The sequence below is a fragment of the Paenibacillus sp. HB172176 genome (genome assembly GCF_011947265.1).
Classification (GTDB): domain Bacteria; phylum Bacillota; class Bacilli; order Paenibacillales; family Paenibacillaceae; genus Pristimantibacillus.
In genome coordinates this window covers 1-91136 of sequence record NZ_JAATHD010000007.1, presented here as the reverse complement: position 1 = coordinate 91136, position 91136 = coordinate 1, and the positions used below count along the sequence as shown (strand labels likewise).

Genomic DNA, 91136 nt, shown 5'->3' with positions numbered 1-91136 from the left:
CGGCGCATCGCTGCTCCACGTCACCGTGGTTCCGCTGCCGCCGCTTGTCGGCAAGCCAACGTCCTGCGTCACGCTCGACGCACTGTCCCCCGATTCGTACGCAATCTCCAACGCCAGCTTATCTGCCGCCACCGCCTCAGCGTCGCTCTGCGCAAGCTTCACCACCGTTAGTACGAACGTCTTCGTCACGCTTTCGCTTCCCTTCGCGATCGTCGCTGTCAGCGTCACCGATGCGTCGCCTGTCGTGTAGCTCGGTCGCACTACCGCGCCGTCCTCTCCGACCACGCCCGGCGCGTCGCTGCTCCACGTCACCGTGGTTCCGCTGCCGCCGCTTGTCGGCAAGCCAACGTCCTGCGTCACGCTCGACGCGCTGTCTCCTGATGCGTACGCGATCGCAAGCAACTCTTTGTCTAACGCCACAGCCTCGGCATCCGTCGGCATCGAGTCAATCCGGATACCGCTCGTATCGCCAGGGTTCCCGTACGTTAATTCCGCCGTGCCGCCGCCGGAGACCGTAATGTCTGCCCCAGCAGGCAATTGAATCGCATCAGCCACCCCAATTCCGTCCGCATCCATCCATCCGAGCGGCACTTTGTACTCGAACATCAAATCGTTCACCGGAACTCCCACATCGCCCGTATACTCGGTGTCCGCCTCTTGCTCCATTCCGCTGTTGCCGATACTCAGCTTAATAACCGGAGCTCCGACAACCGTCACCGGATCGGCATAAGACACTGTGAAGGCAAGCACATCATCCTTGCCGTACGTTCTGTCCGCGGGCAGGGCAATCGAAATTTGCACTACAGCCGCATCGAAGTCGTCGATTGCATCCTCAAGCGCTATCGTCGCATCCTCTAGCGGATCGGGATCGACATTCGCTAGATCGTCCGCAACCGTCTGAGCCGCATCCACAGCGGTCTGCAGCTCATAGCGCGCAGTCTGCGAAGCCTCTCCTGCGCTCCCTCCCTCCCCATGATCGGTCAATCTTTCGTTAGCGGCATCGAGAGCATCCAACAGCGCCTGACCGTATCTCTCGAATGTGTACGAATTATCTGTCGCGTTCAACTCGGCGGTAGAGCCCGGAAAACCGACAATTGTCAGATTTGCGGGCGTCGCAGTCTGATTAAACCGGAACGTATAGCCGCTAATTGCCGTTTCACTGCTCAGCACAGTCACCCGAGTCAGCTTATTATTGAGGAAAACATCTCCTCCAAGCGATGTAACCGAACGCGGAATCGTCACTTCCATCAACTCGTTTCCTAGAAAAACAGCCATATTAATCGAATCCAAGCCATCCGGCAGCTCTACGCTTGTAAGATCGTTGTAGGCAAACGCGTAGGGATGCAACCGGACAAGCTTGCCCGGCAGCGTCAAGGAGGTCAGTTTATTGCCCGAGAATGCATACGAATAGATTTCGAGCAGCTCGGCATCTTCCGGAAACGTCAAGCTCGCAATCTCATTGTTTTTAAAAGCATCTACGCCAATCGTTTGCAATTGCTTCGGTATCGTCACACTCGTCAGCTTATTCAATCCAAAAGAGTTGTCGTCAAGCAACGTCAAACCATCCGGAAGCTGCAAGCTGGTCAGACTGTTGCTATAGAAAGCATATCTGCCTATCGATGTAACCTGCTCCGGAACAACCAGGCTTGAAATTTGATTATAGGAAAAGGCCGACGAGCCGATCGTCTGCAAACTGTCCGGCAGCATGACGCTCGTCAGATTATTGGTGGCAAACACATTGTTGCCAATCGAAACAACCCCTTCGGGAATCGTCACACTCGTTATTTTGTTGCCCGTGAAGGCCTGATTAGCCAAAGCCGTCAGACCGGAGGATAAAGTGACGCTCGTCAATTGATTGACGGCGAACGCCCGCGTTCCCATGCTCGTCACCGAGTCCGGAATCACCACGCTCGTTAAGTCATTGCCGTCGAAGGCGCTGTCGCCAATGCTGACAAGTCCATCCGGCAATTCAACACTCGTCAAGTCATTGCCGTAGAAAGCATTCGTGCCGATACTCGTCAATCCCGACGGAAGCGCAACCGAGATCAACCCTCTGTTGACAAAAATGCCGCTAGCAAGAGCCGTGACGGTTAGCCCGTCGTCAGGGCCGACCTTTTCGGGAATGACAAGATTGGTGTCCGTCCCCCCGTACGACCAAAGCGTCGCTGTGCCGCCCCCATTGTCCGAATAGACATAGTTTCCATCTGTTTCCGCAAACACAACCTTCATAGGCGCCAGCCAACCGAAGGGGAACAGCACAACTATTGTGAGCAGGCAGATTGCAACCCGCTTGAAACTCTGTTTCCTATTACCATTCATTCTCTTTCACTCCAATGTTTCGCGATTTTGGTTTCTTGTCCTCTCATCCTAGCAATTGCCGATGAAACCTTAATGAAACTATTGGAGGCATTCGAGAAGAATTGGCATAATGCACCCATGTTTGTATGAAATTCGCTTTTGTACAAGTGGTTGTATGAAAAATCATACAAAAGTGGTCATATCCCAATTGTTCCACAATGAATAGACAGCCTCATACATCTTCGTTAGCTTTCCGCCTGGCTGCATCCAAGCCTACCCGAAATTTTATACAAGCCAAGAATATACCTTCCACTGCGTCGAGTTACAAACAAGCGGACACAGAATACCCTATTTGTGAAAAAAACGGAGATTGCTCACTTTCATGGACACAGGAGACGCTATTTCCTCAAAAAATCAAAAAAAACGCTGTTTTCTCGCAAATAAGTGCATCTCTGTCCGCGAAATCTTAAAAACAGCTCCATTTGCCGAAATAACGCATCTACGGTCCGCTATGATCGTGTACAACCATAGACTTTATTCCTGACGGGCCCAGACCCACCATCACAAAACAAGAACGGGTCGGAAGACCACCCCGCCTCAAAATTTTATAAATTCTATAAAGGAGCACAAAAAACCGTCCGAACCGCATACACGGATTCGAACGGCTCCTATGCCGCAATCAGCCCTTTGGCAATGCGAAGTGAAAGGCACTTCCTTCCCCTGGACGACTATCCGCCCAAATACGGCCTCCCCCGAGCCTCGCAAACTGCAAGCTCACGAGCAAGCCAAGTCCCGCTCCCTTCTCTCCCTCCGTTCCAATACGAGAGTGAAAGCGAGCTTCATCGAACAGCGCTCCGAGTTGCTGAGCATCCATACCGGTGCCGAAATCGCGAATCGTCACGATAACGCGATCGCCCTCCGTCTCCGCGCTCACCTTCACCAGGCCGCCCCTGTAGGAAAACTTGATTGCATTGGATAAAATATTGCGCAGAATGAGCATCGTCGTTTCTCGATCCGCGCGCGCCAGAAGCTCTTCTGAAACAACGCTTTGCAGCCTAACGCCCTTCTCTTCGCTCTTGAACTGCATGGCTTGAAAGACATCCTCCAGCAGCTCGCTGATTCGCAGCGATTGAGGATGCAGCATCAGACCCTCTCGCTGCCCGCGAAACCACTCCAGCACATTTTCGACCAGCTCGTATGAATTTCGAATTTGCTTGCCTAGCGCCATAAAGAGCTCTCTGCTCTCTGCGTCCATGACAGCCTGTTGAAGCTCCAACTCCTCTACCACAGTGACCTGGACGGCCAACGGATCTCGAATATCATGCGAGACGACTGTAAACAGCTGATCCTTCATTCCGTTTAATCGCGCAATTTGCTCAAGCGACCTCTGCTTATCGGTAATATCGACTAGCAGGGAGACCGTACCCAGCCTTTTTGTTTCGTTTATCGGGTAGACCTTGACCAGATAAGACTTCACCGCGCCTTGCTCCTCGTTGCCGATTTCAAGTCTGCCGTGCTGATTCTCCAAACAAGCGCTCAGCCAATTCGGCCATTCCCCCAGAAGCTCGCTTACGTAGCGTCCAACCGGCTTGCCTTCCGAGCTCAAGCTTAGCAGTCTGTCCATAAGGGGGTTGCTGTCTACGATCTTTCCCCTCTCATTCACAATCAGAATGCCTTCCTCCATCGATTCCATCACGATATCCCTAGCCATGGGCACGATGGAGAACAGTCGGTTGCGCATAATAATTAGCAGCATTGCCATCGCGCAGAAGCCGGTATAGGCTGATATCGGAAGCAGCCAGGCCGACCAGTCGGGATTGGAGGTCTTCACGATTTCCGCCAGGAATGCCAAGCTTCCGAATGCCACCAGCCACATGCCTGGCTTACGTATATCTGGACGCGCTCTCCTCAAAAAGAGAATAAGGAAAAAAGCGCATAAAGCAAGAATGCCGTACGCCATTAAATTGAGCGCGATGGCAAATGCGGACTTGGAAACCATTAAATAACCATCAACAATATTGGCAGACGTATTGATCCATCCCGTAGAGCCATCGGTCCACACCAGCATGGTCCATGCCGCAAAAGCCGCAAGCAACGCAGAGCGAGGCTTGGGCTTCAGCCACCGCTCCATACCGCGAAAATCAAGCACGCACAGCACCATTACGGGGACGGTCATAATGAGCGATGAATTCTCCAACTGCCGAAACAACAGCTTGGCTTGCAAGCCGTCGCTATTGAGCTCCAGGATAACTGCCACGGTATAGACAATTCGGCATATCATCACCCAGACGAAATAGCGCACTCCACGTTCCCTGCGATACATATAGGCGTAAACGGCCAATATTCCTGTCAGCACAACCGACAAAATCATGGCGGTATTGGAAATCGAGCTTCCGATAATTGTCCAACTCCTTTGTTTCCCCTGTTGCCGTTCTATACCTCTATGCCGTTATGGGGCAACCATTGCTGATACAGCTCCGCAAATTCAGACGGCACGGGAACGCCAATCTCCTGCCTATAGTGCTCGGCAAAGCGTTGATAATGCTTCCGCAAGGCAGTGATATCGTTCAGCTCGCGATAGACGCGCAGCAGAAGTGCATTCGCCTCTTCATCGAGCTCATATCGGAGAGCCAGCCTTTGCGCCACTACTGACGCTTCTTCCTTCCGTCCGACGCGCAGCAAATTTCGTATCATTCGCTTCGCGAACACGGCATACAGCTCGTCCAACCGTGCTCGCTCGCCGACCGCCCACAGATACGATTTGCCTTCGAACAATTCACCTGCATAACGGCTTTCCCAATGCATGCTCTCTTCCAACTCGGATTCGTCCCACTCGCCGGAGAGGGCTGCACAGCGCTCAAAGGCAATAAAATCCGCATCGATCCTCTCCATCGCCAGCGAATATTCCTCTCGGGAGGATAGCACAACCTCACTCTCCACTTGGGACTGAAGCATTTTACGCAGTTGATAAACCGCTGTATTCAAATAACGGTTGGCGTTGTCAATCGGCATGTCGGGAAAGACATCCTCGATAATACGGCTTCTGGGCGTCTCTCTTCCCCTCTGAAGCAGCAAATAGGCGAATAATTCCGCACTCTTTCGCGACACCCATTTGACCATGCCGTTCCTCCCGCTTACCTCCAGTCCGCCGAGGCCTCGAATCTGCAGCTTGCATGCCATTGCCTCTTCCTTTTCAGCCCTTGCAGCCTCGGACCGCCTGGAGACGGCGCGAACTATCGTCCGCTCCAGGCGGCTCTGCGAGACTGGTTTTACGATATAATCCAGCGGATAGGCCTCGAACGAGTCCATCGCATACTCGCTGTGAGAGGTGACAAAGACGAGATCGACAGCTCCGTCGATGTCTCTGATTCGCCTCGCCAAATCCAGGCCATTGTCCTCCGCAATCTTAATATCAATGAAAATCAGATCGGCAGAATCCCTGCTTATCCATTCCAGCGTTTGAGCGGCATTCCGACAGCTTCCCGCGACGACGACATCATGGATGCGCCGCAGCTTGCGCTTCATAACAGCCAGCATCGCCGGCTCGTCATCTACGATAAGTACCTTGATCACTGTGTCCCCCTCCAATATCGCAACGCGGCAAGAGCCCCATCAACATAAGCCTCTCCCGTAACCCTCCTTTCATTATAACCCCAGCTTCTCTCCAAATATATATTGTGAAAAAACGAAAACGCATGGATGAATCCAACGTATATAGATTCAAGAAAGCTGCGAGGCCGCGATTGTTAACTTTTCTTCCCCCCAACCCCGATATTATATGATAGTATTTAATGGAAAAAGGGATTGCAAGACCTGACGATCTTACACCGAAGCGAAAGGGGCTGCATGGCGTGGCTGCAAACCATTACCTAAAGATGCTGGGACTCACGGCAGCGACGGTCGCCGTCGACATCCTGCTTCTCTCTCCCGCCTTCGTCGGCGTAACCATCGGGGGCAGCGCGCTGGAAACCGCTCTCGGCGTTACGCTGCTGACCGCCAGTGCGATCGCGCTCATCTACGGAAGCTACAAATGGCTGTACAAGGCGCCCGTCGTTCTGACTCCGGACCGAATCAAGACCCGCGAAGACTTCGAGGATGCGCTTGCTCCTTACAGCCGTATCAGGGCGCTGGAGGAAGATGTGTCGATGACGCTGGAGCAGATGGAACGCATGGACAAGAGAAAGGCGACGCTGCTCAAGGTGCTGGAGCAGCGATTCAATCCGGCTGAGATGAGCTTTGCCAAGTTTGCAGCCGTTGCAGGCGAGGTCGAGAATTTATTCTACCTGAACATCAAGAGCATCCTGAACAGGCTTGGCGTGTTCGACGCAGCCGAATATGAGCGGGTGATGACGCGCAAGTCGGCGCGGTACTCGCCCAAGCTGCTGCAGGAGAAGACGGCATTTTATACCGAGTATATGGCCTACATCAAGCATGCAGTCGGAACGAACGAAGAGATGCTGCTTAAGCTCGACAAGCTGCTTCTCGAGATTTCCCGATTGGACGACATGGAATCAAGCGACATTGAACGGATGCCTGCCATGCTTGAGATTGATTCGTTAATTCGGCAGACCAAATATTATAAACAGTAAGGAGTGCGATACTTTGAACAACGGCAAAAAATTTCTGATGATTACCGGAATCCTTCTCGTTATCGTGTTTGCCGTCGTCTACATCGGCGTTAATCTGTCCACAAACTGGGGCAAGACCGACAAGCAATTGGCGACGGAGGATGCGGTCAAGCAGCTAGGCAAGCTGTACGACAATATTGATATTACGATGGAAGAGCCTGTCAAAGGACAGATCGATCTCGATCCGGTCGATGTAGCCGCCTCGCTGCCGGATATCTCCAAATTCCCCATCACGGCGGACAGTACGACGACCGATTACGCGGAGATTTTCTCCTCGACGGAGAAGGCAGGCACTGGCGATGACGGCTGGCTGACGGATGTCGCAAAGGATTTCAACAAGGCGGGCATCACGGTGAACGGGAAGCCTGTCTCGGTCAAGCTGCGCAATATCGCTTCGGGAACGGCCGCGGATTACATCCGGTCAGGCAAATATTTGCCCGATGCGTATACACCCTCCAATGAGCTATGGGGCGAGATGGTGAAGGCCTCCGGCGTCAATGCTCAGCTTGTAACCGAGCGGCTCGCCGGCAACGTTCCCGGTATCGTCATCTCGAAGGCGAAGTATGATGCGTTCGTGCAGGAATACGGCGAGGTCACCGTCAAGACCGTGGTCGACGCGATTACGGCTGGAGAGTTCTCCATGGGCTATACAGATCCGTTCGCAAGCTCGACCGGCCTGAATTTCCTTGTGACAGCGCTTCAGACCTTCGACAGCGCGAACCTGCTCAGCGACAAGGCGGTGCAGGACTTCGAGAGCTTTCAGGCCAATGTGCCGTTCATTGCCTCCACAACGCTGCAAATGCGGGATGCCGCCAAATCCGGCGCGCTCGACGGCTTCGTGCTGGAATATCAAACCTTCGTCAATACTGCAGAGTTGAAGGGCGCTTATGTCTTCACTCCTTTCGGCGCGCGACATGACAGTCCGCTCTATGCTCTTGGCGGAGTATCCGGAGTCAAGCTGGAGATTATTCAGAAATTCGCCGAGTTCGCGGCGCAGGACAAATACCAGAAAACAGCCAAGGACAAGGGCTTCAACGGTCCTGAGGATTATCAGTCCGGGCTTGGCAGCATCGAAGGCAGCGTATTGATCGCTGCTCAGAAGGTGTGGAAGGAGAAGAAAAACGGCAGCAAGCCGATTGCCGCGGTATTCGTTGCGGACGTCTCGGGCAGCATGGACGGCGAACCGCTGAACCGGCTCAAGGAGTCGCTGGTGCAGGGCCAGAAGTATCTCGGCCGGGACAACAGCATCGGTCTCGTGTCTTACTCGAGCGATGTCGCGGTCAATCTCCCGATTGGCAAGTACGATACGAACCAGCAGTCCCTGTTCGTCGGAGCGGTGGACAGCTTGCAGGCCGGAGGAAGCACCGCGACCTTCGACGGCATCGTCGTCGCGCTCAAGCTGCTTCAGGACTATATGGCGGATAACCCGAACGTCAAGCCGTTGATTTTCGTCCTGAGCGACGGAGAGACCAACGAAGGCCATAAGCTCAAGGAGGTTCAGGGCCTGGTCGAATATTACAAGATTCCGATCTATACGGTAGGCTACAATGCTGACATCGCGGCGCTCCAGGAAATCTCGAGCATCAACGAAGCCGCCAGCATTAACGCGGATACAGACGATGTCGTCTACAAGCTTGGCAATTTGTTCAATGTTCAAATGTAGGATCTATGACCATGGGAGGTGAACGCGGAATGTCATTTACAATGGAAGTGCCAAGCCAGGAAGTGATTAAGGTCGCGATCGAGGAGGAAGTGAAGCCGGTCCCGGAGGAAGTCGCGGAGCTGCGGCAGATGGCGGACGCCAACGTTCAGGCGATTATGTCGCTCGATATCGAATCGCTCGACAAGCGCAAGGATATTCTCCAATCCATCGATACGTTCGGAGTAGGGACGATGCGCGCCTCTTCGGAAAAAAATCAGCTGCTGCAAATAACGGTAGGCAATTTGTCCAGAACAGGCGAAGAAGGCGGACAGGTTGCCCAGGGACTCGCCGAGCTGAACATGCAATTGAAGGATCTTGATCCCAGCGCCGTCGACTTCGCCAAACGCGGATTGCTCGGCAAGCTGTTCAACCCGCTGCGGGCGTACTTTGCGAGATTCGAGAAAGCCGACAACGTCATCTCGGATATCATCGTCTCGCTGGACAAGGGCAAGACGACGCTCAGGAACGACAATACGACGCTCGAGATCGAGCAGCAGTCGCTGCGCGACCTGACGAAGAAGCTTCAGAAGGAGATTGAGCTTGGCACGTTGATGGACGCTTCGATCGAGCAACAGATGGAAGCGGCGAAGCGGCGCAACGAGGACCCTGAGAAGATCCGGTTCATTACGGAGGAGGTTATGTTCCCGCTGCGTCAGAGACTGATGGACCTGCAGCAGATGCAGGTGGTCAATCAGCAGGGCATTATGGCAATCGAGGTTGTCATTCGCAACAACAAGGAGCTGATTCGGGGCGTCGACCGCGCTCAGAACGTGACCGTGTCGGCGCTCAAGATCGCCGTCACCGTCGCGAGCGCGCTGTATAACCAGAAGATCGTGCTCAAGAAGATCGAGCTGCTCAACCAGACGACGAACGAATTGATCTCCGGCACGTCCCGAATGCTCAAGGAGCAGGGAGCGGCGATTCACAAGCAGTCGTTGGAGGCCAATATCTCGGTCGATACGATGAAGCAAGCCTTCACCGACGTGCTGTCGGCGCTCGACTCGATCAGCGCCTACAAGCAGGAGGCGCTGCCTCGGATGCGCGAGACCATTAGCCAATTCCGCGAGCTGGCCGATACCGGCGAGCAGCAAATTCAGCGCCTCGAGCGAGGCAACAAGCTGGGGCTGTAGACGCCGTAAACGAAATGAGAAACCTTTCCCTGGCAATGGCGGGCGCAGGCCGACCGTATAGCCAATCGGAAAGGTTTCTTTCGTGCTTGGAGCAGGCAGCATATATGATTTCCCCTCGCTCGGTCAAAGCGCGCGAGGTCCTCGACGGCCAGCCTACCATCCTCATCAAACAAGGAAATGAGAATTATAACTTTGGGATGCATTTCGCTGCCGATTTCCTTTAATATAACTATATCAGCGAATTTTTTTGAACGCAGAAATAGATGCAAGACGGGGGAAAGTATGAAGAAAAAATGGTTCTACCGCATGTTGTTGTCCTACGCGCCTATCCTGCTCTTCCTGGTGCTGGCCTTGACCTTGTTCTTCTATGCCAAATGGAATTCGGAAACGAAGGTGAGAATCCAGAATACAAACGGGCTCTTCACCTCCCATGTGACCAGCGTTCTGGATTCATCCTTGAAGACCATCGAAAAATCCGTTATTCAGACCATGCTGACCGATGAACTAATCGGAGACTATCTCAACAGCTCGCAAGCTGCGCCCCCTTACACTGTTATGGAAATCTCCAATCGCTTGTCGGATATGAAAACCCTGTTTCCGATCACGGGCGATGTTTATATGTTCAAAGCCTCCACGGACGAGGTCATTACAACGAACGCTTTCTTCAAGTTCGACGGCTCCTTTGCGGACGAGGATTTCCTGCGAGAAGCAACGAGCGCAGCCGATACAGGCGGCTGGTCTTCCCCGCGCCAGTTCCGTCAGTTTGCCTCCGACTCTCCGCAGGAGGTAGTGTCTCTGGTCAAGCGCGTCCCGATTACTTCGACCGCCGGAAAAGGCGTGATCGTGGTCAACATTAAGCTTGGAGCAATCCAGAGCCTGCTGAAGACCGTCAACGCGGATACCTCCAGCTATCTGGAGCTTGTCGGGAGCAATGATGCGCCCATGTATCAGGCGAACGAGCCGCCTCTGGCGGATTGGGGATTAAGCCGTGCCGAATCCGCCTATACCAGATGGCGGCTTACCGTCGGCATACCCCAATCCGAGGAGCGGTTCATGTCCGTCTTTCTGGATGGTTGGACGCTGCCGACGCTGGTTGCCATCTTGCTGAGCATTCTGGTGCTCACCTATGTCACGCACCGCAATTACAAACCGATCGAGCAGATCATGATGCAAATCGACCGTTATACGCTGAAGCGCAGTCTGCAGTTCGGCAAGGGCGGCAATCATAATGAATTTCAATTCATATCGATCGCTCTGGACAATCTGATCGAGAAGACGAACGAATATGAAGCCAAGCATCAGGATGATCTGCTTATTCGCAAGCGATATTGGTTTTACGAATTGATCGACGGGAATTTCTCATTGAACGCCTCCGAATGGGAGCAGGAGGCCGGCGAATTGGAGCTGCCCGCTTCATTCGTATCCACGCTTGTGGTCGTAACGGTGCTGGACAACCACGAGCAATTCTCCTCCGCCTACAGCAAGCGCGATCAGAGTCTGTTGAAATTCGCCGTTCAAGGCGTCTGGAACGAAATATGCGGCAACCACGGCATGACCGTCTGGTCCGAGTGGAAGGAGGCGGATCAACTGATTTCCATTCTGTACATTGGAGAAGAGCAGGGAGAAGAGCAGGACTCGGCGTCTGTGCTTGGCATTGCCAACGAGCTGAGATGCTGGGTTGCGGATAATCTCCAATTCACCGTCTCCCTCTATCTGGGAAGCACGGCCGAGGAGAGCGAGGACATTCATCTCTCCTACCGCGCAGCGGTGCAGGCGGGCCAGTACCGAACCCATCATGGATATAACAAGGTCTATCCCGCAACGGAATGGAAGCTGGACGCCAAGGGAGATTTGTATGCCCACCTGACAACCGCCAAGCAGCTCGCGAAGCTGCTCCGCGCTGCCGATCCGACTTGGTCCGACCTGTTCCAACGCTTGTTCGCCGAGATGAGACAGGACGAATTGCTGCGAGATCAGTGCGCCGAGGTGATCGGGTATATCTTCTACTCCCTGGAGAAGGAGATGAACGATCTGCCAGAGGCGCTGCTCTCCAATTGGATGGAGATCTTCCGTCGATATCCGCCTGCGGCGATCCTCGCGAAAGAACTGAATCAGGATATGGAAGAAGGCCTTCTGGTATTCCTGCAAGCCATCTTCGACTCCTTGCGCGAGTGGCGGCATACGGAACCGAAGATGACGGCGGTCGAGCAGGTGGTCAACTATGTGAATAGTCAGTACGCCAATTCCGACCTGTCGCTCGATCTGCTCGGCGATACCTTTGGGCTGGCTCCAAGACTTGTCAGCAAGCTGTTCAAAGCCGGCACGGGGATTCGCTTTGTCGATTACGTGAAGGAGCTGAGAATGAAAGAGGCGGAGCGGCTTCTGAAGGAAACGGATCTGCCAGTCCAGACCATCAGCCAGAAAGTGGGCTATCCTCAGGTCATCTCCTTCATCCGAACCTTCAAGAGACATGCCGGCCAGACTCCGGGCGAATATCGGAAGCTGTCTGTGTCTGGACCATCATAACGTAATTGTTAATCGGCGAAAATTGCTTATTTCCCTTTACTTATTTATCGCGACGCCATGCCGCCGCGAAGCCGTTTCCGCTTGAGGAAACGGCCCTTTTACGTTCCAATTGACACAAATGATAATCCAGCGAAAATGGACAATTGATCGGAGCCGATTCCATGCCCTATATTCTAAATGTGCTTAAAGCGATCCTGCAGGAAGCGGCACACCCTTAATAAGGATCAGGAGGTGATTCCCATCAACGCGATCTGGAGGCGAAATTTGCCCCTCTATCTGATGTTCGTTCCCATTCTTGCATTCTTTGTTATTTTCAAATATGTACCGATGGGCGGGGCGATTATCGCATTCAAGAAATACAATCTAATGGATGGCATTCTCCACAGTCCGTGGGTCGGATTCGATAATTTCCGTTTCCTGTTCAGCACGCCCACCACGATGCAGATCATCCGCAATACGCTGATGCTAAGTCTCATGTCGATCATCATCGGCTTTCCGTTCCCGATTATTCTCGCTATTCTGTTGAATGAGGTCCGCCGCATGTGGTTCAAGCGGCTGGTTCAGACGCTCGTGTATCTGCCCCACTTCTTCTCTTGGATTATCGTAAGCGGAATTATCGTAACAATCTTCTCCCAGCAGAACGGCATTGTCAGCGAGTGGTGGGAGAGCGTCACGGGCCATGCGTATCCATTCCTGTACCGCGAAGGCTCCTGGCTTTCGATCTTCGTAGGCTCAGGCATCTGGAAGGAAGCCGGCTTCAGCGCCATTATCTATCTGGCGGCTCTATCCAATATCGACCCGATGCTGTATGAAGCGGCCAGCATTGACGGCGCCTCTAAGTGGAAGCAGATCCGCCATGTGACTTTGCCGGGATTGCAGATGACGATCGTGCTCATGTTAATTCTGTCTATGGGCAGGGTGATGGAAGTAGGCTTCGATCAAATCTATATGCTGCAGAATTCCACCGTTTCGGACGTCTCGGAAGTCATTAGCACCTATATCTACAAGGTCGGATTGATGGGCTCGCAGTTCAGCCTGACATCGGCAATCGGATTATTCGAATCGCTGGTTGGCTTCCTTCTGGTTCTTAGTACCAACGCCATTGCCAGGAGGTTCGGAAATGGATTATGGTAACAAGGCGGTGACCTTCTTATGAAGCCTTCGATGACAGAACGTATTTATATGGCAGGTGTTTATCTGAGTTTGACCGTTGTGGCCCTGCTGTGCTTGCTGCCGTTGATGCATATTGCATCGCTTTCGACCAGCTCGCTTCAAGCCGTCTCTGCGGGCCGTGTCAGCCTGTTCCCGGTAGAGATAACATTTGCGGCGTATTCGCAGCTTTTTGAGCGCAGCCCCATCGCATCCTCTCTTACCAATAGCGTGATCATCACGTTGGTCGGAGTCACGCTCAGCATGGCGTTCACCATCCTTGCCGCCTATCCGCTCTCTCGAACCTATTTCCGGGGTCGCCGGGTATTTATGCTGGGCATCGTGTTCACGATGCTGTTCAACGGGGGGTTAATCCCCACTTATTTGACCATCCGCAATCTGGAGCTTATCAATACCTATTGGGCTCTGTGGCTGCCGGGGCTCGTAAGCGTATTCAACTTACTGGTTCTGCGAACCTTCATCGAGAATATTCCCGGAGAAATTGACGAAGCCTCCAGAATGGATGGATGCGGCGAATGGCGTTATCTGCTTCGGATCGTCCTGCCGCTCTCTATGCCGGTTCTTGCCACGCTTGCTTTATTCTATGGCGTCGGGTATTGGAATTCCTTCTTCAGCGTCTTGATGTACATTAATGAGCCTGACAAATACAATATCGCGGTATTAGTTCAACAAATGATACAGAGCCAGGTGATGCTCGCTCAGATGAATGGCCTTGAATCGTCCGAGCAGCTTATTCTATCTCCGGATATGGTGAACTCGGCAGCCATAATCATCATGGTTTTGCCTATGCTGATCGTCTATCCGTTTCTGCAGAAATATTTTGTAAAGGGCGTTATGATCGGCGCCGTTAAAGGATAACCATCCAAACAAGGGGGAAATGCAAATTGAAAACGAAAACCAGGAAGCTGGCTTTGACGCTGACGGGAATAATGGCTTGCGCAGCCATTGCGACAGCTTGCTCCAATAACACGAAGGAAGCTGATAACGGCACATCATCGTCGACGAAAGAAAAGCCGTCGCTCTCCATATCCATCTACGACCGGGGCAATGTGCCTCAGGAGATGGGGACGATCGACAACAATCGCTGGACCAAGTGGCTGAACGAGAACGGCCCCGTCAACGGCAAATACGTTCCAATCCCGCGCGGCGAGGCGGTCCAGAAGCTGAATCTGCTGTTTGCCTCCGGCGACGCGCCGGATGTTGTGTTCGAATTCGATACCCGCTTCCGCGATCAGATGTATCAGCAGAAGATGATTATGCCCGTGGATGATTTGATCGAGAATAGCAGCACCGAATACAAGCAGTTGTTGGAGCAATATCCTGAGATTAGAAAAGCGGCTACCAAGCCAGATGGGCAGATGTACGAATTCGGCAGGGTATCCCCGCTAGTCGGCTTCCAAGCGCTGTTCATTCGGAAGGATTGGCTGGACGAGTTGGGACTCCAAGTGCCTCAAACCACGGAAGAGCTGTTTGCGGTAGCCAAAGCCTTCACCGAACAGGATCCTGACGGCAATGGGGCAGACGACACTTTCGGGATTGCCTTAAGCGGGGAAACGGGCGGCACGATCAACACCATGTTCCGCAACGTGACATGGGTGGTTGAAGGGGGCAAGCTGGTGCGAGGCTGGGAACAGGAGAATGCAGCCAACGCCTTTAAGAAACGGCTGTACGATTCCGGCTTGGTCGACAAGGACTTTCTTGCCGATAAGAACGGACAGAAGGCCCAACAGGATTGGAACAACGGCAAAATCGGCATCTTCGTGGGCCGAACAATAGATTTGGTTAACTTTAACCAGTATTATGAGCAATTGAAGACGAACGTTCCAAGCGCCGAGGTCCAAGCGATCAAGCTGCCAAAATCCGAATTTGGCCAATTCGCTATCGGCGTCAACAACCCGGTACAGATGACCACTATCATTAATGCCAAAACCAAAGACCCGGAAGCAGCGATGGCGTACATCGATTTCATGGCATCCCGCTCCGCCGGCGAAATGCTTCGCTACGGTCTGGAAGGGAAGGATTCGGCAAAGGGGGCCAATGGATGCCTGCAGCCGATCGACGCGGAGACATTCAACAAAGAAGTATCATGGAATATTGATTTCCAACTGCTTCTCTCCCGAATCGAGCTGGGAGCCTGTACCGACATTCAAAGTCAGTTGGATCCCTCGAAGCCTCTGGAGAAGGATTTCCTCAGACTCATCAAGGAAAATAACGAGGCCAATCTGAGCGACGATGTGGAATATGCGCCCATCACCTACGGCGAGCACATGCCGACGCTTCCCGAGGATCTCAACATCATCAACACTAATGTGTCGAAGATCGGGGACATCTACAACAAGGCGATTGTATCCGGACCCTCTTACACCATCGAACAAGCTTATAAGGACGCCCAAGAGCTCTGGAACAAATCGGGAGGCGACAAGCTTGAAGCCTTCTACGAAGACTGGTACAGCAATAATTCTGAGAAAGCGTTCCTGGCAAAAGATATGTGGAAATTCATTGTCAAATAACTAGCCGTTCAGAGAGGAGAAACAACAATCATGTTATTCGCGGATACAGATCGGGGAAGAGCTTTCGCCAAAGATCCAGCCGTTGTCAAATTAAACGGAATCTATTACATGTATTACTCCATGGCGCCTAATGAATCGCCTGCAATGAAGTCGGAATGGGGCCTCGGAAGGGGGATCGGCGTGGCCCGAAGCTTCAATCTTCGGGACTGGGAGAAGATTGGCGAGATTAACCCCGAACAGGAATGCGAGAAGAACGGCATATGCGCGCCGGGTGCAATCGTACTGGACGGGAAGGTGCACCTCTTCTACCAAACCTACGGCAACGGGGCCAAGGACGCGATTTGCCATGCCGTGTCCGATAACGGGTTACGCTTCGCGAAGAACAGCTCCAATCCGGTGTTCTCTCCGACGGGAGAGTGGAATAACGGCAGGGCGATTGACGCCGATGTCATCGTGTGGGACGAACGTCTGTTTATGTACTTCGCTACTCGGGACCCTCTAGGGAAAACCCAGATGCAAGGCGTTGCCATTGCCGAACTCAATTCAGGCTTCGGCCATGGAGCTTGGCATCAAGCATGCGACAGCTCCATCCTGAAGCCCGAGCTTCCATGGGAACAGGAATGCATCGAAGCGGCGGCGGTTTGCAATCGGGAAGGAAGGCTGTTCATGTTCTATGGCGGAGCATATAACAATTGCCCTCAGCAAATTGGATGCGCCGTAAGCGAGGACGGCATAACCTGGACGAGGCTTTCCCAAGAGCCCTTCCTTCCGAATGGAGGCCCCGGCAGCTGGAATGCCTGCGAGTCCGGTCATCCTTTCTTATTCACGGACGAAGACGGACGCACTTACCTGTTCTATCAAGGCAACGCCGATATGGGCCGTACATGGTATCTGTCCGTGACCGAAATCGGCTGGCGCAACGGCCTGCCTTACAATAAAGGCGAGTTTTCGATCTAACGAATATGGAAAGTGAACAACCGGAAGCATTGGTGAAGTACAATACCTGCCATAAGGAAAAATCAATGAAATGGAAGCAAGGGGAAATCGGAGTGCGGATATGAGTTAAGGAAACGGCGGTGCAGGGATAATACCCAGGCGCCGCCATTTCTTCATTCTTTACGTATCATTCAATCAAGTGAGCTATCTCATCAAGCGAACGAAATTGCTTTTGGGACCGCCCCTTCTCAGCTGTCCCGCATTTCGTACAGCTTGATCGCGATATAGAGCTGCAAACGGTCGTTTACGCGCTCCGGGTCAAGCTCCAGCAGCGAATAGGCCCGTTCGATTCGATAGAGAACAGTATTGTAATGCGCGAACAGCGCTTCTGCCGTCAGCTTGACATTCTCATTATGACAGATGTAGCATTGAAGCGTTTTGAACAGCAGGGTGTTGTGCTTATTGTCGTATTCGAGCAGCGGCTTGACCAGCCTGTCCAGAAATTCCGTCACCGGCTCCGAATCGGGCAGCAGATACAGCAGCTGATAGATCCCCAATTGATTGTAGCTTATTAAGGAATCAGAGATGTCGCATACAACGCTTATCGTATGAATCTTGCGCGCTTGCTCGCATTGGAGCCCTACCCGCATCGGATTCTCCTCGGAATCGCTCATACAGAAGGAGAAGTCAACCTTCTCTTCCGTAGAGCGAATGGTCTCCAGCCGATAGCGGCATTTCTCCAACTGGCGTCCGAGATGATCGGGCGAATCATGTGCAAGGAGCAGCACGATGCAGCCGCCTAACAGCGTCGCATAGATGCCTTCCCTTCCGGAGCCCAAACGGCGAAAGTGCTGAATCGCCTGCAAGAGCGGCTTCTCTCCTCCCTTGCACTCCGACCTCTTCAAGTATGCGACACAGAATTTGCTCCCCTCCGGAATCCAGCAGCCGCATGCCTCCGCACGAGCATGAAGATCCTGCCGGGTCATGATGCGGCCATTCAACCAGTCCTGCAGGAATTGATCGACATACTTGGACTCCACCTCGCGGCGGACATGAACATTAGCCAGCTCAAGGCTGACAAGCGCGCCGATGCGGTCAAGCGTAAGCATGTCCGCATCGGCGAGAGCCTGATTCCACTCGAGCAGCAGCATGCTGCAATCGGCATTCCGGCCAGTCTCCTTGGAGATATAGACTCGAATTCGGCGTTCCCCAAGGAGCATGTAGTTGACGCCCAATTGTATATCGTGGACAAGCCGGATGCGCTCGGGAGAATCCTCCGGCCACGGAAGAGCCTCCTTCGCTGACGGTGAGAAATAAAGCTGGTCCGAGCCGTCCATCAGAACGACGGGATTGAGCAGCATGTCGTCCAGCTCGCTTAAAAAGTCATCGATCCCGCTTCCTTGAAGCAGCTTCTGCGAAAGCTTCTGATAGCGGAACTGCAGCAGAGAAAGCTGGCGAGCCTCCTGCACAAGAACATTCTCCATCACCTCCCGCACGACATCGGAGAAGGAGGTGCGAACCGGAAGCTCGATCAATGGGATATCGAATTCATCCGCTTTGCGAATAACCGTTTCCGGGATGCGTTCAATATACCTCTTGGTTTTAATTCCAATCGCCGCCACTCCTCGTTCCGCCAGCTCGGGAATAATCTCCGCCAGTTGCTCCGGCCGGTCGCGGAAAGGGAAGCCGCTCGTAATGAGAAATTCCCCCTCCCTCACATAATCAATGACATCGGGAACCTCCATGACGTTAACCCGGGTGACTGACCTGCCCATTCCCTTATGTCCTGCCAAAATAACGGAGCCCTGCAAATGGGGAATGAGCAGCAAATTTCGGCACGAGAAGCTCAGTGTGTCATTAATCATGCTTTAAGCGCCGCCGTATAGCTGTCTTCAACAAGATGCGTGTTGAAGTAGGCATTCGCCGGGGCGTTCTCCTCGACCGGGAGGAAGATGCTAATCTGCTCGCTCGGTCTATCGCCGACGCAAGCGACGGAGTGAATGACCCCGGCAGGCACATGGAACGTGTCTCCCGCCTTGAATTCGGTCCAGGCGCCATCGCGAAGCAGCTTTACCTTGCCGACGGTAATATGGATAATCTCCGCAACGTCATGATAATGGGGCAGAACGGCTCCGCCAACGCCGATCTTCTCCCACAAGACGGAGCTCGCGCGAACACCCATCTCGTCGGCCTCCGCCGCACTCACAATCTCGCGATGATAGAGATGCCAGTGATTAGGCATCTTCCCCCATTCCATTTCGTCTCCCGCAATTACCTTGGTCGCTTCCGATTTATTCATAGTATCATTCCCCTTTGCTGTATCCTGTCCTATCAAGTTGTCGGTGCATAACCGATATCCGCGTCTGGTCGAGGGATTAAACTCGCTTCCAGCTTCCCGCCGCGGTGACGTCTTTCGCCCATTCTATCGCGCAGCCTTCACAGATGAAGCCTGGAGCCTCGGAACCGTCCGCAAGCGTTACTTTCCCTATGCCCAGAGGGGCCGGAATGAGGGAGGCGAAGGATCCGAATCGATCCAGCGGCATTCGCCAAACCTCCACCTCAATAGCTGCGCCCCCTTCTAACTGCCTGACCAGCCCGGGCTTCGCCGGATTGGTCGGCAATTGATACAGCTTGTAGACAGGCGCCGTCTCGTCCTCGCGGTCGAACACCGCCTCATGCTCAAGCATCTGCTTCTCAAGAGGAAAGCCCCTCATGTGCAGTCCGCAGACGACGACCAAGGTCTCGGGTCGCGGCTCTCGCTCCGAGGCAGCGGCTGTCGAAGCCTTCGACATTGGCCTGTCGAGATAATCCGACGCCAATTCCGCAAGCATCGCCTCCTCCCCGGATACCGCGAACAGCGTAATGCCGAACGGAATATCCGGTGCAGCTTCGTTCGCCGGGATCGCTAGAGCGCATAGATCCAGCAGATTGCAGTGATTCGTGTAGCGGCCCATCGCGCTGTTCGTCCGAATCGGATCCGCAGTCACATCGTCGCGAGTCCAGGTTCCTCCGGCCGTGGGCAACAACAACACGGCATTCTTGAGCTCGGCATGCGCTTCGCATTTCAGCTCCTGAATGCGGTGGAAAGCCCGGAATAACGCCGCGGCGTCATGGCCTCCGGCTCCTGAACGAAGAATCGTCTCCGTTACAGGAACAGAGGCGCCGGGATTTGCTTCCAGGAATTGTCCCAGCGCAGCCCAGCGCTCCGCTACCCAAGGTCCTTCGTAGAGAATGGCGGCGGCTTCGGCGAACGGAGCATAGTCAATCGTCTCGACCGGGATACCCAGTCCGCGAGCCTTGGCCTTCGCCGTCTCCCAGGCCTGCCTGTATTCCTCCGCGTAGGGTCCATAGAAGCCGAGGGGCTCCTCCGGCACCAGAATGCGCTGCGGCAAAGCCGGCGGCCTCTTGTCGATATCGCGGGACCAGGCATCCCTCTCATCGAAGCCGGAGACGATCCGATCGATAAGGAGGACATCGGCCAATTCATTCGCGAAGACCGTGACGCAATCGAGACTGCGGCAGGCCGGAACAACGCCGTGCGTCGACCATGAGCCCAGGCTGGGCTTCAGACCAACGAGACCGTTCAGAGCAGCGGGCACGCGACCCGATCCGGCCGTGTCCGTGCCGAGCGAGAAGACCGCATGACCGCGCGCCACCGCGACTGCGGAGCCGGAGCTGGAGCCGCCGCTGATAAGCTCCGACTTTAGCGCATTGCGCGTCTCGCCGTAAGGACTCCTCGTTCCAACAAGCCCGGTCGCGAACTGGTCCAGGTTCGTCTTGCCGAGCGGGAGCGCTCCCGCTTCCGCGAGACGCTCGACGACAGAAGCATGCTCGTCCGGCGTATAGGCATACTCCGCGCAAGCAGCCGTCGTCGGTACACCTGCCAGATCGATATTGTCCTTAATCGCGAAGGGAATTCCCCACAGCGGAGCGGCAGTCTTGTCCAGCTTCTCCAGCCGATCAAGATAAGGCTGGAGCGCGGCCGGGCTCGGAGGCGCGATCCAGATCTTGTACGCCTCGTCCTCCGCCGTTCGACGAAGGATTTCTTCAATGACTTCCTTAGGCTGCAAGGTCCCGGCCAAGTATCGCTCGCGGAGCCAGGAGATTGTCAGTTTCAGCGGAAAGCGGGATTCCGTCCGTGACGGAATCGCAGATTTCGATGTCTTTGATGTCATAGCCTGTACCTCCTTATCCTGTTGGGCGTTTGAAGATAACCGCCACCGGACCGCCGCCGGCCGGACCTTGATGCTCGGCTCCTCCGGATACATAGATCATCGGATCGCCGACGATTGAAGCAAGCACTCCCCCGACGACCGCGCGAGCTTGACGGGTGTGGTTAATATCGGAATCGTTCAGCATCGTATGTCGGTGTCCCCGGACAACTCCCGTCGGATCGGCCTCCGCCTTCGCCAATACTTGCACAACCTCTGCGCCCGGATTGGCGGCAATCATCTCGAGCAGCGGCTTCGCGTCGATTGCATCCTTCATAACGCCATGGCTCATGAACAGCTCGCCGCTTGCTCTCGCGGAATTGCCGAAGACGATGACTTCGCAATAATCCAGTTCACTGCCCGCCGACGTAGACGCAATGCTGCTGAACTTGTCCCACGAAACGCACACATCCTCGTCTCCCGCCTGATCGGAGGAGAGCTCGCCAACCGCGATTGCCGCCCCGAGAGCCGATGCTCCGCGAGAGTAGCCCATCGACTTATACGTATCGTTCACAACAACCTCGACTCCGCGGGCAGCAGCCTCCGCCATATCGGCATCTGTCAGTAACGGACACTTGATTTGAACAAAATGCACGTCCGAATTATCCGTAATACAAGCCTGCGCCATAGCTTCCTTGACGGCCCGCGACACTTCCTCAATCTGGCTGCCGCGGCCAAGCTCTTCCGGCAAGAAGGGACGCGTGTGCGCCACGCCGACGGCGAGAGCCTTCATTCCGCCTGGCAGCGGCTGATTCCCCTCCTCCACACGGCTGATAATGGTAAAGTGAGGCGAGAGAATCCCCTCCGTACCTCCTGACATAATATAGGAGATACATGCGGCAGCCTCTGCCCCGACATAGGTGGAGAAGAACCTTCGAAGCGCATCCACCGCATAGCCTCGAGTAAAGTCGTTCACGCAACCATTCCCCTCTGTCTTACCGAGAACGGCAATCACCTTCGAAGGATCGATCGCTCCTTCTTCCATTCGCAGCTTCAAGGCCTTCATATCGCTCGGTGAAGCGATTGGCACTCGTACAATGTCTATTCTCATGCTTCATCCACCTTCTGCCAGAAAATAAGCTTCTTCTCGAGCCAGCTCAGAATCCCGAACAGAATGAGGCCAGACACGGCCGCAGCCAGAATGGCGGCGAACATGGTCGGGGTATCCAAGTGGTAGGAGGAGAGCAAAACCATGTAGCCAAGTCCCTGATTCGACCCTACGAATTCGCCGACAATCGCGCCAACGATAGCGAGAGAGCTGGAGATCTTAAGCGCGGACATGACGTAAGGGAGGCTGGTCGGAAGACGCAGCTTCCAGAAGATCTCGAGCTTCGTTCCCTTATAGGCGGTGAACAGCTCCCAGGCTTCGTGTTCGATGGCCTTGAGGCCCTTGACGCTGTTGACAAGAATCGGAAAAAAACAAATGATCACAGACGCGACGACCTTGGACCAATAGCCGGTTCCGAGCCATATGACCAGAAGCGGGGCGAGCGCTACGACAGGAGTCGTCTTGAGCGCAATTGCCAGAGGGAACATCCCCTTCTCAATCGGGCGCGAATGCACGAAGATGACAGCCGTAAGGAAGCCGAGCGCGTTCGCAATCAGAAATCCGAGCACCGCCTCAAAGATTGTCGTCCCCATATTATCCAGCAGCTCTCCGTCGATAACCTGGACGACATCCGAGGGAGCGGGCAGCAGATAAAGCGGAACATCACAAATGCGCACGATCGCTTCCCAAATGATAATTAGACCAAGCGCGAAGGAGACGGGGTATACCGCATTCAGAAATTTTGTTCTCACAGCTCCTTCACCCGCTTTCTAATTTCCTTGACGGTGTTGAAAAACACCGGCTGCTCCTCCATCTCCGGATTACGAGGATGATGGAGCGGAACCTCGACAATCGCGTCGACCTTCGCCGGACGCGGCGACATAATGACAATTCGATCGGACATCAGCACAGATTCCTGGATCGAGTGAGTGACCATCACGACGGTATTCAGTCCGGTATTCGGGTTCTCCCATAAGCGAAGCAGCTCCATGTTAAGCTTCTCGCGGGTTAACTCGTCGAGCGCTCCGAACGGCTCATCCATAAGCAGCACAGATGGATTAGCAGCAAGCGCCCGCGCAATAGAGATGCGCTGTTGCATCCCGCCGCTGAGCTGTTGAGGGAAGTGGCCGCGGAAATCCGTAAGACCGACCAGCTCCAACGCATGGAGCGCTTTCTCGCGCTTCTCCTTCTTGGACAACACGGACAGCGGCCCAATGCCAAGCGGCAGCTCGATATTCTGAATGGCTGTAAGCCACGGCATGAGAACCGGCTTCTGGAACACGATGCCGATTTCGTCGCGCTTGGCATGATGCACGATCTCTCCTCCCGGATCGGGCGAGAGAAGACCGAGGATTAGCCGCAGCAGGGTCGATTTGCCGCACCCGCTCGGACCGAGAATCGATAGGAACTCGCCCTTCCGAATGTCGAGGTCGACGTCCCTCAGAACCGGAACCTTCCCGAATGTCAGGGAAGTGTTCCGAATCGAGATTGCGCCTGCCTTATCGCCGCTTCGGCGATTCAACGATGTCATGGATTCAATTGCGGCTGCCTTCATGGCGTTCCTCTCCTTGCTTTATTGTGGAATAAATTCGTTCGTGAATGCCTTGGACAAATCCTGCTCTTGCTTCATAAAGCCAATCTCGATGAGGTTCTCTTGAAGGGTATTCCATTCGGACTCTTCCATCTGACCGAGCGGACCTTGATCGGCTTCAAGCAACGGTATACTTGCATTCATCATCTTCGTCTCATGCTCGAGATCAAGCTGATCGCCATTGTTAACGGTAATCTGCGCCGCTTCGTCCGGATGCTCGATCGCATATTGCCAGCCCTCCATTGAGGCTTGTACAAAGCCCTTCACTGTCTCGGGATCATTCTTGATCATCTTTTCGGTTGTAAACAAAGTATCTGCGTAAAAGTTAATGCCGTAATCGCTCGGAGAGATAATGTTGACCTCCTGGCCCTGCTCTTGCGCGGCAATGACTTCATTGATAACATAGCCTGGCCATGCGGCCACTTGACCGGTCAGGAGCGGACTCAAATCATACTTCACCGCCATCTCGTCCATCTTCGCATCAATTCCGGCCTTCTTCAGCATAGCTCGATAGGTGAGCTCTTCATTGCCTCCAAGCTTCACGCCGACCTTCTTGCCAACAAGCCCCTCCATATCAGTGATACCTGAGTCCTTCAGTGTGAAGAGCACGAATGGAGAAGAACGATAAATAACAGAGAGGGCAACCACCGGAGCCCCTTTCTCGCGCGACGAGAGAATTTGATCCGCCCCCGTCACACCGAAGTCTTCACTGCCGGAAGAAACCATCTGCACAGACGGGAAGTCGGAGCCGCCCGGACGAATCTCGACATCAAGCCCGGCCGCTTCGTAATAGCCTTTCTCCTTCGCGATGTAAAAGCCGGCGAATTGCGCCTGATTAATCCACTTGAGACGAAGAACCACTTTCTTAAGCTCGCTTGAACCGCCGTTCTCCGCTGAAGCTGTTGCGGAAGAGCTGCCGCTGTTCGTAGATTTCCCGTTGTTGCCGCAGCCGGCAATGAGCAGCGCAGCCACCGTTAGTACCATCAAAGCCAGTTTCCATTTGCGCATATGAATTCCTCCTCTATATCATGAACGTCTTGTTGTTATTTCCATCATTGCCAAAGCTGCCAGCAGCTTCTCTGAATCCGATACGCTCCCGAATACGCCGCCTTGCATCGTGACCATGTGCAGCGCTGCCTTGTGATTCGAGAAATCCGTCGCGCCTGTGCAATCCTCCAGAATGAGGCATTCATAGCCCCGGTCGTTCGCTTCGCGCATCGTGGTATGCACGCACACATCCGTCGTAATTCCCGTCAGTATGAGATGAGTAATTCCCCGATTGGAGAGGATCAGATCGAGGTCGGTCGCGTAGAAGCTGCCCTTGCCCGGCTTGTCAATAACAGGTTCTCCCGCAATCGGACTCAATGGGGGGATAATCTCCCATCCCGGCTCGCCTCTGACGAGAATACGCCCCATCGGCCCCTCCGAGCCAATCTCGGCGCCCGCTTGTTTGCTTCGCCAACGCTTGTTCGCCGGCAAGTCCGACAAGTCGGGCTTATGGCCTTCGCGAGTATGAATCACCGTGAATCCCGGTATCTCGCGTACGCGCTCCAATAATCTCCTGATTGGTTCTATCGCGCGCGTTGTCAAAGACAGGTCGTAGCCCATTCGTTCCACATAACCGCCCTCGCCGCAGAAGTCCGTTTGCATATCGATGACGAGCAACGCGGTTCGACTCGGATCGAGCTTTCCGTCATATGGCCAATGGTAGGGCGTTGCAGTAACAGTCATGTCAGTTTCCTCCACCTCATTGTCAACTTCTTTCTTTATGTGTCATATTATATCACAACAATCAGAGCTTTTTTATGTAATTATACCAAAAATAATCGCGTACAACTTGTTAAAATCAACAAACGTTTATGAATTTCGAAAATAACTAACTCATAGTGTCATATTTAATCCCACAAAAGTCTGCATAATCTTAACCCCTTAAAGCGACCTCTTCAACCGCAAGCGGGCCGCAAATGTCGCGCGAAGCTTCGAGAACTATTCCATATTTTCAGGTCGAATCGCCTGAAAGGCAAAAAGCCTTCAAAATCCCAGGGGGGGGATCTTGAAGGCTTACTCGCTCTTTGGGTTAAAATAGAAATATAATCCATTAGAATTGGATTTACTTATCCTTCAATAAAGCGAAAATCCCTTAACAAGCGGGCCAGCATCACAACCGCTTCGGCGCGGGTTGTGTGAGCCTTCGGCTCAAAGAGATTCCCGTTTCGTCCTTGGACGATCCCGTCTTGCACGAGATTTGCCACGGCTTGTTCGGCCCAATCCGAAATGCTCGCTTGATCCTCAAAAGCATTCAGGGCTTGGGAGGCATCCGCTTGTGCGGCCTGCCCGTTCACGAAATGTCTTGACCGGTCAATCAGCACCGTAAGTTCTTCCCGGCGTATCGGCTGATGGGGTCGGAAAGTGCTGTCGGCATAGCCCTGAATCAGCCCGACCTTCACGGCAGCTGCTACGACCGGCGCATACCAGGCATCGGTGGACACATCGGCGAACCCGGTATCGGATGCATCACTTTGAACCGTAGTTAATCCCAGCGCACGCACCAGCAAGGCCGTGAATTCAGCCCGCGTAATATTGGCATTCGGGGCAAAGCGATCCGGGGCTGCGCCCGCGACAATCCGCTTGGTCGCCAACAGCTCTATGTCCTGCCGCGCCCAGTGCTTCTCAATATCCCCAAAACTTTTGCCGGCCGGTTCGACTACTGCATAGAGACTGTTATGCGGTACGTGCATCACCATTTCCGGTGTTCCGTCCGGACGCGTTCCCGGCAGGGAAGGGATGTAGCGGAATGTTTTTGTTTCCGGCACCATCTCTACTCCTATTAAGGTGGCGGCATCCTCTGCCTCATCGATGACAATCGCCCGGGTCATATAGATTCCGCCGAAATCGCTGATTTCAAGCGATTGTCCGTCTGCCTCCACCGTCACCTTGAAGTCGATGACACGGCTGACCAGACGCATCCCCTGATCGGCGGCAAGCTGCCGGATCTCTGCTTCGGTGTCCGGATCCAGTTTCTCCAGCTTAATGGTAAGCTTCATATCCTCAAGCTCCACGCCAAGCGTCTCGGCTATCTGCTCCCAATGGAGCGCTGGAATCGCCAGCTGATAGCTTGCGCCGTTTAGCTCCACATGGATAGAGAGGTTCGGCTTGGATTGCATAGCCGATACGAGGGAGGAGGCCGGCAATTGCACTTGCACAATGCCTTCCGTATCATCCATCCGAATGGTCAGCAGGTCCTTCTGCAGTTTCTTCAACGCTTGATTCAGCGCAGTTTCATGAATGCTCATCTGCTCTATAATGGTGCCGTCACCCTGCGTAATCTTTTGGATGTTGTTGGTAGAGCCAAGCAAGAGTGAATCTTCGTATAAACCGGCTTGATTGTTGATGATCGGGAGGGCAAGTGTGAACAGCTTGAAACGATTGGATACGGCTTGCTGTGTATGGCCAACCCTATCCATGCCTCTCACATGCAGGTACCAATCGCCGTTCACACCACTCTTCGTCAATTCATCTCCGCTAGCAAAGCCGGTCCACTCTTCGTCCCCGGCCGGCACACTGGCGCTATTCTTCCATACATACTGCAGACTGGACGGATCGACACCGCTGTCATTGTCACTAATGGTAACGGTAGTGGAGGCCCGGGTTGTATTCTTTTCATTGCCATTCGTGTCGAAGACAATTGCTGGTGCGCTGTTGTCGAGCCGGAAGCGGTTCGAGCCGGCGTCCACGGTGTTGCCTGCTGTATCGGCAGCCCGGATATGCAGGTACCAGTCGCCGTCCACGCCGCTTAGCGACAAACTGTCCCCGCTTGCAAAGCCGTTCCATGCTGCCCCGCTGTCCGGCGTGCTTGCACTTTGCGTCCACACATAGTGCAGGCTGGCCGTATCGATGCCGCTGTAACTGTCGCTAACGTTAACGGCAGTGGCGGCCGAAGTCTCATAGGATTCGTTTCCGTTCGTGCCGAAGATGGCTTCGGGTGCGCCGTTGTCGAGCCGGAAACGGTTCGACACGTCTTCCATGGCGTTGCCTGCTGTATCGGCAGCCCGGATATGCAAGTACCAATCGCCGTCCACGCCGCCTAGTGATAAGACATCTCCGCTTGCAAAGCCTGTCCACGCCACCGCATCACCGGGCATGATTGCCTCGTCTGTCCACACATATTGCAGGGTGCCCGTATCGATGCCGCTGTCATTGTCGCTAACGTTAACGGTAGTGGATGCTGTTGCTTCATACGTTTCATTTCCATTCGTGCCCAAACCTGCGACCGGAACGGTTGAATCCACCCGGATGATATAGGATGACGTTAATTCATTATCGGCACTGTCCGCCGTTTTCACATCCAACGTATGCTGGCCTTCATTGCTGAAGGAAACCGGTGCGGAATAAGGCTGCCACGCCGATCCGCCATCGAGGGAATAGGTTGTGGAGATCACCTCTACTCCATCGGTCGTTTGGTTCGTATACACGCTTGCCGTCACGCTTTGGTTCACCCAATCGCCTGCATTGTATTCACTGTCGTCGGCCAGCTTCAAATGGACATCGAGCACCAAACCGCTGCGGCTGATATGGATCGAGCGGGTCGTTGAGCTTGTATTGCCAACCCTGTCCACTGCCCTGACCAACAGTGTATGTGCGCCTTCGTAGATGAAGGATAGCGGAGCGCTGTAGGGCTCCCACATACTGCCGTTATCCAGTGAATACTGCAGGGTGTCGATTCCGCTTAGTTCGTCTGAAGCGCTCAGGCTGGCCGTCACATTCTGATTCGTCCAGCTTCCGCTTGCATAAGGGGAATGATCCTGCTTCTGCAGCTCGATCTCGATCAAAGGGGCGCTATTGTCGAGCCGGAAGCGGTTCGACGAGGCATTCGCAACATTGCCCACTTCATCGGCAGCCCGGATATGCAAATACCAGTCGCCGTTCACCCCGTTTTGTGTGAGCGAATCCCCGCTTGAGAAGCTTGTCCATGCGGAGCCGTCATCCGGCGTACTGGAGCTTTGCGTCCACACATACCGCAGGGTGTCTGGATCGACGCCGCTGTCGCCGTCGCTGACGGTAACGGTCGTCGAAGCGGATGATGCATACGTTTCACTTCCGTTCGTGCCCAAGCTGACAACCGGAGCAGTGTTATCTAACCGGAAGCGGTTCGACCCGGCATTCGCAATATTGCCCACTTCATCGGCAGCCCGGATATGCAAATACCAGTCGCCGTTCACCCCGTTTTGTGTGAGCGAATCCCCGCTTGAGAAGCTTGTCCATGCGGAGCCGTCATCCGGCGTACTGGAGCTTTGCGTCCACACATACCGCAGGGTGTCTGGATCAACGCCGCTCTCGCCGTCGCTGACGGTAACAGTCGTTGAAGCGGAGGTCGCCAACGTTTCATTGCCGTTCGTGCCCAAGCTGATAGTGGGAGCTGTTGCGTCTTCCACAATAGTCACGGTGTAGGTTTTCCCGGTCTGGAAGTACGGTTCTACATGGGCTTGAATGACGGTAGAATCTCCCGTCAGCGGAACATGAACTGCCGAAGCGCTCGTTTCATACGATCCGTTGATCTGCAGTTCGGCATATAGGGGACTGGCTAGCGTCGCTGTCACATTTACGTCGGTGGCCGAGGGGTTGACGTATCCCGTATAGCTGGTGACATTCGGATGGAAATTAGGACTTATCGCACCTGCAGCGATAGTCATACTGCTTAAATTCCAATTGCCCGGGGCTGTTAGATCAGGTTTGCCATAAACGCTCTCCCCCCATGACACGATGCTGCCATCCGACTTTAATGCCAAGGAATGATGATAACCAGCAGCAATCGCTACAACACCGTTCTGTGCTGCGGTCGGAACGGTCGTTTGTCCGTCCCCCCACGAGATGACACTGCCGTCTGATTTCAACGCCAGGGAATGACGGAATCCAGCCGCGATGGCTACGACGCCGCTCTGTGCTGCTGTCGGCACGTCCATTAGATCAAAACGATTGTCTCCCCATGCAACGACACTACCATCCGTCTTTAAGGCTAAGGAGTGGTTTAGTCCGGCCGCAATGGATACGACACCGCTCTGCGCTTCAGTCGGAACGGATGCCTGGCCAAAATAATTATAGCCCCAACCGACAACACTGCCGTCCGCCTTTAATGCCAAGGTATGATTGCCTTCAGACACAATCGCTGTGACGCCGCTTTGCGCTGCGGTCGGGACATCCGTTTGACCTGCATCATTAATTCCCCAGGCGACGACACTGCCATCCGACTTTAGCGCCGCGGAATGATTGGCTCCTGCTACAATCGATATCACACCGCTCTGCGCTGCAGTCGGAACAGTTGTTTTACCGTAATCTGATTCCCCCCACGCAATGACAGTACCGTTAGACTTTAACGCCAGCGAATGCTCGCTACCGGCATCAATCGCTACCACGTCACTTTGCGCTCCGGTCGGGACGTTTATTTGCCCTGTATCATTGCTCCCCCACGCGACGACACCTCCATCCGACTTCAGGGCCAGGGCATGATAAAAACCAAGCGAAATTCCACTTGCCTTCACAGGCTTCGATAGTTCAGCCGGGACCGACGCTTGACCATTGCTGTTTAACCCCCAGGCGACGACACTGCCATCCGCCATTAACGCCAGGACATGTGCGCTCCCACCGTCAAGCGCCACGGTGCCGTTCTGCGCACTGCTGGGAATGGTGATCTGCCCGAAAGTGTTGTCTCCCCAAGCAATGACAGAGCCGTCCGCCTTGCGCGCCATGGAGAAATTCTTTCCCGCTGCGACCCCCACCACCTCGCTTTGCGCCCCGGCCGGAACGGTCACTTGACCTCTATAATTGTAGCCCCAGGCGACGAGCGTGCCGTCCGTTTTTAACGCCAGGATATGATTGGCTCCGCTCGCGATCGCCGCGACGCCGCTTTGTGCCTCGGTCGGGACGATCGTTTGACCGTCGCCATTGTTGCCCCAGACGATGACTGTGCCGTCCGCCTTCAGCGCCACAGAATGGCCTGTTCCGGCCGCAATCGCCTTAACCCCGCTTTGCGCATTGGCGGGGACGGTCGACTGCCCCCAGTAGTTGTAGCCCCAGGCGATGACAGAACCGTCCGTCTTCAACGCCAGGGAATGGTTATCTCCTGCGGCAATGGCCACGACGCCGCTCCGCGCCTCGTCCGGGACATTCAATTGCCCGAGATTGTTGTTACCCCAAGCCACGACTTCGCCGTCTTCCGTCAGCGCCAAGGAGTGGCCGTATCCGGCCGAAACGGCTATAACCCCGCCTTGCGCCTCCGAAGGGACGTTCGTTTCGCCATAGGTGCGCCCCCAAGCGACGACCGAGCCGTCCGCCCTTACCGCCAAACTGTGCAAAAAGCCGCTCGCAATGGATACCACGCCTCGTGAACCTGCTGCTGATTGTGCCGCTTCTGTGGTATGCTGCCATCCGGGCAGCGCTATCATACTCATGAACAGTGACACGATCAAAATAATCGATATTCTACTACGAACCCGTCTTTTCACCTTTCGTTCTCCTCTACCTATTCATTTCATAGCTCTTGTGGCACTCGCCTTGGAGAGTTGCTATGATGATTGCCTATTTTCGCATATTTGTCCCCTTGAAATCTTAAAGGTTTCTTAAAGATTTATCTTTTCTCGTTCGGTATTCCACCATGCAAGGAATGTTGTACTATAGTACAAGCATGATTTTTTTCAAGGATAAGAAAGTATATAATTTGGGATTGGGTGATTTACCACAAGCGAGGAAACCTTGGTTGGAGCACTGATAGTAGCTGGGTTTGCGAATAGGACGACGAAGTCGTTTCTGCTTGAGAGGATAAACAGAAGCGTTGATCACTTCTTTGGAGGCTAAAGCGGGCCACAGTGGGGGAATGGAATCAGCGCTCCATACGGTCGCGGATGCCTATCAATCCGAAAACCCTACTTTTGTTTTTAGATTCATCCATTTTTTAAAAGGTTCCCTTCGATTACACATCGTTCCCCAAGATATTCCAATAAGAGGTTGTTCAATAAGCAGATTTCTGAAAACTATTATTATCGGAATTGTGAATACTTAAGCATAAATACTTGTACCACTATGCGTCTCCAAAGTATTTAGGATCTTAAGGACAATGCCCCCAGGGTCGTTCACAGGTCAGGGAAATTTGCCACTTCTGCACAATATAAAAAAGCCTGCTGGCAAGTTCAGGCCACAGGCTTACTAATGGTTAGCATACCATGTCCATTGCCGACAACAAGCTTGTTCGCGAGCAGAAGAGACGTTCGTTTGTTTCCATCCCAAAATATTTGCCGCCGCGCTCCCCACAGGAAATCCGTAATGGCTTTCTCCGTTATGGTCATGTCCGTAGCCAGCAAGTCCGCCAATTCCTGTTCGATCTCGCTCTTCACCGGGAGAGGCGGCACATAATCCGTACCTGAAATTCCGACACGCCCGTTTATTAAAACGCCCCATTCCAGCGCTTCATTCCTCGCCACATCTTCATTGAGCTTGAAAATGAAGGAAAGTGTAACCGGCTCATCAATTGCGTTTATCAAATAACGCCAAGCATCCCTCATATTAAGGACGGCTTGTATGTCGTCCAGCGTGACACCAGGAACATTGACACCGTTCAGTAGCGTTTGGGTTTGCGGAAAAGTAATATTCCGGTTTTCCATCTTCATGCCGCAATATATATTTTCGTCCCATTTCTTCTTAGCCAGAAACAGGCTTTGTTGTAATTCTCTCAAGGCCATCAGATTCTAACGAAGACTCATACTGTTAAATGCCTGAATCTCAGGTCAAAATAAATCTAACGAAGATTGGTATCGTTATTTCATCAAAACGAGTATGATTGCTACCCGAAACCATGAAATAAGACGATAGATCTTCGTTAGATTTGAATAGGATGCCTTTTCAGGACAATAACGTTATCAATCTTCGTTAGCGTTTCGCCTGGCTCCATCCAAGCCTCACGAAATTTTATAAATTCTATAACGACAAGAAAAAGTATCCGCATATTACGGTCGAAAACGTAGACTATGATCAAACAGGAAAAATTCGATTTGACCCGAATCGCTCCCGAGTTTTTGGAAACGATTCGAACATTCCTGATAAAAGTTGGAAGCAGTACGACGATACACCGATATAAAGAAAGTAACGAAACTGATCTTAACAGAACTGATCAACGAGGTTGTCGTATATGATGCCGAGAAGATAAACGGCAAGCGCGTACAGCGCATTGATATTATTACCGATTCGTCGGTCTAATTTCGTAAACTACTGAGGTTGTTACCTCGTTAAAAATAGATTACTCCATTATTCTTCGCAGACGTACCGAGGCACGACTGCGAAGAAATTGGAATGGACATGCGACAGCCTGTGCTGCCTCATGACTGGAGAAAGCCTCAGCTCTGCATGTGGTACACTTGCTCAACGTCCTTGTCGCCGCGGCCAGACAGATTCACAATAATAATCTGATCGCGAGTCATCGTGGGGGCCAGCTTCTTGGCATGCGCTACTGCATGTGCGCTCTCCAGCGCAGGAATGATGCCTTCCGTACGCGAAAGCTCCTTGAAGGCCTCCAGCACCTCCTCATTCGTAACGGTCACATATTCAGCCCGCCCTGTCACCTTCAGTTGACTGTGCTCCGGCCCAATCCCCGGATAATCAAGTCCTGCCGCAATGGAGTACGTTTTCTGGGGCTCGCCATTCTCATCCAGCAGCACCAAGCACTTGAAGCCGTGAATAATGCCCGGCACACCCTGAGTCAGGGTTGGCGCTTTATCCGGCTCTACGCCAATCAGGCGAACGCCCGGCTCGCCCAAATAATGAGCGAATGCGCCAATAGCATTGCTGCCTCCGCCCGCGCAGGCTACCACTGCGTCCGGCAATCGGCCTTCCTTCTCCAGAATTTGCCGCTTCGATTCTTCACTGATTACCGATTGAAAATGCTTTACCATGCTGGGGAATGGATGCGGCCCTACCGCCGAGCCGAGCAGGTAGAAGGTATTCTTATAATTCTGAACCAGATCGCCCAACGCCTCATCCACGGCATCCTTCAGTCGGCCTTGCCCTTTATCGACCGGCACAACGGTTGCGCCGAGCAGCTCCATACGGAACACGTTAAGCGCCTGACGACGCGTATCCTCGGCCCCCATATAAATGACACATTCCATATTAAACATTGCACAGGCGGTTGCTGTAGCAACACCATGCTGCCCCGCGCCCGTTTCTGCAATAATTCGCTTGGCTCCCATTCGCTTGGCCAGCAGAATCTGACCAATGGCATTGTTGATTTTATGGGCTCCGGTATGGTTGAGATCCTCGCGCTTCAAGTAAATTTTGGCCCCGCCCCAAGCTTCGGAAATTCTCTCCGCATAGGTGAGCGGACTCATGCGACCAACATAATCGCGCAAATAATAGTTAAGCTCTTCCTTGAAGTCGGGGTCATCTCTAAGCTTGTAAAATTGCTCACTCAAATAATTCAACACTTCTTGCAGCTCCGGGGGAACGAAGCTTCCGCCAAACTCTCCAAAATACCCCTCTTGCTCCATCTGTTGGTCCATACGTAAACGCCTCCATTCGAAATCATAATCACTTGACTCTATTATTCTATCACGCGAAATGCCGGAGCAGCAGCAGTGAATTTATTCAATATCGAAGCAATCATCAGGCATCATTTCTTATCTTAAGTCAATGCGCCCTTCTCTTCTTGCGCTTAAAATGTAATAAAACGAGGAGGTTATCAGGATGAACATGAACACTTCGCATCACAATCAAAGCATTCAAAACAAACCGGCCGTCATTGCCGGACTATCCCTGCTGATCATGACCATTGCAGCGGCATTCTCTTACGGATATGCGCACAGCTCATTAATCGTGAGCGGCGAACCTGCTACCACGTTTCACAACCTTCAAGCATCGCGTTTATTATTTGACATGGAGATTGTTGGTTGGGTCGTCATTATCCTGACGGACATCTTCGTATCCTGGTCCTTTTATATCCTCCTAAAGCCTGTCCATCGCCAATACTCGCTGCTTGCAGGCTGGCTTCGACTCCTCTACACCGCCGTCCTTGCAACAGCTGTTTCACATTTGGTTATCGCGAGTCGTATCGTTCGAGACGGTACATCCTTATTCAATGATTCGTTGAACGATAGAGCATCGCAAACGCTGTTGTCCGTCACAGCCTTTGAATCGATCTGGTCATTCGGATTAATCTTGTTCGGGGTTCATCTCATCGTCACGGGACTTCTTGCTTTGATGGCAAGGCAGATTCCAACGTTCATCGGTATTCTGTTAATGGCAGCCGGCTTCAGCTACGCGCTGATTCATGTGTTGTACAGCTTTATGCCGCAGCTTGACGGGGTTACTTCCGTACTGGAAACCATTCTGGGCATTCCTATGTTTATCGGGGAATTGAGCTTTGGCATCTGGCTTTTGCTCAAAGGAAGAAAAACAGCTGCGATCCGTTAATCAGCAACCTCTGACTGCGTTGCGCCAAACCTTCTCTTGATGCGGCTGAGGGATTCAGGCGTTATGCCAAGATAGCTCGCCAACTGGTATTGCGGCACTCTGTTAATGAGCTCTGGCCTTTTTTCTTGAAGGGCTTTGAAGCGCGCTTCCGGTGTGGAAGCGACAAAAGCCGCGAAATCATCGTGAATCTTGCCCATATCGGCTTCTATCATCTTGCGCGTCATCGCTTCCAGCACAGGGTTCTGATCATAGATCTCTTGTTCTATCCCGAGGTCCCCAACGACAAGCACACAATTCTCCAGGCAGCCAAGCGAGAATTTGGAAGCCTTATCCGCGGCGTGATGATTGAATATAGTGACGCTTTGTTCTTCGGTGAAGAAGTTGAAGGTGGTTTCCTTGCCCTCGTCATCTACCGCATACTGCCTCATGCAGCCTTGCAGAACAAAGTAGCATTTATCGGGCACTTCTCCCTGATGAAGCAGAATCGAGCCCTTCGGATACGCCGCTGTGGGAACATGGGCTGCAAGGGCTGCAAGTTCAGTTTCGTCAAGGTTCGAAAAACGCTTCATATACTTAATGAGGATATGTTTGATTGAGATCTCCTCCCTATCTCATTTTATGCCCTGATTCCCGCTTGGATCAGCTTCCAGACCGATTCGAATTCGGCTCGAAAATCCATCCTCAGCCAGTTGTCCGCATAAGCCGGCGCGGAGAAATAAGAAAAGGCCAGCATAATGGCCTGCAGGCGCCCCCTATCCTCGATGCCGCTCGCCGCCTTCAAGCTGCCAAGCAAATCGCCGATATGGCGAACAAGCGCCGCCGGATTTCGATCAATATAGGCCGTATACAGCTTGAACATTTCGGGCTCGCGCACGTAAGCTTCATATTTCGATTGACTTAATAGCCATAGCCAGTCGTGCACAATGTCATTCGTAGACGAATATCCCTTCGTGTCGAACGGGAAGATGTTCGCCAGCTCATGGTCCAGCCACGTCAGCGCAAGCTCGGTCCATAGCTCCTCCTTGCCCGAAAAATACTTGTAGATTGCGGCATGCGTTGTCCCAAGCTCCGCGCCGACCTTGGACAGATTCACCTTCTCCATCCCTTGCTCGACGACCATGCGTTGCGCGGTTTCCAATATGAGTTCTCTGCTTAACTGTTTCATGCTCCTATTATACGGGTTGACGAGCTCGGTTACAACTATTGACTTTTGTAACTAGACATTATATGCTTGATTCAGTCGTTAGTTACAAAAATCAAAATATGTAACTTGAAAAGGAGCGTTATTCTTATGCAGCTGTCAAACCGTACAATCATCGTTACAGGAGGCACCTCGGGCATTGGTCTTGCCTTCGCCTTGGCATTATTGAAACGCGGCAATACAGTCATCGTCATCGGCCGGAATCAAGCCACCCTCGATCGGGTGACCAGCCAGCATAAGGGGCTTATCGGGCTGCAGGGCGATGTCTCCAGCGCGAGCTCCGTTCGCGAGATGGCTGCTTTCCTCCGGGACAACTACCCGGAAGCCTCGATCTTGTTCAACTCGGCAGGCATTATGCGCGCATTCGAACTGACGGAGGATCATCTTGACTTGGAGCAATCTACAGCCGAGGTCGAAACGAACTTAAACGGAACGATCTGGATGACGGAAGCGCTGCTCCCGCAATTGTCCCAGCAGGACGAAGCCATGATCGTAACGGTAAGCTCCGGTCTGTCTTACGTCACATCGCCCCTTCATCCCGTCTACTCTGCTACCAAGGCAGGCGTGCATATGTTCACTGACGCGCTGCGAATCCAACTGAGCAATGCAGGCAAAAATATTCATGTGATGGAGCTAGTCCCGCCCCTCGTCTCGGAAACGAATCTGCAATCGGACGCGCACAGCAGCGGCGGACGCGTTCCCAATATGAGCCTGGATACGCTTGTAAAGCACGGCATTCAGGGCATGGAGCGAAACAAAAAGCGGGTCGTTCCGGGCTTATCCAAATTTCTGCGCTTTGCCGGCAAATTCTTTCCCGATGCCATCTCGAAGTCGATGGTGCGGGGTTAAGCTGCCGACGAGACGAATCAGCAATGCCTCAAAGCTGGCCTGCTCTCAGCAGCAGCGCCAGCAGCCAAAGCTCGACAACTAGCGTCCTTTGTCCTTAAGCGAATCTCAACCGCCAATCGCACCTCTTATAGGCGCTTATTGATTTTAATCAGCAATTGCTTTAACGTTTGCTTCTCCTCATCCGTAAGGGTCTGAACGATTTCCTCCTCCACCTTTTGAAACGAATCATGAAAGCCTTCAATTAATTCCACCGCTTTGGGCAATACATATATATTCTTTTTCCGCTCGTTATTGGCAGGGATTTTGCGCTCAATGAATCCTCTCTGCTCCAGGCCCTGAAGCATGCTTGTAATGCTGGCCCCGCGCAAATGGAAGCGATCTGCAAGGTCCTTTTGAATAATATCATGATCCTGGTTCTCGTAAATATAGTCAATAACCTTCCCCTGCTGGGAGCTCAATCCCAGCTCTTTTATACTCTCATCGGCTCTTTTCTTTAGCTTAAGACCAATAATCTGAAACAAATCCAGATAAGGCGTATCTTTGCGGGAATTCATGACTTCTCCTCCTGTAATGGTTAGAGTTCTAATTGTAAGTGATTTAACTATACAGCGGTCCTATGTCCATGTCAAAAACATTAGTTAGTTGACAGTTAGATATCTAACAGTTATACTCCAAATTATTAAATATAATTATCTTTCAGGAGGAATTGGAATGGAGAAAGACGTTCAGAATGCCGCATCAGAAACCGTTACGGCAATTACAAATGTACGAATCTTTGATGGAGATCAACCCATTGCTGCCAGGCATATTGTCATGAAAGGGGCGTCCATTCTATCCGTAGGCGGGGACATTCCCGCCGAAGCCACGATTATCGACGGCGAGCGCGCGACGCTGCTGCCTGGTCTGATTGACGCGCATGTTCATACCTCGATTGGCGGTTTGCGAGATGCCTTGAAATTCGGCGTCACGACAGAGCTCGAGATGAACGGCGATTTTACGGGAAGAGGGCGTGAAATTCAGCTGAAAAATGTGAATGATGTTGCAGACGTCCGTTCTGCCGGCACAGCGATTACCGCTCCTGGCGGACATCCGGACGAATTGCTGCCCGATGATGATGAAATCCCGGAATTTGTTTTGAGGGAGCTGGAAAAACTATCGGAGGAAGACAGGGAAGCCATGCTGGCGGCCTATGCTCACGATCACGAAGAAATACCTCAGGTGACGACGGTGGAGGAAGCGATCAAACATGTGCAAAATCAGATGGAGAATGGCGCCGATTATATCAAAATCATGATTGAAGAAGGAACGGTTATGGGTGCTCCCGGCCTGCCTGTTCTGAGCGATGAAATTCTAAGAGCAGCCGTGGAAGAGGCTCATGCATGCGATAAAATCGTCGTCGCCCACGTCTTGACCGCCCATTCTTCGCAAACGGCCATCGATCTTGGGGTAGACGGCTTGGCGCATTTGTTCATCGACAGACCCGAATATACGTCGGACCTGGTGCAGGCCATCGTCGATTCCGGAGCGTTCGTGACGCCGTGCTTGGTGCTGAACTCGTCCATTATCGGAAATCCGGCATCCCAATTGGCGAAAGACATCCGTGTTAACGCCAAATTAAGCGGGGATTGGATCGATATTTTGAACTCCAGCTTCCATACGTTTCCGCAAGGCGATATGGCAAACAGCTTTCGGAATGTAATGGACCTTCACCGCGCCGGCGTGGACATTCTGGTCGGGACGGATGTCGCCCCCGTTCCCGTTCCGAATCTTGGCGGCCTTGCTCATGGAGCCAGCGTCCATCATGAATTGCAATTGCTGGTCGAGGCCGGCTTCACTCCAATAGAAGCGCTTCAATCGGCGACCGCGAAGCCGGCTCGTCGGTTCGGTCTGCATGATCGCGGCCGCATTGTCGAAGGAGCGCGCGCCGACCTCGTACTGGTCGATGGCGATCCTACAACCAACATATCGGATACCTTATCCATTCAAGCGGTATGGTTCAAAGGCGTTCAGCAGTGAACGACTCTGCCCAGGCAATTCCCATCACCGGACAAGCCGCTTCTAATCGTACCCGCCTTACAAATTGATCATATCTTGAGATAACACCCAAAAACGCTACTGACAGAAATCTGTCAGTAGCGCTCGCACTTCTTCCTATCGTCTGCTCCAGTATTAACGCTCCAAAGAGTGGAGTGCGTCCTCCAAACCAAGCTCGCCACTGGCAACACGTTGTATTCGCTCCGGGAAAATCTCCAGCAAATAATGAAAGATAGATAGAACCTCTAACAATTCCTCCGATGATGCCATTCTCGATGAAGGAACGGTGCAGACATAGCGCACGAATACCTCTCCGCTGCTTTGAATGCCAAAGTATCCGATTGGCACTAGTCCATTAATAACATGCAGGAAGTGCTCGACCTCGGCCTTTCTCTCTTCAACTATATCGCATGGAATTGTTGTATAGAGCTGCAGCAGTCTGATCCATTCAATATCAGATTCAGGAAGAGGCTGAAAGTTTAAATTCACAATTCGATCTCTTCCGGCTGCATCCTTGCCAAGCGGCAGCAGCAGCACATGCAGAGGGATGTCAGATGAACGCTCCAACAACTCCGATTCGAAGCCCTCGCGTTGAAATGCAAGCTGTAATCCCCCCAGTTCTGCAAGCTGTTTAGCATGCTCTTGCTCTGATACCATTTTGGGAGCCTCCCTCCATTATTGTATTACTGTGTTCCGAATCACTAGTCCCGGCTTTTCATCGCTTCCATCAATAACTCCCGTTGCTTTTCAATATCTCCATTCTTTCTAAACAACGCTTTTGTACTGCAGCCCGTGGCTTCTATATAATTCAGCACACGTCTATATTGTCCAAGCTCCGCCTCCGTATTCGCCTGCTCCGGCAGCTTCGACACCATATCCAGAATAAGATCTGCATCTCTGACCCGTCTATCATGCTTCTTGTCAGACGACCTCTCAGCGTTGAACACAGACGACCAAATCCGGTACGAATTCTGGTCAGCAGCCTTATCGCGACCGTATTGCTTCATCCGTCTGAACAAGCCCATCCCTGTCTTGGCGCCGCCAGCCGCCGCTTTCAGGCTAACGCCGACTGCTGAAGCCGCTCCGCTTAGCGTTGCGATATCCCCTGCTATATTAGCCATCTCAAGACCCGCTTCAATACCAGCCCTTGTCATACGTTTCTGATTGATATTTTTCATTTCCTTCGCCAAGCTATAATGCTCAATATCACTCAATTCCTGCTTCGCCTGCTCTTTCTCCGCGTCGGTAGCATTAGCGTTCGCTGGATCTACAATAGCGAGCAGTTCGTTTTTACGCTGCTCAAGCAAGACCTTGTTTGTGCCTTGCGATTCATGCAGCTTTTTCCCAAACAGAGAATAGGTGTTGCGCACAACTGCAGCGGTATTCGCATATTTCGTCTTGAACTCTCTCTTGATTTGGGTCATTTTCTCACGAGAGGTATTCCACAGTATCATGTTATATACTTTAATCGTAAGTTTAATCCCGCTGATTGCAATACTAATTCCCGGAACGGCCTGTGTAAGCTTGCCAACGCCGGACTCCAGAATCTCCAGTATCGATTTTACTGTTTTGACAGCCGAGCTCGCTGACTCCAATCCTTTCTGCAGCACATCGAGTCCGCCTCTAAACATCTCTTTGCCTGTAATTCCTTCGTCGGATTTCCATTCTTTATATAGCTCAAAGACACTCTTGACCATAAAGAAGGCGCTCTTAATCGAAGACAACGCTTCGCCGACGCTGCCCGAATAGCCGGCAACCCCTTCAGAAGCCCCTATGCCATCCTCATGCCCCTCCAGCTTAGCAGCGTTGTCAACCACATTCGCCACGCCGCTGAATATTTTCTGCCCGCTCTCTACACCTTCATAGATCGCTCCCGCTGTTTCCCATCTGCTCTTTGATTCCTTAATCGCTTTCTTCATATTAAGCAATCCGATAAATCCGGATCCGACATCCAGCAGTCCTGAAGCGACGCCTAGCTTTTGACTCTCTCGATCAACGCTTTCCTTTTCTTGTTCCAATTTGGAGACATCTTCCTTATTCTCCTTACCCTCCTTAATCGAATCCTTCAACGAATCGGATAAATCGCCATAAACATCCGATTGTCCGCCAACGCCAGAACCAGAAATGTCGATCATGTCAGAGATGTTGTTTGCTGCAACACCCTCCGCCTCATAATCTTCCGCTTGCCCCATTGTTCCATTAGCAGACGCTTCGCGCAGCCTACGCCCCATTAAGCCAAGTCCTGTTGGCGGAGCAATCGCTTGAGGTACCGGGGGAACAGGCACAGCGGTTGGGACATTCCCAGGGCCATTCTGGGGCACACGCTGTATAGGGGCGCTCACTTTCCGCTGCAACGGCGGCGCATGCAGGCTTGCCATCAATTGAAGCGTAGCCTGGTTGCCGACAGAGGCTTGCAGTTGACGCAACACATCCACAGATCCGATCTGCTGAACGCCGCTGGAATAACTTGATTTAACTCCCTGAAGCGAGGCTGCCCCCGCCTTCCCTGCCATCGCAGAACGCTGGGGAGATCTGCCTGCCATCCCGCCTTGACCCATGAAACCACTCCCCTTCTTGACTAATTGCTTCTTCCATTCATTCCACAGAGATTTCCGAACAAAGCATGTCGTAAAGCAGGAGTGCGCACCTTTAAGGCTTCCGTATTGAACAATTCGGAATCCTAACAAGCCAGCATCTTTTTTATCGACACAAGTATAGTTATTATAGCATAAACCTAATATACTGAACATTTGCCTGGAGTCCAGACCATGAAATGAAAAGTCCCCTGTACAAAGGATTTCAGGTTCGGGCTAGCCGTACGCGCTTCGTTCATCGTCTCTCCTCCTCCTATGGACGAGCAGCCATTTTTGCGAAGCATACGGCCTTATTGTGCATACGCCATCTTTTCGATAAAATAATGTCACAAACTGACTGTTGAATGTTTCCTAAAACAATCTTGCGGAGTGGGAATGATAATGATGAACAGCAAAGAAAAATTAAGGGCGGCAGCCACTCGTTTATTTGCCGAAAAGGGCTATGAAAATACGACGGTGCAGGAGATTTCGAGCCTTGCGGGCGTGACCGAGCGAACCTTCTTCCGGCAGTTCAAGGACAAGTCGGATGTGCTTTTCGACACGAACAATGAGCTCGGAGAGGGAGTTGCGGCTTATATCGCGGCCAACTATGACAAAGAGCAAAAACCGCTGAAGCTTGCGGTAGACGGGTTTGCGTCGGTTTCCGGGTTTTTCGAAGGCGTGCGGGAGAGGGTGCTGGTGCGGAATCAGATTATTCAAAGCAATCCTGATTTGCAGGAGAGAGAGCTGTTAAAGGGACAAGCGCTCATTGCGTCTATCACAAACGCTTTGTCTGCCGACTATGACGGCGATCTGTCCCAGCTCGCCGCACGATTTGCGGTCGACATTTTTCATATGGCATTTCTGAAATGGATGGAAAGCTCGGAGAAGGGTCTTTCGGAGCAACTGCTCGCCGTTTATGCGCTGTATGAGGAAGCATTTTGATGCGAAGTATGGAGGAAGGAGGCACAAGCAATGGAGAGTCGTCATTTCTCATCCCCCTTGGGTGAATTCATCAAATCGCGAAGATATCGACTTCAACCGGAGGATGCAGGAATCAAGCCCTTCCCCGGACGAAGGCGTACTCCCGGACTTCGAAGGGAAGAAGTCGCCTATCTTGCCCATGTCAGCGTTACGTACTATACCTGGCTGGAGCAGGGTCGCGAGAGGAATCCTTCCCCCGAAATTTTGTCCCATATCAGTCAAGCGCTGCAGCTTGATGCCGACGAGCGGAAGCACTTATTCGATTTGGCCGCTCCCGATCCGGTCCATTCCAGCATAATTCCGAGATCATCAGAGCCCGATACGACTTTTTTGCAAAACCTGGTGAATCAATTGCGTTATCCTTCATTCATTGCCAATGAGTTCGCTGATATTATCGTCTGGAATCGGGGCGCGGAGCTTATTGTCGCAGACTTCGTTCAGCTCCCGGAAGACGAACGAAACATGGTGCTGCTGCTGTTTCTGGATCCGGAATATCCGAAAAGGCTTGTCAATTGGGAGGAGTTCGCTCGTTACATGACGGCGTTAATCCGGGCGGGCTTTGACCATTACACAGACAACCCCGTGTACATGGAACGTTACGAGCGCCTAAGGGAGAACAGCGAGGACTTCGTACGTTTCTGGGACAAGCATGAAATCCGGCAAAAAAGCTCTGTCCCGGTCCATTATCTCCTTCCGGGAGGAAAGGAGCTGGCATTCACGATTCATTGCGCTGCCGCCATCGACAATGATCCGGGGCTGCACTGGTGCTTCTTCGTTCCTCAGCCAGGTTCAGGCACGGAGGAGAAGCTAGCGCTTCTGCTGGCGCAAGACGCCGACAGGACTGCCCCGTTCTAGCCTGTTAGTCCCGTTAATAGTAGAGAGACCCAGTGGTTAGCCTCTTCTGATATTGGTATGCTCGAATCCATACCAAGACGAGGAGGCTGTTTCATGAACCCTTATCCCTATTCAGGCAAGCTGGCCTTAGTCACCGGCGCTTCATCCGGCATTGGCAAAGCGTATGCCCAAGCGCTCGCTGCAAGAGGCTGCCATGTTGTAATAGCCGCACGATCAGAAGAAAAGCTGAAAGCTTTGGCTGATGAAATTAACCGCAGGCACGGCGTACATGTCTATGCCTTGTCCTGTGATTTATCCCAGGCAGGCGCCCCGCGCGAGTTAGCCGAATCTATCGCGGAGCGCGGACTGACAGTCGATATTCTCATCAATAACGCAGGCGTCGGCACATACGGCCGCTTCGAAGAAATCGACTCGGAGCTCGAGCAGAAAGAAATGATGCTCAACACTGCTGCGCTTGTCGATTTGACGCATCATTTTCTGCCAGGCATGCTGGAACGCAAAGATGGAATCGTCGTGAACGTAGCATCCATGGCCGCCTTCATGCCCTGCGCTTATTCGGCCGTATACGGCGCTACCAAGGCGTTTGTGTTATCCTTCTCCGAGGCGCTGTGGGCGGAAACCCGCGGACGCGGCGTCCGTGTGCTTACCCTGTGTCCGGGAGCGACCGATACGAGCTTCTTCGATGCTGTCGGCACCCGGGATATGGCGGCGGGCAGCGCGCTCTCCACTCCGGAGAAAGTCGTTCAAGCCGGCTTTCGCGGAATCGACAAGGGGAGCAGCTATATCGTCGACGGGCGAGGCAATCACTTGGCAGCCCAGTTGGGCCGTTTTCTTCCAAGAAGCAGTGTAGCTAAGATCATGGAACGCCTCTCGCGTCCCAAGAAACATTAGAGTGACATTCTTATTCAGACTTGGCGCGAGGAGCCTTCCATTTATCTGAAAATGCCCTCAGTTTGTCCATGATTTACTTCTCCACCACCGGAACCCACATTTCGCCATACACGCTGCCGTCGCGCTCCCCCATCTCAACCGTCGCGTTGGGCCCGCCGACATAGGCGTATTGATCCGTCGCCGGCAGCGCTTGGCCGAAAGCAATGCCGGTCAGCATGCCGCTTAGTTCATCGGCCGATTTTCCTTCGCCCCTCACCACGAGATAAGGTCCTTTGGGGAATTGAATCACCCTGTGCTCCTCCGGCACGGAAGCCTCTGTCATAACGCCGGCATAATACATCATCTTCTGATTGACCGCTTCGTTCACGGCGAAGATATAGTCGTTCGCGGCGACAGCCTTTAACGTGTCGAGTCTTCCATCCTGCTCCACCGCGCGCCAGAAGTCCTCCTTCTCCTTGTTCATGCCGGCATAATCCGTGTAGTCGCTCTTCAGTTCCGTTCCGATTCCCAATACGATAAAGCTGTCTTTCTCCTCAAAAGTATACGTTGCCATCATTTTCAGCTCCTTTTTGAATAAATAGATTTGAAATAGGCTCCCCTCATAGTAGTGCCTTGCGCGGGAGAAGTCTATCGGACTTGCGAACGGGCTCATGCCCCGCCGCTCCTCTAGGTTCTGCGGCTTGCCGGACGCAGCGCCCAAGAGGCGATGCCAAGCGCGGCGTAGAACAGCGGAAGAATGACATGGAATCCGCCGTCGCCGTAATCATGAGCGAACATATGGGATAGCGCCGCCCCCGTCATGAGGAAGAAGATGCCGCTGTACGCCCACTCCTTAAGTCTTGGGAAACCAGGCACGACGATCGCAATAACGCCAAGCAGCTTCCACGCTCCGAGAATATTTGTGATATACAGCGGGAAGCCAATATCCGTCACCAAGTCGACATTGCCGCCGTAACGCATCAATTGCCCGATTCCGCTTAACGCGATGGAGAAGGCCAGAATGATGGTGACCGTCCAATAAGCGGCCAGCCTTCCAATCGGACGAGCCTCCACCTTCGCGATTTTTTCATTGCCTGTCATTGTACTCATTTGTTATTCCTCCTTTGATTTGTTTACCGCTGTTCCTGATAGGTTTATAATAAAGCTTAATCATGTCAAAAAATGAACCTGTTTAGGAGCTCTATGAAAAAAGTAGAACGAATCAACATCATCATGCGCTACATTAACAACCGCGCCCATTTCACCATCTCGGAAATCATGCAGGAATTCAACATCTCTCGTTCGACTGCGATGAGAGATATCAGGGAAATTGAAGCGATGGGCATGCCTCTGGTCGCCGAGGTCGGCAGAGACGGGGGTTATTCCGTGATGAGCAACTCCGTCCTGCCCACCGTTCGTTTCACCGACAATGAAATTAAAGCGCTGTTCATCGCCTTCATGGCCACGCGAAACCTGCAGCTTCCTTATCTCAAGAGCCGACACTCTTTGGCGGAGAAACTTCTCGGTCTCATCTCCCAGAACCAGCAAGACGATCTTGTTCTGTTGAATGGAATTCTGCTCTTCGAGGGCACCAATCCGCATAATCCCGACCTGCTTGACCTGTCCGATCTGCCGCACGGGATGCTGGAGCAGCTCATCCAAGTGCTACTAATGGACAGATACTTGGAGATTTCCGTCGAAGAAGCGCGGGAAATAAAGACTTATCCCCTCTATCTCATGCGCTTGTACCGTGAGAAGAGCTCGTGGCAGATTGAAGGCTTTGATCTGGAAGAGAAGAAGCGGAGGATTATCCCGGTCGACCAACTTGCCAACGTCAAACCCTATCCCGAGAAAACAAGAATGAGCAAAAAGAAGATCGTCGAACAACTAAGCAGGCAAGGAGAAGCCTTCAACTTGATCATCGAGCTTGGTCCCAAGGCGATCGCCCAGTTCAAAAAGTACCGTCCCTTCAAAATGACGATTTCGTACACGAATCCTTATCAAACCACGGCCATTCTAAAGACGTTCATCGATGTTCATCAAGAGGATGAATGGGCCGAAACAATTAATTGGCTGCTCTTCCTGGGCGAGGATATTAAGGTTCTGGAGATTCCGAAGGAGGTTTTGGCAGGCTTGCGGGGGCGAGTAGATATATTAAAAAGAGCAGGAAAGTAAGCTCCTTTCTTGCCTTCAATTCCACTGATCACATCATCGCACTGATAAATTTTGAATAAATAGTTCATTGACTACAAGTCATCCTCTACTTCGTCCTATTTACATAAAATGTGATATAATTGTATATACAATATAATATACATTGTTAGGAGAAGCCAAGTGAAATTCATATGGGATGAAGAAAATATTCAACACATCGCCCGTCATGATGTTGAGCCATTTGAAGCGGAAGATGCTTTAATGGACCCTCAACGCATAAAATTTTCGGCTCATAGCGGCAACATGGGCATTATTGGCTCAACAGAAGATGGAAGAAGACTAGTCGTGATTTATATTAAGAAAGTTGAGGGGGAAATTGCGGGTTATAACTGCACGTAATGCTACCGATTCTGAGGCTAAAACTTATAGAAGGAGGAATCAATAACAATGAAAATTATCACGTCAAGAGACCAGATTCCCGAACATATGAGCGATGCGGAAGCTGTGGAATTCTGGTCAAATCACACTATGAGCGAGGGACTATTGGAAGCCTCCATTATTGAAGAAGAGGATCATGACTTGCCGAAGAGAAAATCCGCAACTATTTCCATTCGTCTCGACGATGACTTACTCCAAAGAATCCGTACTCTGGCTAAGCAGAGAAATAAGGGGTATCAGACGCTTATTAAAGAATTTTTGATTGAGCGCGCCTATGAAGAGGAAAAGAAGACTCCTCTTATTAGAAAGGCGAACCTGGGCTCCACTATTGCAGATCAAGTGACTTTAGAGCATCAATTGGAAAGAGTTTTCCATATACTCCAAAAGGAGTTGTCCCAGCTGGCTTCCGGGACCATAATTGTGCATATCCGGAACAATTGTGTCGGAAAGTTCGGTATTCGAGCCACTCCTGTGGCGGAGAAGAACGACCTAGATGAGGCGAATAAACAAGGATTGACGGAATTTCAGCAACATTCGTTACTGAAGCAGACCATCGAAGCCCTCAAGTACAAGACAAACTGGATAAACGGCGAAATTTATCTCAGCTTTTCACTGCAGCACTACGATGTGAATGCAAGTATACAATTTGAGTCGAACTATAATATGCCGAATCCGATTGTATCAAAATCGAAGAATACTGGATATACACCCCTAATTGTAAAAACGAAGCACTAAGGGCATAAGGCGGAAGCTATAAATGTCTTCATACAATCGTTCAAGTGTTTTCTATTCATTTCTCAGACAACGTTTCATAAAACTTGCCATTACTTATGATACGGCTCAGCATATCTCTCTAAAGGCGAAATTCTTTAAGCAAAAAGGATCTGAAAGCTTGCTTTCAGATCCTTTTTTGGTATCTATTTGTTATGTGTGAATCTGCATATCCTTATCAAGCTTAAGGGAAGATCGCGTATATCAATTTGGAAGCAATCGACGCAACGCCTTCCATATCAATCGCCTCGGAGGCTGTAAGAAGGGGAGTAATGCCCTCATATATTCCCTCTGTGAGGATGACCGCTGTAGCCGCAGCCAAATCCGAGTGAGTCGTCCAGGCAATCGGACCGCTTTCCGGGACGATTAATTCTCCTGTTTTCATGGCCTCGCTAATCATCAATAAGGCTGAAGAGGCAAAGAAGCCGCATCGAAGCGAAACGAAATCCATCCCCGACGCTTTCAGAAGCTCCTCTGTTGCCGCATTGGTGAGCATAGGGGGAAAATACGATGTCGCAGACGAACCCATATGATAAGCACCTGCGAAGCCTGTTCAAAGGCGTGAAGGAGACTCTCGGAATCATTAAAATGTCCTTTTGTCCGTTATCTGAATGCCAAGAGAAAAGGGGGCAGCCTTTCCGTGAATCCCGATGATCCGCGTGTCATCAGAACCCGTCAACAGCTTGTGCAGGCTTTCAATGATTTGGTGGGGGAGAAGAGAAACTTCTATTCCATTGCCGTGCAGGATATCGCCAACCAGGCAGGTGTAAACCGAACGACCTTCTACACGCATTTTCAAGATAAATATGATTTTCTGGAATATTGGAAAACGGAAAAGTTTAAAGGTTTTGTACATTGCAGACTGCCAGAGGCTGCAAGCTTCAATGCGGATAATCTTCGCGAAGCTGCCGACAGGAAGAGGCCGACATCCTTCTGCGGAATTTTGCTCTGGGAGATGGTTGCTGACTTCTCGGCAATCCTGTTCCCAGAGCTTTCATAGAAACGCAAAGTGCTATGATTCATCAAGAATAGTTTGGTTCCCGTCTCTGAATGCCTTCCTATCTTTCGAAGGAGACATGCCAAAAAGCCTGCGATATTCGCGGCTGAATTGTGCCGCATTGTCATATCCGACTTCCATTGCCGCTGTAGTTACTGGAATGGAGCCGCCTAACAGAAGACGTCTGGCTTCCTGTAAGCGAAGCTGTTTTTGATATTGCACAGGTCCCAAAGTTGTAACGGACTTGAACTTATGATGCAGACTAGAGACGCTCATATTCGTTAACTTCGCTAGTTCCTTGACCGTGAAAGGCCGGGCATAATTCTCTTTAATCCATCTGATCGCTTTGCCGATTCCCTCTTCTTGCCTATCCAACATAAATTGTTGGTAAAAAATGTGCCCGGCATCGCCCGAAAGCAAGTGATAGAGCATCTCGCGTTTCATAAGCGATGACAAAAAACCGACCGCTGCATCCGGTTTCTCCGCTAATTTGAGCAATCGATGCATAGATTCAGCCAAGCCTTCGGCAGCTTGTCCGATGTAGGCGCCAGTTTTCAGCTTTTTGTCCACTGGGTTAAAGCTAATTCCCGCCTCCATGACGACAGCAGCGATGTCTTCCGTCGTGAAATCAACGCGCAAACCGATATAGGGCGACTCCCTCCCGACACCAATAACTTCCGCGGATGCCGGAATATCAATCACCGATACCAAGTAATCCCCCGCATGATAATCAATGATTTCTTGTCCGAGATGAAGTTGCTTGGCCCCTTGCAGAATGAGACAAATCGACGGTGTCAGGACACCCGTCATTTCCGAGGTCGGTCGACTATGCCGTATCAATGTTAAAAACGGAATAACCCCCTGCGTACGACCCTCGTCAAGGGCTATCCGTTGCGCCATTTCGAGCATTTGGTTCAAATATATCCTTGTTTGGCTGCTTTCCTTACTAGAATTTCCATACTGGAGCGGTTGTTTTTCCATACATTCACCAACTTGTACAAAAGGATAAGACCATTTTCCAGCACTTTGCAGCTTTGTGCAAGCTTTAAGCAGGAACAAACTATTCCCAACTATACGTTTAAGCCATAATGTCCTTGAAGCAGCTTTCGCAAAATCACATTCAAGAAAGAAGGGAATCACAATGTCGCAACCTTCATTGATTACAACTGGGTTTCATTCCAAATCAACCGCCAGCGAGGTTGTTGCCGGTATTGATCTTGCCGGTCGCAAAGCTATTGTAACCGGGGGCGCATCCGGTATCGGCCTTGAAACAGCCCGGGCTTTGGCCAAAGCGGGCGCCGAAGTCACATTGGCCGTTCGGGACCTGAGCGCAGGGAGGCTCGCTGCTAAAGCTATCGCTGCCGCCACGGAGAATCCGCTTGTTAACGTCATGCCGTTAAATCTTGTCAATCAATCCTCCATCGCCTCGTTCGTTGCTGCATGGAGCGGCCCGCTTCACATCTTGATCAACAACGCCGGTATTATGGCAACGCCCGAGCTGCGAACGCCTGAAGGCTGGGAGCTTCAGTTCGCAACCAATCATTTGGGACATTTCGCTCTTACTGTCGGACTTCATGACGCGCTGGCTGCCGCAAACGGCGCCCGTGTGGTCTCCGTGAGTTCCGCGGGACATCTTCGCTCTCCGGTCGTATTCGATGATATTCACTTCCTGCGTCGTCCCTATGACCCGTTTCTTGCCTATGGACAATCCAAAACGGCCAATATCCTGTTCGCTGTCGAAGCTTCAAAACGCTGGGCCAAGGACGGGATCACAGCAAATGCTCTGATGCCTGGCGGTGTGCGCACCCCGGGAGTTGCCCGTCTACAAGTTACTGCTGAGCAGATCGAGAAGTTAAACGAAACCAGAACAGGCTATCCCGAAATCATCTGGAAAACCCCGGAGCAGGGAGCGGCTACGTCCGTTCTATTGGCAACCTCTCCCTTGTTAAATGGTATCGGAGGGCGATATTTTGAGAATGGCAACGAGGTCGGCCCTCAGGCTCCAGGGATGGAGTCCGGTGTCGCACCTTACGCGCTTGATCCCGATGCAGCCGAGAAATTGTGGGAGTTATCTATAGAATTAATGAAAGCTCAATAGCCCTCCAGCCGAGTGATAAAAGCAAATGCGGCAACAGCATGCATCACCATGTTTAACTCATCCAAAACCTTGCATGTCTCTTGCGCTGCGACTCGGCTGCTAAGCTTATGGCTGAAGCGATTCCTTCAAGAAATTCTCGAATGAAATCGGAGGACGCCGAATCAGGTTTCCCAATGCGGGATCGGTTGCTTTACCTACATAAACGTCCTTTTGTCCGTTATCTGAATGCCAAGAGAAAAGGGGGCATCCTTTCAGTGAATCCCGATGATCCGTGTGTCATCAGAAACGTCAACAGCTTGAGCAGGGAAGACTGCCAGAGGACGCGCGCTTGAATGCGGATAATCTTCACGTTCTTATTCAGACTCAGACAATCGTCGATTTTCTTCTCCAAGCCCGCCAGCACAGCACGCCGGGAGACAAGCCATTTGAATCCTTTTTTGAAAATGCCATTCATAAAGAGCTTCACCGACTCCTCCTTACATGGTTGCTTGAGGCGAATGCGCAAGGCTTTGCGCGTGATAAAACGGAGACTGTCGCGCTCGTTGTCAGCCAGCAGCTTCCGAATGAATCAGCCTGCTGAGAGAAGCTGCCTGGCGTTATCGCGTCATGCATCCCGTCGCCCGGAGCTTAAATCGGCTCCATCTGCAACAGCTCGGCGAACGCGCGGCCAGAGCGCAGCAATTGCTCCACTTCGAGCTTCTGCGTGGCTCCGAAATGCTCGTGCTGGCCCGAGCGCGCATAGATGCCGTCCAGAATTCCTTCGAGCTGCAGGCCGTACTTCGCGTTGACCGGATAGAGCTGCTTCTCGATCATGGACGTCAAGCTCAGGAAGTCGCTCAAGCGCTCGGCCGTCTCGGGATTCTCCCGCCAATTCTGGAGCAGCCAGACATAAAGCTCCGGATGAAAATTCGCCATGATGCCGCTGTACCCCGCCGCTCCCGCCTGCAAGGAGGCGAGCAAAGTCGCCGAGTTCGCGTTGAACAGTCGGAACGGGCTGTCCTTCACGGCTTCCATTCTGCGCTCAATCATCATCGCGTCGCAGCATGTGTCCTTCAGGAAGAAGAACCTTCCGGTGTTCGCGCACCAACGCAGCAGCTCGGGGGACAGCAGCCGCTTGTACGGATAAGGGCATTCGTAGAAGCCGAGCCGAATCTTATCCGGCAGGCGACACAGTAGCTCCTCGACATTGTGCTGCCACGTCTCGTCCGATTCATGCGGCGAGGCCAGGCGGTTCGTCACCAGCACGACCGCCTCCACGCCTGTGCTTGCCATCGCCGCGATCTCCTCGGCTTGCCCCTCCAGCCCATCCGCGATATGCCCCGAGGCGATGACGGGGGCTCGGCCTGCCGCCGTCTTCACGACCTCGCCGGCAATGCGGACGCGCTCTTCCAGCGAGAGCGCGAACATCTCGCTCGATTGGCAGACGGCGAACAAGCCGTCCACCCCCTTGTTCAAATACCAATTGGTTAGACGCGCCAACGATTCTCCGTCCAACTCGCCCTGCTCGTTGAACGGAGTCAGCATCGTCGGCCATACGCCGCTAGTTAACATGATGTCATCATCTCCTTGTTCTTCCATGGGTTTCATTCATGCGGCTATTAGTTCCGGCTCATCGCCCTGAATTCGTTCGGAGACATTCCCTCTACCTTCTTGAACGAACGCAGGAATGTCGTCCGGCTGTAGATGCCTACCTCCTCCGCGATATCGTTGATCCGCATCGTGGTGGACGCCAGCAGCTCCTTCGCCTTGTCGATTCTCACCTGATTGATATAGTCGGTCAGCACGACGCCGCTCTTCTCCTTGAACACGCGCGAGACATACTTCACCGATACACCCATCTCGTCCGCAATGCGCTCGAGTCCGAGATCCTCCCGATAATGCTCCTGGACGAAAGCCGTGATGCGAGATGCCAGATCGCCGGATTTCCCCTTCTGCGTCTGCTTGACGGCGTCTAGCGCGGCATCGAAGCTCGCAATCAGCCATGTTCGCCACTCGGACATGTCCAGGAAGGCGTTGTTCCAATCCTGCCGCAGGGGCGGCAGCGTGGCACCGTCCAACGCTTCCTTCGGCTCCAGCCCCTTCTCGGACAGGAAGCGGATGCAGGTGCGATGGAGCTCGTGGAAGAGCAGCTTCCGATGCTCGTAGGAGATATTGCGATTCGAATTGGCCTCGAGCACGTCATCGATGACGCGGGTCACCCCTTCACCCTCTCCCACGTTCATTAGATTCAACAGCTTCTGTTCGTCGAAGAACGAATAAAAATAGCGATTCCCGATCTCCAGTTCGTTGGCGTCCACGATTCGGAACCGTTCCTGGCTCTTGCTCTTCCCAATCGCCGTCAAGGCCGCATTGTACGACGAGCCCAGCGCATTGACGCTGTCGCAGATCGTCCCGAACCCGATGGCGATATCGTAATAATGGTTCATATCGTAGCCGAAGATGTCGAGCAGTTGCTCGAACGCCGTTCTCAGCGCTCGAATATCCCCTTCGTCTTCCGCGCTGAAGACGCCCGTGAACAAATTCGGCGCGTCATGCAAAATGTAGCCGGGCAAGCGCTCGCCCGTCATGTGCCACACAACCTTCTTGATGCCTTCGAGCAGCGGCTGGCGGTCGGTGTCCTGAATGTCGGCGTAGAAAGCGTCCTGGAAATCAAATCGAATCGTGCAGCAGATGAATCGCTTCTTCGTGAAGCCGTATTCCGACCGAAGCGCGTCCACCAGAATTTCCTCCTGCGCGATCGTATGGCCCTTCAGCAGGAAGAGCAGCATATACTCGACATAATCGCTGGCATGGCGATCCGATTTGCTCTTGTATTCGGAGTGACTGTCGTAGAGCTTGCTGATTCCGCTCTTGATCAGCTCGAATTCGTTCATCCTGGCATCCGGCAGGCCGTCGCCCGACCATAGCTCCTTGCGCTGCATCAACACCTCGCGGATGTTCCGGATGGGATTGTAGATGCTGGCGCTGAAGATGAAGGAGAACACAACGCCCATCAACAGCAGGACGATGCAGAGCAGCAGCGTCATCTGCAGGATGCTGTAGGTGTGCTTCTGAAACTCCGAGGAAGGCGTGACCGAATAGAATTTCCACCCGTACAGACCTGAATCGACGAGGGAGAAAATATAAGACCGATCATGCCATTTCGTCTCGATTGTGTTCCAATTCGCATCGTCCAGCCCGTGCAGAGTCGCCAGCAAGGAGCCGTCGTCCGTTCCTTCCGCGCCGTTGTAGACGACGCGATCCTCGCCGTCGAGCGCGATGAACCGCGTGGACTGGAAGATTGCGTTCCCCTTCAGAGCGTCGGCAATAGAAGACACCGACACGTTCAGCACCATCACCGCGTTGCCGGTGCCGATTCGGTTGGTAATGACGATCGGCACGACGGACTCCGGCTCCCGCCCGCCTTGCCGCTCAATCTCCGAAGCCGGCAAAATCTCGATATATTTGTTCGACTTAAGCTTCTCCCGCCAATAATCCGGTCCGAACGAGTCGTAGCGGTAGAGCCTGCTGAAAAAGCTGTCGAAGGAATTGATGCCCTCGTTCACGAACACTTCCTTATCGTCGATATAGACAAACATATTTTCCGTGAATACGCTTACAATGTTCTCGCTTCGCTGAATGATGCGCGATACCTTCCACAGCTCCGAGTTAATCTCGATCGTTCGCTCGGCCTTCGGCAGGAGATGCGACTGGATCGTGTCGTCGTTCATGAAGTCCAGCGCCGTCTCCTGCGCGGTCTTGATATAGAAGTCCACCGTCGCCGAAGACGAACGCAGATTGGACAGGATGCGCCCGTCGAAATCCTCCTTCATGATCTTCAAGGAATAGTGATAGGTGAACAGGCCGACGATCAGAATCGGGATTAGCAGTGATAGAAAGTATCCCAGAATTTTCAAGAACAGTCTGTTGTTGCGTCTCTGTTTGAGCAATCGAATGATGTTCATGCTTCTCCTCCATCATCACGCCGAATATCCCGCAGGAATACCATTATCGCCTACTATTCCTCTGCAATCAATCGTTAGCCGCCAATCAATCGAACCCCGTCGAACAAGCCGTAAGGATGCACGTTGTATGACGGCGTGTAAGCTTCGCCCTCCGTTCGGAAGTTATGCCACTCGGTCCGGATCACGTTCTCTCTCGCGTCGTGGAACGGTCCAAGCAGATTGCGCGGACTGCCGACGAGCTCGATCTCCAGCAGGTTGCTCCCCGCATGAAGCCATTTGGTCACATCCAATCCGTCGGCGGATCGCCAGGGAATCTGCCCGGCCTCGAAGCCGTTGACGCGAATTGACGCTGTGACGGCGGAATGCCTGCCAAGATAAAGCCTGACGCAGCTTCCGTCCTTCGGCTCGCAGTCGAATCGGTGCCGATAGACCATGCTGCCGCAATAGTGCAAATATCCCTGCTTCGTCCAGTCTCCTGTATGCAGGCGCGCAGGCTCTATTCCGATGCGCCTCTGCGAATCCACGCCGAAATCGCCGACCAGATAGACGTCCTCCATCTCCATTGCATTCGTATACGCGCAGGACAGGATCAATTCGTTCGTTCCGGCGATCGGCTCGGGGAGCCGTATTCGGTCGAACGCGCGGTCCAGGAACCAGCCCTCCGGCTCCGCGTCGAGCGCGCGTCCGTTCAAGGCGAGCCGGTAGTGCCGCGCCTGCTCGATTACGGCTTCGATCCGCTCCGGCACGCAATCGACCTCGAAGACGAACCGGAAGTCGACGGGCGCGCCATCGCTCGGATGAGGCTCGTCAATCCACGTATACCGCTGCTCGAGGCCGTTCTCGTGGATCGGCCGCATGCCGAGCGCTTCTCGCACGCACCGCTGCGCCTGCCAGACGTCCATCTCCTCGGACCAGTCGCCGCCTGCCAAGCGGTAGGCGCAGCGGTCCAGCACGAGCGCGTTCGGCATCGTGCGCGAGAACGCGAAGGCCGGCCCAAGCTCCGTGACGGTTCGCGGCGCTGCGGCTGGCGCTGCGGACCCGGCGAGCCGGTCGCGATGCACCTGCGCTTCTCCGTTCCGCGTGGTGCGGTCAGCCTTTTCGTCGTTCGCTTCAACATGCTCCCCCGCTTCGCCGGTTCGTTCGATGCGATCTGCCGCTTCAGCAATCCGTTCTGTGCGGACCGGTGCTTCCGTGCCCTGCTCCCTATGCCCCGGCGCTTCCGCGCCAAGCTCCCTCTTCTCCCGGCGAATCAGGAACAGCTTCGAATCGGCCGGTCCCAGGCTCGCCCGGAAGCTCGTACCTCCTGCCTCGACGACGCTTGCGCTCACCTCGGAGATTTCCCCGGTCAGCGAGTCCCACAGCTCCACGTGGCCCGACCGCGCGACCTGCACGCTCGCCTCGCAGCCGCGTTCGTGATCGTTGTTGACGATGAACAAGACGCTGCCTTCGTCCGTATCCTTGAGCAGATACAGGAGCCGGGACGCTTCCTCTCCATCCCCGGCGCGCAAGCTCACCTGCCGCGGAAGCACGCGCTCCAGCGCCATCGACGCTTCGCGTTCGTCGCTCGTCATCATCAGATTGCGATGGCCGTACAGCTTTTTCAATTCCTCCGCGGCGGGTCTTCCCTCAAGCATGTCCGCCTGCGGACCGGCGGCGACGACCCTGCCCCCGGCGTCCAGAAACGCGAGCAAGAGATGATACGTGCTGCGCAGCATTGTGCGAATCGGCGGCAGCAGCACCGCCTTGTAGCCCGCCTGTCCCACGTACAGCTTCCCTTCCTTCACCTCGCCCGACTCCTCCATAATCGTCTCGTCTCCAAGATCGAAGTCGTAATGCAAGCCGAGCAGAGCGCGGAGGAACGCGTTGAAGCGGTCGCCATAGGCGTCCACCTCGGGCAGATCGCGGTCGTCGCGACGTCGCAGCAGCTCGTACGGGTTGGAGCCGAGCATCGACCAGGCGGTGGATGCCGGATGCAGGATCAGCACATCCCGAACCGCTTCTCCGGCGCTCAGCACGGCGCCCAGGCGGGCGAAATAATCCTCGACCGCCCGATTATGCGGCCACCAGTTCGTGTTGTAGCCGAATACCGGCGGATAATCCCGCTTGCGGCAGCCCCGAATCGAGTATAGACCGAGATGCTGACAGCGCATCGTTACCCCAAGCACGTACTGCCAGTCGCCAATCCAGCGCTGCCCCTCGAACGTGAACGCCCAGCCGGTGCAGCCGTAAGTCTCGGTGATGACATGCGGCCTGCCGTATTGCCTGGCTACGCTCGTGCATTGCTTGACCGTCATATATTCATCGGTTCGTTCGTCGAGAATGTCGATGCCGGGGATATGCTGGAAGCGATAATGCGGCATAATCGCCCCGGCGACGCGTGTCGCCGTTCCGAGCTTATCCTCCTGCAGGTAGTGGCCGGTGAAGGCCAAGCCATGTTGCTCGCACCATTCCCCGAGTTGCTTGGAATAGCATTCCGCGAAGCGCTCGCCCATCGTGCGCCAATAGTCGTGCCGCACGGCCGGGGAATCCTCCGCATGGAAGAACAGGCCAGGCGCCGCGTCCAGGAAATCGTAGCCCCTGCGCTCGCGGAAGAAATCCGCAAAGCCGTCCGACCATGGAATCCAGCCTCTGCCGTCGCTGTAACGGCTATTGCGATCGTGGACGCTCGGTTCATCGCTGAAGATTCCCCGAACGACCCGGCCGAACTGCTCTCCGATCTCCCGTCTGTACGCCTCGTACGTATCCTCGATGAACGCCTGAACCGTGTCCGGATTCAGATTATCCGGCGGCGACTCGCCGTTGAACCACTCGCTCGGCCGGGACACCTCGACCCGGAACGCTAGCCAGGCTTCTCCGTCCGCAAGCGGCGCGGCCGTCATCTCATCCTCGCGGACGCAGCCGCGTAGCGCCATGCCGTCTACCGAAGCGCGGAACAGCGCTGCAAGCGGTTCGCCTCTCGTCCAGATCGAATCTCCGCCGACCTGAATCGTAAGTCCCTTGGCCCGGAAAGCGTCTCCCTGGGCCGGGATGCGGCCTCCCGCCGAGCCGGAGGGCCACCGATCCTCGTCGTACAGCCAGGCGTACATGCCCAGCCGTTCCGCCGTCTTCACCGATTCGCATACGGCCTCCATCCACTCATGCCCCATGTACGGCGTCTCCAGTCCTTCCCGGGAATGCATGAAGAAACCTCCGCTTCCCCCTTCGTGCAGAGCCTTGATCTGTCGTCCCAGCTCCTCGGGCTCGAGCTTGTCGTTCCACGACCAGAACGGCGCGGATCGATACTCCGCCGGCGGCTGCCGGAAGAGCCGCTCGAGCCGGGAGGGGGACAGCGCCGATTCGTTATTCATCGCGGCGCCTCCTCTCCTCTTTTTTCTCCTACCATTTTCTCCTACCATTAAGTCAGCTCTGTATGTCGAACATCCAGTAAGCAATTCGCTGCCGATTCCATGTGTAGGAAACATGAATGCGGGCGCCTTCCGCGATGACCGCCGGATACGAATATTCGCCCGGCTCGTACTCCAGAATCTCGAGTTGATCCCAGCTCTCTCCGTTGTCTGTGGAGCGGCTTAGCAGCAGCGGGGAGCGAGGTCCCTTGTACATGCCCACCGGGTTATAGGCCAGAACGAGACTGCCGTCGCTCAGCCGGGCCAGGTCGATGCCGCAGTTGTTGTTCGGAAGCCGGGTCGGGTATGCCGGCGACCAGGTCTGGCCCCCATCCTCCGAATCGCTGCGGAAGATGAAGCCGTCCGTGCTCCGCAGCAGCATATGAACGCGGCCCGGACTCGACTCCCAGAGCGTCGGCTGGATAATTCCCTTGCCGCGCGCTTCATGCAGTTGATCGTCCGCATAGCTGCCCGCGCCGCGCTCAATGCCGAGCTGCCCGTGCTTCACCGGCACCATCGCGCTCTTCGTCCACGTCTCTCCCTTGTCGCGGGAGATGTCCACGAACGAGTCCCACGTCTTGCCTTCGACCGAGGCGGGCGCCAGCCATGTGCCGTCCTGCAGCACGATCATCTTGTTCTTGACCGGTCCGCGCCCTCCGCGGTCGCCGGGCACGAGCTCGCGCGGCTCGCTCCAGCTTCTGCCGCCGTCGTCCGAGACGATGACCATCGTGTACCAGCTCGGAATCGGACGCCCCACCTTGTAGTACAAGCAGACTCGTCCCTCATCGCCGAGATGAAGCACGGGGTTCCAGTGTACAAGGTCATCCTCGTCGGCTACCTTCACGGGCTTGCCCCACTGCCCGCCGCTCTTGCGGGAGAGCCAAATCGCCACATCGTCGAAGCCCTCCCGCATGCCGGCGAAGTAGGCGACCAGAACGTCGCCGTCCGGCAGCTCGATCAGCGTCGAGGCGTGGCAGCTCAGGAACGGACGCCCTTCGCCGAACAACATGTCTTTCTCTTTGTGCAGAATCTTCATCGTAACACTCCCTTATTCGAATAAGACGGCTCCTACATGGACGCCAGGCGCTCCAAGGCTCCGTTATAGATCTGTTCCAACTCGTCAGCGCCCATGCCGCGCGCCTTCTCGATCACCTTGTCATACTCGCCGATTGGCTTCGCGCCCATGATGAACTTGTCATACTCCTGCTCCAGCATCGTGTTCAGCGGCAGCAGCAGCTCCTTCACCCGTGCGGATTCTTCCTGCGTCAGCGGCGGATCCATCGTCGGATCGACATACGAATCATCCGCGTTAATAATGCTCCAATATTCCTCGTTCAGGTCATCCCACGTGCCCGTCAGCTTGTCGATCTGGAACCAGGTCATCGTATTGGCGAACCAAGGCGTGAAGTTCAGCTTGCCGGTGCCGAGCTCGGTGTACACTGCGTAATACGGCGTAGGCTGTCCGTCCTTGAATGGGTCGACGAATTCCTTCTTGAAGACGGGCTGGCCTTGGTCGTCCAGCTCGTAGTTCTCGCCTTCGATGCCGAAGTTCGTCAAATTGGACGCTTCCTCGGAATACATCCAGTCGATGAACTTGAGCAGCGTCTCGGGATCCTTAGCCTGCGAATTAATGGCGAATTGCGTATCCGTGCTGAATTTCGTTGCAAAGTAGGTCGCGCGCGCTTTGCCCGAATCGTATTCCGGCACGGGGATAATCTGGAACTTCGCGTCCGGCTCCGTCTTGCGCAGTGCGCGGGTATCGTCCATCGCGAAGCCGCTGTTGTCGAAGAAGAAGAACGATTTGCCGCTTGTCAGCTTCTCCTTCCAAAGCTGGGACGTCATAACCGCGTAATCCGGGTCGAGCACACCGGATTTATAGGCTTCGTTGAAGTAGCCCAGCATGTTCTTGAACGCCTCGGTTGCCGGTCCGAATACATATCTGCCTCCGTCCACGTCCTTGTCGAAGTAGATGCCGTTGCCCGTGCCAAGCGAGTAGGCCGTTGTGCTCAGCAACTGCTGCGTTCCCTTGCGGATCGTCCAGGGATGCGAATCCGGATAAATTTCCTTCAGCTTCTTCAGCACTGTCAACAGCTCGTCGAAGGTCTTCGGCACCTCAAGGTTGTTCGCCTCGAGCAGATCCATGCGGATGACCGGTCCCGATCCGTTCTTCGCCTCGTTGCGGGCAATCGCCGGGAAGGCGTACAGCTCGCCGTCGACCGTCAGCTTCTTGAGCTCGGGCAGCGCGTCCCAATGCTTCTTGAAATTCGGGAGCATGCCTTCCTTCATATAATCCATGAGCGGCAGGAAGATGCCGGTCGAGCTGTAATCGGTTACGTCTTGCTGATTAATGATCGTAATGTCAGGCAGATTGTTCGTGGCGAGCAGCGTTTTCTTTTTGTCGTCATAGTTGCTGTTCGGCACCGCTTCCAGTTGAACATCGATGTTCGTTCGGTTCAGAATTTCCTTTTGTACGACAGTGCCGTTTTTCAGCGGCTGATTGGGTGAATCCTTGATCAAGACCTTAACCGTTCTTTTTTTATCGGAGATCTTGGCGTTCTCCTCCGGCGCAGCCGTCCCGCCATTTCCTGTGTTCGCCGTTGCGGGGGCGTTGCTCGCCCCGTCTCCGCCGGATTCATTCTGATTTCCATTGCCCGAGCATGCCGCGGCCATCGTTGCGATAAGCAGAATCGCCATGGCGGCGCTGAAGGCGCGAATCGTTTTTGTCAACATACGTAGACTCCTCCCTTTTTTAAAAGCATGAAACGCGCCCCGCCCAAGGACGGCGCAACCGTTTCACCTTGCCCAACAAGCTTGCTCTTGCCGCTATCCCTTCAGAGCGCCGATCATGACGCCCTTGACAAAATATCTCTGCAGATAAGGATACACGATCAGAATCGGAAGCATGGAAATGATGATGACCGCATACTTGTAATTCGTCGCCACGACCCGGAAGTCTCCGCCCGCGCTGCCGATCTCCCCGGATTGATCCATCAGCTCGCCCTGGACGACGATGTTGCGCAAGAGCACCTGCACCGGATACTTGTCCTGACTGTTGAGATAGATCATCGCATGGAAGAAGCTGTTCCAATGCTGCACCGCGTAGAACAGCACCATCGTAGCCATAATCGGCACGGAGAGCGGCAAAATGATTCGGAAAAGAATGTGAAGATCGTTGGCGCCGTCGATATGAGCCGACTCCTGAAGCGAGATCGGAATGCCTTCGAAATAGGTTTTCATAATAATCAAGTTGAATGTATTAATGCCCACGGGCAGCACAATCGCCCACATCGAGTCAATCAGTCCCAGCTTCTGAACGACCAGGTACGTCGGGATCAGTCCCCCGGTCAGGAACATCGTGAACGCCGCCAGGAAGATGAAGAACGGCCTTCCGTACATGTCCTTGCGCGACAGGGCGAACGCTCCCATCGAGGTCAGGAGAATGTTGACGGCGGTGCCGACCCCCGTGTAGAGCAGCGTATTGCCGTAAGCTCGCCAGATCGCGGGATTGTTCCAGACGATCTTGTAGGCGTCCAGCGTAATGCCCCTGGGAAGCCAGTGGATCTCGCCCTTCGTGACAAGCGTGCCGTCGCTGATGGATACGATCAAAATATAATACATGGGATACAGCGTGACGAATACGAGACAGAGCAGCGTCAGCGCAATAATCCCGTCATAAATCCAGCCATGGGCCGATTCGGACCTCATCGCGGATTCCCCCTTCCTACCACAAGCTGGTCTCGCTGATTTTGCGCGATGCGCGGTTCGCCAGCACGAGCAGGACAAGCCCGACAATCGCCTGGAACACCTCCACCGCCGTGGCGTAGCTGAAGTCGCTGCCAAGCAAGCCCCGCCTGTAGACGTAGGTCGAGATGACGTCCGCGGTCTCGTAGGTGGAACCGTTGTAGAGCAGAATAATTTTCTCGAAGCCGAGCCTCATGAGATTGCCGAGATTCAAAATTAACATAATTGAAATCGTCGGCGCCATCCCGGGCAATGTTACATTAAGCATCTGCTTCCACCGCCCGGCTCCGTCGATTCTTGCCGCCTCGTAGAGCTCCAGGTCGATCGAGGTCAGTGCGGCCAGGTAGATAATCGAGCCCCAGCCCACGCTCTGCCAGATGCCGGACGAGACGAAGATGGTTCGGAACCATTCCGGCTTCATCAAGAACTGGATCGGGCTTCCGCCCAGCCACTCTACAATCTGATTGACCAGGCCGTCGGTGGACAGGAAGTTGACGATCATCCCCGCCACGACGACGGTTGAGATGAAATGCGGCAAGTAGCTGACGCTCTGCACGAAGCGCTTGAACAAGGGATGTCTGATTTCATTCAACAAGAGCGCCAGTATAATCGGCATCGGGAATCCGAACAGGATCTCGTATACATTGATGACGAGCGTATTGCGAACCAGCTTCCAGAAGTACGGATCGATCAGAAATTTGCGAAAATGCTCCAAACCGACCCATTCGCTTCCGGTGATGCCCTTGACAATATTATAATTCTTGAAGGCGATGGTAATCCCGTACATCGGCCAGTACTGGAAGATCAGATAATAACAGAGCGGAATGAAGAAGATCAGATACAAGTAGCGGCTTCTCCTCATCCCGCGCACGGCCGGATGCCGCATCCACTTGACGATTGCGGGCGACGCTGCAGGCTTCTGGCGTTGAACGTTGATGGCGGTCCCTCCTCCCTATCGCAAACGCGTCGGGGCGTTCATGCTGATTGGTTGTTTGAAGGTACATAATTGCATCTTGCATGGTCATTGCAGCAACGCTGCAGTCCATTGCCGGCGGACTTGACAGTTCACATTGTATAGAAAGCGCATTCAATTGCAAAGCTCCGATCGGTTCACTCTGTGCCGAATTTCTCACAAAGCGGCCGAATGGAGGCGGAATGCACCGGATTTCTACCTGGTGCAGATATCCTCCTACCAGCTATCCTCCTCCTTGAAGCAGGCACATTCGCAGTATAAATTCACAACGAATAAGGGCCATCCTTCGCGGGATGGCCCTGTCACATTGTGGAACCAGCGTATTCTCGTCGGCAAGCTGCAGCATTCGATAAACATTCGGACATTCGAGCATTGCATAGCTCTATCCCTTCTCGCCTGACTGCTTCCGGTATTCGCCCGGCGTAACCCCGACAACCTTCTTGAAAACCCGATTGAATGAAAAATAATGAAGGTATCCGACCTGCAGCGAGATATCCTGAATAAGATCATTTGTCGTCGTTAATAGATGCTTGGCCTGCGATATACGTATCCGGGTTAAGTAATCTACAAAATTCTCACTGAATTCATCCTTAAACAGTCGGCTTAAATAGCTTTGATTGATTTGAAATTGATGACTGAGCGACTGTAAGGATAAATCCGGATCACTGTAGTGCTGATCGATATATTCCCTTGTCTCGTGAATCAGCTCTTGACTGTTGCGGCCGATTCTCAGCCTCTCCATCTGCTCGGTCGCTGATCCCAGATGAATCATGAATGAGTCTCGTATGGCATCGATAGAGTCGAAGGCTTTCAATTCACGATTCAACTCTGCCGCCGTGCATTCCCAAATTCCCTGATAAGATGCGGGAAGCTCGGACATCTCCTTGGATATTTGGAAAATCATAAAGTTCAGCAGGTTTGTAATATCTTGAAGCAAATAATATTTGCCCTGAACAACCTCCATAAGCTGGTTGAAGCTGTCCTTCCACGCTGTGTTGCGATGCTTGAATAGTTCCGCAATATCACGGATGAGCTGAAGCTGCTCGAACATGCCGTCAAGCACATTGCCCTCCAGCTCCCAATAAGGAATGACTCGATTTCCTCCAACTGAAGCCTTATAGGATAAAGCCTCCTCCGCTTCATTGAAGGACTGCGAAATATCCTTCCACTCTCGGACTGCCGAACCAAGTCCGATAGAAACAGAGTAGTCTAAATTGTCTTTGATCCACAGCCGTATCTTATCGCATATCTCGCTCATTCTCCGATTAGGGATTTCTTGCTCACCGGACAGATGGAACAGCACCGTCAATCTGCCATTATCCAGCCACTCCGCCCAGAGATGAACATCGCTGGATTCGGCAATCTCCTCCATCACATTAGACATTACATATTTGATAAGATACTGGTCGCCCGAGCTGTAAGCGCTGCAGAATTCACTATACTTATCAATTTCAATAATACCCATGAGGAACATAGGACAATCGCTTAAGTTCGCGTGCAAGGCATTTGGCAGCTCGCTTAGCTCCGCATCCATGCCAAGCTCGCCGCTGATCATCTCGAGGAAGAGCTGCTTCCTTCGATGCAGCACATTCTCTTTATTTACATCGCTATATTGATTGGCCAGTTCAATGAGATGGTTGACCGCCTTATCCATAAAGCGCGGATTGTCGTTAAGAATATCAGGCAATTCATCGGATTTCGATTTGATATATTGCGAAATACCGCTCATCATGCTGTCGATGGGAGAGGTGTATCTTCTGGACAAATAGATAATAATGACCGTTCCGAACAGAATGGAGAAGATGCCCAAAGTCAGCCAGCCATAATATAGATTCGTGACAATGCCATAATTGAATTTGCCCTTTATTCCATTATTAACTTCCCAGCTCGTATAATCGGAATGAATATGCGAGACAACATCGCTCCCGTCATCATCGGCCTCCACAATGGTATGGCCTTCCTGATCATAAATTGTCGTATAGCTGACATTAAGGGTATTCATATCCTGAACCATCTTCTTGATCGCGCTCGTGGACACATTGACCACTAGAAAGCCGCTTGGATCGGCTAACAGCGGAATCTTCTTGACTAAGGAAACGACAGGATAAGAGGTTTGACTGGAGAAGAATAATTGATAAGGTCTGCTGCCTGTCCATTCATAAGAGATGTCTCCTGCTTGCAATTGTTCAACAAACACCTTGTCGCCAAAGCTTTCCAAGGGCAGCGAAGCGCTTGTGCTTAACACCTTCAGGTCAGATATGCGCACCATGTATATAGAATCAATTAATGGGAAATCAATCTTGAAGGTATTAAACTTCTCGGATAAGCGTCTTTCAATAAGATAGGGATTGTCGTCCTCTTCATCGTTCAACTCATACAAGAATCTCTTCACATCTTTGTTATTATTGATTTCTCCAATCATCAACTGTTCAATATTTTGCAAGGAAGACTCCATTTGCTGTGTCACGTACTTCGTATAATTCTCATTGGTGTTCAACATCTGACGTTCCAACACTTGACTAATCGTCATGAAGAATAGGAAGATGAGAAAACCGACTACCAAATAAAAAATCGGCAGATAGGTAAAAAGCCATCGATTAAACCATGATCTCGATTTCATAGGTACGACTCTCCTCCAAACAAGCGTTGAACAAAACAAACCTATCGGCAGTCAAATTGCACTGCCGACAGGAGCTCGTCATTCCTTAAAAATTCATATCGTATATATCCTTGGTGAAGACCCAAGTGTCCTTATTCTCTTTGTACCAATTGGCATAGAAGTCCTCCACCTTCTGTCCATTGGATTTGCTCCACAGCGATTTCGCATCCTCGACAGCCTTCTCTACGTTAGCCTTGCCGCCTCCAACAATTGCCTTGCTCCATAGATCGGAGATTGGTTCGCTGGCATTCGACACGATAAACTGAATATCCTCCGGCAGTCCAGGCATATACTTGGTCACCTCAGGCAATGGGCGATCCTTGTTAATATAAAGCTGGTAGGCTTGATTCAACATATCGTATACTTCCTTGTCGAACGGATCGGATTGGTCCAAATCATCCATATACTTCGAGAATTCATTGATAATATGCTGTGCGCCTAACATACGGAAGTCGCCAAGCCAGCTTACTTCCTTCTCATACTTCTCCTGATCAAGCGTGACTTCCTTTCCATCCTCCAGCTTATAATGGACGCCTTCGAGACCGTACTTTAAGGTATGAGCTGTTGCTTCGCTGCTCATTAAATCCACAAACTTCATAATGGACTGCGGGTCATCCGCCTTGGCATTAACGACGCCTGTCATTTGAACCGGGTCATTGAAGAAGGGGCTGAACTGGCCAAATTCACTGCTTGGCAATGCGATGACGGCCAGCTTGGCATTCGGGTTATTCTGCTTTAATATCTCGTAATTGTTGTACACCTGTACGGCATTGCCCATATAACCAAACATCATCGTCTTGCCCTGCAAGAAGTCCTGCAGCGCTTTCTCTCCATTCTTATCCGTCAAGAAATCCTTATCGACCAAACCTCCGTCGAACAGCCTCTTCTTGTAGCTGGTTGCAGCCGCGACTCGATCCCAATCCCGCACCATTTCACCATTATCAATAATCCATGTAGTGTTCTGAAAAGCGGTATCCATCCAGCCATATCCGCTTAAATTCGTGCCATATGCGTCCGGATTCTTGTCGACGAAAGCCTTCATCACTTCGTAAGCATCTTCCATAGTTGCTGGAACTTGCATTCCTAAGCTGTCCAGCTGGTCTTGTCGAATAAACAGGTAAGCGCCAGGGATATAACCAAGCAGCCGCCCAAATTCATACAGCTTGCCGTCAGCCTTCGTGCCCAATTGCCTTAGAAGGGGGAATTCATCAAGAAGCTTCTTATAATCCACACTATACTGCTCGATCATATCGTCAATCGGCATAATCTGCTTCTGCAGATACAATTGATTGCGGAAAGCGCCATCATAATCAAGAATTAAATCAGGTCCATCTCCAGCTGCCAGCAACGCATTAAGCTTCTGAACCGATTCCCAGCGCGGAACGGGGACATAATCAACCTTAACGGTTTCATTAACCCAATCCGTCCACAGATTTTTCTCGGCTGTTCCAATTTCCGGCGGAATGTTTCCGCGATCATACATTGTGACCGTTATTGGCTTTAATTGTTTGGCAGGAGCTTCCGCATCATTCCCGCTTGTCTTTGAGTCATTATTATTATTGCTGGAGCATCCTGCAAGAACGAGCGAAACGGCGAGCAACAAGCCAAGCATCACCACAAATGATTTCTTAAGACGATTATTCAACATGAGTGCCTCCCTATATTTCTATTATTTCATATCTAACTAACCCTTAATAGCGCCAATCAGCATTCCCTTGATAAAATACTTTTGCAGGAATGGGTAGACAATCAGCATCGGTATGATCATGACAATGATGCCGGCCGACTTTATCGATTCCGGTGTAATCGATTTGAAGTCCTCAGGAGATAAATTCCCGATTTCTTGAAGAATGGATTGACTTTGAATCATCTGCTGTACCATGACAGCCAAATTCTGCTTATCGGCCGAGTTAATGAAGATAAGCATGTTGAAGAAGGAATTCCAATGACCAACCCCGTAGAACAACCCGAGCGCAACAATAACAGGAATGGATAGCGGCAGAAAGATGCGCCACAATATCGTCCATTCTCCCCCGCCGTCCATTCGGGCTGATTCTACCAGCTCTTCGGGGATATTCGTGAAGAACGTGCGCATAACGAGCATGTTATACACGCTTACGAGACCCGGGAGCCAGATGGCCCCGTATGTATCAATGAGTCCCAGTGATTTGACCAGCAAGTAGCCCGGAATTAATCCGCCTGAGAACAGCATCGTGAACACAATCGCCAAGGTAAAGAAACGTCTGCCATACATATAACCTCGCGATAAGGGATAGGCGCATATAATGGTAAAGATCAGGTTGAGGATCACGCCTACTAACGTAATCACAATACTGTTTTTCAACGCAGATATAATTCTTGTACCGTCCAGCAGCTTGTCATAAGCCTGACTCGTGAATCCAACGGGCCACAAACCTACCTTGCCAGAGAAAATAGCCGACTGCTCGCTGAAGGACAGCGCGAAGAGATGGATCAGCGGTAGAATACAACTGGCTGCAAAGAGAATGAGCAGGATGCTATTCACGTTAATTAATATCTTATCTGCAAGAGAATCTCTCAAGCTCCATACCCCCCTACCATAATCCATTGTTAAATCTTCGTGCGATCCCGTTGGCCGCAAGCACGAGGATCAGACCGACCAAGGATTCGAAGAAGCCGAGCGCGGTCGCTAGGCTGAATCGCCCGCCATTAATTCCCACCTTATAGTTCCAGGTGGAAATAACCTCCGAAATATTGGATACGACAGCGTTCTGCAGAACATACACCTGGTCGAAGCCAACTTCCATAATGTTCCCGATGGATAAGATCAGAATAATGAAGATAACAGGTTGAATCGCTGGAAGCGATACATGCCAAATTTGCTTCAAGCGGTTGGCCCCGTCCAGGCCGGCAGCTTCGTACAAGGACTGATCCACCGCAGAAAGCGCGGCCAAATAAATAATTGCCCCCCAGCCTGCGCCTTTCCAAATGCCGGAACCAATGAAGATCGTCATCCAGGATCCTGCCCTGTACAGGAACGGGAAACTGTCTCCGAACAATAATTTCACGAAATAATTAATGATTCCATTCTCTTGCGCGAAGATCGTTATAATGATACCCCCGACAATAACCCAGTTGAGAAAATGCGGAAGGAAAACCGCCGTCTGTACACTCTTCTTAAACCAGTTGCTTCTTACTTCATTGATCATAAGCGCGACGATAATGGGAAACGGGAAACCAATGACAAGCTGCAGAATGCTAAGCACCAGCGTGTTTCGCAAAATATTCACCATATTCGGATTCGTGAATAACAGCTTGAAATTGTCCAGCCCTACCCATGCGCTTCCCCAAATGCCGTCGGTGAAATTATAATTTTTGAAAGCGATTATGAGACCGGCCATCGGAGCGTATTTGAAAATGGCGAAGTACACGATAATCGGTATAAACATAATGAATAAAGGAACATTATGCTTCAATCTTCGTTTGTTAATAGTCATTTGTACCCCCTCACACTTCCATTTGGCTGCAGCCATCTCTAATTATTGGGAATGATTCCACATTGATCAAGTAGCACATTTTTTTATACCCACATTTTTTAACTGACGCCCCTTTTCTCATGGAATTGCGCTCTCAGACTGGAATTACACGTCTACAATACCTCACTTTGCAACCCTTGCTTTGCAAAAAAAAGTCACCTCTGCAAGAAAGGTGCTGCCCCTTCTGACTTCGAACAGCCTATGTGTCAAATCTCATCTCTCAATTTACCAAATGCTGTTTATCATGTATTCTTGTCGTTAATGGATTGAATGGCAGGGGAGTGGGTCTTTTGATTTACGAACGATTCAAACATGTAATACGAAACTATTATTATGGACTGATAATCGGAATATTTGTCATATTCGGGATTTATCTGTTTCTGAGTATGAATGAATCGCTTCAGCCTCAAGCGGAACATGGCCTCGTGGACTTAAAGGAATGGGACTTGGGGGAAGATGGCATCCTTTCGTTAAATGGAGAATGGGAGTTTTATCCGAATCACTTGTATGAGCCGCAGGATTTCTCCCTGCATCCATCATTGAGCCGGGAGTATTTGTATGTGCCGAGAGGCTGGCATTCTGTCGACGAATCCGGCAATAAAAGCTCTTTTGGATACGCCACCTATCGTTTAAAAGTGACTCACGTTCCCGCGAATGAACAATTGGGTATCAAAGTGATGGCCATTCGGGATGCATCCAAAGTCTTTGTTAATGGCAAGGAGGTTTTGACTTCCGGACGTTTAGGCGCTTCCAGGGAGGCGTATCAACCGAAGAACATTCCGATGCAGGCATTCTTCACCGCTGGTCAAGATTCCCTTGAAATTGTGATCCAATCGGCGAACTATGAATATATCTCCAGCGGCATCGGCCGACCGATCTATCTGGGGTACGCAGAGGACATTTTGATCAACACCAAGCGGAATATCATGCTGGAAACGGCAGCTACGGCGTTGTTTTTCATTTTTGGCATCTACTATTTGACGATATATTGGATGCTTCGCCGGGACACGATGTATGCTTATGCAGGCGCGGCGTTCCTTGTTTATGCTATCATGATTTCTTTACTGGGCGAACAGATCGTCATGCAAGCCTTGCCCCATGTCAGTTTCTTTCTATATTTAAAGGTGACGAGCATCATGATATGCTCCATTGTTCCGCTCGCCGCGAGTTACTTCCTGACCTTATTTCGCGACTTGAAATACAGCAAATTACTGTCTATCCCCATTTTTCTCTATGGCGGATACGTTGTGAGTATTTTAATACTTCCCGCTCATCTTTACTTTTTAGCCTTCCCCCTTTTTATGCCGCTCGTAGGCGTGTTTTTTGTGGCCATGTGGCTCGTCGCGCTGATTCTGGAATATCGGGGCATTTTCGGTACATTAAGCAAAAATCAAATGCGCATGGCCGTCATCATTCTTCAAATCGTAGCTCTATTGGTTACGGATTCGACTTTTTACTATTTGAGCATCAAAAACAACGATTCCTTTGCCTGGACGACGACATTGCTTCTGGCTTTATGGATCGCGCTGCTGTTAGCATACAACCATTTCCAGTCTTATTTGACATTGAACAGGCAGAAGATGCAATTAATGAAAGTCGATGAAATGAAGGATGACTTTCTGTTCCGCACCTCGCATGAATTAATGACCCCGCTGCACGGCGTGATCAGCATCTCGGAAGCTCTGCTCAAGAACAAGCAAAACAAGCTTGCGCCGGAAGTAGAACACCAGTTGGAATTCATACATGCTACTTCTTACCGATCCGTGAACCTGATCAATGATATTCTGGATCTGGCGCGGATTAAAGAAGGCCGCCTGCGGATTGTGACGGGAAAGGTCAATCTCCAAACCGTCGCGAATGCGATTTCTGCTATTTTTCATCATTCCTTGCTGAGGAAAGGGAATCAATTCATCATTCACATTGGCGAACAAGCACATCATATTGCGGCAGATGAGAATCGAGTGTTCCAGGTGCTCTCGAATCTGGTCAACAACAGTATAAAAAACACATTGCATGGTTCCATCCGCATGACCAGCGAACGGCATAATGAGAAGATCAGAGTATATATCGAGGACACGGGAGGGGGGATCCCTCTCCAGGAACAAAAGCATATCTTTCAACCGTACGTACAAGGCACAGGAGACCTGGGCAGTAGAGGTTTGGGGCTCGGACTGTCGATTTGCAAAGAACTCATGGAGCTGATGGGCGGGGAGCTGTCGCTGGATCACTCGGAAGTGAATAAGGGCACGCGTTTTCGCTTGATCTTCCCTGCCTTTTCCGCTCAGAATGTGCGCGACTCCGCTGAATATGAAGAAGCGGCATTTAAAACAGCCATTACAGAAGAAGACAATGCAGCACCTCCCGCCGAACCCGACAGAGCTAAAGCGCGTTCCAAAGTGCTCATTGTTGATGATGAAGCGATCAACGTGGAAGTGCTGGCTTCCTTGTTGCAAGCCGAAGGCTACGAAGTGCGGGAAGCCTTCAGCGGAGAAGAAGCTTTTCACTTTATTGACGAATACAAACCCGATATCGTGCTGTTGGATGTAATGTTGCCCCGGTTGTCCGGTTATGAGGTCTGTCGCAGGATCAGAGAAACGCACTCTTTACTGGAAATGCCGATTCTGTTCGTCTCCGTGCGAAACCGTCCCGAAGATGTAGCGGCGGGTTTGGCTGTTGGAGGAAACGACTTTATTAACAAACCGTTCGATTCGGGAGAACTGAAAGCGCGCGTCCAAACGTTGCTGTGGATGAAGCAGTCGTATATCAATGCCGTACGAAACGAGATGGCTTATCGACAATCACAAATCCGACCTCATTTTGTGTTCAACGCCCTAAACGCGATCGCTTCCCTGTATGAAACAAACAGTGAAAAAGCGGCGGAATTGCTGAATAGCTTCAGCCAATACTTGCGCATTATATTCACATTGGATTCTACGCGGGACATGATTTCCCTTCAACAGGAGATGGACTTGATCGAAGCCTACATAGCTATTGAACGGGCCAGGTACGGCAATCGGCTGAAGATGAACACAGACATTGATGAACAATTATATGCTTGCCAAGTCCTCCCCCTGATTATCGAGCCGCTGGTTGAAAATGCAGTATTGCACGGAATTGCAAAAAAGAACGAAGGCGGCGAAATCACGCTTTCGATCCATCTGGATCATGAAAAAATAAAAATGGAAGTAAACGACACCGGCGTGGGGATGTCAGAGGATGATTTGGCTAGAGTCTTGAATCAGCATTCCAGCGATGGCATCGGACTGCACAACATTCAAGAACGGTTGAAAAACATGGAGGGAAGCTCCTTTCATATTGAAAGCCAACAAGGAGAGGGAACCCGAATTACGATCTATTTCCCTCTTATTTATTGAATATAAATGAGGAAACGTCCCGCCACGTTCTCCAAACTATTCTACTCCCGGCATCGAAGCTCGAAGCAGAGTTTCCATGTCGGCAATCGGTATGGCCAAGCCGGCCTCTATCCTTTGGTCTCCATGCTCGATATTGGCAGTGGCGTATACAACGGCAATGACTTTACCATACTCGTTAATGACGGGAGAGCCGCTATTGCCGCTATAGACCGGAGCATCAAGAGCCAAGACCGGCGTCTGACGACCTCGAATCGGGACCAAACCGATGATAGTGCCTTCAATAGCGATTTGCGTGAAATAAAGCGGATTTCCAATCACGTAGATAGGTTCATCAGGCTCCCATGATGGCGTGTTGCTCCGCTCCATTTCCATAAACGGCAGCCGTTGATCTCCGATATCCACCTTCAGTATGGCGATATCCAGCTCGGAATCACTACCCGACAGCTCTGCTTTATAACTCTGATCTTGCTCCGGGAATTTCACTATCATATAGTCGGCATCTTCGATCACATGATTGTTAGTCACAATGTAGCCGTCATTCATATGAAATCCCGTGCCTTTGCCTTTGTCCGTGCTGACTAAGACAACGGCTTCTTTATAGCCTTGGATATCAGCCTGGCTGGATAATTTCTCGGAATGGAACAAGAGGGGCAGCGTCCTCATATTGTAGATTTGCGGCCAGAATGCCAATATATTTCCGACAAGAGCGGCTACAAGCAGGATTATAATCGTATTCCTTATCCATTTCCCTCGGCTCGCCGATGAATCTCCGTCATCCTCGTCCACTTCCGCTTCCGCTTCAAAGTCCCACTCCTCGTCCGCATACGGGTCATAATCTTCGCTTTCTTGCCTATCATTAGGATTCGGAAGATCCTTGTTGCGATTCGAATGATTTTCCATGCGCATCCCTCCGTTCTCGCTGTAAGCTTGTCCCGTTATTGTAACATCAAACTCTTTGCTTTGTGCGGAATGCGATTTTGCTCCATTATCGTTATAATGAAGGAACAGATTCACGAGAGGTCAAGCTTAGGGAAAGAAAGAGGTTCCATCATGACGATATTGGATTCGAATTCACCAATCAGGCAAAGCGTTGAAGAGTGGCAGGAGTTGATCGCCGACTGCGCCAGGAAAGCGGTGAACAGCCCGTACGACATCAATTATGGCGCAGAAGTGCGATCTATGATGCGCCCCTTCCTATCGGAGTTGACGCCCGCGGAGGCCTGGCTGTTCGAGCTGAACGTCGGGCTGTTCTTGCTTAGCAAGCAATCGACCGACCGTCATTCAGGCTACTTCATCCACATGGCGGCATCCGAGACGATAAATGAGATAGAGGGTCAGCTCCACGACGATTTGGCGCCGGAGATTGCGGTCAAACAACAGGAGCGGCTGCTAGAGACGATCGCCTACATTCGGGAAACGGCGACCCATCAATCATGGTTCCCTCCAGCTTATCTGGATATCTATGCGGAGCTGTGGCTGATCCTGACATCGTCCGCAGCGGACAGCCCTGGTCTCCTCCAGGAGGAGCTGGCGCATTTGACCGAGGAACCCGGCGAGGGTAATAAGCTCTTCCCGCTCGTCGCCCAAGCCTGGATGCGCTTCTGGCTGGGGGAGGATCAAGAGGCTTGGCGGCTGCTGGATGCGGCAACCCGGCATGGGTTAAAGCCCGCTCAGGCATTTCGCTTCCTGCGCTTGCTGGAGAAGAACGGCGATTGGACCCGGCTCCAGGCCTGGCTAAGCCATTGCGCGAATGAGTATGTCGGGCGAACCCCCGGCAGCCTTGACGAATACGGCCGCTATTGGGATGCTGTCGTAGAGAGCCTACCCCAGGCCGAGGAGCGAATGTGGAGCGCGCTCGCAAGTCTGCCTCCCTACTGCAGCAGCCTGTACGATGAGAGCCTGATGCGCTACGGCCGCTGGCGACAGTGGATCGATTATCAGCTTAGCCTCGGCAGCGATCCGCTCGATTTTCGAGCGAAGGATCTGCAGCCCATTGAGAAGGGCGCGCCGGAAGCGCTGCTGCCCTTCTACCACCAAGGCGTGGAGAAGTATGTGCTGTGGAAAAATCGCAACGGCTACAAGCGGGCGGTCAAGCTGCTCAAACGACTGGCCAAGCTGTACAAGAAGCTAAAACGCGAGCAGCGGTGGGAGGCGTACATCGAGACCTTCGCCAGCCGAAACAGCCGATTGCGGGCCCTCCAGGAAGAGCTGCGGAAAGGAAAGCTGATTCCATGACGACAACTACGACTGCTTATAATGTGGATACCATAACGGTTCGAATGATGCTGACCTCGCATGGCGACGCGTTGTTCTTCGCGGACCCGGATTCGCCGCGGGAATGGACCGGACTTCAGCTAAAGCATCGCCTGTTCGCCTGGCATGAACCGTCCTTCTATGGCACCGAGCTGGAACTCGTCAAAGTCGGAGAGCTTGAAGCCGTCGTGCTGCCCGCCGAAGAGGTCATCGCCTTCTTCGCCTCGGAGCAACTCCTCGCGCATATCGAATGGAAGTGGGCGGATGATGCCGCGTGCCTTTCCGCATTGGCGCCTCTCCTCAGCGAGTGCCTGGAGAGGAGGCTCTACGCGCCAGACCTCGAGGCTTATCGCGTAGGCTCCCTGCGCTGGAGCTGGGATGCGGCTGCGGTCGGCGCGGCCTTCGGACAGGCGCGACGCGACGAGCTGGAGCGCGGCGGCTGGAGCGATGAGGCGCGCGAAGGGTTAAGAGCGGCCTTCTCGGCGGCCGTCACGAGCCGTTTCTACGGTTCGGAGGCGGACGAGGCGGAGCTACGCCGGGAGTTTCCGGCTCTGTTCGCGCGCGAGAACGCGGCGGCCCGGGCGGCGGGACTCGACGAAGAGGCCTGGCTTGTGGGAATCGGATGGAAAGCGGATGTCGCGCCGTTCCGCCCCCTGTTGCAGCTCATGGAGCCATGGGAGGGCGACGAGCATTCCCGCTGGCGGCTGCGGCTCGTGCTGCAGGACAAGAGCGATCCGGCCAAGCTCCGCAGAGTGCGGCTCGGCGACGACGGCTCGGCGGCAGGCAAGTGGCCGGGCGCATGGGCGGAAGCGATTCGCAGCCGTTCAAACGGTTGGCTGAAACGGCTGCGGGCCAGCCTTCCGAGTGATCGCCTATCGCGCGGCGAGGACGTGCTCGGCAAGCCGCTTGATGACGATGCTGCCTGGCGGTTCCTGAACGAGGACAGCCGCCGGCTGCTCGGAGCCGGCTGGCAGGTGCTGCTGCCCGCATGGTGGGAAGCCGCCAGCCGCAAGAAGCCGCGGCTGCGCGCGGCGGTGCAGTCGGAGGACGAATCCAATGCCAAGAAACGGGGCGGCGGCAAGTCCTTATTCGGTCTGGAAGCGATTATGAGCTTCAACTGGCGCATCTCCATCGGCGACGCCGACCTGGACGAGGAGGAGTTCGACGAGTTGCTCGCGCGAGGGGAGCGTCTTGTGAAGTTCCGGGACCGCTGGATCGTGCTCGACCCGGCGCTCATCGCCCAGATCCGCCGCATGATGGAAGGCATGGACAAGAGCCAGGGCCTCAGCTTTCAGGATGTGCTGCAATTGCATCTGCTCTCGCAGGGCGAGGCGGGTGACGACGAGGCTGGCGCGACGTCGGATGGCGGCGCGAGTTCATTCAGTGCCGATGATGCCGCCCGCGTTAAGCTCGAAGTCGAGCTGGACGCGCATTTGACCGGACTGTTCGCCAAGATTAATCAGCAGAACGAATGGCCTCGGCCGGGTCCGCCGGCCGGTCTGCGCGCCGAGCTGCGCAGCTATCAGCGGGACGGCTTCGCCTGGCTGGCGTTTCTCCGCCGCTTCGGGCTTGGAGCCTGTCTCGCGGACGACATGGGCCTCGGCAAGACGGTCCAGTTGATTGCCTACTTGTTGCATGCCAAGGAACAGGCGGACGAGGATATGCGGCTCCCTTCGCTGATCGTCTGCCCCACGTCGGTGCTCGGCAACTGGCAGAAGGAGATTTCCCGCTTCGCCCCATCGCTGCAGGTGGCGGTGCATTACGGCTCGGGACGCAAGAGCGGCGACGCGTTCCGGCAGGAGGCGCGCAGCGTTGACGTCGTGTTGACCTCCTTTGCTACCGCCTCGCTCGACCAAGAGACGCTGGCCGCGTTCCAGTGGGGCGCCGTCTGTCTGGACGAGGCGCAGAATATCAAGACCGCCGCGACCAGGCAGGCCGCGGCGGTCAAGAGCTTTCCCGCGCTTCATCGCATCGCGCTCACCGGGACGCCGATCGAGAATCGGCTTGCGGAGCTATGGTCGATCTACGATTTCACCGTGCCCGCTTACCTTGGGTCCGCCAAGGCGTTCCAGGTTCGCTTCGCCGCCCCCATCGAGCGCGAACAGGACGGGCGTCGCACGGCGGAGCTCAAGCGGCTGGTGAAGCCGTTCATGCTTCGGCGCAAGAAGAAGGATCCCGCCATCCAGCTCGACCTGCCGGACAAGAACGAGATGAAGACCTATGTTCCGCTTACCGCCGAGCAAGCTGCTTTATACGACAATTGCGTCAAGGAGCTGCTCGAGAAGCTGAAGGAGCTCGACGGCATCCAGCGCAAAGGCGCGATTCTCGGAGCGCTGACGCGGCTCAAACAGGCATGCGATCATCCCGCTCTGCTGGATGAGGATACGGGAACGGAGGGGGAGGACGGCCCGCTGAACACGGAGGCAATCGTCGTCCGCTCCTCCAAGCTCGAGAGGCTGCTGGCGATGGTCAGGGAGCTCCGCGAGGAGGACGAGCGCTGCCTCATCTTCACGCAATACATTGGCATGGGCCGAATGATTCAGGATGTCCTGCAGCGCGAGCTGGGCGAACCCGTGCTGTACCTGAACGGCAGCACGCCGAAGAAACAGCGCGACCGGATGATCGAACAGTTTCAGTCGCGCGAGCTGCCGCCTTCCGAGCAGCCGAACGTGTTCATCCTCTCCCTCAAGGCGGGAGGCGTCGGGCTGAACTTGACCGCGGCGAACCATGTCTTCCACTTCGATCGCTGGTGGAACCCGGCCGTCGAGAACCAGGCGACCGACCGCGCCTATCGGATGGGCCAGACACGCGACGTGCAGGTGCATAAATTCATCTCGCTCGGCACCCTTGAGGAACGCATCGACGAGATGCTGGAGAACAAGCAGCAGCTAAGCGACAACGTCATCACCAGCTCGGAGAGCTGGATTACCGAGCTGTCGACGGATGCGTTGAGAGAAATGTTCACGCTGCGGCGGGACTGGTCTCGCGATTAGGCAGGATTTGGGCGGATTTTGTGTGGGTTTAGGTTTGTTTGGGTTTCGGGGATTGAGCGAATTGGGCGGATGATTGCCATACTTAGAGAGTGCGTTCAACGCGCAGTCACTCTGTAACGGCAAGTGTAGAGGGCTATCCTGTTAAGGGATAGCCCTCATTTCATTTTATGATACGGTTCTGCGCAGGATCTATAGCGCCAGACCGAAAGATTTTCTTTATCAGACGCATCTTCATCCCAATGTTACACCTGCTCCTCCGCCTCAGCCTGATGCTGGCTTATGAAATCATCAAGCATTGCTCGCACTTCACTTGTAGACTTTGTATTCATTAAGCTATTTCTTAATTCACTTGCCCCGCGGAAGCCGCGGACATAGATTTTAAAGAAACGAGGGATGTGTTTGAATGGCCGCGGTTCCAGCGCTGAATAATGATCATGCAGATCGAGATGCAGCCGCAGCAGGTTAATCAGCTCCTCACTGCTGTGTTCCCTTGGCTCCTTCTCAAAGGCGAATGGATGATTGAAAATACCTCGTCCAATCATAATGCCGTCTACACCGTATTGCTCTGCAAGCATTAAGCCGGTCTGACGGTCTGGAATGTCTCCGTTAATAGTCAACAGCGTATCCGGCGCTATCTCATCACGTAGCTTCTTGATTTCCGGGATGAGTTCCCAATGCGCGTCTACTTTGCTCATTTCCGCTCTTGTCCGCAGATGGATAGACAGATTGGCAATTTCTTGTTTCAAAATATGGGTCAACCAATCGCGCCATTCGTCTATCGCATGGAAACCAAGCCTTGTTTTCACGCTTACGGGAAGTCCTCCGGCTTTGGAGGCTTGAATAATAGCCGCCGCAACGTCGGGACGGCAGATGAGGCCGCTTCCTTTGCCATTCTCCGCTACATTGGATACAGGACAACCCATATTGATATCTATGCCCTTGAAGCCTTGTTTCGCCATGTCGACACTCATCTGACGAAAGAATTCGGGCTTATCTCCCCATATGTGCGCGACGATCGGCTGTTCATCCTCTGTAAACATCAGGCGTCCGCGCACACTTTGGTTCCCGTCAGGGTGGCAATAGCTCTCCGTGTTCGTAAACTCGGTAAAGAAAACATCCGGCCTTGCCGCTTCACTCACGACATGACGAAACACAACATCCGTCACATCCTCCATAGGCGCCAGCACAAAAAAGGGTCTCGGTAAATCATCCCAAAAATGATTGTTCATATTCAAAAACCTCTCTATAGGTAATCAATGATTTTTTTTGCCGAATCTGCCCCGTTCTTCATGCAATCCGAGATTCCTACGCCATAATAAGAGCATCCAGCAAGGATAATGCCTGGGTATACATCAGCCATGATGCTTTCAAGTGCATGGACGCTTCGCGGATGAGTAATCGAATACATTGGCATTTGCCCGGACCAGTCGGTAATCGTTAACGACAGGTTCGGCGGTAATGCCGCCGATGAGCGAGCTGCTTTTCAACTCCGAGAATGGCTCCGTAAGGCTCGAATCGGCTAGAATGGATTCTGCTGCCGTATGCGGAATGCTTAGTACAACATAATCCGCTTCGATCATGTCCTGATCGGCTAAGTGCACATGAAACCGACCATTGTCCTTGTCGATTCTGCTGACTTTAGTGTTTAACAGCAAGTCCTCGGTCAGAGAGGCTTGAAAGGCGTCAATTAGCGCCCCCATACCGTTCTTCAGCGAGAAAAACTTCTTCTCGCCAATCCTAAACTTCTGCTTGTTTGCTTCGAGCCCTTTAATAATGCTTCCGTATTGCCCCTTGTAGTCGATCAGATAAGGTAGTGTGGAGGCAATGATCAAGTCGCTCAAATTCCCTGAATTGACCCCGGAAAGGACGGGAGCAATCTGCTTCTCGACCAGTTCGCTCCCGAGAAAATACTCCAGAAAAGCGCCGACAGAATCGTCCTTCGTAAACGTCTCATTAGGGGTATATAAATCTTTTAGCGCAGCAACTTTGCCCTCTGCCGAGACGAGCTCGCTCCTCGCAAGCGACTCGATATTAGTTTAACATATCCACGAAGGTCTCTGGTATAATCGCCGTCAGGTAAGGTGCTTCTTATTTAACCTTCGTTCGGACCCGAATCGGCAATGATCGGAGCTCCGCTTGCGCACAGTGAATCAATGCATCGGTATACAGTGCGAACATGAATCTCCAGATCGTCCGCAAGTTGTTGCGCCGTCACTCGCTTTCCCGAACGAAGCAGTTAAATCCAGGTAAGTTTATCCGGATTTCGTACAACGAAGATTCTGGCAAACTTCCCACGCTGTAGTTGTATAAAGATAGCACCCACGGCTTCGTCCCCCGAACGGAGTACTAAACCTGTCTCGCCGTTCATAGAGGCAGCCTCGAAGCGAAGCTCCCCCTGAACCGTTTTCTTGAACCCATCAAGCAGGAAATGTGCCACGTGATCACGCATATGTATCGGACGCAAGGCCGCAATTGCTTTGCCGCCTCCGTCAGCTACGAACATGACGTCTTCGGTCAATAGAGACAGCATATGATCGACGTTTCCTTGCTCAAGGGATGTGAGAAACTCGTAAACCCATTCTAAATCGACCGCTTCAGCCGCGATCGTCTCCTTCTCGGATATTCCCATCTTGTTTCTTGCCCGGCTCATTAGCTTGCGGCAATTCGCCTCTTGCTTGCCGAGCAGTTCGGCTATTTCGGGATAATCGAAGCTAAGCGCCTCTCGCAGGACGAAAACCGCCCGTTCTGTCGGCGTCAGCTTTTCCAATAGAACAAGCATGGCGTATGACAGCAGATCACGACGGACTACCGAAGTTTCGAGGGTATCCTCCTCCGGCGTCCAAATTGGTTCGGGGAGCCATGGACCGACGTACATTTCCCTCTTTTTCCGCGCCGACTTCTGCAGATTGAGGCAGTGATTGGTTACCATCTTGCACAAATACGCTTTTGGCTCCTCCAAACGTTCGGGATGTACGACGCAAGCCTTCATAAACACGTCCTGCACCGCATCCTCTGCGTCTACAGCAGATCCCATTAACTGATAGGCCAGCGTGAATAGCAGCGCTCTATATTGATCGTATAGTTCCTCCATTCGACGTCACACCTTCTCTGCATTTTCACGCAAGCCTTCTCGTCATACGCATTTCAGGTTTTCATCTTTCATGAACCCGCGCTATGGTTAACATCATAAAGAAGGGATTTGCTGTTAGCAACCCCTTCTTATATTCAAACCACCCATCAGCGAAACATATTCTTTGATGCGGAGAACTTTCTTTTATCGCCACTCAACGATCTCATCGAGATTTTGTCTTTCTTTTGGACGTTTAGGATCCTCTTGCCGATATCCGAATGCGACCATACAGGCTACACCGAAATCGTTGGCGTTAATGATTCCCTCATTTTGTAAAATAATGGTCACCTGTTGTCTATCAAAGCCTTCAATCGGACAGGAATCAATGCCAAGTTGAGCAGCGGCTGTCATCATGTTTCCCAATGCTATATATGTTTGTTTGCTTGCCCACTCAAATAGGAGACGATCATTATCTTCCAGTTCTTTTTCAATGAAGGATTTATAGTGACTTGAAACATGCTGGACAACTTCTTCAGGCATATGATGAATGTCTTTCAACATTTTGATCACGTAAGCCGAATCATGTCTTAAATCTTTTCTTCCCAATATAACTACAAAGTGGCTGGCAGTTGGCAATTGTCCCTGGGCACCGCCAGTTACTGGTTTTAATTTTTCGCGAAGCGCTGCATCTTGGATCACGACAAATTTCCAAGGCTCGAGGCCTACTGAGCTAGGGGACAATCTTCCTGTCTCCAAAATAAAGTGAAAGTCTTCATCCGAAATCTTTTTGTTGGTATCAAACACCCTACAAGCATGTCTGAACTGGTAAGCTTTTAAAATTTCTTGTTTCTTGCTTTCCGTTCCTATCATGTGGAATCAACCATCCTTTGCTATTTTTTTTAGATGTAAAAAAACTGAATCCGCCGTCCGTCCTTCGAACCCCGGGTCCTTCGCCTCCAATGATTATTCATGTCAAAAACGTTCATCGTTCCTCAGCTCCCTTTGCTTTTGCACATATAACAATATAAGGCTCTGCTTTGTGACATCGGAAACGAAAGAAAAAATGCTGAATGACTTGGAAATTGCTTTTGTTAAATTGTGATTAAAACATTAAACCGTCAGTTTTACCAACTTTTTGGACAGCTCCTTTTTCCACTGCCTTATTGCGCAAGCCGGCACGATATCATAGCCGCCAAATCGCCTCCTGTCAAGAGATAATGCGCTAATGAGCGACATATTGGCGACTCCCCCCTGGTGCTTTCAAAATATGAATGAATTTCCGAGAATGAAGAGCGACATCGCTTTTTCCAATTCACCCGATTTCAGATAAAATTTTATTCAGGTCGATGGGTTGAAAATAGACAGAAATGGAGGATTTGCATGCATAGAGTAGACAAAATCAGATTTATGCTCCTGTACGGTAAAGCGCCTGAAGCCGAATGCTATGGGTACATCGAGTTAAATCAAGATGATCATATGATTGCGCTCTACAATCATTATGGCGAGGAAATAGACATGAATGGCGGACATGAAATGGTTAGGGTACGGACAATTGGAAAATTCGATGACACAGACCTCGATCATTTTTATTCCTTGTTAGAAAGTGATGGTGCAGGATAATTTGCGCAACAAGCTGGCTATTCGGTATCAAGGACAGAACGAAATATACGGGAGGCAAAGATGAGCAAGCAGGTTTACGATACAAGTGGGATGAAGAGAGGGCCGATGTTGGTCGCGCTACTCCTAGGCACATTCATTGCGTTTCTTAGCGAAAATTTACTTGCCAATGCATTTCCTAGCTTGATGCGGGAATTCAACGTTGCCGCTTCGACCATACAATGGTTATCGACGGGGTATATGCTCGTAATCGGCGTACTGGTGCCTGTGACTGCCTTGCTGCAGCAATGGTTCACGACTCGACAGATGTTTATGTCCGCGATGGCATTATTTTTAGTCGGTACCTGCTTGTGTGCCATATCCCCCGGATTCGAAATTTTGCTGATGGGCAGGGTTGTTCAGGCTTGCGGGACAGGATTATTGATCCCATTGGCGATGAATACGATTCTCGCCCTCTATCCCCTGGAACGCCGGGGTGCGGCCATGGGACTCATGGGGCTGGTCATTATGGTCGCCCCTGTCATCGGACCAGCTTTATCGGGGCTGGTCATTGATACCTTACACTGGCGATGGCTATTCTATTTGGTGATTCCTGTCATATTGCTTTCGATTAGTTATGCATTGTTGTACTTGAAAAATGTGACAGAACTAACCAAACCCAGGGTCGATCTTTTGTCCATTGTGATGTCAACCATCGGCTTCGGTTGCATCATCTACGGCTTCAGCCGACCCAATGTCTGGACTGAACCTGAGGGCTGCAGTTTGATTGCCATAGGCAGCTTCTTCTTGCTCTTGCTTGTACGGCGGCAGTTCAAAATGAAGGTGCCTTTAATCGATCTTACCGTATTCCGATATCCCACTTTTTCTTTGGTTGCGGGATTAGTAGTCATCCTGATGATGGTTCTATTCACCGCCACGACATTGCTGCCGATCTATATGCAGGATTTAATGCAGTTGACAGCACTCACGACAGGTTTGCTTCTTATGCCCGGCTGTATTTTAAACGCAATGCTGATGCCAGTAACGGGAATATTATTCGATAAATGGGGACCGAGATTCGTCGTCATGCCCGGATTGCTTATGATCGCCATATCGTTATGGCAATTTGCCGGTCTCAACAGTGATACCGCGCAAAGCTTCGTTCTTTGCAATCATATCCTCTTATTCGCAGGCATAGCGTTCGTCGTCATGCCGGCTCAGACAACAGGATTGAATCAACTTCCGCTTCACTTAGTTCCTCATGGCACAGCCATATACCCTGCATTCCCGCGAAATTATAACGAGGTTTAGCTAAGAAGCCTATAACTACGGCCTTTTCTTAAGTTTCTCTTTCCATTACCCTCCATTCCACGTTATAATTATAACGTGGAATGGAGGGCGATTATGCCGCTCGTATATGTGAAAAACAAGAAAAATGGCGTCACCTACGTCTATGAGGCCGAGAACTATTGGGATAAAGATAAACAGCAATCGCGTAGCCGTCGCACTTGTGTCGGTAAGTTAGATCCGGTTACGGGCGCTTTGATTCCGTCGAAGCGTTTAACGGAGTCCACCTGTTCTGTAAAACGGGGCCCAGTTCCCTTTACCGAAACGAAACGCCTCTATGCAGGCGCTACTTATTTGCTGGATGCGATTAGCGACAAATTGGGCATAGTCGCGGACTTGAAGCAGTGCTTTCCGGATCAATACAAGCAACTCTTGTCGATCGCTTTTTTTCTGATCCTGGAGGATCATAATCCATTAATGCGCTTTTCGAAATGGTCGCTCACACACCGCCATCCGTATGGGCAAGATATTTCTTCCCAGCGCAGCAGCGATTTCTTTGCTTCCATAACGGAAGAAGCAAGGGAGCAGTTTTTTCGTTTGCAAGGACGCCGCCGTGCAGAACAGGAGTATTGGGCCTATGATACCACAACCTTGTCCAGCTATTCGGAAAGCTTGAAGCAAGTCAAATATGGCAAGAACAAGGAACACGATCCGCTTCCGCAAATGAATCTGGCGTTGCTGTTCGGCGAGCAATCGAATTTGCCGTTTTACTACCGCAAGCTGCCCGGTAATATTTCGGACGTATCTACGATTCAAAAGCTTTTGGCGGACCTGGACTTTTTATCGTACAAAAAGATTAAACTTGTCATGGACCGTGGCTTTTACAGTGAAGCGAACATCAACGCGCTGTACCGGCATCATCTCAAATTTCTGATCGGTGTCAAGGTCACGTTGAAATACGTACAACAGGAACTGCAAACGGCCAGACCATCCCTTCACCAGTGGGAACACTTTCATGCTGATTATAATTTATACGCCTACACGAGCACGATCGTATGGCACTACAGCCAAGAGCGACCTTACAAAGGCGACGTGTTGAAAAGTGAGCGCAGAGCGTACTTGCACCTGTATTTTAACAAAGAGAAAGAAACGGACGACGCGAACAAACTCAACCACCTGCTTACAAAGCTGAAAGCTGAACTGGAAAGCGGAAAGCGCGAACCCGCCCATGAGAAGGCGTATGCCAAATATTTTACGATAAAGTCAACGCCCAAGCGCGGAACGGTCGTCAAGGCGAAACAGGAAGCGATTGATGCAGCGGCTCAAAATTATGGCTACTTTGCCTTGCTTAGCAATGAGATCAAAGACCCGATTCAAGCGCTGGCGCTGTATCGCAACAAGGATGTCATTGAAAAAGCGTTTGGGAATTTAAAAGATCGCTTGAGTTTCCGTCGCATGGAGGTATCTTCTGAGCGAAGCCTGGACGGGAAATTATTTGTCGAGTTTGTTGCCCTGATCTTTTTATCCTATCTTAAGAAAGTCATGCAGGAAAAAAACTTGTTCCAACGCTATACGATGCAGGGCCTACTAGATGACTTGGACGTGATTGAATGTTACCAGCGTCCCGGACACGACCTACAGTTCGGTGAGATTACGAAACGGCAGTTGGATATTTATGCGGCTTTAGACGTCTCGCCTCCAACCTCGTTATAATTGGGGGGGGAACTTAGGATATACAATACGCTCCAACAGATTGCCGGGGGAATTGGCATCGCTTTGTTCGTTGGCATCATGTCATCCGGAGCCAATCGTTATCTCCGCCATTCACTCGATCCCACTGCAACGCACGAGAAAACACAAAGCGTGATTGCCGGTTTGCAAATCGTTTTTTGGATAACATTTATTCTCGCCATGCTTGCTTTGGTGCTGGGTTGGTTTATTAAAAAATCATCCGTACATCATGAGAATGACTCCTTACATGCAAGGAATGAGAGCTGACCGAATGACAAGGCTCACTTCAAAATACCTCGATAGGACAGACGAGCTCGAGTTGCAGGTTTGCAAATACAGCCCAAATGAATGATACTCAAAGCAGAGGATATCCGACCACACTCATTATACACGCAGGAGGGATACCATTGCAGCAACGCTTTAATGAATGGATCAAGCATGACGTAAAACCGCTTCTTGCTGGATATGGCTTTTCCAAAAAAGGATTATGCTTTAGCAAGTCATCGGGCGACCTTATTTACCTGATTCAGTTCCAAAAGTCTCGGGGCAATTCAAAGGAGCGTATTCGGTTTTATGTGAATTGCGGTATTTATGCGGCAGAGCTGGCCCGCTTACAGACAAGGGAGGTTCTGGAGGCTCCACAGGAGGTAGACTGCCACTTCAGAGAAAGAATGGAGGAGCTGGCCTCGTTTGCCCCGGATCACTTTGAGCTGGAGGGCGACAGCAATCAGGACGACCTGCTTGCAACGCTGCTAGCCGGCTTGAAGGAGGTCATTCAGTTCTACGACACGATACCAAATGCCCGGAAGATTGTAGACTATTATACGGCGGGACCCTATCTGCATCTAGGCGAGGAAAGTCTGCGTTTGCTGCTGCAAGCCAAGGACATCGAAGCGGCAAAGCGCTATGTAAGCGCCTTGCGGGACAAGCATGGCGCAGAGAGTCGCTGGCGCATATTCGAGGAAAAATACAAGGCGATTTTTACGCAATATCAAGTACCATTTGCCTGACTCTCATACGGGCTGCGCGTCATGATGACTTGGAAAAATGGGCAGACATTCAGAGGACGGGCTGCTATAATAAGTCCAGCCTGCTGTTTCGACACAGGATTAAAGAAGAGGAGCGAGCGCATATGATTTTAATTACGGTTCCAAATCCGGATGTGACAATATACAAGCAACAGGAGCCAAAGCTCAGCCATATTTGCGGCTTTACGGATTTTCACCTTATATCGCGAGAGGAGGGGGGCATCTTTATGTTCTATAATGATCAGGACGAGCTATTGTTTGTTGGCAAGGCGCGCAAGCTGCGGCCCCGAATCAAAAAGCATTTTGAGGACTCCGTATCCGTGATCAAGAATCATCGGGAAGAAGTTGCCAAAATCGAGGTTTGCCTTGTACAAAGCCCTGTACATAGAGAAATCTATGAAACCTTCATCATTAATGAGCATAAGGCCAAATACAATGTTGATAAGGTTTTTTACAAATAGAAGGATAAGCTATCGAAGTCAACGCTCCCTAACGACACAAGCTTCTGAAGCGTCGTAAAGACCTATTAGCTTAATGGGGAGGGAGCCTTGCTGGATTTTATTCCGATTCATCGCTTAGACCTTTTATAAAGTCGAGATGCTTAAATCCCCAGTTGCACATGTCTGTCAACACCGGAGCCAGCGTTTTTCCATGATCGGTCAAACTATATTCCACTTTTGGAGGGATCTCCTGATATACCCTGCGTTCGACGAGCCCATCCCGTTCTAGCTCCCGAAGCTGATTCGTCAGCATACCCTGCGTAATAACCGGCAGCATCCTCCTCAGCTCTCCGAATCGCTTGGTTCCCTCATGCAGTAAAATAAACAGAATCAAAGGCTTCCACTTTCCGCCAATAATATCCAGTGTCGCTACTATGCCTTCCGTCGTCTTATCGACGTGAGTTTTTAACCGCAATAACATCAGCCCCCATGTATTTCAAGATACCCGCACACCTATCTCCCCTAACATTATCAAAATATCTCCCGCGCCGATAGTACTCTTTATTCACGTACTTAGTACGATCTAACGGACCACACCTCAAGTACTGCGCCATCTATGGTATGGAATGATGGACTATGTACGAATAAAATGCGTACTTTTCAAGATTTTAAATATCTCGGATAATCATAGGTGTAAAGAGGAAGTATCCTGGCCAACCTTGGACAACCAAAATAACAGTAAGGGATGATGGTCATGAAATCGATGGTAATTGTAGCACATCCAAACCTGAACAAATCCGCATGGAATTATGCGCTTCTGAGCGAATTGAAACAACAGCCGAATATACACATCCGTGATCTGTATCAAGAGTATTCGAATTGGAATATCAACGTCGAACGAGAACATCAATTATTGATCGAATTTGACCGGATTGTTTTTCAATTTCCATTCTTTTGGTACAGCTGCCCGCCGCTTTTAAAAAAGTGGTTTGACGATGTACTGACATTCGGTTGGGCGTTCGGACCCGGAGGCGACAATTTGAGGGGCAAAGAATTTATGATCGCAACGACAACAGGCGGCTCGGAAAACGAATATCGCGCAGGCGGCCGTAACTGGTTCACCATAAGCGAATATATTCGGCCGATTCAGAGTACCATTACCCGGTGTAATGGTACGTTCCTGCCAGCCTTTGTATCCTATAGCCCATCTGCTGGAGCTCTCAAGGACGAAGCCAAGCGATATGCGGAATTTGTCCAATATTCTCAGACGAAGCTCGCACAATGAAGAAGTGATTTGTAGCTCTCATTACTTGTGGTAGGGTTCTCCGCGCTGTCTGTAACGGCAAGTATTAGGGCCATCCTTATCCGACTGGCCCTTTCTTTGGTCTCGCTTTACTCGGCTATCGTTGCTCGCTTATTCAACGCATCCCTAAGCGTTGTTTGCTAAGTTTCTTAAGCTATTCCTGTCATGTCAGCTCCTTGGAGATGTTAACGGGTTTATGAGCGCAGGTAACAGAACGCCATCGATTAGCCCCGTAAAGAGACTCGTGTCGAACGGTTTATGCTGAATGAGCCCGTAATAGGAAGCCATTGACGTAATAACCTGGCAAGCCATTTCAATGTCTGCATGAGCAGAAATTTCACCGCGGATAACAGCTCGTTGCATGAGCTCACGGTTTGCAGCGATCCATGGCTCAAACACTCCCGATATTCCCGTTTCAGCAAATTCCGGATGCTGCAAATAGGAGCCCAGGCCCGCGAGAACTCGAAATTTGCGTTCTTCCTCCTCGATCGATTGCGGCTTCAATAGTGTAAGCAGATCGCCGCGCAAGGTCCCAGAATCGGGCAAGGAGTCGAGCTCAAGATGATTTCTACTCATCCAGGTCAAGGCTTCTCGGACTAACTCCGACTTGGAGGACCAACGGCGGTACACGGTCGCCTTTCCTGCTTTCGCTCGGGTCGCGACCATGTCCATTGTCATGCCATCGAAACCCGCTTCAGCGAGTATGGCGATGGCCGCCTCAAGGATTATTGAATCCCGCGTGTGATCTCGCTTGCGACCCAACTTTCGCGCAGGTTCCAATACTTCGTTGGGCACTTGGGAGCCGGAGGATGTTGCTTTCTTCATATCATTCATGATTTATCTCCAATTAAAATGAACTTATTAGTTTCGGAACTTGACAGTTCCGTAAATTGAATGCTTTAATTTGATTATCCCACATTTAACAGGGACTTTAAAGGAGGTTGTCATTATGCCTACAATTCTCATAACAGGCGGACACAGCGGAATCGGTCTCGAATGCTCCAAACAACTCGCCTCAGATTATCAGCTTAATCTAGTTCTAGCAGGACGCAACTTGGAGCGAATTGAACCAGTTGCTAGTGAACTTCGTGCAACCTACGGTGTAAAGGTAAGTATTATTAAAATAGATACATCCTCTCTGGACTCAGTAAGATCAGCAGCTGCGCAATGCCGCACTATGCTCAACAATGGAGAGATCGATTCCCTTCAGGCGATCATTTGCAATGCCGGAGTACGGCTCAACGGGCCCGTCTCCTACACCAGTGACGGTTACGAGGAGACATTTGCAGCCAACTATTTAGGACATTTTCTACTGGTTGAATTGTTGTTGGACAGCATAGCGAATCATGGTCGCATTGTATTCACAGTAAGTGGAACGCATGATCCTGATACGGCAGACGGTAGAATGATGGGCGTTGCTTCAGAACATAACGCAATGGATTTGGCTAATACGGGTAAATATGGTAAAAAACCAGTTTCTTCTGGTAAGCTCTATGCAACTTCAAAGCTATGTATGATACTTCATGCCTATGAGTTGGACCGTCGGCTAAAAAAATCTGGCAGTTCGATCGCTTCTATTGCGTATGATCCCGGTGCTACTCCGGGAACTGGATTCCTCAGAGAGATGCCAAAGCCCGTGCAGTGGCTAGCTGATAGATCTTTTATGAATTGGATTTTCAAGCGCCTCGGTATTACGATTGGGAGCGTAGACTTTTCAGGAAAGGCTCTTGCTAAGATTTCTGCTGATTCTGCTTATGCCAATGGATCAGGGAAGTATTTTCAATCAAATGACGGCAGCTTAATCGAAAGACGTTCTTCTACATTATCATATGATAAAAAGCGAGCACTACAATTATGGAATGATACAAAAATGCTCGTCCATTTGGAACCAAATGAGGAGCCTATTCTACTCCGTTGACGATACGACGGAGTAGAAATTCCCTAAGCTAGGGAAAAGAAAAGATTCTTCTTTCAAATCTAATTGAGACAGAACTGGTTAGAAAGATCTTTCATGGAGAGCATGAGCTAATCATCTCTCAGGATTTGAAGGAAGCTGTTCAGATGTTGTTCCAGAAAATATCGTAGAGCGGCTAAGTGAACTAAATATCCAGTGTGAACAACTGGAATGCCGGAGAACAGAGGAGAGCGGCAACTGATGTACAGCACTTCTGACCCCGTCCCTCTCCAGCAAGTACGGCAGACTCTCGCCCAGTTTCAAAGCCTACTCGAAGAAGCACCTCCCGAAACGCAGAAGACGCTTCTTCAGACCGTGGTCAAACAAGTCCACATGAAGGACAGACGCAAAGTCGCCGGAATAGAGCAAGAGTTGACCCGACCATCCAAAAGCATTTTTCTGAGCCGGCCCCATCCTCCAAACTAGCGGAGGGGCTTTTGCTTTCCGCGAGCAAAAGCCCCTTCAAGGTACCGCCTCTTTCTGTGATCCCAAAAAGCTCTCAGAAGCCCGTTTGTGCCGACTTTGCCGTCTAGCGTGGCCCATCCTGAACCCATGCCGGGCAAAGCGCCTTTCCAAGCCTGCTGCGGGATTTTCCGAAAAAACTTGCCGCTACTTGTGGTACGGTTCAGCTTAACGGGTCTATCGGCGAAAAATTCGTTGCTGTGCGTAGTTTCCAATTGCTTTAGCAAATTAGAAACAACAATAGAAACCCATTTTGGTCGGTTATGAACGTGCAGGGTATAAAAAAACCATATATAACCAATTGTTCGAATTCCTGAATCCGTGATGCCTTCGTTGCGGACTCTACTAGGATCTCCGAATTATGGAAAACAAGTTTTGAAATTTAGTCTATTCCGTCATTCACAT

At 51.9% G+C, this 91136-nt stretch carries 72 protein-coding genes and 1 pseudogene; 30 read left to right on the top strand and 43 right to left on the bottom strand.

What is annotated here, in order from left to right; genetic code table 11:
* The 3 genes from HFP08_RS11880 to HFP08_RS11870 form a co-directional block, all read right to left on the bottom strand.
* Nucleotides 1-2319, bottom strand: a 2319-nt coding sequence (locus HFP08_RS11880) for a leucine-rich repeat domain-containing protein (RefSeq protein WP_168120814.1), incomplete at its 3' end; no start/stop codon positions are given.
* A gap of 658 nt (nt 2320-2977) precedes the next feature.
* On the bottom strand, nt 2978-4669 hold the full coding sequence (locus HFP08_RS11875; RefSeq protein ID WP_168120813.1) for a sensor histidine kinase: 1692 nt from the start codon (nt 4667-4669) through the stop codon (nt 2978-2980).
* Between the two features lie 62 nt (nt 4670-4731).
* Complete coding sequence (locus HFP08_RS11870) at nt 4732-5871, bottom strand: response regulator (RefSeq protein ID WP_168120812.1); 1140 nt, start codon at nt 5869-5871, stop codon at nt 4732-4734.
* A 218-nt stretch (nt 5872-6089) separates the two neighbouring features.
* Here HFP08_RS11870 and HFP08_RS11865 point away from each other — a divergent pair, with 218 nt between their 5' ends.
* The 8 genes from HFP08_RS11865 to HFP08_RS11830 all read left to right on the top strand — a co-directional run bounded on the left by HFP08_RS11865 (nt 6090) and on the right by HFP08_RS11830 (nt 16921).
* Nucleotides 6090-6887, top strand: a complete 798-nt coding sequence (locus HFP08_RS11865) for a hypothetical protein (RefSeq protein ID WP_240941315.1) — start codon at nt 6090-6092, stop codon at nt 6885-6887.
* 37 nt (nt 6888-6924) lie between these two features.
* The gene (locus HFP08_RS11860) at nt 6925-8589 is read left to right on the top strand and encodes a vWA domain-containing protein (protein WP_168120934.1); all 1665 of its coding nucleotides are present in this window, start codon (nt 6925-6927) and stop codon (nt 8587-8589) included.
* Nucleotides 8590-8618: 29 nt separating this feature from the next.
* Nucleotides 8619-9758 carry a toxic anion resistance protein gene (locus tag HFP08_RS11855; RefSeq protein WP_168120811.1) on the top strand — a complete coding sequence of 380 codons (1140 nt, stop codon included), beginning with the start codon at nt 8619-8621 and terminating at the stop codon, nt 9756-9758.
* A 282-nt stretch (nt 9759-10040) separates the two neighbouring features.
* Nucleotides 10041-12284, top strand: coding sequence for a helix-turn-helix domain-containing protein (locus HFP08_RS11850; RefSeq protein WP_168120810.1), 2244 nt, complete (start codon nt 10041-10043; stop codon nt 12282-12284).
* 279 nt (nt 12285-12563) lie between these two features.
* Nucleotides 12564-13418, top strand: coding sequence for an ABC transporter permease (locus HFP08_RS11845; RefSeq protein WP_240941327.1), 855 nt, complete (start codon nt 12564-12566; stop codon nt 13416-13418).
* Between the two features lie 18 nt (nt 13419-13436).
* Nucleotides 13437-14312, top strand: a complete 876-nt coding sequence (locus tag HFP08_RS11840; RefSeq protein WP_168120808.1) for a carbohydrate ABC transporter permease — start codon at nt 13437-13439, stop codon at nt 14310-14312.
* Nucleotides 14313-14338: 26 nt separating this feature from the next.
* Complete coding sequence (locus HFP08_RS11835) at nt 14339-15964, top strand: extracellular solute-binding protein (protein WP_240941314.1); 1626 nt, start codon at nt 14339-14341, stop codon at nt 15962-15964.
* A 30-nt stretch (nt 15965-15994) separates the two neighbouring features.
* Nucleotides 15995-16921, top strand: coding sequence for a family 43 glycosylhydrolase (locus HFP08_RS11830; protein ID WP_168120807.1), 927 nt, complete (start codon nt 15995-15997; stop codon nt 16919-16921).
* A 227-nt stretch (nt 16922-17148) separates the two neighbouring features.
* On the opposite strand, the gene HFP08_RS11825 is transcribed toward HFP08_RS11830, so the two are convergent.
* From HFP08_RS11825 to HFP08_RS11780, 10 genes are all read right to left on the bottom strand, one after another.
* On the bottom strand, nt 17149-18765 hold the full coding sequence (locus HFP08_RS11825; protein WP_168120806.1) for a PucR family transcriptional regulator: 1617 nt from the start codon (nt 18763-18765) through the stop codon (nt 17149-17151).
* Nucleotides 18762-19199, bottom strand: coding sequence for a cupin domain-containing protein (locus HFP08_RS11820; RefSeq protein WP_168120805.1), 438 nt, complete (start codon nt 19197-19199; stop codon nt 18762-18764). Before HFP08_RS11820 ends, HFP08_RS11825 begins: the two co-directional genes overlap by 4 nt.
* A gap of 76 nt (nt 19200-19275) precedes the next feature.
* Nucleotides 19276-21075 carry an allophanate hydrolase gene (gene atzF / locus HFP08_RS11815; RefSeq protein ID WP_168120804.1) on the bottom strand — a complete coding sequence of 600 codons (1800 nt, stop codon included), beginning with the start codon at nt 21073-21075 and terminating at the stop codon, nt 19276-19278.
* Between the two features lie 13 nt (nt 21076-21088).
* Nucleotides 21089-22162 carry a cyanuric acid amidohydrolase gene (atzD, locus tag HFP08_RS11810; RefSeq protein WP_168120803.1) on the bottom strand — a complete coding sequence of 358 codons (1074 nt, stop codon included), beginning with the start codon at nt 22160-22162 and terminating at the stop codon, nt 21089-21091.
* Nucleotides 22159-22911 (bottom strand): ABC transporter permease, encoded by a 753-nt coding sequence (locus HFP08_RS11805; protein WP_168120802.1) that lies wholly within the window; start codon nt 22909-22911, stop codon nt 22159-22161. The genes atzD and HFP08_RS11805 overlap by 4 nt, the downstream gene beginning before the upstream one ends.
* On the bottom strand, nt 22908-23714 hold the full coding sequence (locus tag HFP08_RS11800; RefSeq protein ID WP_168120801.1) for an ABC transporter ATP-binding protein: 807 nt from the start codon (nt 23712-23714) through the stop codon (nt 22908-22910). Before HFP08_RS11800 ends, HFP08_RS11805 begins: the two co-directional genes overlap by 4 nt.
* 18 nt (nt 23715-23732) lie before the next feature.
* The gene (locus HFP08_RS11795) at nt 23733-24758 is read right to left on the bottom strand and encodes an ABC transporter substrate-binding protein (protein ID WP_168120800.1); all 1026 of its coding nucleotides are present in this window, start codon (nt 24756-24758) and stop codon (nt 23733-23735) included.
* Between the two features lie 18 nt (nt 24759-24776).
* The gene (gene biuH / locus HFP08_RS11790; RefSeq protein WP_168120799.1) at nt 24777-25481 is read right to left on the bottom strand and encodes a biuret amidohydrolase; all 705 of its coding nucleotides are present in this window, start codon (nt 25479-25481) and stop codon (nt 24777-24779) included.
* Nucleotides 25482-25864: 383 nt separating this feature from the next.
* Nucleotides 25865-31249 carry an S-layer homology domain-containing protein gene (locus HFP08_RS11785; protein ID WP_168120798.1) on the bottom strand — a complete coding sequence of 1795 codons (5385 nt, stop codon included), beginning with the start codon at nt 31247-31249 and terminating at the stop codon, nt 25865-25867.
* A gap of 681 nt (nt 31250-31930) precedes the next feature.
* The gene (locus tag HFP08_RS11780) at nt 31931-32473 is read right to left on the bottom strand and encodes a Fic family protein (RefSeq protein ID WP_168120797.1); all 543 of its coding nucleotides are present in this window, start codon (nt 32471-32473) and stop codon (nt 31931-31933) included.
* A gap of 370 nt (nt 32474-32843) precedes the next feature.
* Between HFP08_RS11780 and HFP08_RS11775 the strand changes: the two genes are divergently transcribed.
* Nucleotides 32844-32993 carry a DUF4368 domain-containing protein gene (locus tag HFP08_RS11775; protein ID WP_206109233.1) on the top strand — a complete coding sequence of 50 codons (150 nt, stop codon included), beginning with the start codon at nt 32844-32846 and terminating at the stop codon, nt 32991-32993.
* A 137-nt stretch (nt 32994-33130) separates the two neighbouring features.
* Here HFP08_RS11775 and trpB read toward each other — a convergent pair whose 3' ends face one another.
* Nucleotides 33131-34291, bottom strand: coding sequence for a tryptophan synthase subunit beta (trpB, locus tag HFP08_RS11770; RefSeq protein WP_168120796.1), 1161 nt, complete (start codon nt 34289-34291; stop codon nt 33131-33133).
* Between the two features lie 184 nt (nt 34292-34475).
* On the opposite strand from trpB, the gene HFP08_RS11765 reads away from it, so the two are divergent.
* Nucleotides 34476-35201 carry a DUF4386 domain-containing protein gene (locus HFP08_RS11765; RefSeq protein WP_168120795.1) on the top strand — a complete coding sequence of 242 codons (726 nt, stop codon included), beginning with the start codon at nt 34476-34478 and terminating at the stop codon, nt 35199-35201.
* On the opposite strand, the gene HFP08_RS11760 is transcribed toward HFP08_RS11765, so the two are convergent.
* Nucleotides 35198-35794: a Crp/Fnr family transcriptional regulator gene (locus HFP08_RS11760; protein WP_168120932.1), complete on the bottom strand. Its 597-nt coding sequence runs from the start codon at nt 35792-35794 to the stop codon at nt 35198-35200. The two genes, HFP08_RS11765 and HFP08_RS11760, sit on opposite strands and share 4 nt — an antisense overlap.
* A gap of 23 nt (nt 35795-35817) precedes the next feature.
* On the bottom strand, nt 35818-36366 hold the full coding sequence (locus HFP08_RS11755) for a TetR/AcrR family transcriptional regulator (protein ID WP_168120794.1): 549 nt from the start codon (nt 36364-36366) through the stop codon (nt 35818-35820).
* A gap of 126 nt (nt 36367-36492) precedes the next feature.
* On the opposite strand from HFP08_RS11755, the gene HFP08_RS11750 reads away from it, so the two are divergent.
* A complete protein-coding gene (locus HFP08_RS11750; RefSeq protein WP_168120793.1) occupies nt 36493-37251 on the top strand; it encodes an SDR family oxidoreductase in 759 nt (252 codons plus the stop codon).
* Between the two features lie 125 nt (nt 37252-37376).
* On the opposite strand, the gene HFP08_RS11745 is transcribed toward HFP08_RS11750, so the two are convergent.
* The gene (locus HFP08_RS11745) at nt 37377-37805 is read right to left on the bottom strand and encodes a MarR family winged helix-turn-helix transcriptional regulator (RefSeq protein WP_168120792.1); all 429 of its coding nucleotides are present in this window, start codon (nt 37803-37805) and stop codon (nt 37377-37379) included.
* A 157-nt stretch (nt 37806-37962) separates the two neighbouring features.
* On the opposite strand from HFP08_RS11745, the gene HFP08_RS11740 reads away from it, so the two are divergent.
* Nucleotides 37963-39267, top strand: coding sequence for an amidohydrolase family protein (locus tag HFP08_RS11740; protein ID WP_168120791.1), 1305 nt, complete (start codon nt 37963-37965; stop codon nt 39265-39267).
* A gap of 153 nt (nt 39268-39420) precedes the next feature.
* On the opposite strand, the gene HFP08_RS11735 is transcribed toward HFP08_RS11740, so the two are convergent.
* Nucleotides 39421-39942 (bottom strand): type III secretion system chaperone family protein, encoded by a 522-nt coding sequence (locus HFP08_RS11735; RefSeq protein WP_168120790.1) that lies wholly within the window; start codon nt 39940-39942, stop codon nt 39421-39423.
* 44 nt (nt 39943-39986) lie between these two features.
* Nucleotides 39987-41843: a hypothetical protein gene (locus HFP08_RS11730; protein WP_168120789.1), complete on the bottom strand. Its 1857-nt coding sequence runs from the start codon at nt 41841-41843 to the stop codon at nt 39987-39989.
* 417 nt (nt 41844-42260) lie between these two features.
* On the opposite strand from HFP08_RS11730, the gene HFP08_RS11725 reads away from it, so the two are divergent.
* The 3 genes from HFP08_RS11725 to HFP08_RS11715 all read left to right on the top strand — a co-directional run bounded on the left by HFP08_RS11725 (nt 42261) and on the right by HFP08_RS11715 (nt 44588).
* Nucleotides 42261-42803, top strand: a complete 543-nt coding sequence (locus HFP08_RS11725) for a TetR/AcrR family transcriptional regulator (RefSeq protein ID WP_240941312.1) — start codon at nt 42261-42263, stop codon at nt 42801-42803.
* Nucleotides 42804-42833: 30 nt separating this feature from the next.
* Nucleotides 42834-43697 carry a helix-turn-helix domain-containing protein gene (locus tag HFP08_RS11720; protein ID WP_168120788.1) on the top strand — a complete coding sequence of 288 codons (864 nt, stop codon included), beginning with the start codon at nt 42834-42836 and terminating at the stop codon, nt 43695-43697.
* Nucleotides 43698-43790: 93 nt separating this feature from the next.
* Nucleotides 43791-44588, top strand: coding sequence for an SDR family NAD(P)-dependent oxidoreductase (locus HFP08_RS11715; RefSeq protein ID WP_240941311.1), 798 nt, complete (start codon nt 43791-43793; stop codon nt 44586-44588).
* 73 nt (nt 44589-44661) lie between these two features.
* On the opposite strand, the gene HFP08_RS11710 is transcribed toward HFP08_RS11715, so the two are convergent.
* Nucleotides 44662-45141, bottom strand: a complete 480-nt coding sequence (locus HFP08_RS11710) for a GyrI-like domain-containing protein (protein WP_168120786.1) — start codon at nt 45139-45141, stop codon at nt 44662-44664.
* A 113-nt stretch (nt 45142-45254) separates the two neighbouring features.
* The gene (locus HFP08_RS11705) at nt 45255-45677 is read right to left on the bottom strand and encodes a DoxX family protein (protein ID WP_168120785.1); all 423 of its coding nucleotides are present in this window, start codon (nt 45675-45677) and stop codon (nt 45255-45257) included.
* A 93-nt stretch (nt 45678-45770) separates the two neighbouring features.
* On the opposite strand from HFP08_RS11705, the gene HFP08_RS11700 reads away from it, so the two are divergent.
* From HFP08_RS11700 to HFP08_RS11690, 3 genes are all read left to right on the top strand, one after another.
* A complete protein-coding gene (locus HFP08_RS11700; RefSeq protein WP_168120784.1) occupies nt 45771-46742 on the top strand; it encodes a helix-turn-helix transcriptional regulator in 972 nt (323 codons plus the stop codon).
* 159 nt (nt 46743-46901) lie between these two features.
* Nucleotides 46902-47120 (top strand): BrnT family toxin, encoded by a 219-nt coding sequence (locus HFP08_RS11695; RefSeq protein WP_206109232.1) that lies wholly within the window; start codon nt 46902-46904, stop codon nt 47118-47120.
* A 48-nt stretch (nt 47121-47168) separates the two neighbouring features.
* Nucleotides 47169-47894 carry a CopG family antitoxin gene (locus HFP08_RS11690; RefSeq protein WP_168120783.1) on the top strand — a complete coding sequence of 242 codons (726 nt, stop codon included), beginning with the start codon at nt 47169-47171 and terminating at the stop codon, nt 47892-47894.
* 220 nt (nt 47895-48114) lie between these two features.
* Here the strand turns inward: HFP08_RS11690 and HFP08_RS11685 are convergent, their stop codons facing one another.
* On the bottom strand, nt 48115-48459 hold the full coding sequence (locus tag HFP08_RS11685) for a Rossmann-fold NAD(P)-binding domain-containing protein (RefSeq protein ID WP_168120782.1): 345 nt from the start codon (nt 48457-48459) through the stop codon (nt 48115-48117).
* Between the two features lie 111 nt (nt 48460-48570).
* Between HFP08_RS11685 and HFP08_RS29270 the strand changes: the two genes are divergently transcribed.
* Nucleotides 48571-48930 carry a TetR family transcriptional regulator gene (locus tag HFP08_RS29270; protein WP_240941310.1) on the top strand — a complete coding sequence of 120 codons (360 nt, stop codon included), beginning with the start codon at nt 48571-48573 and terminating at the stop codon, nt 48928-48930.
* A 12-nt stretch (nt 48931-48942) separates the two neighbouring features.
* Here the strand turns inward: HFP08_RS29270 and HFP08_RS11675 are convergent, their stop codons facing one another.
* On the bottom strand, nt 48943-50067 hold the full coding sequence (locus HFP08_RS11675) for an AraC family transcriptional regulator (protein WP_240941309.1): 1125 nt from the start codon (nt 50065-50067) through the stop codon (nt 48943-48945).
* Nucleotide 50068: 1 nt separating this feature from the next.
* Between HFP08_RS11675 and HFP08_RS11670 the strand changes: the two genes are divergently transcribed.
* Nucleotides 50069-51025, top strand: coding sequence for an SDR family NAD(P)-dependent oxidoreductase (locus HFP08_RS11670; RefSeq protein WP_168120781.1), 957 nt, complete (start codon nt 50069-50071; stop codon nt 51023-51025).
* Between the two features lie 217 nt (nt 51026-51242).
* Here HFP08_RS11670 and HFP08_RS11665 read toward each other — a convergent pair whose 3' ends face one another.
* The 12 genes from HFP08_RS11665 to HFP08_RS11610 all read right to left on the bottom strand — a co-directional run bounded on the left by HFP08_RS11665 (nt 51243) and on the right by HFP08_RS11610 (nt 69201).
* Nucleotides 51243-51491, bottom strand: coding sequence for a hypothetical protein (locus HFP08_RS11665; protein ID WP_168120780.1), 249 nt, complete (start codon nt 51489-51491; stop codon nt 51243-51245).
* Nucleotides 51492-51652: 161 nt separating this feature from the next.
* Nucleotides 51653-52576 carry a dihydrodipicolinate synthase family protein gene (locus HFP08_RS11660; RefSeq protein WP_168120779.1) on the bottom strand — a complete coding sequence of 308 codons (924 nt, stop codon included), beginning with the start codon at nt 52574-52576 and terminating at the stop codon, nt 51653-51655.
* A 47-nt stretch (nt 52577-52623) separates the two neighbouring features.
* On the bottom strand, nt 52624-54969 hold the full coding sequence (locus tag HFP08_RS11655) for a helix-turn-helix domain-containing protein (RefSeq protein WP_168120778.1): 2346 nt from the start codon (nt 54967-54969) through the stop codon (nt 52624-52626).
* A gap of 74 nt (nt 54970-55043) precedes the next feature.
* Nucleotides 55044-58316, bottom strand: coding sequence for a glycosyl hydrolase (locus HFP08_RS11650; RefSeq protein WP_168120777.1), 3273 nt, complete (start codon nt 58314-58316; stop codon nt 55044-55046).
* Nucleotides 58317-58368: 52 nt separating this feature from the next.
* Nucleotides 58369-59388, bottom strand: a complete 1020-nt coding sequence (locus HFP08_RS11645; protein WP_168120776.1) for a sialidase family protein — start codon at nt 59386-59388, stop codon at nt 58369-58371.
* A 32-nt stretch (nt 59389-59420) separates the two neighbouring features.
* The gene (locus HFP08_RS11640) at nt 59421-61082 is read right to left on the bottom strand and encodes an extracellular solute-binding protein (protein WP_168120775.1); all 1662 of its coding nucleotides are present in this window, start codon (nt 61080-61082) and stop codon (nt 59421-59423) included.
* Nucleotides 61083-61175: 93 nt separating this feature from the next.
* Nucleotides 61176-62057: a carbohydrate ABC transporter permease gene (locus HFP08_RS11635; protein WP_168120774.1), complete on the bottom strand. Its 882-nt coding sequence runs from the start codon at nt 62055-62057 to the stop codon at nt 61176-61178.
* 16 nt (nt 62058-62073) lie between these two features.
* The gene (locus tag HFP08_RS11630; protein ID WP_168120773.1) at nt 62074-62979 is read right to left on the bottom strand and encodes an ABC transporter permease subunit; all 906 of its coding nucleotides are present in this window, start codon (nt 62977-62979) and stop codon (nt 62074-62076) included.
* A gap of 469 nt (nt 62980-63448) precedes the next feature.
* On the bottom strand, nt 63449-65686 hold the full coding sequence (locus tag HFP08_RS11625) for a helix-turn-helix domain-containing protein (protein WP_168120772.1): 2238 nt from the start codon (nt 65684-65686) through the stop codon (nt 63449-63451).
* Nucleotides 65687-65771: 85 nt separating this feature from the next.
* A complete protein-coding gene (locus HFP08_RS11620) occupies nt 65772-67373 on the bottom strand; it encodes an extracellular solute-binding protein (protein WP_168120771.1) in 1602 nt (533 codons plus the stop codon).
* A gap of 36 nt (nt 67374-67409) precedes the next feature.
* Nucleotides 67410-68285, bottom strand: a complete 876-nt coding sequence (locus HFP08_RS11615) for a carbohydrate ABC transporter permease (RefSeq protein WP_168120770.1) — start codon at nt 68283-68285, stop codon at nt 67410-67412.
* Nucleotides 68286-68298: 13 nt separating this feature from the next.
* Entirely contained in the window at nt 68299-69201 is a 903-nt protein-coding gene (locus tag HFP08_RS11610; protein ID WP_240941305.1) for an ABC transporter permease, read from the bottom strand.
* A 1232-nt stretch (nt 69202-70433) separates the two neighbouring features.
* On the opposite strand from HFP08_RS11610, the gene HFP08_RS11605 reads away from it, so the two are divergent.
* A complete protein-coding gene (locus HFP08_RS11605) occupies nt 70434-72614 on the top strand; it encodes an ATP-binding response regulator (protein ID WP_168120768.1) in 2181 nt (726 codons plus the stop codon).
* A gap of 36 nt (nt 72615-72650) precedes the next feature.
* Here the strand turns inward: HFP08_RS11605 and HFP08_RS11600 are convergent, their stop codons facing one another.
* The gene (locus HFP08_RS11600) at nt 72651-73514 is read right to left on the bottom strand and encodes a S1C family serine protease (RefSeq protein WP_168120767.1); all 864 of its coding nucleotides are present in this window, start codon (nt 73512-73514) and stop codon (nt 72651-72653) included.
* Between the two features lie 150 nt (nt 73515-73664).
* Between HFP08_RS11600 and HFP08_RS11595 the strand changes: the two genes are divergently transcribed.
* Both HFP08_RS11595 and HFP08_RS11590 read left to right on the top strand, forming a co-directional pair.
* Nucleotides 73665-74849, top strand: coding sequence for a hypothetical protein (locus tag HFP08_RS11595; RefSeq protein WP_168120766.1), 1185 nt, complete (start codon nt 73665-73667; stop codon nt 74847-74849).
* Nucleotides 74846-77860 (top strand): DEAD/DEAH box helicase, encoded by a 3015-nt coding sequence (locus HFP08_RS11590; protein WP_168120765.1) that lies wholly within the window; start codon nt 74846-74848, stop codon nt 77858-77860. Before HFP08_RS11595 ends, HFP08_RS11590 begins: the two co-directional genes overlap by 4 nt.
* A 242-nt stretch (nt 77861-78102) precedes the next feature.
* Here the strand turns inward: HFP08_RS11590 and HFP08_RS11585 are convergent, their stop codons facing one another.
* From HFP08_RS11585 to HFP08_RS11565, 5 genes and pseudogenes are all read right to left on the bottom strand, one after another.
* Complete coding sequence (locus tag HFP08_RS11585) at nt 78103-79089, bottom strand: tRNA dihydrouridine synthase (RefSeq protein ID WP_168120764.1); 987 nt, start codon at nt 79087-79089, stop codon at nt 78103-78105.
* Nucleotides 79090-79227: 138 nt separating this feature from the next.
* Complete coding sequence (locus tag HFP08_RS11580) at nt 79228-79890, bottom strand: FAD-dependent oxidoreductase (RefSeq protein ID WP_240941326.1); 663 nt, start codon at nt 79888-79890, stop codon at nt 79228-79230.
* Nucleotides 79891-79955: 65 nt separating this feature from the next.
* Nucleotides 79956-80096: pseudogene (locus HFP08_RS11575) on the bottom strand (HTH domain-containing protein); the annotation flags it as partial.
* Nucleotides 80097-80951 carry an RNA polymerase sigma factor SigJ gene (gene sigJ / locus HFP08_RS11570; RefSeq protein WP_168120763.1) on the bottom strand — a complete coding sequence of 285 codons (855 nt, stop codon included), beginning with the start codon at nt 80949-80951 and terminating at the stop codon, nt 80097-80099.
* A gap of 183 nt (nt 80952-81134) precedes the next feature.
* The gene (locus HFP08_RS11565; protein WP_168120762.1) at nt 81135-81800 is read right to left on the bottom strand and encodes an NAD(P)H-dependent oxidoreductase; all 666 of its coding nucleotides are present in this window, start codon (nt 81798-81800) and stop codon (nt 81135-81137) included.
* A gap of 510 nt (nt 81801-82310) precedes the next feature.
* Between HFP08_RS11565 and HFP08_RS11560 the strand changes: the two genes are divergently transcribed.
* The 5 genes from HFP08_RS11560 to HFP08_RS11540 all read left to right on the top strand — a co-directional run bounded on the left by HFP08_RS11560 (nt 82311) and on the right by HFP08_RS11540 (nt 87033).
* On the top strand, nt 82311-82550 hold the full coding sequence (locus HFP08_RS11560; protein WP_168120761.1) for a hypothetical protein: 240 nt from the start codon (nt 82311-82313) through the stop codon (nt 82548-82550).
* Nucleotides 82551-82610: 60 nt separating this feature from the next.
* Nucleotides 82611-83837, top strand: a complete 1227-nt coding sequence (locus tag HFP08_RS11555; RefSeq protein WP_240941303.1) for a DHA2 family efflux MFS transporter permease subunit — start codon at nt 82611-82613, stop codon at nt 83835-83837.
* 93 nt (nt 83838-83930) lie between these two features.
* Complete coding sequence (locus HFP08_RS11550; protein WP_168120760.1) at nt 83931-85526, top strand: IS1634 family transposase; 1596 nt, start codon at nt 83931-83933, stop codon at nt 85524-85526.
* Nucleotides 85527-85951: 425 nt separating this feature from the next.
* On the top strand, nt 85952-86554 hold the full coding sequence (locus tag HFP08_RS11545) for a DUF4304 domain-containing protein (protein WP_240941298.1): 603 nt from the start codon (nt 85952-85954) through the stop codon (nt 86552-86554).
* A gap of 122 nt (nt 86555-86676) precedes the next feature.
* Nucleotides 86677-87033, top strand: coding sequence for a nucleotide excision repair endonuclease (locus HFP08_RS11540; RefSeq protein WP_168120758.1), 357 nt, complete (start codon nt 86677-86679; stop codon nt 87031-87033).
* A 97-nt stretch (nt 87034-87130) separates the two neighbouring features.
* Here HFP08_RS11540 and HFP08_RS11535 read toward each other — a convergent pair whose 3' ends face one another.
* Complete coding sequence (locus tag HFP08_RS11535) at nt 87131-87487, bottom strand: winged helix-turn-helix transcriptional regulator (RefSeq protein WP_240941297.1); 357 nt, start codon at nt 87485-87487, stop codon at nt 87131-87133.
* A gap of 279 nt (nt 87488-87766) precedes the next feature.
* Here HFP08_RS11535 and HFP08_RS11530 point away from each other — a divergent pair, with 279 nt between their 5' ends.
* Nucleotides 87767-88297, top strand: coding sequence for an NAD(P)H-dependent oxidoreductase (locus HFP08_RS11530; protein WP_168120756.1), 531 nt, complete (start codon nt 87767-87769; stop codon nt 88295-88297).
* Between the two features lie 186 nt (nt 88298-88483).
* On the opposite strand, the gene HFP08_RS11525 is transcribed toward HFP08_RS11530, so the two are convergent.
* Nucleotides 88484-89149, bottom strand: a complete 666-nt coding sequence (locus tag HFP08_RS11525) for a TetR/AcrR family transcriptional regulator (RefSeq protein WP_168120755.1) — start codon at nt 89147-89149, stop codon at nt 88484-88486.
* 115 nt (nt 89150-89264) lie between these two features.
* Between HFP08_RS11525 and HFP08_RS11520 the strand changes: the two genes are divergently transcribed.
* Nucleotides 89265-90233, top strand: coding sequence for an SDR family NAD(P)-dependent oxidoreductase (locus tag HFP08_RS11520; protein WP_168120754.1), 969 nt, complete (start codon nt 89265-89267; stop codon nt 90231-90233).
* Nucleotides 90234-91136: the final 903 nt, after the last annotated feature.

Coding starts and splice junctions, on each gene's coding strand:
- HFP08_RS11875 (WP_168120813.1), bottom strand. CDS start 4,669: ATGATTTTGTCGGTTGTGCTGACAGGAATATTGGCCGTTTACGCCTAT.
- HFP08_RS11865 (WP_240941315.1), top strand. CDS start 6,090: ATGGAAAAAGGGATTGCAAGACCTGACGATCTTACACCGAAGCGAAAG.
- HFP08_RS11860 (WP_168120934.1), top strand. CDS start 6,925: ATGATTACCGGAATCCTTCTCGTTATCGTGTTTGCCGTCGTCTACATC.
- HFP08_RS11855 (WP_168120811.1), top strand. CDS start 8,619: ATGTCATTTACAATGGAAGTGCCAAGCCAGGAAGTGATTAAGGTCGCG.
- HFP08_RS11850 (WP_168120810.1), top strand. CDS start 10,041: ATGAAGAAAAAATGGTTCTACCGCATGTTGTTGTCCTACGCGCCTATC.
- HFP08_RS11845 (WP_240941327.1), top strand. CDS start 12,564: ATGTTCGTTCCCATTCTTGCATTCTTTGTTATTTTCAAATATGTACCG.
- HFP08_RS11840 (WP_168120808.1), top strand. CDS start 13,437: ATGAAGCCTTCGATGACAGAACGTATTTATATGGCAGGTGTTTATCTG.
- HFP08_RS11830 (WP_168120807.1), top strand. CDS start 15,995: ATGTTATTCGCGGATACAGATCGGGGAAGAGCTTTCGCCAAAGATCCA.
- HFP08_RS11825 (WP_168120806.1), bottom strand. CDS start 18,765: ATGATTAATGACACACTGAGCTTCTCGTGCCGAAATTTGCTGCTCATT.
- HFP08_RS11820 (WP_168120805.1), bottom strand. CDS start 19,199: ATGAATAAATCGGAAGCGACCAAGGTAATTGCGGGAGACGAAATGGAA.
- atzF (WP_168120804.1), bottom strand. CDS start 21,075: ATGACATCAAAGACATCGAAATCTGCGATTCCGTCACGGACGGAATCC.
- atzD (WP_168120803.1), bottom strand. CDS start 22,162: ATGAGAATAGACATTGTACGAGTGCCAATCGCTTCACCGAGCGATATG.
- HFP08_RS11800 (WP_168120801.1), bottom strand. CDS start 23,714: ATGAAGGCAGCCGCAATTGAATCCATGACATCGTTGAATCGCCGAAGC.
- HFP08_RS11795 (WP_168120800.1), bottom strand. CDS start 24,758: ATGCGCAAATGGAAACTGGCTTTGATGGTACTAACGGTGGCTGCGCTG.
- biuH (WP_168120799.1), bottom strand. CDS start 25,481: ATGACTGTTACTGCAACGCCCTACCATTGGCCATATGACGGAAAGCTC.
- trpB (WP_168120796.1), bottom strand. CDS start 34,291: ATGGACCAACAGATGGAGCAAGAGGGGTATTTTGGAGAGTTTGGCGGA.
- HFP08_RS11765 (WP_168120795.1), top strand. CDS start 34,476: ATGAACATGAACACTTCGCATCACAATCAAAGCATTCAAAACAAACCG.
- HFP08_RS11755 (WP_168120794.1), bottom strand. CDS start 36,366: ATGAAACAGTTAAGCAGAGAACTCATATTGGAAACCGCGCAACGCATG.
- HFP08_RS11750 (WP_168120793.1), top strand. CDS start 36,493: ATGCAGCTGTCAAACCGTACAATCATCGTTACAGGAGGCACCTCGGGC.
- HFP08_RS11745 (WP_168120792.1), bottom strand. CDS start 37,805: ATGAATTCCCGCAAAGATACGCCTTATCTGGATTTGTTTCAGATTATT.
- HFP08_RS11740 (WP_168120791.1), top strand. CDS start 37,963: ATGGAGAAAGACGTTCAGAATGCCGCATCAGAAACCGTTACGGCAATT.
- HFP08_RS11735 (WP_168120790.1), bottom strand. CDS start 39,942: ATGGTATCAGAGCAAGAGCATGCTAAACAGCTTGCAGAACTGGGGGGA.
- HFP08_RS11730 (WP_168120789.1), bottom strand. CDS start 41,843: ATGGGTCAAGGCGGGATGGCAGGCAGATCTCCCCAGCGTTCTGCGATG.
- HFP08_RS11725 (WP_240941312.1), top strand. CDS start 42,261: ATGATGAACAGCAAAGAAAAATTAAGGGCGGCAGCCACTCGTTTATTT.
- HFP08_RS11720 (WP_168120788.1), top strand. CDS start 42,834: ATGGAGAGTCGTCATTTCTCATCCCCCTTGGGTGAATTCATCAAATCG.
- HFP08_RS11715 (WP_240941311.1), top strand. CDS start 43,791: ATGAACCCTTATCCCTATTCAGGCAAGCTGGCCTTAGTCACCGGCGCT.
- HFP08_RS11710 (WP_168120786.1), bottom strand. CDS start 45,141: ATGGCAACGTATACTTTTGAGGAGAAAGACAGCTTTATCGTATTGGGA.
- HFP08_RS11705 (WP_168120785.1), bottom strand. CDS start 45,677: ATGAGTACAATGACAGGCAATGAAAAAATCGCGAAGGTGGAGGCTCGT.
- HFP08_RS11700 (WP_168120784.1), top strand. CDS start 45,771: ATGAAAAAAGTAGAACGAATCAACATCATCATGCGCTACATTAACAAC.
- HFP08_RS11690 (WP_168120783.1), top strand. CDS start 47,169: ATGAAAATTATCACGTCAAGAGACCAGATTCCCGAACATATGAGCGAT.
- HFP08_RS11685 (WP_168120782.1), bottom strand. CDS start 48,459: ATGGGTTCGTCTGCGACATCGTATTTTCCCCCTATGCTCACCAATGCG.
- HFP08_RS11670 (WP_168120781.1), top strand. CDS start 50,069: ATGTCGCAACCTTCATTGATTACAACTGGGTTTCATTCCAAATCAACC.
- HFP08_RS11660 (WP_168120779.1), bottom strand. CDS start 52,576: ATGTTAACTAGCGGCGTATGGCCGACGATGCTGACTCCGTTCAACGAG.
- HFP08_RS11655 (WP_168120778.1), bottom strand. CDS start 54,969: ATGAACATCATTCGATTGCTCAAACAGAGACGCAACAACAGACTGTTC.
- HFP08_RS11650 (WP_168120777.1), bottom strand. CDS start 58,316: ATGAATAACGAATCGGCGCTGTCCCCCTCCCGGCTCGAGCGGCTCTTC.
- HFP08_RS11645 (WP_168120776.1), bottom strand. CDS start 59,388: ATGAAGATTCTGCACAAAGAGAAAGACATGTTGTTCGGCGAAGGGCGT.
- HFP08_RS11640 (WP_168120775.1), bottom strand. CDS start 61,082: ATGTTGACAAAAACGATTCGCGCCTTCAGCGCCGCCATGGCGATTCTG.
- HFP08_RS11635 (WP_168120774.1), bottom strand. CDS start 62,057: ATGAGGTCCGAATCGGCCCATGGCTGGATTTATGACGGGATTATTGCG.
- HFP08_RS11630 (WP_168120773.1), bottom strand. CDS start 62,979: ATGCGGCATCCGGCCGTGCGCGGGATGAGGAGAAGCCGCTACTTGTAT.
- HFP08_RS11625 (WP_168120772.1), bottom strand. CDS start 65,686: ATGAAATCGAGATCATGGTTTAATCGATGGCTTTTTACCTATCTGCCG.
- HFP08_RS11620 (WP_168120771.1), bottom strand. CDS start 67,373: ATGTTGAATAATCGTCTTAAGAAATCATTTGTGGTGATGCTTGGCTTG.
- HFP08_RS11610 (WP_240941305.1), bottom strand. CDS start 69,201: ATGACTATTAACAAACGAAGATTGAAGCATAATGTTCCTTTATTCATT.
- HFP08_RS11600 (WP_168120767.1), bottom strand. CDS start 73,514: ATGGAAAATCATTCGAATCGCAACAAGGATCTTCCGAATCCTAATGAT.
- HFP08_RS11595 (WP_168120766.1), top strand. CDS start 73,665: ATGACGATATTGGATTCGAATTCACCAATCAGGCAAAGCGTTGAAGAG.
- HFP08_RS11590 (WP_168120765.1), top strand. CDS start 74,846: ATGACGACAACTACGACTGCTTATAATGTGGATACCATAACGGTTCGA.
- HFP08_RS11585 (WP_168120764.1), bottom strand. CDS start 79,089: ATGAACAATCATTTTTGGGATGATTTACCGAGACCCTTTTTTGTGCTG.
- sigJ (WP_168120763.1), bottom strand. CDS start 80,951: ATGGAGGAACTATACGATCAATATAGAGCGCTGCTATTCACGCTGGCC.
- HFP08_RS11565 (WP_168120762.1), bottom strand. CDS start 81,800: ATGATAGGAACGGAAAGCAAGAAACAAGAAATTTTAAAAGCTTACCAG.
- HFP08_RS11560 (WP_168120761.1), top strand. CDS start 82,311: ATGCATAGAGTAGACAAAATCAGATTTATGCTCCTGTACGGTAAAGCG.
- HFP08_RS11555 (WP_240941303.1), top strand. CDS start 82,611: ATGAGCAAGCAGGTTTACGATACAAGTGGGATGAAGAGAGGGCCGATG.
- HFP08_RS11550 (WP_168120760.1), top strand. CDS start 83,931: ATGCCGCTCGTATATGTGAAAAACAAGAAAAATGGCGTCACCTACGTC.
- HFP08_RS11540 (WP_168120758.1), top strand. CDS start 86,677: ATGATTTTAATTACGGTTCCAAATCCGGATGTGACAATATACAAGCAA.
- HFP08_RS11530 (WP_168120756.1), top strand. CDS start 87,767: ATGAAATCGATGGTAATTGTAGCACATCCAAACCTGAACAAATCCGCA.
- HFP08_RS11525 (WP_168120755.1), bottom strand. CDS start 89,149: ATGAATGATATGAAGAAAGCAACATCCTCCGGCTCCCAAGTGCCCAAC.
- HFP08_RS11520 (WP_168120754.1), top strand. CDS start 89,265: ATGCCTACAATTCTCATAACAGGCGGACACAGCGGAATCGGTCTCGAA.